The organism is Microbacterium sp. NPDC079356, assembly GCF_049545465.1.
GTDB lineage: Bacteria > Actinomycetota > Actinomycetes > Actinomycetales > Microbacteriaceae > Microbacterium > Microbacterium gawkjiense.
In genome coordinates this window covers 167310-279441 of sequence record NZ_JBMWDN010000001.1, presented here as the reverse complement: position 1 = coordinate 279441, position 112132 = coordinate 167310, and the positions used below count along the sequence as shown (strand labels likewise).

109 protein-coding genes, 1 tRNA gene and 2 riboswitches (2 of these 112 only partly in view) are annotated in these 112132 nt (G+C 71.2%); of the genes, 42 read left to right on the top strand and 68 right to left on the bottom strand.

Annotation, left to right across the window (positions count from 1 at the left end; all coding sequences use genetic code 11):
* On the top strand, positions 1 to 1677 hold the 3' portion of the coding sequence (locus tag ACPEH0_RS01360) for a gamma-glutamyltransferase family protein (protein WP_366213213.1). 99 nt of this gene lie to the left of the window's left edge; the window shows 1677 of its 1776 coding nt (coding positions 100–1776); its start codon lies beyond the left edge, outside the window; it ends in the stop codon at positions 1675 to 1677.
* On the opposite strand, the gene ACPEH0_RS01355 is transcribed toward ACPEH0_RS01360, so the two are convergent.
* Together ACPEH0_RS01355 and ACPEH0_RS01350 are read right to left on the bottom strand one after the other, a co-directional pair.
* The gene (locus ACPEH0_RS01355; protein ID WP_366213215.1) at positions 1659 to 2330 is read right to left on the bottom strand and encodes an alpha/beta family hydrolase; all 672 of its coding nucleotides are present in this window, start codon (positions 2328 to 2330) and stop codon (positions 1659 to 1661) included. The two genes, ACPEH0_RS01360 and ACPEH0_RS01355, sit on opposite strands and share 19 nt — an antisense overlap.
* Positions 2327 to 3058 carry a general stress protein gene (locus tag ACPEH0_RS01350; RefSeq protein ID WP_366213217.1) on the bottom strand — a complete coding sequence of 244 codons (732 nt, stop codon included), beginning with the start codon at positions 3056 to 3058 and terminating at the stop codon, positions 2327 to 2329. Before ACPEH0_RS01350 ends, ACPEH0_RS01355 begins: the two co-directional genes overlap by 4 nt.
* A gap of 72 nt (positions 3059 to 3130) precedes the next feature.
* On the opposite strand from ACPEH0_RS01350, the gene ACPEH0_RS01345 reads away from it, so the two are divergent.
* Genes ACPEH0_RS01345 through ACPEH0_RS01335 form a run of 3 tightly spaced genes read left to right on the top strand, consistent with a single transcriptional unit; the run spans position 3131 to position 6056 of the window.
* Entirely contained in the window at positions 3131 to 4393 is a 1263-nt protein-coding gene (locus tag ACPEH0_RS01345) for a magnesium transporter MgtE N-terminal domain-containing protein (RefSeq protein WP_217530245.1), read from the top strand.
* A complete protein-coding gene (locus ACPEH0_RS01340; RefSeq protein WP_217530247.1) occupies positions 4393 to 4923 on the top strand; it encodes a DUF1003 domain-containing protein in 531 nt (176 codons plus the stop codon). The genes ACPEH0_RS01345 and ACPEH0_RS01340 overlap by 1 nt, the downstream gene beginning before the upstream one ends.
* Entirely contained in the window at positions 4920 to 6056 is a 1137-nt protein-coding gene (locus ACPEH0_RS01335) for an Mrp/NBP35 family ATP-binding protein (RefSeq protein ID WP_366213218.1), read from the top strand. Before ACPEH0_RS01340 ends, ACPEH0_RS01335 begins: the two co-directional genes overlap by 4 nt.
* Before the next feature lie 20 nt (positions 6057 to 6076).
* On the opposite strand, the gene ACPEH0_RS01330 is transcribed toward ACPEH0_RS01335, so the two are convergent.
* Positions 6077 to 6463 (bottom strand): Sec-independent protein translocase TatB, encoded by a 387-nt coding sequence (locus ACPEH0_RS01330; RefSeq protein WP_366213219.1) that lies wholly within the window; start codon positions 6461 to 6463, stop codon positions 6077 to 6079.
* A gap of 75 nt (positions 6464 to 6538) precedes the next feature.
* On the opposite strand from ACPEH0_RS01330, the gene ACPEH0_RS01325 reads away from it, so the two are divergent.
* Positions 6539 to 7177, top strand: coding sequence for an O-methyltransferase (locus tag ACPEH0_RS01325; protein ID WP_366213220.1), 639 nt, complete (start codon positions 6539 to 6541; stop codon positions 7175 to 7177).
* Positions 7178 to 7246: 69 nt separating this feature from the next.
* On the opposite strand, the gene ACPEH0_RS01320 is transcribed toward ACPEH0_RS01325, so the two are convergent.
* The 3 genes from ACPEH0_RS01320 to dapE form a co-directional block, all read right to left on the bottom strand.
* Entirely contained in the window at positions 7247 to 7420 is a 174-nt protein-coding gene (locus ACPEH0_RS01320) for a DUF3117 domain-containing protein (protein WP_064506455.1), read from the bottom strand.
* A 93-nt stretch (positions 7421 to 7513) separates the two neighbouring features.
* On the bottom strand, positions 7514 to 8713 hold the full coding sequence (locus ACPEH0_RS01315; protein ID WP_366213221.1) for a hypothetical protein: 1200 nt from the start codon (positions 8711 to 8713) through the stop codon (positions 7514 to 7516).
* Entirely contained in the window at positions 8695 to 9771 is a 1077-nt protein-coding gene (dapE, locus tag ACPEH0_RS01310; protein WP_366213222.1) for a succinyl-diaminopimelate desuccinylase, read from the bottom strand. The genes ACPEH0_RS01315 and dapE overlap by 19 nt, the downstream gene beginning before the upstream one ends.
* 37 nt (positions 9772 to 9808) lie before the next feature.
* Between dapE and dapD the strand changes: the two genes are divergently transcribed.
* Positions 9809 to 10753, top strand: a complete 945-nt coding sequence (gene dapD / locus ACPEH0_RS01305; protein ID WP_366213223.1) for a 2,3,4,5-tetrahydropyridine-2,6-dicarboxylate N-succinyltransferase — start codon at positions 9809 to 9811, stop codon at positions 10751 to 10753.
* A gap of 4 nt (positions 10754 to 10757) precedes the next feature.
* Here dapD and ACPEH0_RS01300 read toward each other — a convergent pair whose 3' ends face one another.
* From ACPEH0_RS01300 to ACPEH0_RS01220, 17 genes are all read right to left on the bottom strand, one after another.
* The gene (locus ACPEH0_RS01300; RefSeq protein WP_366213224.1) at positions 10758 to 11237 is read right to left on the bottom strand and encodes an SHOCT domain-containing protein; all 480 of its coding nucleotides are present in this window, start codon (positions 11235 to 11237) and stop codon (positions 10758 to 10760) included.
* 31 nt (positions 11238 to 11268) lie between these two features.
* Positions 11269 to 12564 (bottom strand): citrate synthase, encoded by a 1296-nt coding sequence (locus ACPEH0_RS01295; protein ID WP_064001808.1) that lies wholly within the window; start codon positions 12562 to 12564, stop codon positions 11269 to 11271.
* Between the two features lie 110 nt (positions 12565 to 12674).
* Entirely contained in the window at positions 12675 to 13790 is a 1116-nt protein-coding gene (dapC, locus tag ACPEH0_RS01290) for a succinyldiaminopimelate transaminase (RefSeq protein WP_366213225.1), read from the bottom strand.
* A gap of 6 nt (positions 13791 to 13796) precedes the next feature.
* Positions 13797 to 14117, bottom strand: a complete 321-nt coding sequence (gene fdxA / locus ACPEH0_RS01285; protein WP_217530257.1) for a ferredoxin — start codon at positions 14115 to 14117, stop codon at positions 13797 to 13799.
* A gap of 9 nt (positions 14118 to 14126) precedes the next feature.
* Positions 14127 to 14513, bottom strand: a complete 387-nt coding sequence (locus ACPEH0_RS01280; protein ID WP_217530258.1) for a DUF6113 family protein — start codon at positions 14511 to 14513, stop codon at positions 14127 to 14129.
* A 31-nt stretch (positions 14514 to 14544) separates the two neighbouring features.
* Positions 14545 to 14859: an AzlD domain-containing protein gene (locus tag ACPEH0_RS01275; protein ID WP_064001805.1), complete on the bottom strand. Its 315-nt coding sequence runs from the start codon at positions 14857 to 14859 to the stop codon at positions 14545 to 14547.
* Positions 14856 to 15560 carry an AzlC family ABC transporter permease gene (locus ACPEH0_RS01270; RefSeq protein WP_217530261.1) on the bottom strand — a complete coding sequence of 235 codons (705 nt, stop codon included), beginning with the start codon at positions 15558 to 15560 and terminating at the stop codon, positions 14856 to 14858. Before ACPEH0_RS01270 ends, ACPEH0_RS01275 begins: the two co-directional genes overlap by 4 nt.
* 4 nt (positions 15561 to 15564) lie before the next feature.
* Positions 15565 to 17478, bottom strand: a complete 1914-nt coding sequence (gene typA / locus ACPEH0_RS01265) for a translational GTPase TypA (protein ID WP_366213226.1) — start codon at positions 17476 to 17478, stop codon at positions 15565 to 15567.
* A gap of 141 nt (positions 17479 to 17619) precedes the next feature.
* The gene (locus tag ACPEH0_RS01260) at positions 17620 to 19308 is read right to left on the bottom strand and encodes an ABC transporter family substrate-binding protein (RefSeq protein ID WP_217530287.1); all 1689 of its coding nucleotides are present in this window, start codon (positions 19306 to 19308) and stop codon (positions 17620 to 17622) included.
* 49 nt (positions 19309 to 19357) lie between these two features.
* Entirely contained in the window at positions 19358 to 21442 is a 2085-nt protein-coding gene (locus ACPEH0_RS01255; RefSeq protein WP_366213412.1) for a dipeptide ABC transporter ATP-binding protein, read from the bottom strand.
* 22 nt (positions 21443 to 21464) lie between these two features.
* The gene (locus tag ACPEH0_RS01250) at positions 21465 to 22391 is read right to left on the bottom strand and encodes an ABC transporter permease (RefSeq protein WP_064001801.1); all 927 of its coding nucleotides are present in this window, start codon (positions 22389 to 22391) and stop codon (positions 21465 to 21467) included.
* Between the two features lie 2 nt (positions 22392 to 22393).
* Positions 22394 to 23377: an ABC transporter permease gene (locus tag ACPEH0_RS01245; RefSeq protein ID WP_064001800.1), complete on the bottom strand. Its 984-nt coding sequence runs from the start codon at positions 23375 to 23377 to the stop codon at positions 22394 to 22396.
* Positions 23378 to 23518: 141 nt separating this feature from the next.
* The gene (locus ACPEH0_RS01240; protein WP_064001799.1) at positions 23519 to 24085 is read right to left on the bottom strand and encodes a hypothetical protein; all 567 of its coding nucleotides are present in this window, start codon (positions 24083 to 24085) and stop codon (positions 23519 to 23521) included.
* On the bottom strand, positions 24082 to 25803 hold the full coding sequence (locus tag ACPEH0_RS01235) for an ABC transporter ATP-binding protein (RefSeq protein ID WP_366213227.1): 1722 nt from the start codon (positions 25801 to 25803) through the stop codon (positions 24082 to 24084). Before ACPEH0_RS01235 ends, ACPEH0_RS01240 begins: the two co-directional genes overlap by 4 nt.
* A complete protein-coding gene (locus tag ACPEH0_RS01230; protein ID WP_217530292.1) occupies positions 25800 to 26735 on the bottom strand; it encodes an ABC transporter permease in 936 nt (311 codons plus the stop codon). Before ACPEH0_RS01230 ends, ACPEH0_RS01235 begins: the two co-directional genes overlap by 4 nt.
* A complete protein-coding gene (locus tag ACPEH0_RS01225; RefSeq protein ID WP_064001796.1) occupies positions 26725 to 27654 on the bottom strand; it encodes an ABC transporter permease in 930 nt (309 codons plus the stop codon). The genes ACPEH0_RS01230 and ACPEH0_RS01225 overlap by 11 nt, the downstream gene beginning before the upstream one ends.
* A gap of 186 nt (positions 27655 to 27840) precedes the next feature.
* The gene (locus tag ACPEH0_RS01220; protein ID WP_254631949.1) at positions 27841 to 29481 is read right to left on the bottom strand and encodes a peptide ABC transporter substrate-binding protein; all 1641 of its coding nucleotides are present in this window, start codon (positions 29479 to 29481) and stop codon (positions 27841 to 27843) included.
* A gap of 195 nt (positions 29482 to 29676) precedes the next feature.
* Between ACPEH0_RS01220 and ACPEH0_RS01215 the strand changes: the two genes are divergently transcribed.
* Together ACPEH0_RS01215 and ACPEH0_RS01210 are read left to right on the top strand one after the other, a co-directional pair.
* The gene (locus tag ACPEH0_RS01215) at positions 29677 to 30474 is read left to right on the top strand and encodes a CPBP family intramembrane glutamic endopeptidase (RefSeq protein WP_366213229.1); all 798 of its coding nucleotides are present in this window, start codon (positions 29677 to 29679) and stop codon (positions 30472 to 30474) included.
* Between the two features lie 215 nt (positions 30475 to 30689).
* Positions 30690 to 31712 (top strand): hypothetical protein, encoded by a 1023-nt coding sequence (locus ACPEH0_RS01210; RefSeq protein WP_366213230.1) that lies wholly within the window; start codon positions 30690 to 30692, stop codon positions 31710 to 31712.
* A gap of 51 nt (positions 31713 to 31763) precedes the next feature.
* On the opposite strand, the gene gcvP is transcribed toward ACPEH0_RS01210, so the two are convergent.
* The 5 genes from gcvP to ACPEH0_RS01185 all read right to left on the bottom strand — a co-directional run bounded on the left by gcvP (position 31764) and on the right by ACPEH0_RS01185 (position 38970).
* Complete coding sequence (gene gcvP / locus ACPEH0_RS01205; RefSeq protein WP_423719414.1) at positions 31764 to 34553, bottom strand: aminomethyl-transferring glycine dehydrogenase; 2790 nt, start codon at positions 34551 to 34553, stop codon at positions 31764 to 31766.
* Positions 34554 to 34606: 53 nt separating this feature from the next.
* Entirely contained in the window at positions 34607 to 34987 is a 381-nt protein-coding gene (gcvH, locus tag ACPEH0_RS01200) for a glycine cleavage system protein GcvH (protein WP_064001792.1), read from the bottom strand.
* Entirely contained in the window at positions 34984 to 36102 is a 1119-nt protein-coding gene (gene gcvT / locus ACPEH0_RS01195; RefSeq protein ID WP_366213232.1) for a glycine cleavage system aminomethyltransferase GcvT, read from the bottom strand. The genes gcvH and gcvT overlap by 4 nt, the downstream gene beginning before the upstream one ends.
* Before the next feature lie 11 nt (positions 36103 to 36113).
* Complete coding sequence (locus tag ACPEH0_RS01190) at positions 36114 to 37478, bottom strand: L-serine ammonia-lyase (protein ID WP_366213233.1); 1365 nt, start codon at positions 37476 to 37478, stop codon at positions 36114 to 36116.
* 74 nt (positions 37479 to 37552) lie between these two features.
* Positions 37553 to 37645: riboswitch (glycine riboswitch) on the bottom strand.
* A gap of 1 nt (position 37646) precedes the next feature.
* Positions 37647 to 37732, bottom strand: a riboswitch (glycine riboswitch).
* Positions 37733 to 37797: 65 nt separating this feature from the next.
* A complete protein-coding gene (locus ACPEH0_RS01185) occupies positions 37798 to 38970 on the bottom strand; it encodes a MarP family serine protease (RefSeq protein WP_366213234.1) in 1173 nt (390 codons plus the stop codon).
* A gap of 141 nt (positions 38971 to 39111) precedes the next feature.
* Between ACPEH0_RS01185 and ACPEH0_RS01180 the strand changes: the two genes are divergently transcribed.
* Genes ACPEH0_RS01180 through ACPEH0_RS01155 form a run of 6 tightly spaced genes read left to right on the top strand, consistent with a single transcriptional unit; the run spans position 39112 to position 45628 of the window.
* On the top strand, positions 39112 to 39789 hold the full coding sequence (locus ACPEH0_RS01180; protein WP_366213235.1) for an NUDIX hydrolase: 678 nt from the start codon (positions 39112 to 39114) through the stop codon (positions 39787 to 39789).
* Between the two features lie 15 nt (positions 39790 to 39804).
* On the top strand, positions 39805 to 41133 hold the full coding sequence (gene nadA, locus ACPEH0_RS01175; RefSeq protein WP_366213236.1) for a quinolinate synthase NadA: 1329 nt from the start codon (positions 39805 to 39807) through the stop codon (positions 41131 to 41133).
* Complete coding sequence (gene nadB / locus ACPEH0_RS01170) at positions 41130 to 42668, top strand: L-aspartate oxidase (RefSeq protein WP_366213237.1); 1539 nt, start codon at positions 41130 to 41132, stop codon at positions 42666 to 42668. Before nadA ends, nadB begins: the two co-directional genes overlap by 4 nt.
* Positions 42668 to 43525 carry a carboxylating nicotinate-nucleotide diphosphorylase gene (gene nadC, locus ACPEH0_RS01165; RefSeq protein ID WP_366213238.1) on the top strand — a complete coding sequence of 286 codons (858 nt, stop codon included), beginning with the start codon at positions 42668 to 42670 and terminating at the stop codon, positions 43523 to 43525. Before nadB ends, nadC begins: the two co-directional genes overlap by 1 nt.
* 1 nt (position 43526) lies before the next feature.
* Entirely contained in the window at positions 43527 to 44666 is a 1140-nt protein-coding gene (locus ACPEH0_RS01160) for a cysteine desulfurase family protein (RefSeq protein WP_366213240.1), read from the top strand.
* The gene (locus ACPEH0_RS01155) at positions 44666 to 45628 is read left to right on the top strand and encodes a glycosyltransferase family 2 protein (RefSeq protein WP_366213241.1); all 963 of its coding nucleotides are present in this window, start codon (positions 44666 to 44668) and stop codon (positions 45626 to 45628) included. The genes ACPEH0_RS01160 and ACPEH0_RS01155 overlap by 1 nt, the downstream gene beginning before the upstream one ends.
* 19 nt (positions 45629 to 45647) lie before the next feature.
* Here ACPEH0_RS01155 and ACPEH0_RS01150 read toward each other — a convergent pair whose 3' ends face one another.
* Positions 45648 to 47525, bottom strand: coding sequence for an ABC transporter ATP-binding protein (locus tag ACPEH0_RS01150; RefSeq protein WP_423719413.1), 1878 nt, complete (start codon positions 47523 to 47525; stop codon positions 45648 to 45650).
* A 136-nt stretch (positions 47526 to 47661) separates the two neighbouring features.
* On the opposite strand from ACPEH0_RS01150, the gene ACPEH0_RS01145 reads away from it, so the two are divergent.
* Complete coding sequence (locus ACPEH0_RS01145; RefSeq protein ID WP_423719402.1) at positions 47662 to 49137, top strand: MDR family MFS transporter; 1476 nt, start codon at positions 47662 to 47664, stop codon at positions 49135 to 49137.
* A gap of 37 nt (positions 49138 to 49174) precedes the next feature.
* Here ACPEH0_RS01145 and ACPEH0_RS01140 read toward each other — a convergent pair whose 3' ends face one another.
* A complete protein-coding gene (locus tag ACPEH0_RS01140; RefSeq protein ID WP_366213244.1) occupies positions 49175 to 49312 on the bottom strand; it encodes a hypothetical protein in 138 nt (45 codons plus the stop codon).
* Positions 49313 to 49398: 86 nt separating this feature from the next.
* Here ACPEH0_RS01140 and ACPEH0_RS01135 point away from each other — a divergent pair, with 86 nt between their 5' ends.
* On the top strand, positions 49399 to 49959 hold the full coding sequence (locus tag ACPEH0_RS01135; protein ID WP_366213245.1) for a type 1 glutamine amidotransferase domain-containing protein: 561 nt from the start codon (positions 49399 to 49401) through the stop codon (positions 49957 to 49959).
* A 51-nt stretch (positions 49960 to 50010) separates the two neighbouring features.
* Here the strand turns inward: ACPEH0_RS01135 and ACPEH0_RS01130 are convergent, their stop codons facing one another.
* Positions 50011 to 50562 carry a copper resistance CopC family protein gene (locus tag ACPEH0_RS01130; RefSeq protein WP_366213246.1) on the bottom strand — a complete coding sequence of 184 codons (552 nt, stop codon included), beginning with the start codon at positions 50560 to 50562 and terminating at the stop codon, positions 50011 to 50013.
* A gap of 138 nt (positions 50563 to 50700) precedes the next feature.
* Between ACPEH0_RS01130 and ACPEH0_RS01125 the strand changes: the two genes are divergently transcribed.
* Entirely contained in the window at positions 50701 to 50871 is a 171-nt protein-coding gene (locus ACPEH0_RS01125; protein WP_253033989.1) for a hypothetical protein, read from the top strand.
* Positions 50872 to 50881: 10 nt separating this feature from the next.
* On the opposite strand, the gene ACPEH0_RS01120 is transcribed toward ACPEH0_RS01125, so the two are convergent.
* Positions 50882 to 51802 (bottom strand): helix-turn-helix domain-containing protein, encoded by a 921-nt coding sequence (locus tag ACPEH0_RS01120; protein ID WP_217530322.1) that lies wholly within the window; start codon positions 51800 to 51802, stop codon positions 50882 to 50884.
* 127 nt (positions 51803 to 51929) lie between these two features.
* On the opposite strand from ACPEH0_RS01120, the gene ACPEH0_RS01115 reads away from it, so the two are divergent.
* Complete coding sequence (locus ACPEH0_RS01115; RefSeq protein ID WP_217530324.1) at positions 51930 to 52268, top strand: ATP-dependent DNA ligase; 339 nt, start codon at positions 51930 to 51932, stop codon at positions 52266 to 52268.
* Positions 52269 to 52298: 30 nt separating this feature from the next.
* Entirely contained in the window at positions 52299 to 53240 is a 942-nt protein-coding gene (locus ACPEH0_RS01110) for a helix-turn-helix domain-containing protein (protein WP_366213247.1), read from the top strand.
* On the opposite strand, the gene ACPEH0_RS01105 is transcribed toward ACPEH0_RS01110, so the two are convergent.
* Both ACPEH0_RS01105 and ychF read right to left on the bottom strand, forming a co-directional pair.
* The gene (locus ACPEH0_RS01105) at positions 53241 to 54014 is read right to left on the bottom strand and encodes an alpha/beta fold hydrolase (RefSeq protein ID WP_217530328.1); all 774 of its coding nucleotides are present in this window, start codon (positions 54012 to 54014) and stop codon (positions 53241 to 53243) included. It lies immediately after the preceding gene.
* 12 nt (positions 54015 to 54026) lie between these two features.
* Positions 54027 to 55100, bottom strand: coding sequence for a redox-regulated ATPase YchF (ychF, locus tag ACPEH0_RS01100; protein ID WP_064001774.1), 1074 nt, complete (start codon positions 55098 to 55100; stop codon positions 54027 to 54029).
* A 105-nt stretch (positions 55101 to 55205) separates the two neighbouring features.
* Here ychF and ACPEH0_RS01095 point away from each other — a divergent pair, with 105 nt between their 5' ends.
* Both ACPEH0_RS01095 and ACPEH0_RS01090 read left to right on the top strand, forming a co-directional pair.
* A complete protein-coding gene (locus ACPEH0_RS01095; protein WP_217530330.1) occupies positions 55206 to 55796 on the top strand; it encodes a 3'-5' exonuclease in 591 nt (196 codons plus the stop codon).
* A gap of 27 nt (positions 55797 to 55823) precedes the next feature.
* Complete coding sequence (locus tag ACPEH0_RS01090; RefSeq protein ID WP_366213248.1) at positions 55824 to 57116, top strand: DNA recombination protein RmuC; 1293 nt, start codon at positions 55824 to 55826, stop codon at positions 57114 to 57116.
* Between the two features lie 4 nt (positions 57117 to 57120).
* On the opposite strand, the gene ACPEH0_RS01085 is transcribed toward ACPEH0_RS01090, so the two are convergent.
* Both ACPEH0_RS01085 and glpX read right to left on the bottom strand, forming a co-directional pair.
* Positions 57121 to 57402 (bottom strand): hypothetical protein, encoded by a 282-nt coding sequence (locus ACPEH0_RS01085; RefSeq protein WP_253033996.1) that lies wholly within the window; start codon positions 57400 to 57402, stop codon positions 57121 to 57123.
* A 133-nt stretch (positions 57403 to 57535) separates the two neighbouring features.
* Complete coding sequence (gene glpX / locus ACPEH0_RS01080) at positions 57536 to 58525, bottom strand: class II fructose-bisphosphatase (RefSeq protein WP_217530336.1); 990 nt, start codon at positions 58523 to 58525, stop codon at positions 57536 to 57538.
* Between the two features lie 189 nt (positions 58526 to 58714).
* Here glpX and fbaA point away from each other — a divergent pair, with 189 nt between their 5' ends.
* Positions 58715 to 59746 carry a class II fructose-bisphosphate aldolase gene (gene fbaA, locus ACPEH0_RS01075; protein WP_217530338.1) on the top strand — a complete coding sequence of 344 codons (1032 nt, stop codon included), beginning with the start codon at positions 58715 to 58717 and terminating at the stop codon, positions 59744 to 59746.
* 61 nt (positions 59747 to 59807) lie between these two features.
* Here the strand turns inward: fbaA and ACPEH0_RS01070 are convergent, their stop codons facing one another.
* The 3 genes from ACPEH0_RS01070 to ACPEH0_RS01060 form a co-directional block, all read right to left on the bottom strand.
* On the bottom strand, positions 59808 to 61547 hold the full coding sequence (locus ACPEH0_RS01070) for a peptidoglycan DD-metalloendopeptidase family protein (protein WP_366213249.1): 1740 nt from the start codon (positions 61545 to 61547) through the stop codon (positions 59808 to 59810).
* A 63-nt stretch (positions 61548 to 61610) separates the two neighbouring features.
* Entirely contained in the window at positions 61611 to 62135 is a 525-nt protein-coding gene (locus ACPEH0_RS01065) for a DUF6264 family protein (RefSeq protein WP_366213250.1), read from the bottom strand.
* Entirely contained in the window at positions 62132 to 63166 is a 1035-nt protein-coding gene (locus ACPEH0_RS01060; protein WP_217530565.1) for a 4-hydroxy-3-methylbut-2-enyl diphosphate reductase, read from the bottom strand. Before ACPEH0_RS01060 ends, ACPEH0_RS01065 begins: the two co-directional genes overlap by 4 nt.
* Before the next feature lie 85 nt (positions 63167 to 63251).
* On the opposite strand from ACPEH0_RS01060, the gene xseA reads away from it, so the two are divergent.
* The 7 genes from xseA to ACPEH0_RS01025 are packed head-to-tail and all read left to right on the top strand — an operon-like array spanning position 63252 to position 69123.
* Positions 63252 to 64547 (top strand): exodeoxyribonuclease VII large subunit, encoded by a 1296-nt coding sequence (gene xseA / locus ACPEH0_RS01055; protein WP_217530342.1) that lies wholly within the window; start codon positions 63252 to 63254, stop codon positions 64545 to 64547.
* A 10-nt stretch (positions 64548 to 64557) separates the two neighbouring features.
* Positions 64558 to 64779, top strand: coding sequence for an exodeoxyribonuclease VII small subunit (locus tag ACPEH0_RS01050; RefSeq protein WP_064001765.1), 222 nt, complete (start codon positions 64558 to 64560; stop codon positions 64777 to 64779).
* Positions 64779 to 65402: a DUF4245 domain-containing protein gene (locus ACPEH0_RS01045; protein WP_217530344.1), complete on the top strand. Its 624-nt coding sequence runs from the start codon at positions 64779 to 64781 to the stop codon at positions 65400 to 65402. Before ACPEH0_RS01050 ends, ACPEH0_RS01045 begins: the two co-directional genes overlap by 1 nt.
* Before the next feature lie 32 nt (positions 65403 to 65434).
* Positions 65435 to 66034, top strand: coding sequence for a carbonic anhydrase (locus ACPEH0_RS01040; RefSeq protein WP_217530567.1), 600 nt, complete (start codon positions 65435 to 65437; stop codon positions 66032 to 66034).
* Between the two features lie 47 nt (positions 66035 to 66081).
* Entirely contained in the window at positions 66082 to 67479 is a 1398-nt protein-coding gene (locus ACPEH0_RS01035) for a class II fumarate hydratase (RefSeq protein ID WP_359917352.1), read from the top strand.
* Positions 67480 to 67489: 10 nt separating this feature from the next.
* Positions 67490 to 68470, top strand: a complete 981-nt coding sequence (locus tag ACPEH0_RS01030; protein ID WP_366213252.1) for a sensor histidine kinase — start codon at positions 67490 to 67492, stop codon at positions 68468 to 68470.
* The gene (locus ACPEH0_RS01025) at positions 68467 to 69123 is read left to right on the top strand and encodes a response regulator transcription factor (protein ID WP_366213253.1); all 657 of its coding nucleotides are present in this window, start codon (positions 68467 to 68469) and stop codon (positions 69121 to 69123) included. Before ACPEH0_RS01030 ends, ACPEH0_RS01025 begins: the two co-directional genes overlap by 4 nt.
* Before the next feature lie 60 nt (positions 69124 to 69183).
* Here ACPEH0_RS01025 and ACPEH0_RS01020 read toward each other — a convergent pair whose 3' ends face one another.
* The 3 genes from ACPEH0_RS01020 to ACPEH0_RS01010 all read right to left on the bottom strand — a co-directional run bounded on the left by ACPEH0_RS01020 (position 69184) and on the right by ACPEH0_RS01010 (position 72685).
* Positions 69184 to 70539 carry a PhoH family protein gene (locus ACPEH0_RS01020; RefSeq protein WP_366213254.1) on the bottom strand — a complete coding sequence of 452 codons (1356 nt, stop codon included), beginning with the start codon at positions 70537 to 70539 and terminating at the stop codon, positions 69184 to 69186.
* A 177-nt stretch (positions 70540 to 70716) separates the two neighbouring features.
* On the bottom strand, positions 70717 to 71865 hold the full coding sequence (locus tag ACPEH0_RS01015) for an aminotransferase class V-fold PLP-dependent enzyme (protein WP_366213255.1): 1149 nt from the start codon (positions 71863 to 71865) through the stop codon (positions 70717 to 70719).
* A 34-nt stretch (positions 71866 to 71899) separates the two neighbouring features.
* Complete coding sequence (locus ACPEH0_RS01010) at positions 71900 to 72685, bottom strand: isoprenyl transferase (protein WP_366213256.1); 786 nt, start codon at positions 72683 to 72685, stop codon at positions 71900 to 71902.
* Between the two features lie 119 nt (positions 72686 to 72804).
* Between ACPEH0_RS01010 and trhA the strand changes: the two genes are divergently transcribed.
* Positions 72805 to 73509, top strand: coding sequence for a PAQR family membrane homeostasis protein TrhA (trhA, locus tag ACPEH0_RS01005; RefSeq protein ID WP_253034047.1), 705 nt, complete (start codon positions 72805 to 72807; stop codon positions 73507 to 73509).
* On the opposite strand, the gene ACPEH0_RS01000 is transcribed toward trhA, so the two are convergent.
* Entirely contained in the window at positions 73481 to 73768 is a 288-nt protein-coding gene (locus tag ACPEH0_RS01000) for a hypothetical protein (protein ID WP_064001756.1), read from the bottom strand. The genes trhA and ACPEH0_RS01000 overlap by 29 nt on opposite strands.
* Before the next feature lie 60 nt (positions 73769 to 73828).
* Here ACPEH0_RS01000 and ACPEH0_RS00995 point away from each other — a divergent pair, with 60 nt between their 5' ends.
* Entirely contained in the window at positions 73829 to 74233 is a 405-nt protein-coding gene (locus tag ACPEH0_RS00995) for a DUF4307 domain-containing protein (protein ID WP_366213257.1), read from the top strand.
* A 71-nt stretch (positions 74234 to 74304) separates the two neighbouring features.
* Positions 74305 to 74784 carry a transcription elongation factor GreA gene (gene greA / locus ACPEH0_RS00990; protein WP_064001754.1) on the top strand — a complete coding sequence of 160 codons (480 nt, stop codon included), beginning with the start codon at positions 74305 to 74307 and terminating at the stop codon, positions 74782 to 74784.
* Between the two features lie 36 nt (positions 74785 to 74820).
* On the opposite strand, the gene ilvA is transcribed toward greA, so the two are convergent.
* The 3 genes from ilvA to ACPEH0_RS00975 are packed head-to-tail and all read right to left on the bottom strand — an operon-like array spanning position 74821 to position 77859.
* On the bottom strand, positions 74821 to 76068 hold the full coding sequence (gene ilvA / locus ACPEH0_RS00985) for a threonine ammonia-lyase (protein ID WP_217530360.1): 1248 nt from the start codon (positions 76066 to 76068) through the stop codon (positions 74821 to 74823).
* A complete protein-coding gene (locus ACPEH0_RS00980; protein WP_064001752.1) occupies positions 76065 to 77252 on the bottom strand; it encodes an AI-2E family transporter in 1188 nt (395 codons plus the stop codon). Before ACPEH0_RS00980 ends, ilvA begins: the two co-directional genes overlap by 4 nt.
* A gap of 40 nt (positions 77253 to 77292) precedes the next feature.
* Positions 77293 to 77859 (bottom strand): LemA family protein, encoded by a 567-nt coding sequence (locus ACPEH0_RS00975; RefSeq protein WP_064001751.1) that lies wholly within the window; start codon positions 77857 to 77859, stop codon positions 77293 to 77295.
* Between the two features lie 112 nt (positions 77860 to 77971).
* Between ACPEH0_RS00975 and ACPEH0_RS00970 the strand changes: the two genes are divergently transcribed.
* A complete protein-coding gene (locus ACPEH0_RS00970) occupies positions 77972 to 78781 on the top strand; it encodes a hypothetical protein (protein WP_366213258.1) in 810 nt (269 codons plus the stop codon).
* 11 nt (positions 78782 to 78792) lie between these two features.
* Here the strand turns inward: ACPEH0_RS00970 and ACPEH0_RS00965 are convergent.
* From ACPEH0_RS00965 to ACPEH0_RS00925, 9 genes are all read right to left on the bottom strand, one after another.
* A tRNA-Leu gene (locus tag ACPEH0_RS00965) sits at positions 78793 to 78865 on the bottom strand.
* A gap of 77 nt (positions 78866 to 78942) precedes the next feature.
* Entirely contained in the window at positions 78943 to 80337 is a 1395-nt protein-coding gene (locus ACPEH0_RS00960; RefSeq protein ID WP_366213260.1) for an NAD(P)/FAD-dependent oxidoreductase, read from the bottom strand.
* Positions 80338 to 80369: 32 nt separating this feature from the next.
* Positions 80370 to 81653, bottom strand: a complete 1284-nt coding sequence (locus ACPEH0_RS00955) for a S8 family serine peptidase (protein ID WP_366213261.1) — start codon at positions 81651 to 81653, stop codon at positions 80370 to 80372.
* Positions 81650 to 82120, bottom strand: a complete 471-nt coding sequence (locus tag ACPEH0_RS00950; RefSeq protein ID WP_366213262.1) for a DUF501 domain-containing protein — start codon at positions 82118 to 82120, stop codon at positions 81650 to 81652. Before ACPEH0_RS00950 ends, ACPEH0_RS00955 begins: the two co-directional genes overlap by 4 nt.
* An 87-nt stretch (positions 82121 to 82207) precedes the next feature.
* Positions 82208 to 82714, bottom strand: coding sequence for a septum formation initiator family protein (locus ACPEH0_RS00945; protein WP_366213263.1), 507 nt, complete (start codon positions 82712 to 82714; stop codon positions 82208 to 82210).
* A 36-nt stretch (positions 82715 to 82750) separates the two neighbouring features.
* The gene (eno, locus tag ACPEH0_RS00940) at positions 82751 to 84031 is read right to left on the bottom strand and encodes a phosphopyruvate hydratase (protein WP_217530374.1); all 1281 of its coding nucleotides are present in this window, start codon (positions 84029 to 84031) and stop codon (positions 82751 to 82753) included.
* Positions 84032 to 84125: 94 nt separating this feature from the next.
* A complete protein-coding gene (locus ACPEH0_RS00935; RefSeq protein ID WP_366213264.1) occupies positions 84126 to 84806 on the bottom strand; it encodes an O-methyltransferase in 681 nt (226 codons plus the stop codon).
* 8 nt (positions 84807 to 84814) lie between these two features.
* Complete coding sequence (locus ACPEH0_RS00930) at positions 84815 to 85825, bottom strand: DUF1648 domain-containing protein (RefSeq protein ID WP_366213266.1); 1011 nt, start codon at positions 85823 to 85825, stop codon at positions 84815 to 84817.
* The gene (locus tag ACPEH0_RS00925; RefSeq protein WP_253034014.1) at positions 85815 to 86171 is read right to left on the bottom strand and encodes a GntR family transcriptional regulator; all 357 of its coding nucleotides are present in this window, start codon (positions 86169 to 86171) and stop codon (positions 85815 to 85817) included. Before ACPEH0_RS00925 ends, ACPEH0_RS00930 begins: the two co-directional genes overlap by 11 nt.
* A gap of 62 nt (positions 86172 to 86233) precedes the next feature.
* Here ACPEH0_RS00925 and ACPEH0_RS00920 point away from each other — a divergent pair, with 62 nt between their 5' ends.
* Positions 86234 to 87481 (top strand): APC family permease, encoded by a 1248-nt coding sequence (locus tag ACPEH0_RS00920; RefSeq protein ID WP_366213267.1) that lies wholly within the window; start codon positions 86234 to 86236, stop codon positions 87479 to 87481.
* Here ACPEH0_RS00920 and ACPEH0_RS00915 read toward each other — a convergent pair.
* The 4 genes from ACPEH0_RS00915 to ACPEH0_RS00900 form a co-directional block, all read right to left on the bottom strand.
* The gene (locus tag ACPEH0_RS00915) at positions 87390 to 88262 is read right to left on the bottom strand and encodes an SGNH/GDSL hydrolase family protein (protein WP_366213268.1); all 873 of its coding nucleotides are present in this window, start codon (positions 88260 to 88262) and stop codon (positions 87390 to 87392) included. The two genes, ACPEH0_RS00920 and ACPEH0_RS00915, sit on opposite strands and share 92 nt — an antisense overlap.
* Before the next feature lie 57 nt (positions 88263 to 88319).
* A complete protein-coding gene (locus ACPEH0_RS00910; protein ID WP_359917298.1) occupies positions 88320 to 88772 on the bottom strand; it encodes a YdeI/OmpD-associated family protein in 453 nt (150 codons plus the stop codon).
* A gap of 32 nt (positions 88773 to 88804) precedes the next feature.
* The gene (locus tag ACPEH0_RS00905) at positions 88805 to 90061 is read right to left on the bottom strand and encodes a histidine--tRNA ligase (protein ID WP_366213413.1); all 1257 of its coding nucleotides are present in this window, start codon (positions 90059 to 90061) and stop codon (positions 88805 to 88807) included.
* Between the two features lie 82 nt (positions 90062 to 90143).
* Complete coding sequence (locus ACPEH0_RS00900) at positions 90144 to 90797, bottom strand: MazG family protein (protein ID WP_366213269.1); 654 nt, start codon at positions 90795 to 90797, stop codon at positions 90144 to 90146.
* Positions 90798 to 90882: 85 nt separating this feature from the next.
* On the opposite strand from ACPEH0_RS00900, the gene ACPEH0_RS00895 reads away from it, so the two are divergent.
* Entirely contained in the window at positions 90883 to 92319 is a 1437-nt protein-coding gene (locus ACPEH0_RS00895) for a basic amino acid/polyamine antiporter (protein WP_359917294.1), read from the top strand.
* A 68-nt stretch (positions 92320 to 92387) separates the two neighbouring features.
* On the top strand, positions 92388 to 95060 hold the full coding sequence (locus ACPEH0_RS00890) for a phosphoenolpyruvate carboxylase (protein WP_366213270.1): 2673 nt from the start codon (positions 92388 to 92390) through the stop codon (positions 95058 to 95060).
* Between the two features lie 69 nt (positions 95061 to 95129).
* Here the strand turns inward: ACPEH0_RS00890 and mfd are convergent, their stop codons facing one another.
* Positions 95130 to 98720, bottom strand: coding sequence for a transcription-repair coupling factor (mfd, locus tag ACPEH0_RS00885; protein WP_366213271.1), 3591 nt, complete (start codon positions 98718 to 98720; stop codon positions 95130 to 95132).
* A 160-nt stretch (positions 98721 to 98880) separates the two neighbouring features.
* On the opposite strand from mfd, the gene ACPEH0_RS00880 reads away from it, so the two are divergent.
* Positions 98881 to 100287: an HNH endonuclease signature motif containing protein gene (locus ACPEH0_RS00880; RefSeq protein ID WP_366213272.1), complete on the top strand. Its 1407-nt coding sequence runs from the start codon at positions 98881 to 98883 to the stop codon at positions 100285 to 100287.
* A 54-nt stretch (positions 100288 to 100341) separates the two neighbouring features.
* On the opposite strand, the gene ACPEH0_RS00875 is transcribed toward ACPEH0_RS00880, so the two are convergent.
* Complete coding sequence (locus ACPEH0_RS00875; protein ID WP_366213414.1) at positions 100342 to 100581, bottom strand: SRPBCC family protein; 240 nt, start codon at positions 100579 to 100581, stop codon at positions 100342 to 100344.
* Between ACPEH0_RS00875 and ACPEH0_RS00870 the strand changes: the two genes are divergently transcribed.
* Positions 100498 to 100701 carry a hypothetical protein gene (locus ACPEH0_RS00870; RefSeq protein WP_366213419.1) on the top strand — a complete coding sequence of 68 codons (204 nt, stop codon included), beginning with the start codon at positions 100498 to 100500 and terminating at the stop codon, positions 100699 to 100701. The two genes, ACPEH0_RS00875 and ACPEH0_RS00870, sit on opposite strands and share 84 nt — an antisense overlap.
* Here ACPEH0_RS00870 and pth read toward each other — a convergent pair.
* Together pth and ACPEH0_RS00860 are read right to left on the bottom strand one after the other, a co-directional pair.
* Positions 100683 to 101267: an aminoacyl-tRNA hydrolase gene (gene pth / locus ACPEH0_RS00865; protein WP_366213273.1), complete on the bottom strand. Its 585-nt coding sequence runs from the start codon at positions 101265 to 101267 to the stop codon at positions 100683 to 100685. The two genes, ACPEH0_RS00870 and pth, sit on opposite strands and share 19 nt — an antisense overlap.
* Before the next feature lie 66 nt (positions 101268 to 101333).
* Positions 101334 to 101966, bottom strand: coding sequence for a 50S ribosomal protein L25/general stress protein Ctc (locus ACPEH0_RS00860; protein WP_366213275.1), 633 nt, complete (start codon positions 101964 to 101966; stop codon positions 101334 to 101336).
* A 484-nt stretch (positions 101967 to 102450) separates the two neighbouring features.
* Here ACPEH0_RS00860 and gndA point away from each other — a divergent pair, with 484 nt between their 5' ends.
* From gndA to ACPEH0_RS00840, 4 genes are read left to right on the top strand one after another with little or no spacing between them, the layout of a single operon-like run.
* Entirely contained in the window at positions 102451 to 104040 is a 1590-nt protein-coding gene (gene gndA / locus ACPEH0_RS00855; protein ID WP_366213276.1) for an NADP-dependent phosphogluconate dehydrogenase, read from the top strand.
* Complete coding sequence (locus tag ACPEH0_RS00850) at positions 103995 to 104519, top strand: VanZ family protein (RefSeq protein WP_359917851.1); 525 nt, start codon at positions 103995 to 103997, stop codon at positions 104517 to 104519. The genes gndA and ACPEH0_RS00850 overlap by 46 nt, the downstream gene beginning before the upstream one ends.
* A gap of 49 nt (positions 104520 to 104568) precedes the next feature.
* A complete protein-coding gene (locus ACPEH0_RS00845; RefSeq protein WP_217530405.1) occupies positions 104569 to 105294 on the top strand; it encodes a response regulator transcription factor in 726 nt (241 codons plus the stop codon).
* Positions 105291 to 106760, top strand: a complete 1470-nt coding sequence (locus tag ACPEH0_RS00840; protein WP_217530407.1) for a sensor histidine kinase — start codon at positions 105291 to 105293, stop codon at positions 106758 to 106760. The genes ACPEH0_RS00845 and ACPEH0_RS00840 overlap by 4 nt, the downstream gene beginning before the upstream one ends.
* Here ACPEH0_RS00840 and ACPEH0_RS00835 read toward each other — a convergent pair.
* The 5 genes from ACPEH0_RS00835 to glmU all read right to left on the bottom strand — a co-directional run.
* On the bottom strand, positions 106754 to 108307 hold the full coding sequence (locus tag ACPEH0_RS00835; protein WP_366213277.1) for an FAD-dependent oxidoreductase: 1554 nt from the start codon (positions 108305 to 108307) through the stop codon (positions 106754 to 106756). The genes ACPEH0_RS00840 and ACPEH0_RS00835 overlap by 7 nt on opposite strands.
* Entirely contained in the window at positions 108304 to 109170 is an 867-nt protein-coding gene (locus ACPEH0_RS00830; RefSeq protein ID WP_366213278.1) for an FAD:protein FMN transferase, read from the bottom strand. Before ACPEH0_RS00830 ends, ACPEH0_RS00835 begins: the two co-directional genes overlap by 4 nt.
* Positions 109167 to 109622 carry an FMN-binding protein gene (locus tag ACPEH0_RS00825; RefSeq protein ID WP_217530412.1) on the bottom strand — a complete coding sequence of 152 codons (456 nt, stop codon included), beginning with the start codon at positions 109620 to 109622 and terminating at the stop codon, positions 109167 to 109169. Before ACPEH0_RS00825 ends, ACPEH0_RS00830 begins: the two co-directional genes overlap by 4 nt.
* 130 nt (positions 109623 to 109752) lie before the next feature.
* Positions 109753 to 110790 (bottom strand): ribose-phosphate diphosphokinase, encoded by a 1038-nt coding sequence (locus ACPEH0_RS00820; protein ID WP_253034029.1) that lies wholly within the window; start codon positions 110788 to 110790, stop codon positions 109753 to 109755.
* Positions 110762 to 112132: the 3' portion of a bifunctional UDP-N-acetylglucosamine diphosphorylase/glucosamine-1-phosphate N-acetyltransferase GlmU gene (gene glmU, locus ACPEH0_RS00815; protein ID WP_366213279.1), read on the bottom strand. Its footprint extends 105 nt past the window's final position; only the last 1371 of its 1476 coding nucleotides appear in the window; its start codon lies off the right edge, out of view; its stop codon occupies positions 110762 to 110764. The genes ACPEH0_RS00820 and glmU overlap by 29 nt, the downstream gene beginning before the upstream one ends.

Genomic DNA, 112132 nt, shown 5'->3' with positions numbered 1-112132 from the left:
GCGACGACCATGGCGGTGCTCGAGCGCGGCGGGAACGCGTTCGACGCCGCGTGCGCAGGCGGGTTCGTGCTGCACATCGTGGAGCCGCACCTGAACGGTCCCGGCGGCGACCTCGTCGGTCTCTTCCAACCGGCGGATGCCGCGACCCCCACGGTCCTCATGGGCCAGGGCGCGGCGCCCGCCGGCGCGACGATCGCGCACTTCCGCGCCGAGGGCCTCGACCTCGTGCCGGGCGCGGGCGGACTCGCCGCGGCCGTGCCCGCCGCCGTCGACGCGTGGCTGCTGCTGCTCCGGGACCACGGCACGTGGCCGCTGGCCGACGTCCTGTCGTTCGCGATTGGGTACGCCGAGGACGGCCATCCGCTTCTCCCCGCGGTGTCGGCGACCATCGGTCGGGTCGCCGACCTGTTCCGGGAGCACTGGCCGGCCTCCGCCGACCTGTGGATGCCCGGCGGCGCCCCCGCCGCCGCCGGCGCCCTGCATCGCAACCCGGCGTACGCCGCGGTTCTCCGACGCCTCGTCGAGGCGGGCTCGGGCGACGACCGGATTGCGGCGATCGACGCGGCACGCACCGAGTGGCGCCGGATCCTCGGCGACGCGTGCGACGAGCTCGCCCGCCCACACCGGCACTCCAGCGGCACCGACCGCGCCGCGGTGCTCACCCGCGCGGACCTCGTCGACCCGCCGGCGGGGTACGAGGAGCCCCTCTCCATCCCGTTCCGCGGTCGCACGGTGTTCAAGGCGGGGGCGTGGACGCAGGGCCCCGCACTCCTCGAGGCGCTCCGGATCCTCGACCCGCTCCCCGACGACCGCCTCGATCCCGCGACCACGGCGGGCGCGCACACCGTCGTCGAGACGCTCAAGCTCGTCCTCGCCGACCGCGACGCCCACCTCGGCGACGGAGCGGATGCCGCGGCCCTCCTCGCGGACGACGTCGTCACCGCTCGTCGGGCCGACCTCGGTGATCGGGCCTCGTCGCAGTGGCGCCCCGCGCGCCTGGCGGCTCGGGACCCGTGGCGCCCGCCGCTCCGACGCGACGGCGCCGCCGCCGCGGGCACGGGCGAACCGACCGTCGCCCGTTCGGGAGCGACCCGCGGGGACACCTGCCACATCGACGTCGCGGACCGCTGGGGCAACGTCGTCGCCGTCACGCCGTCGGGCGGGTGGCTGCAGTCGTCCCCCGTCATCCCCTCGCTCGGCTTCTGCCTCGGGACACGCCTGCAGATGACGTGGCTCGACGAGGACTCGCCCGCGGCGCTCCGGCCCGGCACGCGGCCGCGCACGACGCTGTCGCCGACCCTCGTGCACGACGGCGACACCCGCATCGCGATGGGGACGCCCGGCGGTGACCAGCAGGACCAGTGGCAGCTGCCGATGCTCCTGCGCATGTTCGTCGGCGGGTACACCGCGCAGCAGGCGATCGACGCCCCCACCCTCCACTCGACGGGCATGGTCGACTCGTTCTGGCCGCGCACGTGGGATCCGACGGGAGTCGTCGCGGAGGACCGTCTCGGCGACGAGGTCCTCGGCGGCCTCGCCGACCGGGGCCATCGGGTCACGCGCGCGGGCGACTGGTCGCTCGGACGGCTCTCGGCCGTCGGGGTCGACCGGGCCACCGGCATCCTGTGGGCGGCGGCGAACCCCCGCGGTGTGCAGGGTTACGCCGCGGGGCGCTGAACCCGCTCGCGCAGCCACGGGAGCGCGGCAGACGCGGTCGCCGCACCCACCTCGTCCGCCGGCAGAGCGCGGCCGGCGACCTCGAACGAGTGCCGGGCACCCTCGAACCAGAGGATGTCCGCGTCCCGGCACGCGGCGACCGCCGCCTCCAGGTCGGCGAGCGGCTGCAGGAACGGGTCCTTCGTCCCCGACAGGAACAGCTGGGGCGCGGCGACGGCCGGCAGGTGCGCCGTGCGGGCGTTCTCGGGCTTCCCCGGCGGGTGCAGCGGATAGCCGAGGTACACGAGCGCGTCGGAGGCGATCCGACCCTCCGCCGCGGCCATCGACGCCATCCGCCCGCCGTAGGACTTGCCCGCCGCCACGAACGGGATGCCGGGGGTCAGGCGACGACAGAACTCCTCGACGGCGGCCCACGTCTCGATCGCGTGCGCGGCGGGCCCCGGCATCCGTCGTCCCGCCTGACGGTAGGGGAAGTCGAACCGCACGGTCGTGAACCCGGCGGCGGACCAGGCGTGCGCCGCGCCGGCGAGGAACGGGTGCTCGTGCCCCGCGCCCGCGCCGTGGGCGAGCGCGACGATCGCCGTAGGCTCGGGGGCGGCGTCGATCACCACGGCCACTTCGACCCCGCCCGCGGGCAGGGTGACCGGGATCATCGCGGCGCGTCGGGAGCGGCAGGCTGCGCCGGTGCGCCGCCCTGCTGCGGCGCGGTCGGCGGCGGCGTCACGGGCGGGAGGGGCGCCGGGTCGACGCGCTCGCCGTACCGGGGCGGCTCGGCCGGGTCCACGTGTTCGCCCGGCGCGGGTGCCGGGGCGGGGTCGACGCGCTCCCCCGCCCCGGGGACGGGAGCGGCCGGGTCGACACGCTCGCCGTAGCGCGGGGGCGCCGTCATGTCGGTCGGCGGTACCGGCGGGGCGGTCGGGGCCGCCGCGGCGCCGAGCAGTTCTTTGGCGCGGCCGAAGCTGCGAGGCAGCACCGTCACGTCGTAGTGGTCGGCGATGACCTGGGTCACCGAGGTGAAGTCGCGACGACGGCGCAGGATCGAGTAGCTGATGATGCTCATGAGCATGCCGAGCGCGATGCCCACGAGCATCACACCGACGAACAGCTGCAGCGCGACGCCGGGGCTGCCGAGCACGAAGATCGCGGCGAACAGCAGGCCGAGCAGGACGCCGTTGATCGCGCCGGACCGCGCCGCGGTCGCGTATCCCAACCGACCGGTGACGCGCTCGACCGAGCGCAGCCCGCGTCCGACGATGGCGATGTCCTGCGCCGGGACGTCCGCGCCGATGAGGGTCGACACCGACTTCTGCGCCGCCTCGTACGACGAGTACTCCGCGACCGTCGCACCGTGTTCCTTCGGGGCCCCACCCATCATGCTCATGGCCTCAGTCTCCCACGCGAGCCTTTGCGTGGGCGCAGGGAGCGCGAGGGATCCGCCGACTACGCTGGTCGGGTGAGTACGCAACGGGTCTTCGTCGCGCGCCTGACCGGGTGCGCCGTCTTCGACCCCGCGGGCGACCGGCTGGGGAAGGTCCGCGATGTGGTCGTGATCTACCGCAAGGACGACCCCCCGAGAGTGGTCGGGCTCGTGGTCGAGATCCCCGGCAGGCGCAACGTGTTCCTGTCCATCGGACGGGTCACCTCGATCGCCAGCGGCCAGGTCATCACGACCGGCCTCATCAACGTCCGCCGCTTCGAGCAGCGCGGCGGCGAGGTGCGTGTCATGACGGAGCTCATCGGCCGCAACGTGCACCTCACCGACGGGTCGGGCTCCGCCGTGATCGAGGATGTCGCCATCGAGCGCGACCGCCTGGGCGACTGGCAGGTGGGGCAGTTGTTCCTGCGCCGCCCCAAGACCAGCGCGTCGCCGTTCGCCAAGGGGCCGACGACCTTCGCGCAGTGGAACGACGTGCGCGACGAGCAGGTCGCGGGACAGACGCAGTCCGCCGAGCTCCTGGTCGCCTCGTACTCCGAGCTCAAACCCGCCGACCTCGCCAACACGCTCCTCGACCTCCCCGAGGAGCGCCTGCTCGAGGTGGCGGAGGAGCTCCCCGACGACCGTCTCGCCGACGCCCTCGAGGAGATGCCCGAGGACGAGCAGGTGCACATCCTCGAAGCCCTCGGCGACGAGCGCGCCGCCGACATCCTCGACGCGATGGAACCGGACGACGCGGCCGACGTGCTGGGTCAGCTGTCGGATGCCCGCGCCGGACAGCTGCTCGACCTCATGGAGCCCGAGGAGGCCGAGGACGTCCGCGCCCTCCTCGAGCACGGCCCCGACACCGCGGGCGGTCTCATGACCAGCGAGCCGATCGTGCTGTCCGCCGACGCAACCGTCGCCGAGGCGCTCGCCCTCATCCGCCGGCACGAGCTGCACCCCGCCCTCGCGGCCGCCGTCTTCGTGACCCTGCCGCCTTACGAGACCCCGACGGGGCGTCTGCTGGGTGTCGTGCACTTCCAGCGGATGCTGCGCTACCCGCCGCACGAGCGGCTGGGCGCCATCATCGACGACACCGTCGAGCCCGTCACCGTCTCGGCCAGCGCCGCCGAGGTCGCCCGTCTCCTCGCGAGCTACAACCTCGTCTCGCTGCCCGTCGTCGATCAGGCCCGCCACCTCGTCGGCACGGTCACGGTCGACGACGTGATCGACTACCTGCTGCCCGACGACTGGCGATCGCAGGACGCGCCGCGACAGGGTCCGGAGGTGCGGCGATGATGGCACGCGCGCCGAAGTCCGGGTTCGAGGCGCCCCGCGGGCGGCGCACGAGCGTGCTCAGCCGCACCCCGCAGCCCTCCCGCGACCGCTTCGGCCGGTTCACGGAGTGGATCGCCCGCGCGATGGGGACCCCCGCGTTCCTGCTCATTCTGACGCTCTTCTGCGTCGCCTGGATCGTCTGGAACACCGCCGCGCCCGAGGGACTGCGCTTCGACGACGCGGCGCTCGGGTTCACCGCCCTGACGCTCATGCTGTCGCTTCAGGCCTCGTACGCCGCTCCCCTCATCCTCCTCGCGCAGAACCGCCAGGACGACCGGGACCGCGTGCAGATCGAGCAGGACCGACAGCGGGCCGAGCGGAACCTCGCCGACACCGAATACCTCGCCCGCGAGGTCGTGGCCCTGCGGATGGCGCTCACCGACATGCAGGACGAGATGATCAGCCGCGACGTGCTCCGCCAGGAGCTCAAGGCCCTCATCGAGCGTCTCGACGAGCGCGACCGGCCGGGCGACGACGCCCGCTCCTCGTGAGCACCCCCGCGACGGCCGACGACGTCCGCCGTGCCGTGTCCGCCGTCGTCGACCCGGAACTGCGGCGCCCGATCGGCGAGCTCGACATGGTCCGGGAGATCGCCCTCGACGAGGGGACCGCGCACGTCGGCATCGCCCTGACGATCGTCGGATGCCCCGCCGCGGACCGCATCGAGCGGGACGTGCGGGATGCCGCGGCATCCGTCCCGGGCGTCGTCGACGTCCGCGTCGACGTGGGCGTCATGACGGCGGCGGAGCGCTCGGCCCTCGTCGAGCGGATCCGCGGCGCGCGTCGCATGCCGTTCACCGCCGACGCGCTGACCCGTGTCATCGCTGTCACGAGCGGCAAGGGCGGTGTGGGCAAGTCCACCCTCACGGCGAACCTCGCCGTCGCCCTGGCGACGCGAGGGTTGGCCGTCGGGCTGATCGACGCGGATGTGCACGGCTTCTCGATCCCGGGGCTCCTCGGCCTCGTCGGCGAGGACGGCCGCCCGCCGCAGCCGACCCGCCTCGACGACCTCATGCTGCCGCCGGTCGCCCACGGCGTGAAGACGATCTCGATCGGGATGTTCCTCCCGGAGGGCTCCTCCCCCGCCGTCGCCTGGCGCGGGCCGATGCTGCACCGCACCGTGCAGCAGTTCCTCACCGACGTGCACTTCGGCGACCTCGACGTGCTCCTCATCGACATGCCCCCGGGGACCGGGGACGTCGCGATCTCGGTGGGTCAGCTCCTTCCGCACGCCGAGGTCCTCGTGGTGACGACGCCGCAGGCGGCCGCGGCCGACGTCGCCGTCCGCAGCGGCGTCGTGGCCCGTCAGACGGGCCAGCGGATCGTCGGCGTCATCGAGAACATGGCGGCCTTCGCCCTTCCCGACGGCACCCTCGTCGACGTGTTCGGCACCGGCGGCGGGGCGGCGGTCGCCGCCGCACTCACGACCGACGACGCCGCGGTGCCGCTCCTCGGCTCGGTCCCGCTGAGCCCTGCCCTCCGCCGCGGCGGCGACGAGGGCGAACCGGTCGTCCTCGCCGATCCCGGTGATCCCGCGGCGCGTGCGATCTCGGCGGTCGCCGACGCCCTCGTCTCGACGCGCTCCTCGCTCGCCGGTCGCGCCCTCCCCGTCTCCCCCGCCTGAGGAGAGACGGATGCCGCCGGTCAGGTGGCTTCGGAGTCGAACGGGACGACGCCCGCATCGACCGCATCGACCGCCGTCGTGACCTCGGGTGCCGGAGGCGCCGCGACCGCGGTCATCGCCGCCGCCCCGGCGGCGACGGGCTTCACGGGCGCATCGTCGATGAGCGCCTCGCGGATGATGCGCCGGGGGTCGTACTGCCGCGGATCGAGCTTGCGCCACTCGATCTCGTCGAAGTCGTCCCCCATCTCCTCCTTGACACGGGTCCGCGCGCCGTCCAGCCAGTCGCGGATGCGGCGCGTCAGACGTGCGAGGGAGGCCGCGTAACCGGGCAGGCGCTCGGGCCCCAGCAGGAGTGCGGCGATGAGCGCGATGAGGAGGATCTTCTCCAGATCGAGCCCGTTCGACATGCTTCCCAGGTTACCCGTGCGCCTGAGGGTTTCGGCATGCGGGCCCGCCTAGGCTGGGCGGAGGAGGTTCACCACATGGGAGATCACGAGGCGGTCCGCAGGTTCGCTGCCGAGGCGACGGTCGAACCCGATGCCATCGCCCGGGCGCGAGCGCACGCCCTCGAGATCGGCGCGAATCCGATCAGTCCCGAGGTGGGCGCGCAGTGCGCGGTGATCGCCGCGGCGAGCCGCGCGCTGAACATCGTCGAGGTCGGCACCGGCGGCGGCGTCTCGGGGTTGTGGCTGCTGCACGGGTCCCCCCGGGCGACACTCACGACGATCGACAAGGAGCCCGAGCACCTCGCCGTGGCGCGGAAGGCGTTCACCGACGCCCGCGTCCCCGCCGCCCGCGCGCGCTTCATCACGGGCCGCGCCGCCGACGTCCTACCGCGGATGAACGAGGCCTCCTACGACATCGTCCTCATCGATGCGGACCCGGACGGCGTCATCGAGTACGTCGAGCACGGCCTCCGGCTCGCCCGGGCGGGCGGAACGGTGCTCGTCCCGCGGGTCCTGGCCGGCGGCGCCGTCGCCGACCCGGTCCGTCGCGGCCCTCTCGAGACGGCGTATCGCTCGCTGATCCAGGAGACCCAGGCCTCCCCGGCGGTCCTCGGGGCCCTCTCGATCGCCGGCGAGGGACTCCTGCAGCTGACGACCGTCGCCGACGCGAACTGATCCCGGCGCACGCCGCATACGCCGAAAGGCCGGTCCCCACGGGGACCGGCCTTTCGCATCGAGTCGGGGTCAGGCGGCGCCGACGACCCCGCTGAGAACACTGTGGAGTTCCTTCGCCTCGTCGTCGTTCACCGAGACGACCAGTCGACCGCCCCCCTCGAGTGGAACACGCACGATGATGAGGCGGCCTTCCTTGACGGCCTCCATAGGTCCGTCTCCGGTGCGCGGCTTCATGGCTGCCATTGTGGGGCTCCCTTTCGTCTTCGGCCTTCCCCATTAGTCTACCCAATGGGCTGATCGCCTTCGGCGCGCGGGCCTGTCAGCGGACGCTTATCGTCACGGAATCCGGTAGAACGTGTCGCCGAGCGCGAGCATCTCGTGGATCCACAGCCACTGCCCGCCGAGGCACAGCACCAGCATCCCGATCCGCCACCATCGTGAGGGCGGGACCGCCACGGCGGCGGCCACGGGCGTGAGGGGCAGCAGCAGCCGGAACACGCTCGACTGCGGGAAGAACACCGCGAGCAGGTAGACGAGGTAACTCGCGCCCCACAGCCGGATCTCGGGCCCGAGACGGCGCACCTGGGGTGCCCGCACGAGGAGCGCGGCGGCCCCCACGACCAGGACGGCGAGGGCGATCGGTCCGAGCATCGGCGGCAGCCCCCAGATGCCGAACCAGAGCGAGGATGCCTGCACGAAACCGGCGAAGGGGACGAACTGCTCCTCGGAGCCGACCCAGCTGCGCCGCCAGGCGAGCTCGGTCTCGAGGTACGCGGAGGGATCCCCCGTCGCGACACCGGCGATGACCTGCCAGGCGAATCCCACGATCGTCGCGAGGGCGCCCAGGGCGATGATGTGGACGATGTGCGGGGTCGGCAGCGGATCGACGCGCCGCCGCATCCACCGATGGATCCCATAGAGGCCCAGCAGCAGCGCGAACGCGAGCACCCCCGGCCGGGTGAAGCCCATCAGGACGACGAGCGGATAGATCCAGCCGAACCGCCGGCGCTGGAGCGCCCACAGCGCGAGGAACAGCCAGACCAGCAGGAGCGACTCGGCGTACCCCATCTGGAACAGGGCGGCGAGCGGACCATTGGCGAAGAGCACCACCGCCCAGAGCGACGCCGTCTCGCCGAGGCGTCCGCGCAGCAGCACGAAGAGCACCACGGATGCCGCGTACCCCGCCACGAGCGCCAGCACCACCGCTCCCGCCGGGTAGCCTCCGGGGACGGCGCCCAGCGTCCGGGCGAGCACGGGGAACAGCGGCATGAACGCCCACGCGTTCTCGGTCACCTGCCCGGTGTCGTTCACCGGGAGCTCGGACGGGTAGCCGCGATCGGCGATCACCCAGTACCACTGGGCGTCCCATCCCATCGCGAGCGACGGGATGGTGGCGTCCGCGCCGAAGCGCGAGGTGGGTCCGGAGAGGCTCGCCGCGGCCCAGAAGAACAGGGTCGTGACGAGGCGTGCCGAGAGGTAGACGGCGGCGACGGTGCCGGCGACGGAGGCTGCGGACCTCAGTCGCCGCTCAGCCATGCCCGCAGGCCCCGCTCGACGTCCTCGATCTGCGCGATCGGTACGCGCTCCTCGTCGTGATGGGCCAGGTGCGGATCGCCCGGGCCGTAGTTGACCGCGGGAACGCCCATCGCCGAGAACCGCGCGACGTCGGTCCAGCCGTACTTCGGCTTCGGCACCGCGCCGACCGCCGCGACGAACTCCCGCGCGAGCGGCGCGTCGAGCCCTGGCCGGGCCCCTTCGGACAGGTCCACGATCTCGACCTCGAATCCCGCCAGGACGTCGCGCACGTGCGCCTCGGCGGCGGCGGCATCCCGGCTCGGAGCGAAGCGGAAGTTGACGTCGACCTCGCAGGCGTCGGGGATGACGTTGCCGGCGATGCCGCCGCGGATCGCGACGGCGTTGAGGCCCTCACGGTAGAGCAGTCCGTCGACCTCGATCTCCCGCGGCCGGTACTCGGCGAGCCGAGCGAGGATCGGAGCGGCCTTGTGGATCGCGTTCTCGCCGACCCACGCACGAGCGCTGTGCGCGCGCACGCCGGAGGTGCGCACGACCGCGCGGAGGGTGCCGTTGCAGCCGCCCTCCACCTGCCCGTCGGAGGGTTCGCCGAGGATCGCGAAGTCGGCCGCGAAGAGGTCGGGACGGGATGCCGCGAGCCGGTTCAACCCGTTGAGGTCGGCGGCGACCTCCTCGTGGTCGTACCACATCCAGGTGATGTCGACACGGGGATCGGTGAGCTCGGCGGCCAGTTTCAGCTGGACGGCGACACCGGCCTTCATGTCGACGGTGCCGCGGCCCCAGAGGTACGGCTCGCCGTCGACCTCGGTGTCGCGGGTCGGGACGTTGCCGTTGATGGGGACCGTGTCGATGTGCCCGGCGATCGCGACACGCTGCGCGCGCCCGAGGCGGGTCCGCGCGACGATCGTGTCGCCGTCGCGGTGGACCTCGAGGTGCGGCAGCTCCGAGACGGCCTCGAAGATCGCATCCGCGAGGACGGTCTCGTCGTCCGACACGCTCGGGATGTCGCAGATGGTCCGTGTCAGGTCGACAGCGGTGGAGCGGAGGTCGAGCCGGGGCATGACGTCGAGTCTAACGACGGCCCGATAGCCTGGAATCATGAGTGACGCACGGTGGGTCTGGGGCATCGGTCTGGCGACGACGAGCGAGGACGGTACCGTCCTCGACACCTGGTACCCCGCACCGGCTGTCGGCCGGGCACCCGCCGAGGTGGACACGACCGACCTCGCCGCCCACGCCGGCGACGACGAGCGGCGCGCCGTCACCGTCGGTGTCGTCGTCGTCGAGATCGACCTCGACGCGCCTCCCGCGGGCACCTCCGACGCCTACCTCCGCCTGCACGCGCTCTCGCACCGCCTCGTCGCCCCGAACGAGCTCGACCTCACCGGCATCTTCGGGCACCTGCCGAACGTCGCGTGGACGAACGCCGGACCGATGCACCCGCAGGATCTCACCCGTCTGCGCCCGACGCTGCAGCGCGCCGGCATCCAGGTCGCCGGGATCGACAAGTTCCCGCGGCTCACCGACTACGTCGTCCCCTCGGGCGTGCGCATCGCCGACGCCTCGCGCGTCCGGCTCGGGGCGCACCTCGCGCCGGGGACCACGGTGATGCACGAGGGGTTCGTCAACTTCAACGCCGGGACGCTCGGTGCCTCGATGGTCGAGGGACGCATCTCCCAGGGTGTCGTGGTCGGCGACGGCAGCGACATCGGCGGCGGCGCGTCGATCATGGGCACGCTCTCGGGCGGCGGCAGCCACCGGGTCTCGATCGGTCGCCGCACCCTGCTGGGCGCGAACGCCGGCATCGGAATCTCCCTCGGCGACGACTGCATCGTCGAAGCGGGTCTCTACCTGACCGGCGGGACCAAGGTCGTCCTCGTGGGCGAGACGCCGCGGGCCGACGGCACCGTCCCGACGGCGAAGGCCGCCGAACTGTCGGGGCGGAGCGGCATCCTGTTCCGGCGCAACTCGCTCACGGGCGCCGTCGAGGCCGTGCGTCGCGAAGGCGTCGGGGTCACCCTCAACGCCGACCTGCACGCCTGAGGGGTCAGCCCTTCAGGACGGCGGCCCGCGCCTCGCGGTGCTCCTCGTCGCTGATGATGCCGCGCGCCCGGAGACCGTCGAGTTCGATCAGGCGCTGCTCGATCGTCGGCACGGCAGGGGTCGGCGCGGCAGGCGGTGTCGCGACCGCCGACTCGGATGCCGCGGGCGCGAGCGCGTCGCTGCGCAGCACCTTGGCGGCGATCTGCGCATCCACGGTCAGCGGGTCGATCCCCGCGTCGCTCAGGATGCGGTACTTCCGCGCGCGGATGACGAGCCCGAAGACCGCCCCGACGATGCCGAGCACCAGGACCAGGCCGAAGACGGCCGAGAACCCCGACGCCATCCCGTCCATGCCGGTGGGATCCATGAACCCGCCGTCGTCCATGCCCGGCGGCACGCCGATCACCCCGTCATCGATGTACCCGCTGTCGTCGACGAAACCCGAATCGTCGAAGGTCAGTCCTACCCCCGGCATCCACCCCATGGGCACACCCTAGCGGGGTGCGGGGTGTGCGTCAGCGGGAAACGGGGTAGTCCCGCTCCGTCGCTCCCGTGTAGAGCTGCTGCGGGCGACCGATCTTGGTCTGCGGGTCGTTCTGCATCTCACGCCAGTGCGCGAGCCAGCCGGGAAGCCGACCGATCGCGAACAGGGGCGTGAACATCCGTGTCGGGAAGCCCATCGCCTTGTAGATGACGCCGGTGTAGAAGTCGACGTTCGGGTAGAGGCGACGCTCCTTGAAGTAGTCGTCGTTGAGCGCGATCTCCTCGAGCTCGTTGGCGAGGGCGAGGAGCGGGTCCTCGACGCCGAGTTCGCGGAGGACCTCGTCGGCGGATTCCTTGACGAGCTTCGCGCGCGGGTCGTAGTTCTTGTAGACGCGGTGCCCGAAGCCCATGAGCTTGACGCCGTCTTCCTTGTTCTTCACCCGCTCGACGAAGCGCTGCACGCTCTCGCCCGAGTCACGGATGCGCGCGAGCATGTCGAGGACGGCCTCGTTCGCGCCGCCGTGGAGCGGCCCGTAGAGCGCGTTGATGCCGGCCGAGATCGACGAGAACTGGTTGGCCCCGGTCGACCCGACGAGCCGCACGGTCGAGGTCGACGCGTTCTGCTCGTGGTCCTCGTGCAGGATGAGCAGCCGCTCGAGCGCCCGCGACATGACCGGGTTGATCTCGTAGGGCTCGGCGTTGTTGCCGAAGTTCAGCTTGAGGAAGTTGTCGACGAAGCTCAGCGAGTTGTCGGGGTAGAGGAACGCGTGCCCGATGCTCTTCTTGTGCGCGTACGCCGCGATCACGGGGAGCTTCGCGAGCATGCGGATCGTGTTGAGCTCGACGTGCTCCGGGTTGTGCGGGTCGCTCTGGCCCTCGTAGTAGGTCGAGAGCGCGGCCGTTGCGGCCGAGAGGACCGACATCGGGTGCGCGGTATGCGGCAGAGCTGAGAAGAAGTGCTTGAGGTCCTCGTGCAGGAGCGTGTGGCGCCGGATCTTCTCGTCCCAGCCGGCCAGCTCGTCCGCCGTGGGAAGCTCGCCGTAGATGAGGAGCCAGGCGACCTCGAGGTAGGTGCTGTGCTGTGCGAGCTGCTCGATCGGGTATCCGCGGTACCGCAGGATGCCCTGGTCACCGTCGATGTACGTGATCGCGGACTTCGTCGAGGCGGTGTTCACGAAGCCGTAGTCGAGCGAGGTGTGCCCGGTCTGCTTCGTGAACGTCGAGAAGTCGACGCTCGGCACCCCTTCGCTTCCGGCGACGAGCGGGAGCTCCGCGGTCGTGTCACCGATGGTCACGGTGGCCTTCTGAGGGGTGTCCGCGTTGGTCACGAAGCCTCCTTGCGGTCGTCGGGAGCGGTCTCTACAGCCTAACGGGGAGATGGCGCCTCTCCTGACCCGCCCAACGGATCGCGGCATCCGTGAGAGGAAACCTACGAACGCTACGATCCCGCGGATGCTGTCAGTCGCCGCGCCGCGGCGGCGATGCGCTCGTCGGTCGCGGTGAGCGAGAAGCGCACGTGCTGCGGGTGGTGCGCGCCGTAGAAATGCCCGGGACCGGCCAGGATGCCGAGCTCGGCGAGCCGGCCGAGCGACGACCAGGCGTCCTCCCCCGCCGTCGCCCAGAGGTACAGGCCGCCCTCGCTGTGGTCGATCCGGAACCCGGCCGCCTCGACGGCGGGCTTCAGCACGTCGCGCCGCGCACGGTACAGCGCGCGCTGGTGCTCGACGTGCGGGTCGTCCTCGAGGGCGGCGACCATCGCGTCCTGCACGGGACCCGGGACCATGAGCCCGAGGTGCTTGCGCGCCGTCACAAGCCCCGTCACCAGATCCGTGTCGCCCGCCAGGAAGGCGGCGCGGTACCCGGCGAGGTTGGACTGCTTGCTGAGCGAGTAGACCGACAGGAGCGCGGTGAGGTCGCCCTCGGTGACGCGCGGATCGAGGACGCTCGGCACCGCGGCATCCGCCCACGGTCCGTCCCAGCCCAGCTCGGCGTAGCACTCGTCCGAGGCCAGGACGGCACCCAGCTCGCGCGCGCGACGCACGGCGCGGCGGAGCTCGTCGACGCCCAGCACCCGCCCGTCGGGGTTGCCGGGAGAGTTGAGCCACACCAGGCGGGTCGTCTCGGGCCATTCGCCCGGATCGTCCGAGGCGAGCGCGGTCGCGCCGACGAGGCGGGCACCGACCTCGTACGACGGGTAGGCGGCGCGGGGGTGCACGACGGTGTCGCCGGGGCCGAGCCCGAGGAGCAGCGGCAGGAGCGCGACGAGCTCCTTCGAGCCGACCGTGGGGATCACGTGCGCGGGAGTCAGGCCGGGGACGCCGCGGCGCCGCGCGTACCAGGCGGCGATCGCTTCGCGCAGCGCCGGGGTGCCGACGGTCTGCGGGTAGGCGTGCGCATCGGTCGCACGCCGCAGGGCGTCCGCCACGACGCCGGGCGTCGGGTCGACCGGAGAGCCGATGGAGAGGTCGACGATGCCGTCAGGATGCTGCCGTGCGCGCGCGGCGTACGGTGCTACGGCGTCCCACGGGTAGTCGGCGAGATCGCGGACGCTCATGGACGGTCAGTGCGCCTGCGGCGGAAGACCCGCGATGACGGGGTGGTCCTTCGCGATCACACCGACCTTCGCGGCACCGCCGGGCGAGCCGATGTCCTGGAAGAACTCGACGTTGGCGGTGTAGTAGTCCTGCCACTCGGCGGGGAGGTCGTCCTCGTAGTAGATCGCCTCGACCGGGCAGACCGGCTCGCACGCACCGCAGTCGACGCACTCGTCGGGGTGGATGTAGAGCGACCGTTCGCCCTCGTAGATGCAGTCGACGGGGCACTCGTCGATGCAGGCACGGTCTTTGACATCCACGCACGGGAGAGCGATCACATACGTCACACGACGAGTCTAGTTCGTGGAACGGAGCCGGGATGCCGACGGCCACGCCACGACGAGCGCGGCCACGAGCGGCACCAGGAAAGTCCAGATCAGGCCGGGTGTGATCGCCGCGTCCTCGGGCGGGGCGGGCACGACGACCGAGCCGCCGGGTCCCTCGTTGGCGAACAGCAGGGTCGCGACCATCGCACCGAGGCCGCAGGCCAGAGCCGACGCGCGCTCCCCCGTGAGGATGCGGACGGCGACCAGCAGGGCGATGAAACCGAGCGAGGCGACCAGCAGGCCGACGGGGACCACACCCCACACCGCCGCCTGACCGATGGTGCCGGCCACGCCGTAGACGACGCCGATGACGGCGGCGAGGATCCACGTGGCGACGCGGGCGAGCAGGGCGTTCACCACCACAGTCTAGGCGCGCACCCTGCGGCGCTCACGCCGCCCAGCCCCACAGGCGCAGGAGCGCCGCGGTGGCGGCGGCCGCGACCACGACCACGAGGAACGGCGCACGGATCACGAGCAGGCCCGCGGCCACGAGGACGGCGGGCAGCCGCGCATCGACGACGACCGCCTGGCCCGCACCGAGGGTCTGCACGACGACGAGAGCGGCGAGCAGGGCGACGGTGAGCAGGTCGATCGTCCGCGACGGGCGCGGCGCGTCGAACCACGCCGGCGGCACGAGATACCCCACGGTCTTCAGCGCGACGCAGACGATCGAGGCGAGCAGGATGGCGTGCCACAGGGTCATGCCGCGGCCTCCGTGGTGGTCTCGCGGGCGCCGAGCCAGTTCGTCCAGCCGACGACGAGTGCGACGACCGCGGCGACGAGGACGGGAAGCCCCGGCATGAGCAGCGGGGTCGAGATCGCCGCGACGACGGCCGCCGCCGCCCCCACCGCGATCGCCTGACGCCGGCGCAGACGCGGCCAGAGCAGTGCGAGGAACGCGGCCGCGGCCGCGGCATCCAATCCGTAGGTCCGGACGTCGCCGAGGACGTCGCCCAGCAGCGCTCCCGCGAGGGTCGTGAGGTTCCAGCCGAGGTAGATGCCGATGCCGGTCACCCAGAAGCCGATGCGGCGGGCACCGGCATCCGTCTGCGCCAGCGCGACCGCCGTCGATTCGTCGATCGTGAAATGGGATGCCGCGGCGCGCCGCCAGAAGCCCGTACCCACGACCGGCGACATGCGCAGTCCGTAGGCGACGTTGCGCATGCCGAGCAGTCCCGCCGACGCGATCGCCGCGCCCGGGAGGCCTCCCCCGCCGATCACACCGACGAAGGCGAACTGCGATCCACCGGTGAACATGAACAGGCTGAGGACGCAGGTCTGCCAGACGTCCAGACCCGAGGCGACCGCGAGCGCGCCGAAAGACACCCCATAGGCGCTGGTCGCGAGGACCACCCCGAGGGAGTCGCGCCACGCCCGTCGGGTGGGCTGCTCCTCCCCCGTCACCGCGTCAGGAACCGGCGTCCTGGCGCTTCAGGCGCGAGGCGGCGCGGCCGCGCTCGGTCGCGTCGAGCACGACCTTGCGGATGCGCACCTTCTCGGGCGTGACCTCGACGCATTCGTCATCGCGGGCGAACTCGAGGCTCTCCTCGAGGGTGAGCACGCGCGGCGGCGTCATCGACTCGAAGGAGTCCGAGGTCGACGAACGCATGTTCGTGAGCTTCTTTTCCTTCGTGATGTTGACGTCCATGTCGTCGGCGCGCGAGTTCTCGCCGATGACCATGCCCTCGTAGACCTCTTCGGTGGGCTGCACGAAGAACGACATGCGCTCCTGGAGAGCGATCATCGCGAACGGCGTGACGACGCCGGCGCGGTCGGCGACGATCGAGCCGTTCTGACGGGTCGAGATCGCGCCCGCCCACTCGTCGTAGCCGTGCGAGATCGCGTTCGCGATGCCGGTGCCGCGCGTGATGGTGAGGAACTCGCTGCGGAAGCCGATGAGACCGCGCGAGGGGACGATGAACTCCATGCGCACCCAGCCGGTGCCGTGGTTGGTCATCGTCTCCATACGGCCCTTGCGGCCGGCCATCAGCTGGGTGATGGCACCGAGGTGCTCCTCGGGCGCGTCGATCGTGAGGTGCTCGAACGGTTCGGTGAGCTTGCCGTTCTCGTCGCGCCGGGTGACCACCTGCGGCTTGCCGACGGTGAGCTCGAAGCCCTCGCGGCGCATGTTCTCGACGAGGATCGCCAGCGCGAGCTCACCACGGCCCTGGACCTCCCACGCGTCGGGCTGGCCGATGTCGACGACCTTCAGCGACACGTTGCCGATGAGCTCGCGGTCGAGGCGGTCCTTCACCATGCGGGCGGTGAGCTTGTGCCCCTTGACCTTGCCCATGAGCGGCGAGGTGTTCGTGCCGATCGTCATCGAGATGGCGGGGTCGTCGACCGTGATGGCCGGGAGGGGACGGATGTCCTCGGGGTCGGCGATGGTCTCGCCGATCGTGATGTTTTCGAAGCCCGCGATCGCGACGATGTCGCCGGGGCCGGCGGACTCAGCGGGGTAACGCTCGAGGGCGCGAGTCATGAGCAACTCGGTGACGCGGGCGTTGCTCGTCGTGCCGTCCGCGCGCACCCAGGCGACGGTCTGCCCCTTCTTGAGCGTGCCGTTGAAGACCCGCAGGAGGGCGAGGCGGCCGAGGAACGGCGAGGAGTCGAGGTTCGTGACCCACGCCTGCAGCGGGGCCTCGTCGTCGTACGACGGCGCCGGGACGTGCTCGAGGATCGCCTCGAACAGCGGCTCGAGGTCGTCGTTGTCGGGCAGCGAGCCGTTGTCGGGGCGCATGCGCGAGGCGGCGCCGGCGCGTCCCGAGGCGTAGACGACGGGGACGTCGAGCAGCGCGTCGACGTCGAGGTCGGGCACGTCGTCCTGCAGGTCGGAGGCGAGACCCAGCAGCAGGTCGTGCGCCTCCTCCTCGACCTCCGCGATGCGGGCGTCGGGACGGTCGGTCTTGTTGACCAGGAGGATGACGGGGAGCTTGGCCTCGAGCGCCTTGCGCAGGACGAACCGGGTCTGCGGGAGCGGGCCCTCGGAGGCATCCACCAGCAGGACGACGCCGTCCACCATCGACAGGCCGCGCTCGACCTCGCCGCCGAAGTCGGCGTGACCGGGGGTGTCGATGACGTTGATCGTGATCGGCTGCTCGGTGTGGATGCCGTTGTACGTGATCGCCGTGTTCTTGGCGAGGATCGTGATCCCCTTCTCACGCTCGAGGTCGTTCGAGTCCATCGCGCGCTCTTCGACGTGCGCGTGCTCGCCGAACGAGCCGGTCTGGCGGAGCATGGCGTCGACGAGCGTCGTCTTGCCGTGGTCGACGTGCGCGACGATCGCGACGTTACGGAGGTCAGGACGGAGGGCGTGCGCCATGAAGGGAGTTCCTTGCAGAGAGGGATGATGCCGGGATGCCGGCAGTCCACTTTACCGCAGCCCGCGACACGCCGACGGGGCGAGGACCTTTCGGTCCCCGCCCCGCCGGTGATCAGGTGATGCAGGTGAGTGATGCTCAGATCACTCGGTGTAGCCGACCATCGTCCAGTCGGTGCTCTTGAACGTGGCGGTGCCGTAGTTCGCGAGACCCTGGTCGGTGGCTTCCACCTCGGGGTACGGGTAGATCGGAACGCTCGGCAGGAAGTCGGCGATCACTTCGTTGATCTGCTTGGCGATCTCGAGACGCTTGGTCTCGTCGAGCTCCGCGTTGGCCTGCTCCCACAGGTCGGCGAGACGGTCGTCCGTCACACGGGCATAGTTCTGCGGCGAGTCGGCCGGCGTGTAGATGGTCTCCGCCGACGAGATCGGGAACAGCGTGCCCTGCCAACCGAACGTCACGGCCTGGAAGTCCCCGGCCTCGATGTTCGTGAAGTAGTTCTCGCTGGGGACCTCGTTGAGGGTGACCTTGACGCCGATCTTGGCCAGGGCGTCCTGGACGCCCAGCGCGCGGTTGATGTTCGACTGCGTGCCCGCGGGGACCGTGATGGCGAACTCGAGCGGCTTGCCGTCCTTCGTCCAGGAGTCGCCCTCCTTGGTCCAACCGGCGTCCTCGAGGGTCTGCTCGGCCTTAGCGGGGTCGCTGCCGATCTTCTCGCCGAAGACGTCGCTGTAGCCGGCCTGGCCGGGCATGAAGATCCAGTCGCCGAGCGTGGTCGCCGGGGCGCCCAGGGGCTCGTTGGCGACGCGGGCGATCAGCTCGCGGTCCATCGCCATACCGATGGCCTTGCGGACGTTGACGTCGTCGAACGGCGCCGCGGTCGCGTTGAAGGTCAGGTGCGACCAGGTGACACCGCCGGAGCGGCCGACGACGGATCCTGCCTTGGCACTGGCGGTCTCCAGGGCGTCGGGCGTCTGGATCTCGATCGCGTCGATCTCGTCGTTGGAGTAGGCCTGCGGCAGGGTCTCCTGCGCGATGACCTTGAAGGTGATGCTGTCGAGCTTCGGCTTGTTGGCACCCCACCAGTTCGGGTTGGGAACCAGCTTGAAGATCTTGGCGCTGTTGTCGATCGAGTCGACGACGTACGGGCCCGCGGAGGGGACGGCCTCGGACGCGAAGCCGCTGTTGAAGGCCTCCTTGTCCTTGGCGATGTCCGCCGGGAGCACCGGGGTCAGGAACAGGCTCGGCCAGTCGGCGTAGGCACCCTTGAAGGTGACCGTGTACTCGAAGTCGCTGACGACCTCGGCCTTATCGATCGCGTCGAACACCGACGACGGGACCGTCTCGTAGCCGTCGGCGGCGCCGCCGGCGGCGGCGTACGTGGCGACGTAGTCCTCGGCGGTGATCGGCTTCCCGTCGGGCCACACGGCGTTCTCGTTGAGCTTGACGGTGACGACCTGCGGGTCCTCGCTCGTCAGCTCGATGGAGGTGGCGTAGTCAGGGTTCGCCGTCCAGCTGCCGTCGTCCGCGATGGTCCACATCGCCGACAGGGTGGGCTCGAGCAGCTTCTGGACGTCGACGTTGGCCGCGAGTGCGTGGTTCGGGTTCCAGCTGCCCTCGTCCGTCGGGCTGCTCGTGACGGAGAGGTTGAGCGTGCCACCGTCGGTGAGGTCGCCGTAGTCCACCGTCTCGTAGCCGACCAGGGGGAGCGATTCGGGCGACGCCGAGGAGGACGGCGACGGCGACGACGTGGTCCCGCCAGCACAGGCGGTGAGCATGAGAGCTCCCGCGCTGAGCACAGCAAGACCCGCAAGTGCTGTCTTACGGATCATGTGCATCTACTTTCTTCTTGGGTCCGCCGGAAAAGACGGAGTTCAGGGGTCAGGTGACGACGAGGACGTTCTTCTCGACGTGGTGGCAGGCCACCTCGACGCGGCCGCGCCGCGCCAGATCGGGGTACTCGCCGAGGCAGAGCCGCTGGTCCTCCTCGGGCAGAAGACGGAACAGCGGGCAGCGGGTGCGGAAGCGGCATCCCTGGATCTCCACGGCCGGGCTCGGCAGGTCGCCGTCGAGCAGCACGCGTTCCCGGGTGCGCTCGATGTGCGGGTCCGGGATCGGCGCCGCCGACATGAGGGCCTGGGTGTACGGATGCCGCGGGTTGTTGAAGACCTCGGCGATCGGTCCGGACTCGACGATCCGGCCGAGGTACATGACCGAGACGTCGTCGGCCAGCTGGCGGACGACCGCGAGGTCGTGGGCGACGAACACCATCGACAGGCCCAACCGGTCGCGAAGGTCCTGCAGGAGGTTGATCACACCGGCCTGGATCGACACGTCGAGGGCCGAGACCGGTTCGTCGAGGACGAGCACCTTCGGGTTCGTCGCCAGGGCGCGGGCGATGCCGATGCGCTGGCGCTGACCGCCGGAGAACTCGTGCGGGTAGCGGTCCGCCATCGCGGGGTCGAGGCCTACGAGCTCGAGGAGTTCGACGACGCGCTCGTCGCGCTGGGCTTTGGGGACGTCGTGCACGAGCAGCGGCTCGGCGATGACCTCTCCGATCGGCAGGCGCGGGTCGACGGCGGCCGCCGGGTCCTGGAACACGATCTGGATGTCGCGGCGCAGCTCCCGACGTCCCTTGCGGGTCAGCGAGGCGACGTCCTTGCCGTCGAAGGTGATCCGCCCGCCCTGCGGGGCGGTGAGCTCCATCATCTCGAGGATGGTGGTGGTCTTGCCGCACCCCGACTCGCCCACGAGGGCGAGCACGCGCCCCTCGCGGAGGTCGAAGGAAACACCGTCCACGGCCTTGACGTCACCCACGCGACGGCGGAACACGCCGCCGCGGTAGAGCGGGAAGTGCCGCTTGAGGTCGCGCACCTCGACGATGGGAGCCTCCGTCGTCTCGGCGACGACCTCGGCCGGCAGCGGCTCGGGCCGCGGGAAGATGTCGGAGCGCCGGAGGACACCCTCGGCGAGTTCGTCCGAGCGATGGCACGCGGCGAGCTGCCCGACGGCCTTCCCGGCGGGGACGAGCTCGGGCTCGACCTCGTGGCACACCGCGATCGCGGCGGGGCAGCGTGCGGCGAAGGGGCAGCCCTTCGGGAGCGAGGCGAGGGACGGCGGGCGACCCTCGAGCGGGACGAGGCGTTCGGTGCCTGCGGTGCGGATGTTGGGCACCGATCGGAGCAGGCCCACCGTGTACGGCATGACGGGCTCGCGGAAGATCGTCTCGACGCTGCCGTACTCGACCATCTTCCCGGCGTACATGACGCCGACGTTGTCGGCGTGACCGGCCACGACACCGAGGTCGTGAGTGATGAGCGACACGGCGGCACCCGTGATCCGCTTCGCCTCCTCGAGCACTTCGAGGATCTGCGCCTGGATCGTCACGTCGAGTGCGGTCGTCGGCTCGTCGGCGATGATGAGGCGCGGGTTGTTTGCGATCGCGATGGCGATCATCGCGCGCTGCCGCATCCCACCCGAGTACTCGTGCGGGAACGCCTTGGCGCGGCGCGGGGCGTCGGGGATGCCGACGATCTTGAGGAGCTCGACGGCGCGCGCGGCGGCGGCCTGCTTGCTGAGCGCCGAGTCGTGCAGTCGCAGCGCTTCGGCGATCTGATCGCCGACGGTGTAGACGGGGGTCAGCGCCGACAGCGGGTCCTGGAAGATGATCGCCAGTTCGCGGCCGCGGATGCGGGAGAGCCGCCGGTCGTCGAGCGACAGCAGGTTCTGCCCCTGGAAGAGGATCTCGCCCTCGATCTGAGCCGTGTCGGGGAGGAGACCCATCACCGCGAGCGAGGAGACCGACTTGCCCGAGCCGGACTCGCCCACGATCCCGAGGAACTCGCCCTCGTGGATCGTGTAGCTGACGTCACGGACGGCGCGCACGGGTGACCCGTCGCGCTGCGGGAACGTGACGGAGAGGTTCTTGACCTCGAGGATCGGGCGGCCGCGTTCGCGGGCGCTCATCTCGATCGAGTGCAGCAGTTCGTCAACCACGGTTGGCTCCGGAAGTGGGATCGATGGCGTCGCGCAGAGCATCGCCGACGAGGCTCAGGCTCAGGAGCAGGACGACGAGGGTCGCCGCGGGGAAGACGAACAGCCAGGGTCGGGTGGCCGCGGCGGTGTTTCCGGCGGCGATGAGGGTTCCGAGCGAGACTTCGGGCGCCTGCACGCCGAAGCCGAAGAAGCTGAGGCTCGTCTCGGCCAGGATCATGGCGCCGACACCCAGCGTGGCGTCGATGATGAGGAGGGAGGCGACGTTCGGGACGACGTGGCGGGTGACGACCGACCACGTGCCGAAGCCCATGTACCGCGCGGCCTTCACGAACTCGCGCTCACGCAGCGAGCGCGTCTGCGAACGGATCACCTGCGCCATGATCATCCAGCCGAACAGAGCCAGGAAGAAGGTCATGACGATCCAGCCCGACTCACGGAAGAACGGGAAGAGCAGCACGAGGATGAAGAAGGCGGGCAGCACGAGCAGCAGGTCGATGAACCACGCGATGACCTTGTCGCTCCATCCGCCGACGTACCCGGCGATCGCTCCCACGAAGCCCGCGATGAGCGTGGCCAGCGGACCCGCGACGAAACCGACGATCAGGGAGATGCGCAGGCCGGCCATCGTCTGGGCGAACAGATCGTAGCCGAGCGTATCCGTACCGAACGGGTGCGCGGCGCTCGGTGCCTGGTTGAGGGAGAAGTAATCGCGCGTGGTGTGCGAGATCGGCCAGACGAGCGGACCGACGACCGCCCACAGGACGATCGCGACGAGGACGATCGTGCCGATCCAAAACTGCTTCGACGAGCGCAGGCGCTGCCAGATCAAGCGCGAACGCGTGAGCGGCTTGCGGGTCTTCTGATCCGCGGAGACCGAGAGCTCGGCGACCTCGGCGGACTGTTCGAGAGGGATGACCATGTTTACCTCCGCACGCGCGGGTCGAGGGCGGCGTACAAGACTTCTGAGAGGGTCGACGAGCAGAGGATCAGGACCGCGACGAACATCGTCGATCCCGCCACCGCGTTGATGTCGTCCTGCTGCACGGCTTGGATCGTGAGTTCGCCCATCCCGTGCCAGCCGAACATGATCTCGAGCATCGTCGCCCCGGCGACCAGGGTGCCGAAGCTGTAGGCGAAGAACGTGGACATGGGGATCAGCGCGACGCGCACACCGTGACGCACGAGGGCGGACCCGCGGGTGCGACCCTTCGAACGCGCGGTGCGGATGTAGTCCGCGCCGAGGACGTCGAGCATCGCGCTGCGCTGGTACCGGCTGTACGAGGCTGCGGCGCCCAGGATCAGCACGAGGGTCGGCAGCAGCAGGTGCGAGAGGCGGTCCCCCAGCTGAGGCCAGAACTCGTTCGGGATGCCCGGCGAGTACTGACCGGTGAACCGGATGATCTGGGACCCCGCCGCCTGGTTGAAGTAGGTGGCGAGGATCATGAGGAGGATCGCCATGACGACGGTGGGGGTCGCGAACAGCAGGTAGGACGCCGCCGTGACGATGCGGTCGCTCGTGCGGTACTGGCGCACGGCGCCCCAGACGCCGAGGATCACGCCCAGGATGGCGCCGATGATCGAGCCCACCAGCAGCAGCTGCAGGCTCACCCCGGCGCGGACGAAGATCTCCTCGACGACCGGCTGATTGCCCGTCGTGAGGCCGAGCGAACCCTGGGTGAAGAGATTGCCGAGCCACCGGAAGAGGCGGAGCAGGAGCGGGTCCTCGGGGTTCACACCCCAGCGGTCCAGGATGCCGTCGATCGTCGACTGCGGAACCGGAGGGTTCCGCTGCAGGAAGCGTCGCTCAGGGACGAGTCCGATACTCGCGAGCACGTACGCCAGCGACGTGGCAACGAGGGTGAGGATCGCGTAGTTCAGGATTCTCCTGATCAAGTACAGCGTCACGCGTCTCGGGTGTCCTCTCCGGCCGTTCCGGCGTCGAGGACGCCTTGCCTAACGGGGCTTCGCTGCCCCGCCCGCACAACGCTAACAAACATGCCCACAGATCCGTCGAAACGGTGAACAGTTCGTTTCACGATCTTTACTTCACGGATGCACAAGTGTCACAGAGGCGATCGTGAGGGCCGCGAGGGCGACTCCCACGAGGAGCGCGGGGACGTCCCAGCGCGAGGTCGCGACACGCTCGGAGGGCGTCGCCGCCTCACGCAGCGCTTCCATGACCAGCGCCGCATCCGCCGACGGCTCGGGCGTCCGCGTCATCCGTCGGCGCGGGGGGAACGGTCCGCCCCAGCAGTCGATGCGCCGGCCGCCGACCAGGACGACACGCAGCTGCGCGGACTGCACGACCTCCTCGACCGAGGACCACGGCAGATCGTGGATACGGAGCGCGTTGATCACCACGGCACCCTCGCGATCGGCCCTCACCTGCGACCGCCAGAAGAGCAGCCACGCCCCCCAGCCGATCAGCAGGAGCGGGGCGGTCCACTTCGCCAGGAAGAGCCAGCTCCCCCGCACCGCTGCATCCCCCAGGAAGAAGGCGAGCATCGCGACGACCACCCAGAAGGACAAGAGGGTCGAGGAGGCACGGAACACCCGAGGGCGGAGGAAGCGAGCATCGCGCCCGCCTCCCCCGCCCTCGGTGTGGTTCGTCACGCACGCCCCCCGAGCGGGATATCCGCACCGGGGATCGCGTCGAGGAGACGCTGGGTGTACTCCTGCGTCGGCGAGGCGAAGATCTCGTCCACCGTGCCCTGCTCGACGACACGGCCCTGCTCCATGACGCACACGAGGTCCGCCGCGACCCGGACGACGGCGAGGTCGTGGGTGATGAACAGGTAGGTCAGGTCGAGCTCGGACTGCAGCTCCGCCAGCAGGCGCAGGATCTGATCCTGCACGAGCACGTCGAGCGCCGACACCGCCTCGTCGAGGACGACGATCGACGGCTTCAGGGCGAGGGCTCGCGCGATCGCGATGCGCTGACGCTGACCGCCCGAGAGCTCGTTCGGGTAGCGCCACGCGACCTCGCGCGGAAGCGACACCTGCTCGAGCAGCTCGAACACGCGGTCGCGTCGGGACTTCTCGTCACCCACGCCGTGTACGCGAAGCGGCTCGGCGATCAGCGCACCGATGCTGCGGAGCGGGTCGAGCGACCCGTACGGGTCCTGGAAGACCGGCTGCATGCGACTGCGGAGGGCGAAGACCTCCTTGCGGTTCATGCCCGAGGTGTCCGCACCGTCGACGATCACGGCGCCGCTCGTCGGCTGCTCGAGCTGGAGCACCATCTTCGCCACGGTCGACTTGCCCGACCCCGACTCCCCCACGAGGGCGAGCGTCTTACCCCGCGGGATCTGGAAGGAGACACCGTCCACCGCACGGAACGGCTCGCTGCGGAAGCCCCCCGAGCGGATCTTGTACTCCTTGACGAGATCGCGCACCTCCACGACGGGCTTCGCGTCGACGACCTCGCCGAGGTGCTCCACGCCGCGCCGCTCGGCCACGGCCTGGATGCGCTGCGACGCGAGGCTCGGGGCAGCGGCCACCAACCGCTGGGTGTAGGGGTGCTGGGGGTTCTCGAGGATGACCCGGCTCGGGCCCGCCTCGACGATCTCACCCTGGTTCATCACGACGATCCGGTCGGCGCGCTCCGCCGCGAGTCCGAGGTCGTGCGTGATGAAGAGGACGGAGGTGCCCTTCTCACGGGTGAGCGAGGCGAGGTGATCGAGGATGACCCGCTGCACCGTCACGTCGAGCGCGCTGGTGGGCTCGTCGGCGATCAGGAGCTTCGGGTCGGCGGCGAGACCGATGCCGATCAGGGCGCGCTGCCGCATCCCACCCGAGAACTGGTGCGGGAACTGGTGCATGCGCCGTTCCGCATCGGCGAGCCCGGCCTGCTTGAGCACCTCGATCGCGCGCTGCCGCGCCTGCCTGCGGCTGGAGGCGAGACCGTTGGCGCGCACGGCCTCCTCGACCTGGAAGCCGATCGACCAGACCGGGTTGAGGTTCGACATCGGGTCCTGCGGGACGTAGCCGATGTCGCGACCACGGATCGCCTCCATGTCGCGACGGCTCGCCTTCGTCAGGTCGACCCCGTCGAGCAGGATCGATCCGCTCGTCACCTTGCCGGTGCCCGGAAGCAGGTCGATGACGGCAGCGGCCGTCGTCGACTTACCCGAACCGGACTCGCCCACGATGGCGACGGTCTCTCCCGGGAAGACGTCGAGGTCGACCCCGTGGAGGACCTCGCGCTCCTTCTTGCCGTTCGAGAAGGCGACCTTCAGGTCGCGGATCTGGAGAAGGGGTTGCGACACGGCGCTCTCCTTGTGGCTGCCGCGCAGCGAAGCGCGGCTGGACGGGTTCTCGGTGGCGCTCATCGCTGGGCCCTGGACTTCGGGTCGACCGCATCGCGCAGGAGCTCGCCGAGCGTGATGAACGCCAGGACCGAGACCGTCAGCGCGAGCGACGGCCAGAACAGCGCCAGCGGCGCGGTGCGGATCGAGGACTGCGCCTGGCTGATGTCGGCGCCCCACGACACACCGCCGAGACCGACACCCAGGAACGACAGCGTCGCCTCGGCGACGATCGCGGTGCCGAGGCCCAGGGTCGTCACGACGATGACGGGCGCCATCGAGTTCGGGATGACGTGCGTGAGCAGGGTGCGGAAACGCGAAAGCCCGATCGAAAGGGAGGCCATCACGTAATCGGACTGCTTCACCCGCAGCACCTCGGCACGCGCGATACGCGCCGTGCTCGCCCACGAGAACCCGCCGATCGCGAGTGCGAGGACGAAGACGTTCTTGTGCTCGGCGAGCACCGACATCACCACGACCGCCGCGACGATGTAGGGGATCGTGAAGAAGATGTCGCCGACGCGCGAGAGGAGTGAGTCGAGGAATCCGCCGTAGAAGCCCGCGAGGGCGCCCATGATGAGGCCGATGACAGTGGAGATGACCGTCGCCAGGATACCGACCGACATCGAGATACTCGTGCCGTGCACGACGCGCGACCAGATGTCGCAGCCCAGGAGGTTGAAGCCGAGCGGATGCCCCGGCTCGGGGCCGGCGTTGCTCTTGCCCAGCACGCATGCACCGCCGGACGGGCCGACGGACGTGAACAGGGTCGGGGCGACCGCCATGACGACGATGATGAGGCAGAACACCACCGAGATCCAGAACGTCGGACGGCGACGGAGGTCACGCCAGGCATCCAGCCAGAGGTTGCTCTTCTTCTCGCTCAGGCGGAGCTGGTCGACCACGACCGTCTCGGTGCGGGCGGGCGCCACGTAGTGGGTGGTGTTACTTGACATAGCGGATCCTCGGGTCGAGCAGGCCGTACAGGAGATCGACGACCAGGTTCACCAGCACGTAGATGACGACGAAGATCGTGACGAAGGACACGACCGTTGGGGTCTCGTGGCGGATGATCGCGTTGAACAGGGTGTTCCCGACGCCGGGCACGTTGAAGATGCCCTCGGTCACGGTGGCTCCCACCATGAGGACGCCGAACTGCGTGGCCGTGTCGGTCACCATCGGGATCATCGAGTTGCGCAGGACGTGCACCGGGATGACACGGCGACGCGACAGGCCCTTCGAGTAGGCGGTCCGCACCCAGTCCTGGCCGAGCGACTCGATCATCGAGGCGCGCGTGAGGCGCATGCTCGAGGCGTAGATGCTGAGGCCGAGGACGATCGCCGGCAACCAGAGGTCGCCCCAGTCGTTCTGTCCGCCGACGGTCGGCTTGAACCAGCCGAGCTGCACGCCGAGGAAGTACTGGGCGAGGAAGCAGAGCACGAAGATCGGGATGGCGATGAAGATCAGCGCCGTCACGAGGGCGCCGTTGTCGAAGATCGAGCCCTTCCACACCGCCGACAGGGCGCCGATGATGAGCGCGAGCACGAACGCGATCGCGACGGACATGATCGCCAGGCGCATCGTGATCGGGACGGTGCGGGCGAGGACGTCGTTCACGCTCTGCCCGGAGAACGTCGTCCCGAAGTCGAAGCGCAGGATACCGCCGAGATAGTTCGCGTACTGGACGATGAACGGCTCATTGAGCTTGTACTGGTCGCGGATCGCCTCGATGACGGCCTGCGGCGGCTGCTTGTCGCCGAAGAGTGCGGCGACGGGGTCGCCGGGGAGTCCGAAGACCATGTAATAGATCAACAGGGTCGCGCCGATGAAGACCGGAATGACCTGAAGGATCCGTCGGAGGATGTAATAGGCCACCCTCGGCCCCCTTCCAGGGAAAAGACGTATCAGTGCTGACGCACGAAGAAGGGCCCCGCTGCGCGGTGCCCCTGTTCACCCAATCCTCAGCCCGTCGGCTGTGAGAACGGTGAGATGGTCGGGTCACGCCGCGAGGCGGTGACGGGTGACCGTCACCGCCTCGCGTGAGGTGATGCTGTGTGCGGGTTACTTGGTGATCTCGTAGTAGAGCGGCACCGAGTTCCAGCCGAACTCGACGTTCTCGACGCCGTCGGCCCAGCCGCCGTTCACGTTCGAGTACCAGAGCGGGATGGCCGGAAGGTCCTCGAACAGGACCGACTGCGCCTCGAGGAGCGTGGCGTTGCGCGCCGCCTCATCCGTCTCGCTGATGCCCTTGGCGATCAGGTCGTCGAACTTCGCGTCCGAGTACTTGCCGTCGTTCGAGCCGGCACCGGTCGCGTAGAGCGGGCCGAGGAAGTTGTACAGACCGGGGTAGTCGGCCTGCCAGCCGGAGCGGAACGCGTCGACCTTCTCGTTGTCGCGGGCGTCGAGGTAGGTGGCGAAGTCCGGGAAGGGCTGGCCAACGGCGGTGATGCCGAGCGTGCCCGAGATCGAGTTCGCGACCGCGTCGACCCACGTCTGGTGGCCGCCGTCGGCGTTGTACGAGATCGTGAAGTCCTCGCCGTTGTAGGGCTTGATCGCGTTCGCCTGGTCCCACAGCTCCTTGGCGAGCTCGGGGTCGTATTCGAGGACCTCATTACCCGGGACGGAGTCGCTCCAGCCGTCGATGACGGGCGAGGTGAAGTCCTTCGCAGGCGTGCGGGTGTCCTTGAAGATGACCTTCGTGATCTCTTCGCGGTTGATCGCGTGCGAGATCGCGGCGCGGCGGAGCTTGCCCTCTTCGTCCGTCTGGAAGCCGTCGAGCCACTCCGGGATCGTCAGCGACTGGAAGATGGCGGCGGGCTGGTTGACCGCGCGACCGTCGAGGTCGGACTCGTAGGTCTCGAGCGCGCTCTCGGGGATCGCGTCGAGCACATCGAGGTTGCCGGCCTGCAGGTCCTGGTAGGCACCCTCCTGGTTCGCGTAGAAGACGATGTCGAGGCCACCGTTCTTCGCCTTGCGGGGACCGTCGTAGTCCTCGTTCGGGACCAGGTCGATGCGGACGTCGTGCTGCCACGCGCCCTCCTTGGCCAGCTTGTAGGGGCCGTTGCCGATCGGGTTCTCACCGAAGGCCTTCATGTCGTCGAACGCGACGGACGGGAGCGGCGCGAAGGCCGAGTAGCCCAGGCGCTGCGCGAAGTCGGCGGCCGGCTTGTTCAGCGTGATGGTGAAGGTGTGGTCGTCGACCTTCTTGAGACCCGACAGCTCCGAGTCCTCGTCGTAGCTGAAGCCCTCGATGTCCTCGAAGAAGTACGACGAGTTCTGCTTGTTGGAAGCCAGCGCACCGTAGTTCCACGCCTTGATGAAGCTGTCGGCAGTGACCTCTTCACCGTTCGTGAACGTCAGGCCCTTGCGGATCTTGACGGTGAGCTGCGTGGGCGAGTCCGTGGTGATCGACTCGGCGGCGTCGTTGACGACCGAACCATCAGCCGCGTAGGAGATGAGGCCCGCGAAGATCGAGTCGATGACCTTGCCACCACCGGTCTCATTGGTGTTGGTGGGGATGAGCGGGTTCTGGGGCTCGGAGCCGTTGGTCGTGATGACCGCATCCGTCGAACCGCCGGTGCCCTCGTTCCCGTTGCCGCTGCCGCCGGTGTTGCTGGCGCAGCCGGCGAGAACCAGGCTGGTGGCGCCGAGCAGGGCGAGGCCCGCGACGCCGATCTTGTTGCGCTTCAAAGTGTCCTCCATGAGACCTAATGAAAGCCCGGGTCGAGGCTTCGCGACCCAGGCGTGATGAGAAGCACACTAAGCAGCTTGAGCGCAATGCGACAAATCTCTCACAAGACCGTTACACAGCCTTTACTTGAGAAGCCGTCGATGAAGCAGTCTGATCGGTGGGCCCATCGGCATCCCCCTCATACGAAGTCGTGCCATTCTGACCGGATGGCAGCGTTCACGGACCTCCCCACGGATTCCTCCCCGCGGCGGCGGGCACGCCTGTGGTGGGAGATCGCCATCGTCCTCTCACTCTCGCTGGGGCGCTCCGCGGTGTACTCCGTGCTCTCGCTGATCGAGGCGCTGACCCGTGCACCCCTGAGTGACCAGCAGACCTCGCTCAACCCGGGCGCCGCGCCGTCGGAGGTGTGGGATGTCATCTCGCAGTTCCTGTCGGCGCTGTTCGGTTTCGCCCCGGTCGCGCTCGCGATCTATCTGCTCTGGGAGCCCGCCCGGTCGGGCTTCGCGAAGATCGGCCTGACGTTCGAGCGGTTCGGCCGGGGCCTTGGCGGCGGCGTGCTGCTCGTGCTCGTGATCGGCGTCCCGGGCCTCGTGCTCTACGCCGTCGGGCGCGAACTCGGGATCACCGTGCAGGTGGATGCCTCGCCGCTGGACTCGTCCTGGTGGACCGTGCCGCTGCTGCTGCTCGCCGCCCTGCGGGCGGGGCTGCTCGAGGAGGTCATCATGGTCGGCTACCTGTTCGACCGCCTGCGCCTGCTCGGCTGGAACACCTGGACGATCATCCTGTCCACCGCGGTGCTGCGCGGCTCGTACCACGCATATCAGGGGTTTGGTCCCCTGATCGGCAACATGGCCATGGGCGTCGTGTTCGGCTGGGTGTACTCCCGCTGGGGCCGCGTCATGCCGCTCGTCGTCGCGCACGTGCTCATCGACATCATCGCCTTCGTCGGGTACCCGCTCGCCGCCGCGTGGTGGCCCGGCGTGTTCGGCCCGCCCGGCGGCTGAGTCGCGGGGCGGCGCGGGCCTGGGTCTTCTTCCCGCGAGACTGCACGGGCGGGCCGAGACGGCGGAGTGGCGCCGCTGTCTCGCGCGTCGGGTGCAGTCTCGGGGGGGATCGGTGAGGCGGGGCGGTTCCTCCACCGCGGGCGCGGGGGGCGGGGTGTCCACCGGGCGGAGCGCAAGAGGGTCGGTGCCGGGGGCGGGTCTGGAGCATCGGGGGTATGCCCGCGATCGCCCGCCCCCTGCCCGTCGTCCGTCCCGCGCCCGTCGCCTGCCCCGTGCCGCTCCTGCGGGCGCGAGACGTTCCGCACGCCGCGCGCGTCGCGGCTCGCGGTGAGCTCGTGTCCGTCGTGCGCGGGGTGTACGCGCCAGCGGGGTTGTGGCGGCGGCTCGCTCCGTGGGACAGGTACCTCGCGCGCATTCACGCGACACTCCTCACGCACCCGGGGCTGGTGCTGAGCCACGAGTCGGCCGCGGCGATCTGGGGGATGCCGGTGCTCGGCGACCCCGGCGTGGTCCACGCTCTCGGCGACCCGACCCGCACCTCGCGCCTGCACGCCGGCCTCCGGATGCACACGACGACGGGAGCGCGGGACGTCGTCGACCTGGGCGGGTTCGCCGCGGTCGCACCCGCGGACTGCGCCGTCGACCTCGCGCGCGCTCGGCACGTGGTGGTGGGGCTCATCGCGGCGGACGCCGCGCTGCGGCTGGACCCGGCGGCATCCGTCGAGTCGCTCGTCGAACAGAACGAGCATCGACCGAGTTCGCGGGGGCGCCGCATCGCCCGGTGGCCCCTGCATCGTGCCCGGGCGGAGGCGGAGTCGACGCTCGAGTCCGCGAGCCGGGCGATCATCGAGCTGCTCGGCTACGAGGAACCCGAGCTGCAGACCGAGTGGAGCGGGCAGGGCGCGACCGACCGCACCGACTTCTGGTGGCCGGGAGCGGGAGTCGCCGGCGAGGCGGACGGCGACCTCAAGTACGACGGCCGATTCGGCGACCCCGGATCGTTGTTGCGCGCGCGCCGCGAGCGGGACCACCGCCTTCGGTCAAGAGGCATCCGATCGGTCGTGCACTGGGGATGGTCCGATGTCGCCGACCCCGATGCGCTGGACGGCATCCTGCGCGGCGCGGGCGTCCCGCGCGTCGCGCTTCCCGACCCGTACCGCCTCGCGACCGCCCGGACCGCCCTCGGCTCTCGCCACCCCGCCGCGAGACTGCACTCGCGCGCCGAGACCGGGGTCTGAACCCGCTGTCTCGACGGCCGTGTGCAGTCTCGCGGAAATGGGGCGCGGGAGTCAGGCGAAGGCCTCGATCGGCGGGCAGGCGCAGACGAGGTTGCGGTCGCCGTAGGCGTTGTCGATGCGACGGACGGGCGGCCAGTACTTCGTGCGCACGATGCCGGGCACGGGGTACACGGCGGTCTCGCGCGGGTACGGGTGCGCCCACTCGCTGGTGATGACGGATGCCGCGGAGTGCGGCGCGTTCACCAGCGGGTTGTCGTTCGCCGGCCACTCCCCCGCGGCCACCGCATCCGCTTCGGCCCGGATCGCGATCATGGCCTCGACGAACCGGTCGAGCTCGGCGAGGTCCTCGGACTCGGTCGGCTCGACCATGAGCGTCCCCGCCACCGGGAACGACATCGTCGGCGCGTGGAAGCCGTAGTCGATGAGCCGCTTCGCGACGTCGTCGACCGTGATGCCGGTGGCCTCCTTGAGCGGGCGCAGGTCGAGGATGCACTCGTGCGCGACGAGTCCGCCCTCCCCCGCGTACAGCACCGGGTAGTGCCCCTCCAGCCGCCGCGCGACGTAGTTCGCCGCCAGCACCGCCGCGGCGGTCGCCTGCCGGAGCCCCTCGGCGCCCATCATGCGGACGTACGCCCACGAGATCGGCAGGATGGATGCCGAGCCGTAGGGCGCCGCCGACACCGGACCGCCGTCGAAGACGTGCCCGCCGGCGTGCTCGGCGCGCTGCGCCATCGGGTGCGAGGGCAGGAAGGGCGCGAGGTGCGCTTTCGCCGCCACCGGACCGACGCCGGGCCCGCCGCCGCCGTGCGGGATGGCGAACGTCTTGTGCAGGTTCAGGTGCGAGACGTCGCCGCCGAGGTCGCCGAACCGGGCGAACCCGAGCAGCGCGTTGAGGTTCGCGCCGTCGACGTACACCTGACCGCCGGCGTCGTGCACCGCGCCGGTGATGTCCATGACGTCGTGCTCGTACACGCCGTGCGTCGACGGGTAGGTGATCATGAGTGCCGCGAGGTTGTCGGCGTGCGCCGCCACCTTGGCGCGCAGATCGGCCAGGTCGACGTTGCCGGCCTCGTCGCACGCGACGACGACGACCCGCATCCCGGCCAGGACGGCGGATGCCGCATTGGTGCCATGCGCGGACGACGGGATGAGGCAGACGTCGCGGTGCACGTCGCCGCGGGAGTGGTGGTAGCCGCGGATCGCGAGCAGGCCCGCGAGTTCGCCCTGCGAGCCGGCGTTCGGCTGCAGCGAGACCGCGTCGTACCCGGTGACCTCCGCCAGCCACGCCTCGAGCTGCTCGATCATGACGAGGTAGCCGGCGACGTCGTCCGCCGGGGCGAACGGGTGCACCCGGGCGAACTCGGGCCATGACACGGCCGCCATCTCGGTCGCCGCGTTGAGCTTCATCGTGCACGAGCCGAGCGGGATCATGCCCCGGTCGAGCGCGTAGTCGCGGTCGGCGAGCTGCTTGAGGTAGCGCATCATGGCGGTCTCGGAGCGGTGCGTCGTGAACACCGGATGCGTCAGGTAGTCGTCCGTGCGGCGGAGCGCCTCCGGCAGGTGGGCGTTCCGGTCGCGCAGCGGCACGAACACCTTCGACGAGTCGACGCCGAAGACGGATGCCACGGCCTGCAGGTCGGCGACGGTCGTCGTCTCGTCGACGGAGACCCCGACCGAATCGCTGTCGCGGAACCAGAGCTGGTAGCCCCGGCGCCGCGCGTCCGCGATGACGTCCTCGGCGCGCCCGGGCGTGCGGACCACGAGGGTGTCGAAGAAAGCGTCGTGGAGCACGTCGGCGCCGGCCTGGACGAGCCAGTCGCGCAGCAACGACGCCTTGGCGGTCGTCTCCTCGGCGATCCGCTTCAGGCCGTCGGGGCCGTGGTACACGGCGTACATCGACGCCATGACGGCCAGCAGCACCTGCGCGGTGCAGATGTTGGAGGTCGCCTTCTCGCGGCGGATGTGCTGCTCGCGGGTCTGCAGCGAGAGTCGGTACGCCGGCGCTCCCGACGCATCCATCGACACGCCGACGAGACGGCCGGGCAACTGACGCTCGAGCCCCGCGCGCACCGCCATGTAGCCGGCGTGCGGGCCGCCGAAGCCCATCGGCACGCCGAAGCGCTGCGTCGTGCCGACGGCGACGTCGGCGCCCATCGAGCCGGGCGAACGCAGCAGCGTCAGGGCGAGCAGGTCGGCCGCGACGACGACGAGACCCTTGTGCGCCTGCACGGCCGCGACGACCTCGGACGGGTCCCAGACCCGCCCGGTCGAGCCCGGGTACTGGACGAACGCACCGAACGCCTCGGGGACCTCCGCGAAATCGGTCTCGACGATCTCGACGCCGACGGCGGCCGCGCGGTGGTGCAGCAGCGCCTTGGTCTGCGGCAGGGCGTCCGCGTCGACGAGGAACACGTTCGATGCGGACTTCGAGGCCCGGCGGGCCACCAGCATCCCCTCGACGACCGCGGTCGACTCGTCGAGCATCGACGCGTTCGCCGTCGCGAGCCCGGTGAGGTCGGTCACCATCGTCTGGAAGTTGATGAGCGCCTCGAGCCGGCCCTGCGAGATCTCGGGCTGGTAGGGGGTGTACGCCGTGTACCAGGACGGGTTCTCCAGGACGTTCCGCTGGATGACGGACGGCGTCAGCGTGTCGTAGTAGCCGAGGCCGATCATCGCTCGCGCCGAGCGGTTCTGCGACGCGAGGTCGCGGAGCTCGGCGAGGGCCTCGGCCTCGGTCGCGGCGGGCGGGATGATGCTCTCGCGCTCGGCGACCTGGATCGCGTCGGGGACGGCGGTGCCCATGAGATCGTCGACGGACGGACGCCCGAGGACGCGGAGCATCTCGGCCTGCGCGGCCGAGTCGGTGCCGATGTGGCGATCGCGGAAGACCGAGCTCACGCCTCGCCGCCCGTCAGCGCGACGTAGGCGTCGCGGTCGAGGAGGTCCCCCGTGGGCGCGCCATCCACGCGGATCTTGACGAGCCACGCGTCGAACGCGCCGGCGTTGACGGAGGACGGGTCGTCCACGACGGCGTCGTTGATCTCGACGACCTCGCCGGTCAGCGGGGCGTAGAGCTCGCCGACCGACTTCGTCGACTCGATCTCGCCGCAGGTCTCGCCCGCGGTGACGGTCGTGCCGACGGCGGGCAGCTCGACGAAGACGACGTCACCGAGCTTCTCGGCGGCATAGTCGGTGATGCCGACGGTCGCGACGTCGCCGTCGAAGGCGATCCACTCGTGCTCGGCGGTGTAGGACAGGGCGGTCAGGTCGGTCATTTCTGTCTCCGGTAGAAGGGCAGGGCGGTGACGGTCGCGGGGATGCGGGTCCCCCGGACGTCGATGGTCAGGGCGGTGCCCTCAGCGGATGCCGAGGGGTGCACGAGGGCCATCGCGACGGGATGGCCGAGGGTCGGGCTGAGGGCTCCCGAGGTGATCTCGCCGACGGTGTCGTCGCCCGCGAGCACGGCGTAGCCGGCGCGGCCGGCGCGGCGGCCGTCGGCGACGAGCCCGACGAGGACGGGCGCCTCGCCGAGGTCGCGGGCGGCGAGGCCGTCCCTGCCGACGAAGTCCTCCTTGTCGGCGGCGACGACGCGGCCGAGCCCCGCCTGTGCCGGCACGATGTCGCGCGAGAGCTCGTGGCCGTAGAGCGGCATCCCCGCTTCGAGGCGCAGCGTGTCGCGCGCGGCGAGCCCGGCGGGGACGAGCCCCGCGTCGCGGCCTGCCTCGGTCACGGCCTGCCACAGGCCCTCGGCGACCTCGTTCGGCACCATGAGCTCGAAGCCGTCCTCACCGGTGTACCCGGTGCGCGCGACGAAGAGGCTGCGGCCCTGGAACGAGCCCCGCGCCCACGAGTAGTAGGTCATGTCCGCGAGCGCCGGTTCGACGCCCTCGACGCCCGCGGTCGACTCGAGGATGCCGCGGGCAGCCGGGCCCTGCACGGCGATGAGCGACATCCGGTCGGTGATGTCGTCGATGCGCGTGTCGCCCGCCGCGACGGCGGCGAACGCGGCCGCGACCTCGGCGCGGTTGCCGGCGTTGGAGATGACGAGGAACTCGTCGTCGGCGATGCGGTACACGATGACGTCGTCGACGATGCCGCCGTCGACCGCGAGGACGAGGGAGTACTTCGCCTTGCCGACCTTCATCGTCGACAAGCGGCCGGCCAGCGCGCGGTCGAGGAACGCCGCGGCATCCGGTCCATCGATGCGGAACTCGGCCATGTGCGAGATGTCGAAGATCCCCGCCGCACGGCGCACCGCGTGGTGCTCGGCGAGGTCCGACGTGTAGCGGACGGGCATGAGCCAGCCGCCGAAGTCGGTGAAGGACGCGCCGAGCCGCTCGTGCAGCTCGTGCAGCGGCGAACGCCGCGGCTCGGTCGTGGTGTCGGTCATGCCGTCTCCGCTCAACATTCCACGACGCTGACCGCGAGGCCGCCGAGCGCCGTCTCCTTGTACTTGCTGCTCATGTCGCGCCCCGTCTCGCGCATGGTCACGATGACCTCGTCGAGGGACACGCGATGGGTGCCGTCGCCCCACAGCGCCATCTTGGCCGCGTTGATCGCCTTGGCCGCCGCGATCGCGTTGCGTTCGATGCACGGGATCTGGACGAGACCGCCGATCGGGTCGCACGTGAGGCCGAGGTTGTGCTCCATCGCGATCTCGGCGGCGTTCTCGACCTGGCGCGGCGAGCCGCCGAGGACCTCGGCGAGACCCGCCGCCGCCATCGACGACGCCGAGCCGACCTCGCCCTGGCAGCCGACCTCGGCGCCCGAGATGGACGCGCGCGCCTTGTAGAGGACGCCGATCGCGGCGGCCGTCAGCAGGAACGGCACGACCACCCCTTCGCGGGGGCGCGCCGGCGCGGCGTAGTGGGTCGCGTAGTGGAGCACGGCGGGGATGATGCCGGCCGCGCCGTTCGTGGGGGCCGTGACGATCCGTCCGCCCGACGCGTTCTCCTCGTTGACGGCGAGGGCCACGAAGTTCACCCACTCCTGCCAGAGCGCGGGATCGTCGCCGGTCGGGTCGTCGCGCCGCAGGCGCGCGTGCCAGGCCGGAGCCCGTCGCGGGACGCGCAGGCCGCCCGGCAGCATCCCCTCGCGCGCGGCCCCGGAGGCGACGCTGTCGACCATCACGTCGGCGAGGTGGAGGATGCCGGAGACGATGTCGTCGTCGGTGCGGGAGACCCGCTCGTTGCGCCGCTGGACCTCGGCCATCGAGAGGCCCTCGCGCTCGCAGTGGGCGAGGAGTTCCGCCGCCGTCTCGAACGGGAACGGCACGGGCGCCGCATCCGCCGTGCCGGCAGCCTCGCCGTCGCGGACGATGAACCCGCCGCCGGTCGAGTAGTAGACGGCCTCGTCGAGGAGGGCGTCGTCCGCGTCCCACGCCTGCAGCCGCAGTCCGTTCGTGTGCGCGGGCAGGATCGTCAGCGGGTGCAGGACGATGTCGTCCTCGCACAGCGGCACGTCGCCCGTGCCGCCCAGCCGGACGCGACGCGCCTCGGCGATCGCGGCGGTGCGCTCCTCGACCTCGGCCGGGAGGACCTCCTCCGGCTGCAGCCCCTCGAGTCCCAGCAGCACGGCGGTCAGCGTGCCGTGGCCACGTCCCGTCGCCGCGAGGGAGCCGTACAGGTCGACCCGCACCCGCGCGGCACGGTCCGCGTCGATGCGCGAGACGAAATCGGCGGCCGCGCGCATCGGACCCACCGTGTGCGAGCTCGACGGCCCGATGCCCACGGTGAACAGGTCGAAGACGCCGATGCTCAGGGACATCGTGTCGACCCGGCGGAGGGGTGAGGTGAGGGGAACAACGGAACTCCTGACGGCGCAGCGGGATGCGGGTGAGTTCCTCCCCCTCTGTCATCGGCCTGAGAGATTTCGCGGGCGATGCCCGCTTGCCCCGTCGGCGGGCACCACGAGGGTGCCGCTTTTCAGAGTGACCATGTCGGCTCGGTACGGGGGCCTGAGAGATTCCGGGGAGGGATTGCTCCTTCGGCAGCCACGGGGGCTTCTCCCGAGCAGACGCGATGGTCCGGTGTGCGGTTGTGAGCGCGAGCCTATCACCGGGGCCCGCCGCGCCGATACGGCCCGGTCAGTCCGTCGTGCAGGCGCCGGAGGAGACCGTCGCGTCGCCCGGCGAGACCTGGAGCGCGGGGCGCAGTTCGGCGGTCGTCATGGCGTACCCGCGGGTCGCGTCGTCCTGGCCACGGGCGAAGACCACACCCGCCACCTCGCCGTTCTCGGTGAGGAGGGGACCGCCCGAGTTGCCCGGACGCACGTTCGCCTCGAGGGCGTAGATCTCGCGCGCCTGGGAGCTGTCCTCGTAGATGTCGGAGACGACGGCGCTGCCGACCGAGAGGACGTAGGCGGCACTGCTCGTGAAGGGACCGCCCAGCGGGTAGCCCTGGACGGCAACGGGGGTCCCCGCCGCGACCGGGTCGACGATCTCGAGCGGTGCCGCGTCGAGGCCGTCGACGCTGATGACGGCGAGGTCGTCGATGGGGTCGAAGTAGACGATGCGGCCCTCCTCGGCATCCCGTCCCGGCAGTTCGACCAGCGGCTCGTCGACACCGGCGACGACGTGGGCGTTCGTGACGACGAGATCGGGCGCGGCGACGAACCCCGACCCGGTGAGCGACGCACCGCACGCGTAGGCGTTGCCGCTGATGCGGGCGACGGATGCCGCGGCCCGCTCGAGCGCGGGATCGTCGAGCGAGACGGGGGGCGCCGTCGGCTCCACCTCGGGCGCCAGGAGCTCCCCGACGCGCGGGATGCCCTCGTCGACGATGAAGCCGCGGAACTCGGCGAGCGCGGAATCGACCGCCGGCGGGGTGAGGGCGTCGAGGGCGCCTAGGACGCGGGACGAAGCGACGGCGGGGGCGACCACCGGCATCCCGGAGCCGACGATCGCGCCGCTCGTGAGCAACAACACGACGGCGGCCGCGGCGGTGTTCACGACGCCGCCGAGGATGCGGTCGAGCGGGGCGAGCCGCGCGCGGTCGACGCCGCGGCGGAGTCGTCTACCGACGGCCGTCCCGAGCGCGGCGAGGAGGGCCACGATGCCGAGGGCGATGATCGCCAGCACGAGGCTGCGGTACTCCCAGCCCGTGAAGGCGGGCGCGATGACGGGGGTGAGCCACACGGCGACGACGGCGCCGAGAACGATGCCGACGAGCGTGCCGGCGGTGGCCACGAGACCCCGCAGGAGTCCGCCGAACAGCGCGGCGATGAGCACGAGCACGACGATGATGTCGACGACGAGCACGGCGGGCCTCCCTTGACGAGTCCGCCCGGGAGAGCCGGCGGTTCCTCCCGATCAGCGTAGGCCGCCGCTGCTGGGAAATCGGTTCGTGTTGCGGTTCTGGTCATGTCGACTCTAAGATCGACGTCGGCAGTTAAGGTCACTATGACAAGAACAACCTCCCCTCCCCCCATCGGCGTCGCCGTCTCGACCGTCATCTTCCGGTTGCGGCGCGAGGCCGACGACGCGCGCATCGAGCTCCCCCTCGTCCGCCGCACCCGCGACCCCCACGAGGGTCAGTGGGCGCTCCCGGGCGGCTGGGTCGATCCCGCGGAGAACCTCGAGTCCACCGCGTCGCGCACCCTCGCCGAGACGACGGGTCTCGCGCCCAGCTACCTCGAGCAGCTCTACGCGTTCGGCGACGTCGGCCGCTCCCCCGGGCGCGTCGTGTCGATCGTCTACTGGGCGCTCGTCCGCGAGGACATCGCCCGGGCGACCGAGCAGCACAACGTGGCGTGGTTCGACGCGACCGCCCTTCCGGCGCTCGCGTTCGACCACAACCACATCGTCGACTACGCCCTCTGGCGCCTGCGCAACAAGGTGGGCTACAGCCGCATCGCGCACGGCTTCCTGCCCGACCGGTTCACCCTCGCCGAACTCCGCGAGGTGTACGAAGCGATCCTCGGTCGCCGGCTCGACCCCGCCAACTTCCGACGGCAGGTCGAGGGGTCGGGCACCCTCATCCCCACCGACGACTTCCGTACGGGCAGCCACCGGCCCGCGCGGCTGTACCGCTACAACCAGGACGTCGAGCTGGCCGATCGCGGCCCGCTCCCGCAGTGAAGGACTCGAACCGACATGAGCGCCACCCCCGTCACCCTCCAGCCCCGCCCCGTGGACCCCAGCCCCGTGGACCCCAGCGTCGACCACGAGATCCAGGCGATCGTCGCCGGTGAGCTGACGACCGAGACCTGCACCACCGACCTCGCCGCGGGGCCGTGGACCTTCGACACCCGTCCCGGGTACGGGCCGGGCTCGTCCATGGGCGACGTCATCCCGACCGGGGCTCCTCGCCAAGGCGAGCTCCCCGCCGAGTACCGCGAGGCCGGCGAGGAGGAGCTCGCCGCACGGATCGTCGCCGCCAAGGCGACGCTCGGCGACCGCGTCGTGGTGCTCGGGCACTTCTACCAGCGCGAAGAGGTCGTCACCCACGCGGACTACGTCGGCGACTCCTTCCAGCTGGCCAACGCGGCGCTCGAACACCCCGAGGCGGAGGCGATCGTCTTCTGCGGCGTCCACTTCATGTCCGAGACCGCCGACCTCCTCTCCCGTCCCGAGCAGTCCGTCATCCTCCCGAACCTGGCCGCGGGCTGCTCGATGGCCGACATGGCCGACATCGACCAGGTCGAGGAGTGCTGGGAGCAGCTCGCCGACGTCTACGGCGACATGGACACCCCGGATGCCGAGGGGCTGCTCCCCGTCATCCCGGTGACCTACATGAACTCCTCCGCGGCGATCAAGGGCTTCGTCGGTCGTCACGGCGGCATCGTCTGCACGTCCTCGAACGCCCGCACGGTGCTGGAGTGGGCGTTCGCCCGCGGCCGGCGGGTCCTCTTCTTCCCCGACCAGCACCTGGGGCGCAACACCGCGAAGGCGATGGGGGTCCCGCTCGAGCGGATGCCGATGTGGAACCCGCGCAAGCCCCTCGGCGGCTCGACCGAGGCCGACCTCGAGGACGCCCGGGTCATCCTCTGGCACGGGTTCTGCTCGGTGCACCGCCGTTTCACCGTCGACCAGATCGCCCAGGCGCGCGCGGAGCACCCCGGCGTCCGCGTGATCGTCCACCCCGAGTGCCCGATGGACGTCGTCGACGCCGCCGACGAGGCGGGGTCCACGGACTACATCCGCAAGGCCATCGCCGCCGCGACCGAACCGACGACGTTCGCGATCGGCACGGAGATCAACCTCGTCCAGCGCCTCGCGGCCCAGTTCCCGCAGCACGAGATCTTCTGCCTCGACCCCGTCGTCTGCCCGTGCTCGACGATGTACCGCATCCACCCGGGATACCTCGCGTGGGTGCTCGAGGGCCTCGTGGCCGGCGAGGTGCGCAACCGCATCCAGGTCCCGTCGGACGTCGCGGTTCCTGCGCGGATCGCCCTCGAGCGGATGCTGGCGGCCAAGCCGTGACCACGGTCGTCGTCGTCGTCGGATCGGGGATCGCGGGCCTCACCGCGGCCCTGCACGCCATGGCCGCCGGCTGCCAGGTCACCCTCGTGACGAAGGCGGCGCTGACCGAGGCGAACACCCGGTACGCGCAGGGCGGCATCGCCGGCGCGCTCTCACCCGCCGACCGCACCGCCGACCACGCGCGGGACACCCTCGTCGCGGGAGCCGGCCTCGCCGATCCGGGCGCCGTCGCCGTCCTGGTCGAGGAGGGTCCCGACCGCATCCGCGAACTGATCGCCGCCGGTGTCGACTTCGATCGCGACGAGTCGGGAACCCTGCGGGGCGGGCTCGAAGGCGCGCACTCCTTCCCCCGCATCCTGCACGCGGGCGGCGACGCGACCGGCGCGGAGATCCAGCGTGCCCTGGTCGCCCGGGTGCGTGCGAGTCGAGTGAGCGTCCGCGAGCACGCGTTCGTTGCGGAGCTCGTGCGCAAGGACAGCAGGGTCGCGGGGGTGGAGCTCCACGGCGGCGCGCGGATCGAGGCGGATGCCGTGATCCTCGCCACGGGCGGAGCGGGCGAGCTCTTCGCGCACTCCACGAATCCGACCGTCGCGACCGGGGACGGCATCGCGCTGGCGGCGCGCGCCGGCGCCGCGGTGCGCGACCTGGAGTTCGTGCAGTTCCACCCGACCGTGCTCGCCGTGGGCGAGGCGTTCCTCGTCTCGGAGGCCGTCCGCGGCGAGGGTGCGGTCCTGCGCGACGAGACCGGGCGGCGCTTCGCCCTCGAGGCGCACCCCGACGGCGAACTCGGTCCGCGCGACGTCGTCACGCGGGCGATCGCCGCCGCGATGGCGCGCCAGGGCGGCCGGCCCGTCCTCCTCGACGCGACCGGCCTCCACAGCAGCGACCCCGACCGCCGCGCGGCGTTCCTCGCGGCGCGCTTCCCGACGATCGACGCCGCGGTCCGCGCGCGCGGCCTCGATTGGGCCCGCGAGCCGATCCCCGTCACCCCGGCGGCGCACTACCTCATGGGCGGGGTCGTGACCGATCTCGACGGCCGCACCGACGTCCCGGGTCTCTACGCGGTCGGCGAGGTCGCCCGCACCGGCGTGCACGGCGCCAACCGGCTCGCCTCGAACTCGCTGCTCGAAGGCGCCGTGTTCGGCGCTCGCGCCGGGGCTGCGGCGGCGACCGACGCGGGGCGCCCCTGGCCCGTGCCCACGGGAGCGCCGGCATCGCCCGTCGTCGAGCCGGCAACCGCCGGCATCCCGCATCCGCCGTTCTCCCGGCGTGCGCTGCAGGAACTGATGTGGGCGGATGCCGGCGTGTCCCGCGACGGCACAGGGCTGACGCGCGCGGCCCGCACGCTCGCCGCGTGGCGGGCGGAGGCGCCGGCGCCGGTCACGGTCCGCGCTCACGAGGACGCGAACCTCCTGCAGGTCGCGCAGCTCGTCGTCGCCGCGGCTGCCGCACGCACCGGATCCGTCGGGTCCCATCTGCGCACCGACGATCCCGCCGCCCCGACCGCCCGCACCGACCTGGAAGGCGCTGCCTGATGCTCTCCCCCGCCGTCATCGAGACCACCGTCCGCGCCGCCCTCGCCGAGGATGCGCCGTGGGGCGACCTCACGAGCGAGGCGCTCATCCCGGAATCCGCCACCGCGACGGCGGAGCTCGTCGCGCGCGAGTCCGGCGTGTTCAGCGGCGGCGAGGTCTTCGCGGCGGCCTTCACCCTGACCGATGCGCACGTGGCGGTCGACGTGCGCGCCGCGGACGGGACCCGGTTCGCCCCCGGCGACGTCCTCGCGGTCGTCACCGGGCCCGCCCGCGCGGTGCTCACCGCGGAGCGCATCGGACTGAACTTCGCCCAGCGGATGTCGGGGGTCGCCACCCTCACGGCGCGCTACGTCGACGCGGTCACCGGCACCGGTGTGCGCATCGCCGACACGCGCAAGACGACCCCGGGCCTGCGGACGTTCGAACGCCACGCGGTCCGCAGCGGCGGCGGCGCGAACCACCGGTACTCGCTGTCGGATGCCGTCATGGCCAAGGACAACCACCTCGCCGTCCTGGTCCGCTCCGGGATGTCGGTGACCGACGCCCTCCGCGACGCGAAGACGCGACTCCCCCACACGACGCACCTCGAGGTGGAGGTCGACCGCCTCGACCAGATCGAGGCCGTGCTCGCCGCCGGTATCGGCACGATCATGCTCGACAACTTCTCGCTCAACGACCTGCGGACCGGTGTCGCCCAGGTCGCCGGACGCGCGACGGTCGAGGCGTCGGGCGGCGTGTCGCTCGACACGGTCCGCGCGATCGCGGAGACCGGCGTGGACGTCATCTCCGTCGGCGCCCTCACCCATTCGGCGCGCGCGCTCGACCTGGGGCTCGACGTCCGCATCGACGAGGCCTGACGTGCTCTACCTCGACCACGCCGCCTCCGGCCCGGTGCGCGCCGAGGTGCGCGAGGCGATGCTGCCCTTCCTGGGCGACCGGTTCGGCAATCCGTCGAGCCACCACACCGTCGGGGAGGATGCCGCGGGTGCGCTGGAGGACGCGCGGCGGCGGGTGGCCGCGGTGCTCGGCATGCGTCCGGGGGACGTGGTCTTCACCTCCGGGGCGACGGAGGCGAACAACCTCGCGATCAAGGGGGTCGCCGTCGCCGCCCTCCTGCGTCACGGGCGCGCCGGCCACGTCGTCACCACCGCGATCGAGCACGAGTCCGTCCTCGCCTCGGTCGACCACCTCGAACGCGTCCACGGCGTGCGGGCGACCCGCCTGCCGGTGGACCCCCACGGTGTAGTGGACCCCGCGGTCCTCGCCGGCGCGCTGCAGGACGACACGGTCCTCGTGTCGGTCGGGTACGCCAACAACGAGATCGGCACGGTGCAGGATGCCGCGGCCCTCGCCGCCGTCGCGGTGGGCAGCCGCATCCCCCTCCACCTCGACGCGGTGCAGGCGGCGGGATGGCTCCCGCTGTCGGGGACCGGCGCCGACGCCCTGTCGCTCGCGGGCCACAAGATCGGTGCGCCACAGGGGATCGGCGTCCTCGCCGTCCGGGGCCGCGTCCCCCTGGAGCCCGTCCTCCACGGCGGCGGCCAGGAACGCGATCGGCGCAGCGGCACGCAGAACGTCGCCGGCGCGGTCGGATTCGCCCTCGCACTCGAACTCGCCGAACGGGAGCGCGACGCCGCGTCCGCACGGGTCGGCGCCCTCCGGGACGCCTTCGTCGCCCGCGTGCAGACGCTCGTCCCCGAAGCGGTCGCCACGGGGCATCCGACCCGTCGCCTCCCCGGCACCGCGAGCTTCACGTTCGCGGGGGTGAGCGGCGAGGCCGTGCTCCTCGAACTCGAACGCCGCGGGGTGGTCTCCTCGAGCGGCTCGGCCTGCGCGGCGGGCAGCGACGAACCGTCGCACGTCCTCGTCGCCCTCGGGATCGCCCGCGAGGTCGCGCAGACGTCCGTGCGGTTCAGTTTCGGCCACCACGCCGCGGGCGACCCGACCCGGATCGCCGACGCGGTCGCGGCCTCCGTCGCGGCGGTACGATCGCGGTGATGAGCTCCCCGACCGTCACCGTCATCGTGCCCGGTCGCGATGTCGGCGCCTTCGTGGACGAGGCCCTCGCCTCCCTCCGCGCCCAGACCCGCAGCGACTTCCGCGCGATCCTCGTCGACGACGCCTCGCGGGACCGGACGGCCGAGGCCTTCGCCGCCACCGCGGCGGCGGATCCCCGCTTCCGCCTCGTGCGCCACGAGGTCGCCCGCGGCCTCGGCGCATCGCGCAACGAGGCGCTCGAGCTCGTCGACACCCCGCTCGTCGGCTTCTTCGACGCCGACGACGTCATGACCCCTCGCGCGCTCGAGATCCTCGTGGGGAGCCTCGAGGTCTCCGGCAGCGAGGTCGCCGTCGGCGCGTACGTCCGACTGCGAGCGGATGCCGCGGGTCACTACGCCCCCGGGGTCGTGCAGCCGTGGGTCGCCGCCTCGACCTCCCCCGCCAGGCGCGGCACGAGCCTGGCGGAACACCCCGACGTCTCGGGCAACATCGTCGCGTGGTCGAAGGTGAGCCGCCTGGACCTGTGGCGCCGCGAGGGCCTGCGGTTCACGGAGGACAAGGCCTACGAGGACCAGGTCGTCGCCCAGCAGCTCTACAGCGCCGCCCACGGCATCGACGTGGTCCCCGACGTCGTCGTCCACTGGCGCGAGCGCGCCGACGGCACCTCGATCACGCAGCGCCGTCACGCGGTCCCCGTCCTGCAGGACTACCTCGACGGCATGAGCGGCGGCCTCGCGGTCCTCGATGCCGCCGGACGCACCGCCGCCGCGCGGTCACGGGTGCGCCTCATCCTCGGAATGGACGTCCCCGCCCTCGTGCGGGTCGCCGAACACCACCCCGACGACGCCTACCGGAAGCTCCTCGGCGCGTTCACCCGTGGACTCACCGAGCGCGCCGAGCGCGACGGCATCCCTCTCGACGCGGACTCCGCGGCGCTCCGCGCCGCCGCCCTCGCCTGGTGACGCGCGGGCGCGGTGCGGATCAGACCGCGCCCTCGATGCGCCCCGCCGCGATCTGCTGGGCGGCGAGCTCCGCGTAGAGACCGCCGAGAGCGAGGAGCTCGGCGTGCGTGCCGGACTCGACGATGCGCCCGCCGCTCACGACGTGGATGACGTCCGCGGCGACGACCGTCGAGAGCCGGTGCGCGATCGACAGGGTGGTGCGCCCCCGCGCCGCCTCGTCGATCGCCTCCTGCACGACGCGTTCCGAGACCGTGTCGAGCGCCGAGGTCGCCTCGTCGAGGAGCAGCACGGGCGGGTCCTTGAGCAGCACGCGCGCGATGGCGATCCGCTGCTTCTCCCCGCCCGAGAGCCGGTACCCGCGCTCGCCCACGATCGTGTCGTACCCGTCTTCGAAACCCGCGATGACGTGATGGATGTTGGCGGCGACGCACGCGGCCTCGATCTCGGCATCCGTCGCCTCCGGCCGGGCGTAGCGCAGGTTGTCGCGGATCGAGGCGTGGAAGAGGTATGTCTCCTGCGACACGATCCCGATCCGGTCGATGATCGAGGCGTGGGCGAGGGTGCGGACGTCGGCACCGGCGAACAGCACCGTGCCCGCCGCCGGCTCGTACAGGCGCGGGGCGAGGTAGAGGATCGTCGTCTTGCCGGCCCCCGACGGTCCCACGAACGCGACGTGCTGGCCCGGCTCGGCGAGGAAGGACACGCCGTCGAGCGTCGCGGGGCTCTGCGGACCGGCATCCGGGTACCGGAAGGACACGTCGCGGAACTCGATCCGTCCGAGCGGACCCGGCGCCGCCGTCACGTCGATCGCGTCGGGGCGGTCGGTGATCGCGGGTCGCAGATCGAGGTACTCGAAGATGCGGGCGAACAGGGCGCGCGAGGTCTGGACGTCCAGCGCCACGCGCATGAGCCCCATGAGCGGCATCAGCAGGCGCGCCTGCACCGTCGTGAAGGCCACGACGGCACCGGCCGTGATCGCGGGGCCGTCGCCCGAGATGAAGAGGCCCGCGACGAGGTAGATGACGGCGGGCACGGAGGACATGATGATCTGCACGACGGCGAAGAAGCCCTGACCGCTCATCGCCTGCCGCACCTGCAGGCCGATCTGCGTGCGGTTCTCGGCGGCGTACCGCTCGGACTCTGCGCGCTGGCGGTTGAACGACTTCGACAGCAGGATGCCGGAGACGCTCAGGGTCTCCTGCGTGATCGCGCTGAGCTCGGAGAGGGACTCCTGCGTCTGCCCCGCGATGCGCGCCCGCACCTGACCCACCCGGCGCTGGACGAGCACGAGGATCGGCATCATCACGACGGCGATGAGGGTCAACCGCACGTCGATCAGCACCATCGCGACGAGCGCCGAGATCACCGTGACGGTGTTGCCGAGGATGCTCGTCACCGTGTTGGTGAGCACGCCCGAGACGCCGCCGACGTCGTTCTGCAGACGGGACTGGATGACGCCCGTCTTCGTGCGGGTGAAGAAGCCGAGGTCCATGGCCTGCAGGTGCTCGAACATCCGCACCCGCAGGTCCCCCGTGACGCGGTTGCCGACGGTCGAGGTGAGCCAGGTCTGCGCGATGCCGAGCCCCGCGCCGAGCACGAACAGCGCGATCATCGAGAGGACGAGGACACCGAGCAGGCCGAGCCGGGGCGACGAACCGTCGACGGGGAAGAGCGCGTCGTCGAAGATCCGCTGCACGAGTAGGGGCGGGATGACGCCCACCGCCGCACCCGCGACGACGAGGACGGCCGTCACCGCGAGCCGGCGGCGGTACGGCCGGAACAGCGCGGCGACGCGGCGGCCGAGGTCGGGGACCTCGGGGGCCGACGCGTTGCGGCGGCGCTGGGCCTCCTCGTCGACCGCGCGGAACCCGCCCCGCCCGCCTCCGGGTCCGCCCATGCTCATCCCGTCACCATAGCCTCGCGCCGGGGTCGCGGCGCCGGCGCGGGAATGCCCGGCTCACAGCATCCGTTAAGCTGAACGGCTCGCCCGGGCCCGGCACCTCCGCCGCATCCCGCCCACTCGAAGGATCCTCGTGCCCCTTTCGGACACCGCTTCCACTCCCGTCGTCCCGACCGATTCGCGACCCGCCAGAACCGGTCCGGTCATCGCGCTGCTCGTCGTCGCCGCATTCGTCGTCATCCTGAACGAGACGACCATGTCGGTCGCACTGACCGACATCGTCGCGGACCTGGACATCACCGTCGCCTCGGGTCAGTGGCTGACCACCGGCTTCCTGCTGACGATGGCTGTCGTCATCCCGTTGACCGGCTTCCTGCTCGAGCGCTTCCCGCTGCGCTCCGTCTTCTTCGCCGCGATGAGCCTGTTCGCCGCCGGCACGCTCATCGCCGCCCTCGCTCCCGGCTTCGGCTTCCTCCTCGTGGGCCGCATCGTGCAGGCCAGCGGCACCGCGATCATGCTGCCCCTCCTGTTCACGACGGTCCTCAACATCGTTCCCCCGTCGCACCGCGGACGGATGATGGGCCTCATCTCCGTCGTCATCGCGGTCGCGCCGGCGATCGGGCCGACCGTCTCGGGCGTGATCCTGTCGACGCTGACCTGGCACGCGATCTTCTGGGTCATGCTGCCGATCGTCCTCCTCGCCCTGGCGCTCGGAGCGGTGTGGGTCAAGAACGTCACCACGACGCGACCCGATGCGCGCTTCGATCTGCTCTCGGTCCCCCTGTCGGCCTTCGGCTTCGGCGGGCTGATCTACGGCTTCAGCGCGATCGGCGAATCGGCATCCGGTCACACCCCTGTGCCCGTCTGGATCCCGCTCGCCGTCGGCGCCGCATCCCTCGTCCTGTTCGTCCTGCGCCAGCTCCACCTGCAGAAGACCGACAGCGCCCTCCTCGATCTCCGGACGTTCCAGACGCCGGCCTTCTCGCTCGCGATCGTGCTCGTCGTCATCGTGTTCATGGCGCTGTTCGGGTCGATCATCCTGCTCCCCATCTACCTCCAGCAGGTCCTCGGCCTGGACGTGCTCGGGGTGGGCCTCGTGCTGCTCCCCGGCGGCATCCTCATGGGCGCGATGGCGCCGTTCGTCGGCAACGCGTTCGACCGCTTCGGACCGACCCCCCTCGTGATCCCGGGGATGCTGCTGGCCGCCGCGGCCCTGTGGGGCATGACGTTCTTCGGTCCGGACACCGGTGTCGCCTTCGTCATCGCGGTGCACCTCACGCTGAGCCTGGGGCTCGGACTCACGTTCACCCCACTCATGACGTCCGCGCTCGGCTCGCTCCCCCGCCGGTTCTACCCCTACGGTTCGGCGACGGTCGGCACGCTGCAGCAGGTCGCCGGCGCCGCCGGCACCGCCGTGTTCGTCGCGATCATGACCGTGGTCACGGCCGGCGCCCTCGCCGACGGCAGCGACGAGGTCATCGCCAAGGCCGACGGCATCCACGCCGCGTTCCTCGTCGGTGCGATCGTCGCCACGGCGGCGGTCGCCCTCGCCCTGTTCGTCCGCAAGCCCGCCGAGGGCGAGGTCGATCTCCCGGCCGCGGCGCACTGATCCCCGCGGCGCCTTGACGCCGCCGGTGCGGGAGCCGTCAGTCGATGCTGCAGCTGCCGCCGCCGCAGCACGCGGCGCCCTGATCGAGGATCTGCAGAGTCGGCTTCTCTTCGGCGGCATCCGTCGTCGTGGGGACGGGCTGCAGGTTCGGGGTCGGCAGGTTCGACATCGCCATGTCGATCAGCCTACGCCGCATAAACGCGGGCGGGGCCGCGGTCAAGGGCCCGCCACCGGCGCGGGCCGCGGCGTAACGTGCGGGCCATGAGCAGCACCGACGGAACCCTCAGCGGAATGCGTGTCGCGTTCGTCGCGACCGACGGATTCGAAGACAGCGAACTGACCTCGCCCTGGCAGGCGGTGACGGATGCCGGCGCCACCGCCGTGCTCGTCTCCCCCGACGCCGGGAGCATCACCGGTAAGAACGGGCACGAGCAGCGGGTCGATGTGACGACCGAGGAGGCGGAGGCCGCGGACTTCGACGCCCTCGTCCTCCCGGGCGGTGTCGTGAACGCGGACGACCTGCGCCTGGACGCGGCCGCCGTCCGCCTCGCGCGCGACTTCTTCGCGCAGCACAAGCCGGTCGGCGCGATCTGCCACGCGGCCTGGCTGCTCGTGGAGGCCGACGTCCTGGGCGGGCGCACCCTGACGAGCTACCCGAGCCTGCGCACCGACCTCGTCAATGCCGGGGCGACGTGGCAGGACGAGGAGGTGGTCGTCGACGCCGGCCTCGTGTCGAGCCGCACCCCCGACGACCTGCCGGCCTTCGACGCCAAGCTCGTCGAGGAGATCGCCGAAGGACGTCACGCGGCGCAGACCGTCTGACCCACCGGATGCCGCACCCCCGCAGGCGCGCGGGGTGCGGCATCCGTCGTGTCAGCTCTCGTCCGACCGGGTCCGGCGACGGGAGAGGACGATGCCGACGACGACGGCGATCACGGCGACCGCGATCACCGAGCCCACGACGACGGGGAGCAGCGCACCGTCGTCGCCCGGGAGGGCCTCACCGGCGACGTCGTCGGAGGTGATGGGGGCGCCGCCGCCGACCGTGAACGGGATGGTCCCGCTGATGGGGTGCCCGTCGCTGGAGACGACGCGCCACTCGACGACGTAGCCGGCGGCCGGCAGCTCCCCCTCGAGCGCCATCGTGAGGGTGTTGGTGTCGATGGTCGGATCGCCCTGCGCCCAGTCGCGCCCCGCCGCGTCGAAGACCGCGACCGTCGCCCCCTCGGTCATGATGGCGGCCGAGTATGTGAGGGTGATCTCCGCGGGCGCCTCGGCCAGGTCGGCGCCGGAAGCCGGGGAGCTCCCGACGAGCTCGTCGTGCGCTGCGGCGGGGTTCGCGACGGTCAGGACCGCCGCCAGAGCGACGACGATGCCGGCGAGGGCGGCGCGCACGGAGGCGGGGAGGGACGAGAGGACGCGCATGCCTCGATTCTCCCGCGTCCGGCTGTGCGGGAGGTCCGTACGACCGGCGCTAGCGACCGGCCCCGTCCGGCGCAAGGCAGGCACGACGCGACGGGCTGCGGGATAGCGTTCACGCACGACACGACGAGAGGACCGGCGATGACCGACGACACCGCAGGAGTCGACAAGCCCGAGGACCGTGGCGCGCCGAGTGCCGAGTACGACGTCCGGGTGAGCGAGCACGACGGGGTGACGCGCATCGACATCGCCGACGACGCGGTCGCCCGCCCCGGGCCCGGACCGGGTCAACCCGAGGCCGACGAGGACTGACCCGCGCGCGTCAGAGCCCGAGGAGCTCGTGGGGCGTCGTCCCGTAGCTCCGCAGGTGGTGACGGGTGAGCCCCGTCTCGGTGAACCCCCAGCGTGAGGCGATCTCGGCGACGGTCACCGTCCCGTCGAGGGGGGCGCGCAGAATGTCGGCGTGCGCGGCATCCAGCCGGACCGCCGTCAGGTGCTCGGCGGGGGTTCGCTCCGGAACGGAGTGGGTGCGGAACGCGCGGTCCAGCGCAGCCGAGCCGACGCCCGCCGCAGCGGCGGCGTCGTCGATCGTGATCGGCAGCGAGGCGTGGTCCTCGAAGAAGGCCACGGCGGTGCGGTAAGCCGCCTGCTGCTGCGCGACCGTCTCGCGCCGCACGTGGGCATCCTCGACGGCGGCGAAGGTCTCGAGGGTGGTGACCGCGAGCGAGCGGAAGACGGAGGCGCGCACGAGGTCGTTGCCGAGGAGGGACTCGGTGTCGAACGCCAGTGCCGCCGCGGAGTGCCACGCCCGGGAGAGAGCCGGAGTGGACGGGGCGGTACCACCGAATCGCAGGGTCAGGGTGTCGTCGTTGTACACGGTCCGCGCGACGTCCCTCAGGACCTCGACGGGGAGCGCGACGACCCGCACCCGGGCGTCCTGGAGTCGACAGTCCAGCGTCCCGGGCTGGAACAGCACGGGGGCCTCGGCGGTGCCCCGGACGCCGTCGACCTCCCATTCGTAGCGGTCGTCGCTCTGCACGACGATGACGGACTCGAGCTCGCACGACGCGCTGTAGCCGCCCTCCACGTGCAGCCGTCGGAGACCGAACCGCTCGTCGCCGGTGCTCGATTCCTCGAAGACGAGGTCGTCGGCGTCGAGCTGGACCTTGCCGTAGCTACGCCGGATGTAGGCCTTGGCTTCGCCTACGTCCGCGGAACGGAAGTGCTCCTCGAACACGGTCATGGCGTCTCCTCACACCGGTGCCCGCGTCTCATCCTACGATCCCCTCGCGTTCTCCGGGCCGCGGGGTCGATGTGCGCAAAACGGATATCCGTGCGCATAATGGCTACACCGCCGCAGAAGGAGCACCGTGGGAAAGTTCATCTATAACGAACGCATCCGTGTCGATTTCGAGGACCGGGTGCTCGCCCACCTGCAGGTGGTCATCACGACCAAACTGCGCCGCGGCGAGTCGTTCACGTTCATGTGGCGCAACGACCAGAGCCTCGGCGACGGCCGACAGGTCGTCTGGCTCCACCCGGGAGGCGACCTGAACTTCCAGTACTTCGGAAGCCGGCAGCCGAGCCTCAACCCCGCCTGGCTCGACGCGCTCAGCTACGTCGCGAACTCCCCCTCCGGCCTCTACCTCGTGCCCGAGCCGCAGGGAAGCGCCGCGGCCGGGGTAGGGTCATCGGAGCGGATCGGGTGATCCGGCGCCGGGTCGTCAGGAGTATGCGGCATGCGCGTTGACGTCGATCCGAAGGTCCGCGACCAGACCATCGTCGCGAGCGACGCCGCAGGAGTGCAGAGCGCCGTCGCGCAGCTGAGTACCCGGATCGCCGTCCGCGACATCGGCACCCCCCTCGCCCTCCGGCACCGGATCGTCGGTGACGACCGCCTCCTGCTGACCTCGTTCGGCATCGACACCCACCTGCACGTCGAGTCCGCCATCACCGGCGCGGTCGCGATCGCCCGGCGCCGGGACGGCGACCTCCGCACCGTCACCAACGGCGAGGAGGTCGACGCGGGCCGGCCGTTCCTGCTGCGGCCCGGGAGCGCCGAGTCGTGGTCGCGCGAGGTGACGGCCGACATCCTCAGCGTGGATCTGCCCGCCCTCGGCGCCTTCACCGGTCACGACGAGTCCGCACTGCACTTCGGTGCGATCCACGCCCTCTCCCCCGAACTGCAACGGCACTGGGACCTCACGATCGACCACGTCACCCGTGTCTTCGACGATCCCGAGCTGCTGCACAACCCCCTCATCCGTCAGGCCGCCGTCGATGCGGTCTTCGCCGCGACGCAGCACGCGTTCGACATCCGATCGGTCGCGGACCGGCCCGACACCCGCGCCGGAACGGATGCCGTGGGTCGGGCGACCGCGTTCATCGACGCGCACCTGGCCGACCCCCTCAGCGTCGGCGACATCGCGCGGGCCGCGCGCCTCAGCGTGCGAGGGCTGCAGAACGCCTTCGCGCGCGTGCTCGACACCACACCGGCCGCGTACGTGCGCGGCGCACGCCTCGCCGCCGTCCGGGCGGAACTGGTCGCCGCCGAACCGCCGCAGACGACGGTCGCCGACGTCGCCCGGCGCTGGGGCTTCGCCCACCTGCCGCGCTTCGCGCAGCACTACCGCGCGGAGTTCGGCGAGCAGCCCAGCGAGACGCTGCGGCGCTCCCGCTGATCAGTCCCAGCCGAGGTAATCCTCGATCTGGAAGGCCGTCTCCCCCGGGTGGGTCATGGGGAAGAGATGGCCGGCACCGGGCAGCCGCACGACGCTCGTGCGGTCGGCCGCGGTCGCCTGCAGATCGTCGCCGTTCGCCGGCGGTGTGATCGCGTCGTCGGCGCCCTGGATGATGAGGATCGGAAGAGATGCCGCGAGGGTCGCCCAGTCCGCGACCGGGGTGGAGGCGAGGGCTCCGCTCTGCAGGTCCTCGACCTCGAGGTCGCGCGAGCGGGCGAACACGTCCCAGGCCAGCGCGGTGTCGATCCCGGGGCCGACGAGGGTGCGGACGGCATCCGCGTCGGGGGCCTCGACCGACGTGGCGAAGGCGGTCTGGAGGGCGCGGGCGGCGTCGTCCTCGAGCGGACGCGTCGACTCGACACCGAGGAGCAGGACTCCGCTGACCCGGCCGGGGTGGTCGAGGGCGACCGTCCGCGCGACCGCGCCGCCGAACGCGTGACCGCCGATCCACGCCGCGGCGATCCCGAGGTGGTCGAGGACGTCGATGACGTCCTGCGCCAGGTCGTGCATCGACACCGCAGCGGGGCCGGGGCGCCGCGAACCGATACGGACGATCCGGAACCCCTCCTCCTCGAGGATGCTCGCGAGCCCGCCGAGGTAGGCCACGTCGAGGCCCTGAGCGGGGATCAGGACGAGGGCGGGACCCTCCCCCTCGTCGATGAACGGGATGGCACGAGCCTCGGCGTCGAACACCTGGCGCTGGATCTGTGACATGGGAGAGGTCCTTCAGTTGTTGAAGCGGAACTCGACGACGTCGCCGTCCTGCATGACGTAGTCCTTGCCCTCGAGGCGCGCCTTGCCCTTGGCCCGCGCCTCCTGGACCGAGCCGGTCGCGACGAGATCCTCGAACGAGATGACTTCGGCCTTGATGAAGCCCTTCTCGAAGTCGGTGTGGATGACGCCGGCGGCCTGCGGCGCCTTCCATCCCTTGCCGATCGTCCAGGCGCGGGCCTCCTTGGGGCCGGCCGTCAGGTAGGTCTGCAGCCCGAGGGTGTCGAACCCGACCCGGGCGAGCTGGTCCAGGCCCGACTCGTCCTGCCCGGTCGAGGCGAGCAGTTCCGCAGCATCCTCCGGGTCGAGCTCGGCGAGCTCGGACTCGATCTTCGCGTCGAGGAAGACGGCCTGGGCGGGCGCGACCAGCGCGGCGAGTTCCGCCTTGCGGGCGGCATCCGTGAGGACGGCCTCGTCGACGTTGAAGACGAAGATGAACGGCTTGGCGCTGAGCAGGCCGAGTTCGCGGATGGGCGAGAGATCGATCCCGGATGCCGAGAGGAGCTCGCCGCGCTGCAGCGCCTCCTGCGCGGCCTTCGCCGTCTCGAGGACCGAGGGGTCGAGCTTCTTGCCGCGCACCTCCTTCTCGTAGCGCACGATCGCCTTCTCGAGGGTCTCGAGGTCGGCGAGCTGGAGCTCGGCGTTGATCGTCTCCATGTCGTTCTTCGGGTTCACGGCCCCGTCGACGTGGACGACGTCGTCGTCGGCGAACCCGCGGACGACCTGGGCGATCGCGTCGGCCTCGCGGATGTTGGCGAGGAACTTGTTGCCGAGGCCCTCGCCCTCGCTCGCACCGCGCACGATGCCGGCGATATCGACGAACGACACCGTCGCGGGCAGGATGCGCTCGGACGAGAAGATCTCCGCGAGGGTGTCGAGCCGGGGGTCCGGCAGGTTCACCACGCCGACGTTCGGCTCGATCGTCGCGAACGGGTAGTTCGCCGCGAGCACGTCGTTCTTGGTGAGGGCGTTGAAGAGGGTGGACTTGCCGACGTTGGGCAGTCCGACGATTCCGATGGTGAGAGCCACGGGCATCCACTCTACGCGGCGGGCGCGCGGCGCCGCGCCCGCCGGTCCCGGTTCCCGGCGGCGCGCCTCCGCCGGGGCGGGCCTCCCGGCGGCGAAGGTGAGGGCATGCCCTTGGACTTCACCGCGATCGACTTCGAGACGGCGAATCCCTCCAACGCCTCGGCGTGCGCCGTGGGAGTGGCCCGGGTCCGGGGCGGTCGCGTTGTCGCCTCGGAGGGCTGGCTGATCCGCCCCCCGGCCGGCCACGACCGCTTCTTCGAGGTCAACGTCGGCATCCACGGGATCCGCGAGTCCGACGTCGTGACGGCCCCCACCTGGACGGAGCAGCTGCCGCGCCTGCTCGATTTCGTCGGCGACGACATCCTCGTCGCCCACAACGCCGGCTTCGACATGCGGGTCCTCCGCACCGCATGCGAGGTCACCGGTCAGGTCGCACCGGAGGCCCGCTACCTCTGCAGCCTGCACGTCGCGCGCAAGACGTACGACCTCCCGTCGTACCGGCTCCCGTTTGTCGCGGCGGCCGCCGGCCACCTCGACTTCGCCCACCACGACGCCACCGCCGACGCGCTCGCGTGCGCGCAGATCGTCATCGACGCGGCGGCCCGCGCCGGGGCGGGCGACCTCGTCGAGCTCGCGATGCTCCTGGGCGTCCGCATCCCGCAGATCCCCTCCGCCGTGCCCGCCACCGCCGCCTGAGACCCCTCGCCCGCGCGGCGCCGACGGATGTCGGAGGCCTGGGGCACCATGACGGACATGGATGCCGCCTACTCCGTCGCACTCGCCGCCCTCTGCCTCATCGCCGGCGCCGTCGCCGCGGGCGCCGTCGTCTCGGCCCGTGAGGCCGGACGGCGCGGCGCCCTCCACGCGCAGGCATCGGCGGCAGCGGCGGCCCGCGACGCCCTGCAGGTCCAGCTCGACCAGCAGCGTTCGCTCCACCGCGACGTGACGGCCCGCATCCACGCCGAGCAGGCCGCGCGCGACGAGCGGGAACGCCGCGAGCAGACGGTGCTGCGCGCACTCGCCCCCGTGCAGGAGACCCTCGCCGCGATGCAGCAGAAGGTCGATCACCTCGAGCGCGACCGGCAGGAGCAGTTCGGGTCGCTGGCCGAGCAGCTGCGCCGCGCCCAGGAGTCCGACGAGGCGCTGCGGGCCACGACCGAGTCGCTCGCCGGAGCCCTGCGCTCCAACGGCGCGCGCGGTGTGTGGGGCGAGACGCACCTGCGCCGCATCGTCGAGTCCGCGGGTCTCACGCGTTACGTCGACTTCGACACGCAGACTTCGATCTCCACGGATGCCGGGGCCGGCCGCCCCGACATGATCGTCCGACTCCCCGGCGACAAGGCGTTGGCGGTCGACGCCAAGGCGCCGTTCGACGCCTACCTCGAGGCCAGCGCCATCCCCGTGACCGCCGTCGGCGAGGAGGCCGCGCGGCGCAGCCGGCTCCTCGCCCGACACGTCGCCGCCGTGCGCGGCCACATCGACGCCCTGGCCAAGAAGAAGTACTGGGCCGGGATGCCGTCGAGCCCCGAGTTCGTCGTCTGCTTCATCCCGAGCGAGTCCCTGCTCGCCGCCGCCCTGGAGGAGGATCCGGCCCTCCTCGAGTACGCGTTCGGTCGGCGGGTCGCCCTCGCCTCCCCCGTGAACCTGTGGGCGGTCCTCAAGACCGTCGCCTACACGTGGACGCAGCAGGACGTGTCCACCGAGGCGCGCCGGCTGTTCGATCTCGGCAACGAGCTGTACCACCGGCTCGGCTCGCTCGCCGGTCACGCCGACGACCTCCGGCGCGCGATCGAGCGCACCGTCGACAGCTACAACCGGTTCGCCGGGTCCCTCGAGACCCGCGTCCTGGTGAGCGCCCGACGGTTCCCGGGGATCGACGACACGCAGCTCGAGGAGCTGCCGTCGCCGACCACGATCGAGTCGACGACCCGCCGACTCACGGCTCCCGAACTGCTCGAGGATCGAGAGCAGGCGGCCGATCTCGGCGAGCTGCGCGGACGCCTCGCGAGCGACTGAGCGCTCAGGAGGGGAAGAAGGTCATGAGACCTACGACGCCGATGGACACGGCGAGGAACGCGCCGATGAGCCACCACGCGTTCACTTCGTGCCCGGGAGGCATGCGACGGCGCAGGAGGACGTCGGGACGGCGCGCCGGGTCGTCGGCCACGGCGATCGGTGCTGTCACGGGACGCACACCACCGGTCGCCTGACCCACGATCGGGATCTGGCCCGTCGGCGTGACGGGAAGGTGACCCGTGAGCGAGAGCTGGCCCGTGCGCGGGTCACTGGATGCGGTCGACATGTGAACTCCTGGGGGCGGTGGCGAGTGCCGGGGACAGCTGACACCATCGACCATTGTGCCAGAGGGGTCGTGCCGGGTCCTGGGTTGACGCTCAGCGCGCGTGTCCGCTACGAGGTCTCGGCGACCGACCGGATCACAGCCACTTCGAGGTGAGGTGCTCCGAGGAGATCCGCCGAAGCGTGCCCGAGGCCCCCCGCAGGACCACGCTCTCGGTGTAGACGAAGTCGCCCACCCGACGCACCCCCGCGACCAGTTCGCCGTTGGTGACACCGGTCGCGACGAAGAGGGTGTTGTTCCCGCGGACGAGGTCGTCCGCTTCGTACACGTGGTCGTCGAGCCGGAGTCCCGCATCGATGCCCCGCTGCTTCTCGTCGTCGTCGCGCGCCCACAGCCGTCCCTGGATGTGACCCCCGAGCGCCTTGATCGCGCACGCCGTCACGATGCCTTCCGGGCTGCCGCCGATGCCGACGCACATGTCGGTGCGGGCGTTGTGCCGCGCGGCGTTGATGCCGCCGGCGACGTCGCCGTCGCTCATCAGTCGCGTGCCGGCGCCGGCCTCGCGGATCTCCTCGATGAGCTTCGCGTGGCGCGGCCGGTTCAAGACCGAGACGACGAGTTCGTCGACGGGCTTGTCGAGCGCCTTCGCGAGGCGGCGGATGTTCTCGGCGATCGGCAGACGGATGTCGACCACCCCGACGCCGGCGGGGCCGGTCACGATCTTGTCCATGTAGAAGACCGTCGAGGCGTCGAGCATCGCTCCGCGATCGGCCACGGCGATGACCGACAGGGCGTTGTTGCGCCCCTCTGCGGTGAGCGTTGTGCCGTCGATGGGGTCGACGGCGATGTCGCACTGCGGTCCGCGCCCGGTGCCGACACGCTCGCCGTTGAAGAGCATGGGGGCGTTGTCCTTCTCGCCCTCGCCGATGACGATGACGCCGTCGAAGTTCACCGTCGTGAGGAAGGCGCGCATGGCGTCGACGGCCGCGCCGTCCGCGAGCTCCTTCTTGCCGCGCCCGATGAACGGGACGGAGCGGATCGCGGCAGCCTCGGTCGCGCGGACCAGCTCCAGCGCGAGGTTGCGGTCGGGATGCAGCGGACTCATGTCGGCAGTCAGGCTCACCATGGGCTCAGCCTAGGCCCGGCCTCCCCCGTGCCCCGCGGATTCCGTGGTGACGGACACGAAGGAATGCCGAATCTTTCCATCGGTGAAGAGACCGGCCCCGCGCGATACGCAGGCTGACCCCGAACCGGAGCGGATGCCGACCCTTCGATAGAGTTGGCCTGAATCCACACCCCTTCCCGAGGAGCTCACATGCCCGTCGCCACCCCTGACCAGTACGCCGACATGCTGGATCGCGCGAAGGCAGGCGGATTCGCCTACCCCGCGATCAACGTCTCGAGCTCGCAGACCATCAACGCGGTCCTCCAGGGCCTGACCGAGGCCGGCTCCGACGGCATCCTCCAGGTCACCACCGGCGGTGCCGACTACTTCGCCGGCCACACGGTCAAGGGCCGCGCCACCGGCGCCCTGGCCTTCGCCAAGTACGTCACCGAGGTCGCGAAGAACTACCCGATCACCGTCGCCCTCCACACCGACCACTGCCCGAAGGACGCCCTCCCCGGCTTCGTCCTCCCCCTCATCGAGGCCTCCGAGGCCGAGGTCAAGGCCGGACGCAACCCGATCTTCCAGTCGCACATGTGGGACGGATCGGCCGTGCCGCTGGACGAGAACATCCAGATCGCGCAGGACCTGCTCCCGCGCATGAAGAACATCAACGCCATCCTCGAGATCGAGGTCGGCGTCGTCGGCGGCGAGGAGGACGGTGTCGCGCACGAGGGCTCGAACGACGCCCTGTACACGACCGTCGCCGACGTGACGAAGGCCGTCGAGGCGCTCGGCCTCGGCGAGAACGGCCGCTACATCTCGGCGCTGACCTTCGGCAACGTCCACGGCGTGTACAAGCCGGGCGGCGTGAAGCTCCGCCCCGAGCTCCTGGGCGAGATCCAGGAGGGCATCGCCGCGCACTTCGGCACCGGCCCGAAGCCGCTCGACCTCGTCTTCCACGGCGGCAGCGGCTCGTCCGACGAGGAGATCGCCCTCGCGGTGAGCAACGGCGTCGTGAAGATGAACATCGACACCGACACCCAGTACGCCTTCACGCGCTCGGTCGCCGGTTACATGCTGTCGAACTACGAGGGCGTCCTGAAGCTCGACGGCGAGGTCGGCAACAAGAAGCTGTACGACCCGCGCGCCTGGGGCAAGGTCGCCGAGTCCGCGATGGCCGAGCGTGTCGTCGCCGCGACGCAGCAGCTCGGCTCGGCCGGCAAGTCGCTCGGCGTCTGAGCAGAGCGGCCCCCACGACGAAACCCCGGTCCGCACGGACCGGGGTTTCGTGTCGCCGGGCTCAGTACCGGGCGGTGCCCAGGACGTCACGCGGGTACAGGGCGTAGCGCACCCCGTCGACGGTGAAGGCGGTGTGCAGGTGGGGGCCGGTCGAACACCCCGTGGAACCGACGGACCCGATCCGCTGTCCGGCGGCGACGGTCTGACCCGTCTTCACCGAGAAGGCGCTGAGGTGGGCGTACACCTGCTCGAGCCGCATCCCGTCGACCGTCGAGGTCACGACGACCTCTTTCTGCTTCGTGGTGTTGGACGCCCAGGAGGGGCAGCCGGTCCGGATCCACACCTCGCGGACCGAGACGGTCCCGCCCCGCATCGCGTAGACGGGCGTCCCGGTGGGCGCGGCGATGTCGTCGCCGCTGTGGCCCGAGTAGGTCGTGAAGGTACCCGAGGGGCGCAGCGGGTACGCCCACCCGTAGCGGCCGGGCACCGACGGCCCGGCGGCCGTCGCGTCGGGCTGGGCGGACATCGCCGCGCTCGTCCAGACGTCGTCGCCGTCGCCGTCGACGAGCCGGAGCACCCCGTCGTTGCCGAGGATCGCGGCCCTCGCCTCGAGCCCGGCGGTCTGGGAGGACCACACCGAGACGCCGCGCTCGTCGAGCAGGAGCAGCTCCCCGTCGCCCGAGAAGAGGAGGCTGGCGTCGAAGGTGCCGGTCGTCCGCGCACTCCTCACGAGGGCGTAGTCACGCGTGAGCGCCACGTTGCCGTCGCCGCGCAGCCCGAACGTGTAGCGACCGTCGGGTGAGGTGAGCAGCACGCCCGGACGGAGGGTCGTCCCGGGGGTCATCACGGACCCGAGCGAGAGGGCCACGGCTTTGCCCGCCGAGGTCGTCGTGACGCTCCGATGATTCTTCTTGACGGCGGTCACCGAGACGCTGACCGAGCGGCCGGCGGCCCACGTCGGGACCTCCCAGCTCGTCCCGGTGGCGCCCTCGATCGCTCCGCCGTCGACCCGCCACTGCACCCGAAGCTGGTCGGGCGCCGGTCGCCACGAACCCGGACTCACGGTCAGCGTCCTGCCCGCTGCGGCCGTCCCGGTGATGGTCGGCTTCGGTGTCGACGTGAAGGGGGCGAGCACGCCGATCCCGGCGGACGTGCGAACGGCCGGGGTGTAGCCCGTCTTCGTGCCGGTGACGCGCACCGCGACGGTGGTACCGGCATCCGCTCCGACCAGGCGATACGTGCGCGCCGTCGCTCCCGCGATCGGGGCGCCGCCGCGGAGCCACTGATACGCGAGTGCGGTCCCCGCGGGAGCCCAGGTGCCGGGGGCCGCCGTCAGCGTGGCGCCGACGGTGCCCGCGCCCGAGATCGTGACGGCGGACGGCGGCGTCAGAAGGCGCGCCACGACCACCCCCGCGCTCGTGCGCACGAGGGACGTGTACCCGGTCTTGGCAACGGTCACGCGGACCGACAGCGTCGCGCCGGCATCGGCGGCCGCGGGGGTGTACGTCGCCCCCGTGGCGCCGGGAAGCACGGCTCCCCCGCGCATCCACTGGTACGCGACGGTGACGGGAGCGGGGCCGAACCCGACGACGGTCGCCGTGAGCTTCGCCCCGACGGCGGGGGTTCCGGTGACGGCCACCGTGCCCGCGGTCAGCGCCGCGGCGGTCGGCGAGGGGGTCGCGGCGGCGGGGGTCGCTGCGGGAGTGGATGCCGCCGTGGCGGGCCCGCCGGCCAGAAGCAGACCGATCGTCGCGGCCAGAGCGACGGCGGTGGAGGCGATCCTCCGGGGTGTGCCGGTCACGATTCCCCTCCCGAGATGACGCACGCGAGGGAACACCCGCAGCAGCCGTAAAAGTACCAGGTACTAGGAACCGAGCGCGAGGCCCCGCACGAGGCCCGGGTCGCCGAAGATCGGGATCACGAGGCAGACGCTCACGATCACGAACGTGACGATGGCGCCGACGAGCGGGATCCACCAGCTCACGCGGCCCTTCGCGAGCGACCACCACGACAACCCCGCGGTGAGCACCCAGCCCACCGCGAAGACGGTCGCGCCGACCCCGCCCCACAGGGCACCCTGCGCCGTGTTGGTGAACTCGCCGTCGACGCCGGCGACCTCCATCCAGGTCTTCGCGAACGACGTGAAGTCGACGAGTTGGGGGATCGCACCGATGACGGTCACGAGGCCGTAGGCCAGGAGGGCCACGGTGATGATGCGGTCCGCCATCCGCGTCGGACGGGCCGCCACGGTCGTCGCCGGCGCGGTGGGCGGATGCGGCGGGTCGACGGGTGCCGCCGGTTCCAGCTCCGGCTGCCGGATCGCGGCGCGCTGCTGCTCGGGCGTCGCGTACTCCCCGTACTGCGGTCGCGGTCGGGGGTCGTCGCTCACGGGCGGGTCCGTCCCCCGAGGGCACGGTCATCGGTGCGGCCGGAGCGGTCCTGACGGAGTTCCTTCGGCAGCGAGAACATGAGGTCCTCCTCCGCCGTCTTCACCTCGGCGACATCCCGGTACCCCGCGCCGGCGAGGTCCTCGAGGACCTCGGTCACGAGCACCTCCGGGACCGACGCGCCCGAGGTGACACCGACGGTCTCGACGCCGTCGAGCCACTCCTGCTTGATCTCGTGGGCGTAGTCGACGCGGTACGCCGCCTTCGCCCCGTACTCGAGGGCGACCTCGACGAGCCGGACGCTGTTGGACGAGTTGGCCGAGCCCACGACGATGACGAGGTCGGCATCCTTCGCGACCTTCTTGATCGCGACCTGACGGTTCTGCGTCGCGTAGCAGATGTCGTCGGAGGGCGGGTCCTGGAGGTTGGGGAACCGCTCGCGGAGGCGGCGGACGGTGTCCATCGTCTCGTCGACCGACAGCGTCGTCTGCGAGAGCCATACGACCTTGTCGGGGTCCTTGACCTCGACGGTGTCGGCCTCTTCGGGCGAGTTGACGACGGTGACGTGGTCGGGCGCCTCACCGGCGGTCCCCTCGACCTCTTCGTGACCGTCGTGCCCGATGAGGAGGATCTCGAAGTCGTCGCGTGCGAACCGCACGGCCTCGCGGTGCACCTTGGTGACGAGCGGGCAGGTCGCGTCGATGGCCTGCAGTCCGCGGTCGGCGGCGGCGTTCACGACCGCGGGCGAGACGCCGTGCGCGCTGAAGACGACGTGCGCGCCCTCCGGGACCTCGTCGACCTCGTCGACGAAGATCGCGCCCATCGACTCGAGCTCGGTCACGACGTGGATGTTGTGGACGATCTGCTTGCGCACGTAGACGGGCGCGCCGTAGCGCTCGAGCGCCTTCTCCACCGCGATGACGGCGCGGTCCACGCCCGCGCAGTAGCCGCGCGGAGCGGCGAGGAGGACGCGCTTGGAGCCCTGGACGGGGAGGTCGACGAGCCGCCCGCGGGCCCCCGGGATTCGGGGCATCGGCAGCGAAACGGCAGGTGAGGTCACCCCTCGATTGTACGAAGCCCCGGCTGGGTGGGGGACGTGTGCAGCAAGATGGGTGTCCGTGACGACTTTCCAGACCGAGCCGGGCGCCGTCCCGCCGCCGGACGCCGTGCACCCGCGGGACTCCTCCCCCGACACGCCGACCTCGGTCTCCCGACTGAACGAGACCATCCGCGACTTCGTCCAGAAGTGGGGGTCGGTCTGGGTCGAGGGCGAGATCACGGCCTGGAACCTGCGGGGCGGTCACGTCTTCGGACGCCTGAAGGATGCCGCCGGCGACGGCATGCTCTCGTTCCGGATGTGGTCCTCGACGCTGCAGCGCACCCCCGACGACCTGAAGATCGGCGACCGCGTGATCGCCTGCGTCAAGGCGGACTACTTCACGAAGACCGGGGATTTCACCTTCACGGTCTCGTCGATGCGCCACACTGGCCTCGGCGACCAGCTCGAGCGGCTCGAACGCCTCCGCGCCACGCTCCGGGCCGAGGGACTGTTCGATCCCGCACGCAAGAAGCCCCTCCCCTTCCTCCCCCACGTGATCGGACTGATCACGGGCGAGCGCAGCGACGCCGAGAAGGACGTGCACCGCAACGCCGAGCTGCGCTGGCCGCACGTCGTCTTCCGCACCGTGTACGCCGCCGTCCAGGGCGACCGCTGCGTCCCCGAGACCCTCGCCGCCCTCCGCACCCTCGACGCCGATCCCGAGGTCGACGTCATCATCATCGCCCGCGGCGGCGGCGACCCGCAGTCGCTGCTGGGGTTCAGCGATGAGCGCCTGGTCCGCGCGGTGGCCGCGGCATCCACCCCCGTCGTCTCGGCGATCGGGCACGAGAACGACCATCCGCTCCTCGACGAGGTCGCCGACCTGCGTGCGTCGACCCCGACCGACGCGGCCAAGCGCGTCGTGCCAGACGTGTCCGAGCAGCGCGCGCTCGTGCAGCAGCTGCGCAGCCGCGCCCGCACACGCCTGACCCAGCGCGTGTCGCACGACATCGCGGCGCTCGCTCAGCTGCGCTCGCGTCCCGTGCTGCGCGACCCGGAGTCGATGCTCACCGGTCGAGCCCAGGAGGTCGTGGCGCTGTCGTCGCGCGGGCGTGACGTCATGCGACGGCGATGGGATGCCGCGGCCCGCACGACGGCGGAGCTGCGGGCGTCGCTGCGCGCCCTCTCCCCCGGTGCGACCCTCGACCGCGGGTACGCGATCGCGCACCTGCCGGGCGGCGCCATCGTCCGCGACGCCGCGCAGGCCCCCGTCGGCACGGACGTCGTCGTCACCGTCGGTCGCGGCTCCTTCGCGGCGCGCTCGTCCGGCGAGGTGCCGGAGGCCGGGGCGGAAGGCCCGTCACCCGCGAACTAGGATGGAGGCCATGACGACCGACGCCGGGGATGTGTCGACCCTCTCCTTCGAGCAGGCCCGCGACGAACTCGTGCAGGTGGTCGCACAGCTGGAGCAAGGCTCCCCCACCCTCGAGGAGTCGCTCGCCCTCTGGACCCGCGGCGAGGCCCTCGCCGCGCGCTGCGAGGAATGGCTGCTCGGCGCGAAGCGACGCCTCGACGAGGCGCGTCCCGACGGCGGAACGGCGCCCTGATGGCCCGGCCCCGCATCGTCGCCGAGCTCGGCCGACCCGAGACGCCGGAGGAGACCGCCGCGCGCAAAGCCGCGGCCTCCGAGCGCTACCGCTCGAGCAAGACCTTCCGCAACCTCATCGCCGCGCTCATCGTGTGCGTCGGCATCATGGCCGTCGTCTACCTCGGGGTCCCCCGCGGCACCCCCGCCGACATCCCCGAGGCCGACGTCCCCGTCGCCGCCGCAGAGGCGGAGCGGACCGCCGGGCACGGTGTGATCGTCCCCAGCGCGCCCGACGAGTGGCGCGTGAACTCCGCGAAGGTCGAGGGCGGCGAATGGCGCGTCGTCTACGCGCCGTCGACCGGCTACGTCGAGGTGACGCAGGCCTTCGCCCCGCCGGAGGGCTGGGTCTCGCGGGAGCTGGGCGGCTACGCCCCGACCGGGACGACCACGATCGACGGCATCGAGTGGGACGTCTACGACCTCCCCAGCGCCGTCGACACCATCGACTACGCCCTCGCCACCACGGCGGGCACCGACACCGTCGTCATCGGCCTGGCCGCCTCCACGGACCGCGGCGCCGCCGAGACCGTCGCCGCGAGCCTGGGCGACCAGATCCGCACCCTGAGAGAGGAGCTCCGTTGAGCACGACGACCCCCGCAGACGTCTGGACGGCCATGCTGGAGGGCAACCGGAGATTCGTCGCCGGTGAGCCGCGGCATCCCCGGCAGGACGCCGAACGCCGTCACGAACTCGCACACGCGCAGCGTCCGACCGCTGCCCTGTTCGGCTGCTCCGACTCGCGACTGGCCGCCGAGATCATCTTCGACGAGGGCCTCGGCGACCTGTTCGTCATCCGCAACGCCGGCCAGGTCGTCTCCGACTCGGTCGTCGGCAGCCTCGAGTACGCCGTCGCCGTGCTGAACGTCCCGCTCATCGTCGTCCTCGGCCACGACGAGTGCGGCGCCGTGCGCGCGGCCATCGACTCGACCGCGGTGGATGCGCCCGCCCTGCCCGCGAACATCTGGCGACAGGTGGCCCCCATCGTCCCGGCCGTCCGACGCGTGCTCACCGCCCACGAGGGCGCCACGGCGCAGACGGTGGATGCCGAAGAGGTCGGCCGCGAGCACCTCCGCGACACCGTCGCCGGCATCCTGCGCTCGTCCGAGCTCATCAGCGAGGCCGTCGCGGAGGGTCGCGTCGCGATCGTCGGCGCCAACTACCGCCTCGCCGACGGCACGGCGATCCCCGACGTCGTCGTGGGCGACGTCGCCTGAGCTCCCCACCCTGCACGACAGTCACTGAAACGAGGACGTGAACGACCATGACTGAGCCGACCGAGTACCGCATCGAGCACGACACGATGGGCGAGGTGCGTGTTCCGAAGGACGCGCTCTACGCGGCGCAGACCCAGCGCGCGGTGGAGAACTTCCCGATCTCGGGCTCCGGCCTCGAGTCGACGCAGATCGCGGCCCTGGCGCGCATCAAGAAGGCGGCCGCGCTTGCCAACAAGGAGCTCGGCACCCTCGATGGCGCCATCGCCGACGCGATCGCCTGGGCGGCGGACGAGGTCGTCACCGGCGCGTACGACGAGCACTTCCCGGTGGACACCTACCAGACCGGCTCGGGCACCTCCTCGAACATGAACATGAACGAGGTGCTCGCGACCCTCGCGACCCGCAAGCTCGGCGCGCCCGTTCACCCCAACGACCACGTCAACGCCTCGCAGTCGTCGAACGACGTGTTCCCCACGTCGGTCCACATCGCCGTCACGCAGGCGCTGATCGACGACCTCATCCCCGCCCTCGACCACCTGGCCGTGGCGCTCGAGGAGAAGGCCGAGACGTGGAAGAGCGTCGTCAAGAGCGGCCGCACCCACCTGATGGACGCCACCCCGGTCACGCTCGGCCAGGAGTTCGGCGGGTACGCGCGTCAGATGCGTCTCGGCATCGAGCGCGTGCAGTCGGTCCTCCCCCGCGTCGGCGAGGTCCCGCTCGGCGGCACCGCCGTCGGCACCGGCATCAACACGCCCCTCGGGTTCCCGCAGAAGGTCATCGCGCTACTCGCGGCCGAGACCGAACTGCCGATCACCGAGGCGAAGGACCACTTCGAGGCGCAGGCCAACCGCGACGGGCTCGTCGAGGCCTCGGGTGCCCTGCGCACCATCGCCGTCTCGCTGACGAAGATCAACAACGACATCCGCTGGATGGGATCGGGGCCGAACACCGGTCTCGGCGAGCTCCACATCCCCGACCTGCAGCCGGGCTCGTCGATCATGCCGGGCAAGGTCAACCCGGTCGTCCCGGAGGCGACCCTCATGGTCGCCGCCCGCGTCATCGGCAACGATGCGACGGTCGCCTGGGCCGGGGCATCCGGGTCCTTCGAACTGAACGTCGCGATCCCCGTCATGGGCACGGCCCTGCTCGAGTCGATCCGACTGCTCTCCAACGCGATGCGGGTCCTCGCCGACAAGACCGTGTCGGGTCTCGTGGCGAACGAGGAGCGCGCAGCGGCCTACGCCGGCATGTCGCCGTCGATCGTGACCCCGCTCAACAAGCTCATCGGCTACGAGGCTGCCGCGAAGATCGCGAAGCACTCGGTCGCCAAGGGGATCACGGTGCGCGACGCGGTGATCGAGCTCGGGTACGTCGAACGGGGCGAGCTCACCGAGCAGCAGCTCGACGAGAAGCTCGACCTCCTCTCGATGACCCACCCTGGTTGATAATCGGAGCGTGAACAGCGCCGCCGCACCACCGCGACGGGGCACGCCGGGACTCGGGATCCTTCTCGCGGTCGCCGCGGCGGGCCTCGTCGGCGTGGGTGCGGCGGCGTTCGTCGTCGTCCTGCTCACCGCCCCGCAGGCAGCCGGCTGGACCGCGCTCGTGTGGGGCGCGACCGCCGTCCCCGCCCTCGCGGGCGTGGGCGTCGTGGGGTGGGCCGTGCTCGAACGGCGGGGCGCGGCATCCCTCCCCTCGGGTGACACGGTCGAGGGTGCGTTCGAGAATCAGCGACGCCTGCTGGACGACGTGCGTCACGAGCTGAAGACGCCCATCACGATCGTGCGCGGTCACCTCGAGATGATGGATGCCGCCGACCCCGACGACGTCGAGGCGATCCGCTCCCTCGGGATGGCGGAGCTGGACCGCATGACACGCCTCATCGGCGACATCGACGTGCTGGCCGCGGTCGAGGGCGGGCAGGTGTCGACGGGGGACGTCGACCTGGCCGCCCTCACGCAGCGGGTCTTCGAGATGGTCGGGGTCATCGGCGATCACGCGTGGCGCGTCGAGCAGAGCGCGGACGGGGTCATCCGCGCCGACGGCGACCGCCTGCTGCAGGCATGGCTGCAGCTGGCCGACAACGCGACCAAGTACTCCCCCGCCGGCACCGCGATCGAGATCGGCAGCGCCGTTCACGCCGGCGGCGCGCAGCTCTGGGTGCGCGATCACGGCCCCGGCATCCCCCCGGCCGTCCGTCACCGCATCTTCCGCCGCTTCGACCGCGGCACCGGCAAGCGCCACGTCGGCGGTTCCGGACTGGGACTCGCGATCGTCGATGCGATCGCGAAGGCGCACAGCGGGCACTGCGCCGTGGCGGACACCCCCGGCGGCGGTGCTACGTTCACCCTGGAGATCCCGACCGGCACCCGGGGCGCCCTGCCGTCCCCGATCCGCGCCGGCGACGTCCTCCTGCAGCGAGAGGCCACTGAATGACCCGCATCCTGATCGTCGACGACGAACCGCACATCGTCTCGCTCGTCTCGCGCGCCGTGCACGCCGAGGGCTACGAGGCCGTGGGAGCCGACGACGGCCCCGAAGCCCTCGAGATCGCGCTGGCGGGCGAGGTCGACCTCATCGTCCTCGACGTCGGGCTGCCGACGATGGACGGTTTCGACGTCCTCCGCGAGCTGCGCGGCTCGGGCGACACGACACCGGTGATCATGCTGACGGCCCGCAGCGGCACGAGCGACACGATCGAGGGGTTGGATGCCGGGGCCAGCGACTACGTCCCCAAGCCGTTCGCGGTCGCCGAGCTCATGGCGCGCGTCCGCTCGCGCCTGCGCGACAGCGCCGCGAGCGCGCCGACCACCCTGACGCGCGGCGGCGTGACGCTCGACATCCTCGGCCGTCGCGCCACCGTCGACGGACGGGACATCGAGCTGTCGTCCCGCGAGTTCGCCCTCGCCGAGCAGTTCCTGCGCAACCCCGGCGACGTCCTCACGCGCGAGGTGCTGCTGAGCCGTGTCTGGGGTCTCGACTTCGACCCGGGTTCGAACGTCGTCGACGTCTACGTGCGCTACCTCCGTGCGAAGCTCGGCGCCGACCACATCGTGACGGTCCGCGGCGAGGGATACCGCTGGGAGTGAGCGACGGACACGGCGACGCCCCCGGCCGATCGGTCGGGGGCGTCGCCGGTACGGGCGGGGTCAGCTCAGCTCGTCGGCCTCCAACAGGTCGGTGACGAGTGCGGCGATCGCCGAGCGCTCCGACCGCACGAGGGTCACGTGGCCGAACAGGTCGTGGCCCTTGAGGGTCTCGATGACCGACGCGATGCCGTCGTGGCGGCCGACCCGCAGGTTGTCGCGCTGCCCCACGTCGTGGGTGAGGACGACGCGCGAGTTCTGGCCGATGCGGCTGAGGACCGTCAGCAGGACGTTGCGCTCGAGCGACTGGGCCTCGTCGACGATGACGAACGCCTCGTGGAGCGACCGACCGCGGATGTGCGTGAGCGGCATGACCTCGAGCATCCCCCGCGCCACGACCTCCTCGAGGACGTTGCCGGTGACGACGGACCCGAGGGTGTCGAAGACCGCCTGCCCCCACGGGTTCATCTTCTCCTGCTGGTCGCCGGGCAGGTAACCGAGCTCCTGACCGCCCACCGCGAACAGCGGTCGGAAGACGATGATCTTCTTCTGCTGCTGCTTCTCGAGCACCGACTCCAGTCCCGCGCACAGGGCGAGCGCCGACTTGCCGGTGCCGGCTCGGCCGCCCAGCGAGACGATGCCGACCTCCGGGTCGAGCAGGAGGTCGATGGCGATGCGCTGCTCGGCGGAACGCCCGTGCAGGCCGAAGACGTCGCGATCCCCCCGAACGAGGCGGTAGGAACCGTCGCCGGTGACCCGGCCGAGGGCGGAGCCGCGCTCGGAGTGGATGACGAGACCGGTGTTGACGGGGAGCCCGCGCACGTCCTCGCTGACACCCACCTCGCTGTCGTAGAGGTCGCTGACCTCGTCGCCCGACAGGTCGATCGAGGCGATACCGGTCCATCCCGAGTCGACGGCCTGTTCGGCCAGGTACTCCTCGGCGTGCAGACCGAGCGAGGCGGCCTTCACCCGCATCGGGAGGTCCTTCGAGACGACCGTGACCGCCTGACCCTCCTGGCTCAGGTGCATCGCGACGGAGAGGATGCGGGTGTCGTTGTCGCCCAGCCGCATCCCCGCGGGGAGGACGGTGGGGTCGGTGTTCGTGAGCTCCACGCGGAGCGTCCCGCCGGCGCCGACCGGCACGGGGAAGTCGAGTCGGCCGTGTTCGACCCGCAGCTCGTCGAGGTGGCGGAGGGCCTGGCGGGCGAAGTAGCCGATCTCGGGATCGTGACGCTTGCGCTCGAGCTCCGTGACGACGACGACCGGCAGCACGACGGAATGCTCAGCGAAGCGGAACAGCGCGCGCGGATCGCTCAGCAGGACGGAGGTGTCCAGCACGTACGTGCGGAGATCCTGGTCCGGGGCCGCGTCCGCGGTCCCGTCCTGGTGCTGCTGCTTCTCAGGTGCTCGTGTGGCCACAACCCACTCCCGCCCCGGGTGGAACCCACCCGGCAGTCACGAGTCGACCTGGGTCACGAGTCGTGAGAGGCCGACTCGAACAGGCGCTTTGCCCGTTGGGATGAACGTAGGCGCCCCGAGCGGCACGGCGGCGCCGCGACACGCCGCCGGATGTGTCGGATGCGTGAACTCTCCGTGTCAGTCGAGGAGCGGCAGCACGGCGGCGGGCGGGGAGACGATCGGACCCGACTGGGAGGCGGCGAGAGCGCCCTCGAGGAGGTCGAAGGCGGCGTCGGAGGTGCCGGCGTGCGGGGAGACCCGGATGAGCCCGTCCCGCACGGTCGCGATGACACCCGCGTTGGCGAGCTCGGCGGCGATGACCCCCGCGCGCCCCGGCTCGGGGGCCCACGCCACGATCCCGGCGTGCCGGTCGCGATCGGTGAGGACCGGGATGCCGTGGGCGTCCGCGATCGCCGTGACCCGTCGCGCGTTCTCGGCGACGAGCCCCGCGACGGCCGGGATGCCGGCCTCCGTCATCTCGCGCAGGGCGGCGCTCAGGCGACCCGCGGCCTGCGGGTCCGGACGCGAGACCGCGTACGCGGCGGCGTCCGCCCTGGGCGGACCCACCTCGAGGTCGCCGAGTTCCGCGTCGGTGCCGGCGACACCCGCGAGCACCGGCACGATGCGCTCCCGGGCGCGGGCCGAGAACCGCGCGAAGCCCGTCCCGCGGCCGGCGCGGACCCACTTGTACCCGTGCCCTGCGACGACGTCGGCCGCCGCCCAGTCGACGTCGACGACGCCGAACCCCTGGATCGCGTCGACGATGAGCAGTCGGTCGCCCACGACCTCCCTCAGAGCGGGCAGGTCGGCGAGGTAGCCGGTCCGGTAGTCGACGAGGCTGACGGCCACCGCCGTGACCTCGTCGGTGAGCGCCTCGCGCACGGCGTCGGGGGTCACGCTCGCGATCGCGGGATCGAGCTCGCGGACCGTGAGGGCGCCCCGGATGTCGGCGGCGCGGCGGGCCGCGACGGGGATCGACGGGTACTCGTTCGGCGAGAGGACGACCGTCCCCGACAGGCCGAACAGCGCATGGAACAGGGCGTCCGTCGTGGACGGCGCGAGGGTGACCTCATCGACGTCCGCCGCGAGCACCTCGGCCACGAGCGCGCGGGCCTCATCGACGTGGCCGGCGACGAGGTCGATGCCGGAGGGACGGCCGGTGGCCGAAGCCTCCTCGTCGGCACGCGCTTCCTGCCGGACCGCGGTCGACAGGGGCCCGAAGGAGGCCCAGTTGAGGTAGCCGGGTTCGACGTCGAAACCGGACAGGTAGGACTCGAGATCGCTCACCGACCGATTTTCCCACGGATGCCGGGGGTGCGCCTCAGCTGCCGAAGCGCCGATCGCGGTCGCCGAAGTCGCGGATCGCGCGCAGGAAGTCGACCTCGCGGAGGTCGGGCCCCAGGGCTTCGACGAAGTAGAACTCGCTGTGCGCCGACTGCCAGAGCAGGAAGTCGCTGAGCCGCTGCTCGCCGGAGGTCCGGATGACGAGATCGGGATCGGGCTGCCCGCCGGTGTAGAGGTGCTCGCCGATCTGTTCGGGTGTCAGGCTCTCGGCGAGCTCCTCGAGGGAGCCGCCCTTCTCCTGATGCTTCGAGATGATGCTGCGGACGGCATCCACGATCTCGCCGCGCCCGCCGTACCCGACGGCGAGGTTGACGTGCAGGCCGGTGTTCTCGCGGGTGCGATCCTCCGCCATCCGGAGACCGTCCGCCAGTACGGGCGGCAGCACCTCGGCGCGTCCGACGTGCTTGACCCGCCAGCCCGGCTCGTGCGAGAGCGTCTCGGCGAGGTCCGCGATGATCTCGATCAGATCGGTGAGCTCCTGCGAATCCCGTTTGACGAGGTTGTCGGTGGAGAGCAGGTACAGCGACACGACCTGGATGCCGAGCTCGTCGCACCAGCGGAGGAACTCGTGCATCTTGGCGGCGCCCGCGCGATGGCCGTGCGAGACGGTGGTGTACCCGAGCTGACGCGCCCACCGACGGTTGCCGTCGATCATCATCGCGACGTGATGCGGCACGGTGCCCGCGTCGATCTCCCGACGCAGCCTCGAGCTGTACAGGCGGTACAGCAGACCCCGTCCTTGAGTCGAGGAGGCGCGGGTCACACGGCTACGCTACTCCGGCCCGCCGATCGCGGTGAGCAGGGGCGCGTCCTCAGCCTCGCGCATGGCGGCGAGCGTAGGCTCGTCGCGTGACCCGACACGATGCCGACGGCGGCGCCGAGATGCCTCAGCTCCCCCTCCTCGAAGCCGGTGCGGTCGATGCCCGGGTGGAGGTCCGACCGACCTGGCGCGGCTGGATCCACGCCGGAACCTTCCCCGTCGCGATCGCCGCGGGCGTGGTCCTGATCGCGCTCGCACAGGGGGCTCCGGCGAAGTGGGCGGCGGCCGTGTTCATGGTCACGTCGCTTCTGCTGTTCGGCAATTCGGCGCTGTACCACCGGTTCGACTGGGGGCCGCGGACCAAAGTCGTCCTCAAGCGCATCGACCACGCGAACATCCTGCTGCTGATCGCGGGCACGTACACGCCGATCGCGACGCTCGCCCTCGCCCCCGGGCAGGGCACGCTGCTGCTCGTCCTGGTGTGGTCGGGTGCCCTTCTCGGCATCCTCTTCCGGGTGTTCTGGATCCACGCGCCCCGCTGGCTCTACGTCGCCCTCTACCTGCTGCTCGGCTGGGCCGCCGTCATGTACCTCGGCGACCTGCTGCGGGCGAGCGTGGCGATGATGGTGCTCGTGATCGTCGGTGGCCTGCTCTACACCGGCGGCGCGGTCGTGTACGCGATGAAGCGCCCGAACCCGTGGCCGGGGCACTTCGGGTTCCACGAGATCTTCCACGTCTGCACGGTGCTCGCGTTCCTGTGCCACTGGAGCGCGTGCCTGTTGATCTCGCTGGAGCCCCTCAGCCCTTCGCTGGGTCTTCCGGGCTGACGTCGCCCGGCGCGGCGCCGGGGTCGTCCCCGGGGCCCTCGCCGCGTGCGGCCGCTTCCTCCGCGTCGAGCATCTCGTTGACGTCGGAGCGGTACTGCGCACGACGGATGCGGCGGAGCATGTCGATCGCGAGGAGCACGATGACCACGGCCACGATCGCGATCGCGATGAACCCGGCGACACCGGGGGTCACCGCCTCCGGCGGGGGCGTCGTCGGGGTGGGACTCGGCGAGACGGCGAGCCATCGCAGATCCGGCATGTGACCTCATTTCTCAGCCAGAGCGAATAGCCTGGAATCCCAGCCTAGAACGGATGCCGCATGACCCTGACCGACGTCGACCGCAAGCTGGCGGATCGGTACGGCCGCACGCGTTCCGCGGCGTCGCGTCGGTGGACCTGGGTGGTCATCGGGGTCATCGCCGTCGCCGCGACGGGGCTGCTGGGGTGGACGACCGTCTCGAACGCCGTCAACTCCGTCGACGCCGACACGACGGGCTTCACCCTCGTCGACGACCGCACCGTCGAGGTCCGTGTGCAGGTGACCGTGAATCCCGGCACGGCGGTCGCCTGCTCGCTGGAGGCCCAGGACGCCGAGCACGGGATCGTCGGCTTCTCGGTCGTGGAGATCCCGGCATCCGAGGATCACTCCCGCATCATCACGGAGCGGATCCCGACCACCGCGCGCCCCACCACGGGTTTTGTCCGCTCCTGCTGGATCATCTAAGCTGAAGGCTCTCGCGCCCCGGTGACTTGCCGGGGCGTTTGGCTTACCCATCGACCGCACCGGGAGATCACGTGTCCGAGACGTTCCTGACCCAGGAGGCCTACGACCGCCTCGCCGCCGAGCTCGAGGAGCTCTCGACGACGGGCCGCGAGGAGATCGCCAAGCGCATCGAGGCCGCCCGCGAAGAGGGCGACCTCAAGGAGAACGGCGGCTACCACGCGGCCAAGGACGAGCAGGGCAAGCAGGAGGCCCGCATCCGGACCCTCCAGCAGCTGCTGAAGGACGCCAAGGTCGGCGTCGCCCCCGAGTCCGACGGCACCGTGCAGTCGGGCACCGTCGTCACCGCGATCGTCGCTGGCGGCGAAGAGGTGTTCCTGCTCGGCAACCGCGAGATCGGCGCGAACAGCGAGCTCGACGTCTACAGCGAGGCCTCCCCCCTGGGCGAGGCCATCATGGGCCTGCGCGAAGGCGAGAAGACGAGCTACACCGCTCCCAACGGGCGCGAGATCACGGTCGAGGTCGTCAAGGTCGAGACCTACTCGGGTCAGTGACGCGGGCAGGTCGATGACCCGGGTGCGCCGGCACGCTCAGTTGGGGACGACCGTCGGGGCGTAGCCGGCGTCCTGCAGGATCGCGAGGACCTGCGCGCGGTGCTCCTCGCCGCGCGTCTCGACGCTCAGCTGCAGGATGACCTCGCTGATCTGCAGCCCCTGTCCGTGGCGGGTGTGCAGGACCTCGATGACGTTCGCCCCGACCACCGACAGCAGCTCCGACACCCGCGCCAGCTGACCGGGACGGTCGGGCAGCGGGATCTGCAGCGTCATGTAGCGTCCGGATGCCGCGAGCCCGTGCGCGACGACGCGCTGCAGCAGCAGCGGGTCGATGTTGCCGCCCGAGAGGATCGCCGCGGTGGGACCCGACGCGGTCACCTTGCCGGTGAGGATCGCGGCGACGCCCACGGCGCCGGCGGGCTCGACGACCTGCTTCGCGCGTTCGATGAGCACGAGGATCGCCCGCGCGATGTCGTCGTCGCTGACGGTGACGACCTCGTCGATGAGGTCGCGGATGATGTCGAACGGGATCGCGCCGGGCCGCTTGACCGCGATGCCGTCGGCGATGGTCGGCGAGGTGCGCTCCGCGTCGATCGGGTGACCGGCGATGAGCGAGCCGGGGTAGCCCGCGGAGTTCTCGGCCTGCACGCCGATGATGCGGATCGTGCGGCCCTCCGCCGCGGCGCGGGCCTTCGCGGCGGCGGCGACTCCCGCCGCCAGTCCCCCGCCGCCGATGCCGACGACGATGGTCTCCAGGCCCGGGATCTCGTCCATGAGCTCGAGCCCGAGGGTGCCCTGGCCGATGATGATGTCGTGGTTGTCGTAGGGCGGGATGAAGACCGCACCGGTACGCTCGGCGAACTCCTGCGCGAGGCGGAGCGGGGTCTCGACCGTCGCGCCCTCGAGGATGACGTCGGCGCCGTACCCCCGCGTGGCGAGGAGCTTCGGGACGGGCACGCCGAGCGGCATGAAGATCGTCGCGGGGATGCCGAGGGTCTGCGCACCGAGTGCGACACCCTGCGCGTGGTTGCCCGCTGAGGCCGCGACGACGCCGCGCGAGCGCTCCTCCGCCGTCAGGCGCGACAGCCGGTAGGTCGCCCCGCGGATCTTGAACGACCCGGTGCGCTGCAGGTTCTCGAGCTTGAGGTGCACGGGCGCGCCCAGCACGCCCGAGAGGAACTCCGAGTCCTCGACGGGCGTCCGCGAGACGACGCCGGCGAGCTCGGTCGCGGCGGTCTCGAACTCGGCCAGGGTCGGGGCGGCGATCTTCGCCTGATCGGTCACGCGGTCATCCTCCTGCGTCGCGGCACGGTGCTCCAGATGAGGTCGTCGGGGCCGGGGTCCACCGGTTGCTCCCACCCGCGCCGCGAGAGGTAGAGCCAGACGACGTTGACGAAGGCGGCCAGCGGCACGGCGAACACCGCGCCGGCGATCCCCGCGACCATCGCCCCGCCGGCGACGGCGAGCACGACCGCGAGCGGGTGCACCTTGACCGCCGAGCCCATGAGCAGCGGCTGCAGGACGTGGCCTTCCAGCTGCTGCACGCCGAGGACGATGACGAGCATCCACAGGGCGATCCAGGGTCCGTTGTAGACCAGGGCGAGGAACACGGCCAGGGCGCCCGTCAGGACGGCGCCGACGAACGGCACGAAGGCGCCCAGGAAGACGAGTACGCCGATGGGGGCCGCCAGCGGCACCCCGAGGAGCGCGGCACCGACGCCGATGCCGATGGCGTCGATGGTGGCCACCAGCAGCTGCGTCCGCGCGTAGGTGATGACGGTGCGCCAGCCGGCCCGGCCGGCTCCGTCCACAGCGGAGCGTGCGCGCACCGGGAAGAGGCGCACCGTCCACCGCCAGATCCCGCCGCCGTCGGCGAGCGTGCAGATCAGGATGAACAGGGTCAGCAGGATGCCGGTGGCCACATGACCGAGCGTGGAGCCGATCGCCAGGGCGCCCGAGAGCAGGAGTTGGGCCTGCTCCTGCAGGATGCCGAACGCCTGCCGGACGGCGTCGTCGATCTGGCCGCCGGTCAGGTGCAGCGGCCCCTCGATGAGGTAGTCGCGGAACTGCGCGATGCCCTGGACGGTGCGGTCTCGGACGGAGGCGGCATCCTGCGTGATCTGCCAGATGGCGATCCACAGCAACCCGACGACGACGGCGATGGTCAGCAGCAGGGTCAGGATGAGGGCCAGCCAGCGCGGCAACCGCCGCTGCAGCAGCCACGAGAACAACGGCCACACGAGGGCTGTGATGAGGATCGCCGCCAGCAGCGGGATGATGAGCAGGCGCAGCTGGATGACGATCCACACGAGCACCGCGATCGCCGCGGCGAGGACGAGGAAACGCCAGGCGTAGGCGGTCGCGATCTTGAGACCCCGCGGAACCGTCTGGGACACCTCGGTGGAGACGGTGCGCGCGCGGAGCGCGTCGAAGAACCCGTTCCGGTGCTTGTCGTCGGTGCCGCTCACTGGGCCATCCTAGGACGTGCGCCCCGGGCGACGCGGCGCGTCAGAACTGGATCCGCGGCGGCTCGGCGATCGCCGCACCGTCGACCACTTCGAAGAACTCCCGCTCGCCGAATCCGAGCCGTCGGGCGAAGAGGTTGTTCGGGAAGACCTTGATCTTCGTGTTCAGCTCGCGGACGCCGCCGTTGTAGAACCGGCGGGACGCCTGGATCTTGTCCTCGGTGTCGACCACGGCCTGCTGCAGCTGCAGGAAGTTCTGGCTCGCTTGGAGCTGCGGGTAGGCCTCGGCGACGGCGAACAGCGACTTCAGCGCCTGCTGCATGTGGCCTTCGGCGACGCCCGCATCGGCGGGGGTGGTCGCGGTCAGGGTCTCTGCACGTGCCTGAGTGACGTTCTCGAAGACCGCCTTCTCGTGCGCCGCGTAGCCCTTGACGGTCTCGATCAGGTTGGGCAGGAGGTCCGCGCGCCGCTTGAGCTGCACCGTGATGTCGCTCCACGCCTCATCGACCCGCACGTTCAGGGCGACGAGCGAGTTGTAGGTGGCCCAGAGGTAGACGCCGACGATGACGAGGAGGGCGACGACGACGAGGACCGGGATGAGGATTTCCATGAGTCTCCGATCGATAGCCTGATCATCCTAACGAGGCCGACCCGGTGGATGCGGGCGCCCGGCCGTACTTCCCAGGCGTTGCACACGGGGTGCGACTTGTAGTGTCGGTGGGGTGACGGGTCTGCGCACGCATCGGTACCTCCGACTCGCCCTCGTCGGCATCGTCGTGGCCCTGGCGGCATCCGTCCTCATCGAACTGGCGCAGAGCGGCTGGCGGCCCCTCCCGTCCATCAGCGACTACTACTACTCCCCCGCGGGCGGCGTCTTCGTCGGCGCGCTGACCGCCGCCGGCGTCGCCCTGCTGGTCCTCTCTGGCCGCGACACGGAGTCTATGCTCCTCGACATCGCCGCCGTGTTCGCTCCGCTGATCGCCATCGTCCCCACCGGCTACCGCGGTGAGCCGTCCGTCCCGTCGGAGGTCCTGCCCACCGTCCGGAACGGGGTCGGCGTGTACCTGACGATGGTGACGATCCTCGTCGCCCTGGGCATCGTCCTGGCGGCACGCGGGGACCTGGCCTGGCGACGGGTGGCGATCATCGGGGGCACCGCGTCCGCGGTCGTCATCGCTCTCGCGACCCTCGCATTCGCCCCGGGCCCTGCGGCTGTGTTCCCGTTTCCCGGTGGGATCAACCTTCACCTGGTCGCGACGGTCTGCTTCTTCGCGATGTTCGCGGCGATCCCCTGGGTGACGTCCTTCGGCGAGGATCCCCCTGCGGCGGGGTATCGCCGCGTCTACCTCGCGGTGTCCGTCGTCATCGCGGCGGCCCTCGTCACGACGGTCGGCGCGGCGATCGCGAACCCGGACACGATGGGCGTGCTGATCGGCGAAGCGGTCGCCCTGGGCGCGTTCGCCGTGTACTGGACGGCGCAGACCATCGAACGATGGCGGGATGCGGACCCGCCCAGCATCCTGCCGCGCTGACCGGATGGCCGTGCCCCCGCTGGGACTCGAACCCAGACTGAAGCGATTTTAAGTCGCCTGCCTCTGCCATTGGGCTACGGGGGCCTCCCGTCAGCGTATCCCCGACACGACGCGACCCCCGCCGGCCGAGGCCGGAACGGGGGTCGCGGGAACGCTGTCGGTCAGCTCGCGGCGACCTTGCCGGTCTTCTCCGCGGCGACCGTCTTCGGGTCGATCGCGGAGGTCTCGGGGGCGGCCGGACGCGGCCGCGCGGCGAACTCCTCGAAGACGTACCGGGGGTTCTGCAGCGTCTCCATCGAGACGTTGTCGCGGCCGAGCCAGAAGTTCTGCCACCAGTCGCCGACGACGCGGAACTTGCGCTCGAAGGTCGGCATGGCGAGACCGTGGTACCCGCGGTGCGCGATCCAGGCGAAGAAGCCCTTGATGGCGATCTTGCCGGACTGGAAGACACCGTTGTAGAGACCCAGGCCCGCGACGGCGCCGAGGTTCTTGTGGAAGTACTCCTTCGGCTCCTCGCCGCGCAGGACGGCCACGATGTTCTTGGCGAGCAGCTTGCCCTGACGGACCGCGTGCTGGGCGTTGGGGACGCAGAACCCGCCGACACCGCCGCCGGAGAGGTCCGGGACGGCGGAGACGTCCCCGGCGGCCCAGGCGCCCTCGACGACCTCCTCGGGCGTGCCCACCCGCAGGTCGGCGCGCGTGCGCAGACGGCCCCGCTCCTCGACGGGCAGGTCGCTGCCGCGGACGACGGTGGGGTTCGCCATGACACCGGCGGTCCAGATGATCACATCGGTCGGGATGACCTGGCCCGTCGAGAGCTCGACGTTTCCGTCGACGGCGCCCTTGACCTGGGTGTCGAGGTGGACGTGGGCGCCGCGCTTGGCGAGGTCCTTGAGAACCCACTCGCTCGTCTTGAGCGACACCTCGGGCATGATGCGCCCCATCGCCTCGATGAGGTGGAAGTGCGTCTCCTCGAACGAGATCGTCGGGTAGTCCTTCAGCAGCGCGCTCGCGAAGGCGCGCGTCTCGGCGAGCACCTCGATGCCCGCGAAGCCGCCACCGACGACGACCACGGTGAGCAGACGGTCGCGCTCGCGCCCGGGAGGCAGGTTGGCCGCCCGGTCGAAGTTCGTGAGGATGCGGTCGCGGATCGCGACGGCCTCTTCGATCGTCTTCAGGCCGATCGCGTTCTCGGCGATGCCGGGGATCGGGAAGGTGCGCGAGACGGCGCCCGCGGTCACGACGATCTGGTCGTACTGCTCCTGCCACGGCTCGCCGACCTCGGGCGTGATCGTCGCCGTCTTGCTGGCGTGGTCGATGCCGGTGACCTTGGCGATGACGATGCGCGTGCGCTTCAGGTGGCGACGCAGACCGACCACGACGTGACGGGCCTCGATGCCGCCCGCCGCGACCTCGGGGAGGAACGGCTGGTACGTCATGTACGGAAGCGGGTCGACGATCGTGACCTCGGCCTCGCCCTTGCGGAGGTGCTTCTCGAGCTTCCACGCGGTGTAGAAACCGGCGTAGCCGCCTCCGACGACCAGGATCTTGGGCACAGTGGTAGTCACAGTCGGAAGAACTCCTTGATTCAACGGCTCGGCGGTCGCGGGGTGCGCGCCGATCGGATGCGCCGGGCAGCAGCGGTGACCCCGAGCACGATCAGTATAGTCCCCAGGCTGACCACGATCAGCGGCACCGTCCCGTAGCGCAGCGAATCGCTGCTGGGCAGGAGCGGCGATGCGGCCGAACTCGGCGGCTCGGCCTCGGGCAGCGGTGCCACCGTGTAGGGGGTCGGGGTCGGGCTCGTCTGCGGGGTCGATTCGGCCCGGCGGTAGAGCCGGATCCACTCGCGGAGGTCGCCCATCGGGTTCGCCGAGACCTTCGCCACCGGAGCGGAGACCGCCTTGGCCGCGTTGATGAGGCCGTACCCGTACAGCGGGTCGGGCACCTTCCTCGCGCGCTCGCTCGGCGTCGCGGTGGCGATGATCCGCTTGATCACGTTCGCGGCATCCAGGTCGGGGTGCGCGGACCGCACCAGGGCGGCGACTCCGGCGACGATGGGGGCCGCGCCGCTCGTGCCGTCCCAGATGACGAGGTCGCCGTTCGCGGAGACACCCAGCAGCTCCTCGCTCGGCGCGGAGATGCCGATGACGATGCCCTGCGTGGAGGCCGTTCGACTCGCGCGGCCCTCCCGGTCCACCCCGCCCACCGTCAGGACGCCCGGGATCGTCGCGGGGGCGCCGACCTCCTCGGTGCCGCTCTCGCGGTTGCCGGCGGCGACGACGACCACGACGTCGTGGTCGAATGCGTAGAGGAAGGCGTCGTCCCACGACCGGTCCCAATCGAGGGTGTTCGTCGTGAACGAGAGGTTGATGACGTCGGCGCCGTGATCGACCGCCCACCGGATCGCCTCGGCGACCTGATCGACGAACGGGACGCTCGCTGAGCTGCCGAAACCGATCGAGAGCGACAGCAGGTCGGCCTCCGGGGCCACCCCGATCATGCCCTTGTCGGCAGCCGTCCCCCGGCCTGCGGCGAGGGAGGCGACCCAACTGCCGTGGTTCCGGTCGCTGTCTCCCACGGGCGTGCGGCCGTCGGCCTTCCCCACCCCTGAGAAGTCGGCTCCTCCGACGACGGCGCCGTCGAGTTCCTTCGGCCCTTTGCCGATGCCCGTGTCGATGACGGCGATCGTCGTCCCGGCGCCCTTGGTCGTCTTCCAGGCGTCGGAGATCCCGTACTCCTTCAGCCAGTACTCCATGTTCCGCACCGGATCGACCGGCGGAGGCGTCGGCGACGGGGCGGGCGCGGCCGCCGTGAGCACCGCCGTGACGGCGACGACGGCGGCGGCGAGAAGGGCGCGGACTCCCCTCATCCGGTCACCCTCGGCGTCGCGCAGGTGCACCGCTGCGGCGACCACGACCCGCGCGCGAGGGCGATGTCGCCGATGGGGTTCACTCCGGGACCGGCGGCGAGGGAGTGCGCGGCGAGGGCGTGCAGGCACTTCACGCGGGTCGGCATCCCGCCCGCGGACACGCCGGCGATCTCGGGGACGGCACCGTGCACCTCGCGGTCGGTGAGGTAGGCGTCGTGGGCGCGGGCGTAGGACGCCGCGAGGTCCTCGTCGGCGGCGAGGTCGTCGTTCAGCTCCCGCATCACCTGGGTCGCCTCGAGGGCCGACATGGCGGCCGTCGCCCCCGGATGGGTCAGGTAGTAGAACGTGGGGAACGGGGTGCCGTCGGGCAGCCGCGGTTCGGTGGCCACCACCGTCGGATTACCGCAGACGCATCGCGCCGCGATGCCGATCACGCCGCGCATGGGGCGCCCAAGCTGCTCACGCATGGTGTCGTGATCGGCGGCTGACGCGGGCGAGAGTGTCGGATGAGGCACCGGTCAAGGGTACCGGGCGACGCGCGTGAGAGCTGGGCGTCAGCCCGGGGCGACGGTCCTTGCGAGTCCCGCCTCGGTCACGGAGCGCAGGAACTGCGTCATCCAATCGCGCTGCGTCTCCTGGACGTCGTCGCTGACGGGGCGCTGCGCGGGCTCGATCAGGTCGGTGGGGAGGTCGTCCGCGACGAGGTACACAACCTCGCCGGGCCGCCGGTAGTACAGCCGCTCGCGGGCCTGGGCGACGATGTAGGCCTCGTCGCGCCAGCGTTCGCGCTCGCTCGTCAGCTGGGTGATCTCGTCCTTCGTCGCCTGGACGTCGTGGGTGAGCGCCGCGATCTGCTGCCGCTGGTCGACGTAGGTGCCGATCGTCGGGACGAGGACGAACGCCGCGAGCACGACGAGCCCGAGCATGATCCCCATGAACCCCGACATCCGGATGCCGCCGACCCAGTCGCGGACGTCGACGCGTCGACCCGATCGGGGCGTGCGATCCTCGCCGCGCGGGGTCCGGGACGCACGGGAAAGGGGAGCCGATGGTCGGTCCACGGCTCCCCCTTCTCGTCGGTGTCTGTGCGGTGCGCGTCAGGCGGTGAAACGCGGGAACGCGGCGGCGCCGATGAACTCCGCAGCCTCGCCCAGGTCTTCCTCGATGCGCAGAAGCTGATTGTACTTCGCGACGCGCTCGCTCCGAGCGGGCGCGCCCGACTTGATCTGACCCGAGTTGACGGCGACGGCGAGGTCGGCGATCGTCGTGTCCTCGGTCTCACCCGAGCGGTGCGAGAGCATCGTGGTGTAGCCGGCGCGGTGCGCGACGTCGATCGCGTCGAGCGTCTCGCTGAGCGTGCCGATCTGGTTCACCTTGACCAGGAGCGAGTTCGCCGCTCCGCGCTTGATGCCGTCGGCCAGGCGCTGCGGGTTGGTGACGAAGAGGTCGTCGCCGACGAGCTGCACCTTCTTGCCCAGGCGCTCGGTGAGGGCGGTCCAGTTCTCCCAGTCGTCCTCGGCGAGGGCGTCCTCGATCGTCACGATGGGGAACGAGTCGACCAGGTCGGCGTAGTAGTCGGTGAGCTGCTCGGCGGTCCAGTCCTTGTTCTCGAGGCGGTAGACGCCGTCGTTGAAGAACTCGGTCGCGGCCACGTCGAGGCCCAGGGCGATCTGCGAACCGGGGGTGAAGCCGGCCTTCTCGATCGCCTTGACGAGGAAGTCGAGGCCCTCGCGGTTGCTGGGGAGGTCGGGGGCGAACCCGCCCTCGTCACCCAGGCCCGTCGCGTAGCCGGCGGCCTGCAGCTCCTTCTTCAGGACCTGGTAGACCTCGGCGCCCCAGCGCAGCGACTCGGAGAAGCTCTCGGCGCCGATCGGGGCGAGGAAGAACTCCTGCATGTCGATGCCGTTGTCGGCGTGCTCGCCGCCGTTGATGACGTTGAACAGCGGAACGGGCAGGACGCGCGCGTTCGGTCCGCCGAGGTAGCGGTACAGCGGGAGGTCGGCGCTGTCGGCGGCGGCCTTCGCGACGGCCAGCGAGACGCCGAGGATGGCGTTCGCACCGGTGCGCGACTTGTTCTCGGTGCCGTCGGTCTGGATCAGGACCTCGTCGATGAGGCGCTGCTCGCTGGCCTCGAGGCCCTCGATGGCGGGGCCGAGCTCGTCGATGACGGCGTTCACGGCCTTGAGGACGCCCTTGCCGCCGTACCGGCTCTTGTCGCCGTCACGGAGCTCGTACGCCTCGAAGGCGCCGGTGGATGCGCCGGAGGGGACGGCTGCGCGCTGGACGATGCCGTCGTCGAGCAGGACCTCCACCTCGACGGTCGGGTTGCCGCGCGAGTCCAGGATCTCGCGTGCGCCTACTGCCTCGATCAATGCCACGGGGGTTTCTCCTTGCTTGTGGAGGATGGAACGGGAGCGTCGTCGGTCCGCCCCCGAGTCTAGTGAGGCGCGGGATGCCGCACAGGACCCGCCGTCACACGACGAGCGCGATCGCGATGCCGTCCCACCCCTTGCGGTCGAGGGTCTGCAGCGCGGTGGCCTCGAACCGGGGGTCGTCGCGGAGCATCGCGAGACCGGCGCGGACGCCGTCGACCTGGGCCCCGGCATCCGTTTCCACCACATGCCCGGAGCGGACGACGTTGTCGACGACGACCACCGTGCCGGGGCGGCCGAGGCGCGCTGCCCAGTCGAGGTAGACGGTGTTCGACTCCTTGTCGGCGTCGATGAAGACGAGGTCGAACGGCTCGCCGCCCTCCAGGGCCGGCAGGACGTCCACCCCGCGCCCCTCGCGCACCTCCACCCGCTCGGCGACCCCGGCGCGCTCGAGGTTGCGTCTGGCCACCGCGGCGTTGTGAGGCTCGGCCTCGATCGAGACGACGCGCCCCTCGGCGGGGAGCGCGCGGGCGAGCCAGATGGTCGAGTAGGCGCCGAGGGTCCCGATCTCGAGCACGCGCCGCGCCCCCGTCATGCGCGCGAGGAGGTGCAGCAGCTTTCCCGACAGCGGTGCGACCTCGATCTCGGGGAGCCCCTCCTCGGCGAGCGAGGCGATCGAGGCGGCGAGCGCGTCGTCGTGGGCGACGAGGGTCGACGTCAGGTAGTCGTCGACATCGTTCCAGCGAGCGGGGACCGGATCGTACGGGTGTGGATGCGCCATGCCGCCACTCAATCGCCCCGGCGCGCCGACGTCAACGCGGCGTAGGCGCTCAGCAGGCCCGCCGCGGTCGCGGCGTCGTCGACGGTGACCGTGAGGGTGCGGCCGTCGCGGCGGCGCACCAGGAGCCCCTCGCCCGCGCGCAGCACGACGCCTTGACGCCCGCCGCCGGGCCAGCGGATGCCCCACCCGCCGAACTCCCCGAACGGCGAGACCTGGACGACCTCCGCCGAGACGATGTCCTGCGTCGGGACGTGCACACGCGGCCATCCCGCCGCGGAGACGGCGGTCAGGCCGTCCGGGTCGACGCGCACGTGGAAGCGCAGGGTCGTGGCGACGACGACGAACAGCACGACGACGACCAGACCGGAGATGATCGCCGTGACGAGGTCGCCGAAGAAGACGACGGGCAGGACGGCGAGGCATCCGATCGCGAACGCGATCCACAGGGCCACGGCTCCCCCGCGCGCGAGGGTGATCCCCTGCATCCAGACGACCCGCTCCCCCGCGCGGACCGGCACCTCGACGGCCGGCATCGTCGGGGTCGGATGCCACGGGACGCGGGGTTGCACGGCCCACCCGATCCATCCCGCGGCAGCGGCGGCGAGGAGCACGCCCGGCAGGAGCAGCACGGGGAGAGCGGCGTCCGCATCCGTCCGTCCGACCTGGATCCCGAGGGTCGCGACGCCGAGGCCACCGATGAGCACGGCGAGTCCGAACGCGACGGCTCCCAGGAGGCGGTAGGCGAAGCCGTGGTCGCCGCGGCGCAGCCTGCCCACGCTGGCTCCGAAGAGGGTCGCGGGAAGCCCGAGGCCGAGGATCGCGGTGACGAGCGGGACGGTCCAGGCGGGCGCGAAGCCGTCGGGCTCCCCCGTCCACCCCCAGTGGGTCGCGACGACCGCCGGCACCGCCGGGAGGAGCAGCACCTGCGCGACGACCGCGACGAGGATCACCACGGCGGGGAGCAGCAGGGCGACGAGGGTGAACCGGCGGCGGACGACGGTCAGGGTGTCAGTGGTCACGAGCAGCCTCCTTGACGAGAGCGGACAGGGTGTCGGGCGAGACGCCCAGGGCACGGGATTTATCGACCAGGGCCGCGATCTCGGCTCGCAGGCCCGCGAGGGCGGCCCCGGCCGGGGTGACCACGGCGCCGCGGCCGCGGCGGAGGTCGATGAGGCCTTCGTCGCGGAGGTCCTGATAGGCGTGCAGCACCGTGTGGAGGTTCACCTGCAGCGCTTCGGCGACTTCGCGTGCGGCGGGGAGTCGCTCCCCTGCCCCGAGACGGCCGCCGGTGATCTCGGCGCGGAGCCCGGCCGCGATCTGCGCGAACAGCGGAACGGTGCTCTGTGGGTCGACTCGGATCAACATACGGTAATTATAGCGCAACTATAACTAGTTGAGTGTTCGACCCACTCCGGTACGCTCGCGCCGTGTCCTCCCCTGCTCTGGCGCGCCGCCTCGGTCTGGGCGACGCCGTCGTCATCGGTCTCGGCTCGATGATCGGCGCCGGCGTCTTCGCCGCCTTCCCGCCCGCGGCGGCCGTCGCCGGCCCCGGGCTGCTCGTCGGACTGGCGCTGGCCGCCGTCATCGCGTTCGGCAACGCGACCTCGACCGCGCAGCTCGCGGCCGTCCATCCGACCTCCGGCGGCGTGTACGCCTACGGGCGCGCGGAACTGGGGCCGTGGTGGGGCTTCCTCGCCGGCTGGGGCTTCGTCATCGGGAAGACCGCCAGCTGCGCCGCGATGGCGCTGACCTTCGCGGCCTACGTCGCGCCCGCGGGGTGGGAACGACCCGTCGCCGCCGGCGCCGCCCTCGCGCTCGGCACCGTGAACCTCTTCGGGATCACGCGGACGGCGCAGCTGACACGCGTGCTCGTCACGGTCGTCCTGATCGTGCTGACCGTCGTCGCCGTGGCGGGCTTCACGGCACCGAGCGCGCCCGGTCCCCTCTGGGGTAACGGGATCGCCGGGTCCGGCCCCCTCGGCATCCTGCAGGCGGCGGGCCTGCTGTTCTTCGCGTTCGCCGGCTACGCCCGCATCGCGACCCTCGGCGAGGAGGTGCGCGACCCCGCCCGGACGATCCCCCGGGCGGTCGTGCTCGCCTTCTGCGGCGCCCTCGTCGTGTACGCGGTCATCGGTGTCGTCGCCCTCCGCACCCTCGGACCCGACGGGCTCGCCGCGTCCACCGCGCCGCTCGTGGCCACCGTCGAGGCCGCAGGGTGGGATGCCGCGGCTCCGGTCGTCCGGATCGGTGCCGCCGCGGCATCCCTCGGCGCCCTGCTCGCCCTCATCGCCGGCGTCGGACGGACCACCTTCGCGATGGCGCGGGAGGGAGACCTTCCTCGGATCCTCGCCGCCGTGGACGCGCGTCACCGGGTGCCGCGGAACGCCGAGGTCGCGGTCGTCCTGATCGTCGTCGCCGTCATCGCGCTCGGCGACATCCGGGGCGCGATCGGCTTCTCGTCGTTCGGCGTGCTGCTCTACTACGCGGTCGCCAACCTCGCTGCGTTCCGCCAGCGGGGCACGGCCCGCCGGTACCCGCGATTCCTGCAGCTGGTCGGCGGCGTCGGGTGCGTCGTCCTCGTCGTCACCCTGCCGTGGCCGTCGGTGCCGATCGGGGTCGGAGTGTTGCTGGCGGGATGCGTCTACCGGTTGCTGCGTCTGCGCCGCCGCGCGTGATCGCGTCGCGCACGACGGGCAGGAGCGCCTCGGCCGTTCGCCGGTAGCCCAGCGCGCTCGGGTGGAATCGATCGAGGCTGAACATGCCGTCGGGGTCGATCCGGAAGAACGGACCGACCGCGCGACGCAGCGACACCACGCCGGCGCCCTCGGCGCGCGCCCGGTCGGCCTGGGCCGTGGCGAGCTGCTGCGACGCACGGGAGCCGATGCTGCGCAGCGGCTGCGGCACGGCGCGGAGGGCGCCCAGGTCGGGGCACGTGCCGACCACGACGGCGGTACCGACGGCGCGCAGTCGGCGGATCGCCTCCGCGAGGTGGGCCGCCGCCACGGCGACCGGCACCCGGTGCGTCACGTCGTTGCCGCCGACGATGATGACGGCGGCATCCGCACGGTAGTCCGCCGGGAGCGCGTCGATCTGGCCGGCGAGGTCGGCCGATTCCGCACCGACGACCGCCCCCGTCCGCAGCCGCACGGGCCGGTCGAGCTCCCCCGCGAGACCCTTCGCGAGGCGTCCCCCGAGCGTCTCCTTGCGGTGCTGAGCCCCGAGACCCGCCGCGATCGAGTCGCCGAGCAGCAGCAGCTCGAGCGGCGTGCCCCCGAGTCCGGCCCGCCAGACCCGGTCGGCGGTCGGGGCGGCGTCACCGAGCGGCTTGCCGATCCGCCGCCGCGCGATCGCCGCCTGCCGCGCGAGCGCGACCCGGGTGCCGAGGACGACGGCGCCGACGACCCCGAGAGCGGCGGCAACGGGGACGGGGAACGGAGTCCGAGCTGAACGTGGCACCACCGCATCCCACACCGCCCCGGTGAACGACGGGCGACGTCGCGGTGACGCGCGCGATCAGGTGCTGGCGGGCGAACGGAGGGAGTCCACCGCGGCGGCGATCCGCTTCTCGCGGGTCTCCGACTTCTTCGCGTCGACGACGGAACGAGCGACCTCCTTGCGGCGCGACGGCGCGAGCGCATCGAACGCGGCGCGCACCTGCGGTTCCGCGTCGAGGGCGGCCGCGAGGTCGTCCGGAACGTCGACTTCCCGCTCGTCGGTGTCGAGATCGATGGTCGCCTCGACCGCGTCCCCGATCTCGACCCCCAGCTCGGCGCGCGCCGCCTTGGACATACCGATCAGGTTGCGCCCGCCCATCACACCGAGACGCAGGCGCGCGGTGCGCCCCGCGATCGTCACCCGGACCGCGACCCGCTTGCCGCCGCCGAGGGCCTCGACCTGTTCGTCTGTCAGCTCGATCGCGGTGGCGGGGCCGTTCTTCGGCAGCACGGTGCGGACTGTGAGCGTCATGTGCGGAACGCTAGCAGCGCCGCGCAGCGCTGTCAGCCGAGCGGACGCAGCTCGATCGACGCGGACGGGGCGCCTGCGGACACCGTGCCGAAGGACGTGTACCCGTCGGCGGCGGACCGCTCCAACAGCCCCTTGAGGTTCTTCGTCCGCTGCTCGAGGCGCACACGCGCGCCCTGCGCGACGAAGAACGCCTTGTGGCCGGCGAGCTCGGCGAGGGGGACGTCGCGGTCGGCGATGAGGACGACGGCAGCGGATGCGGCATCCTCCCCCGCTCCGACGAGGTCCACGATCCGCTCGAACCCGATGGAGAAGCCCACCGCCGGCACGTCCTGGCCGAGGAAGCGGCCGATCATGCCGTCGTACCGGCCACCGCCGCCGAGCGAGTAGGAGACCGAGGGATGCGCGAGCTCGTAGATCGTGCCGGTGTAGTAGCCCATGCCGCGCACGAGGAACGGGTCGAAGTGCAGGGGCACGTCGGTGGTCCCCCGCGCGGCGGCGACCGCGTCGCCGATGCCGACCAGGTGGCCGACGATCTCGTCCGCGACGCCCTCGGGGAGCGCCTTGCGGATCTGCGCCTCGCCGAAGGGCAGGTACTCGCGTGTCTGCGGACGGTTCAGGAACGCCTCGAACTCGGTGACGGCGCCTTCGTCGGCGCCGCGGTCCCGCAGCTCGGCGACCACCCCGGCCGGCCCCACCTTGTCGAGCTTGTCGATCGTGATGAGGACGCCGGCGCGGTCCGCCTCGGCGAAACCGAAGGCGGCGAGCATCGCGTCGAGGGCGCGGCGGTCGTTGATGCGGATCGTGCCGCCCTCGAGACCGAGCGCCTCGAGGACGTCGAGGCTCGCCGTCAGCAGCTCGACCTCGGCCCGGGCCGTCGCGTCGCCGATGATGTCGATGTCGCACTGCACGAACTGGCGGTACCGCCCCTTCTGGGGCCGCTCCGCGCGCCACACCGGCGCGATCTGGATCGCGCGGAACACGGACGGCAGCTGTGCACGGTTGGTCGCGTAGAACCGCGCCAGCGGCACGGTGAGGTCGTAGCGCAGACCCAGGTCGGACAGGGCCGCCGGGTCGTCGGCGGCCGCGCGGATGGCCTCGGCGTCGAGCCCGCGACGCAGGACGTTGAAGGCGAGCTTCTCGTTGTCGCCGCCGATCCCCGCATGGAGCCGCTCGTAGTCCTCGACGACGGGGGTCTCGATCTCGTCGAACCCGTGCGCCCGGTAGCGGTCGCGGATGACGGCGAGCACCCGCTCGCGGCGGGCTTTGTCGGCGGGGAGGAAGTCGCGCATGCCGCGCGGCGGATTCACGGAGGGCACGGTCCTAGTCTCTCAGACCGCGCTCCCGCGGCCGCGCCTGCAGGCCCGCGGCGACTCAGCGGGACTCGGCCGCGCGGACGTCCTCGGCGAGCGCGCGCAGACGCTGTCGCAGGGCGCGCTCGGCATCCCAGCCGGCTTCCCTCGCCTGCGCGACCAGCGCCAGCAGCGCCTCGCCCAGCTCCGCCTCGTCGGCGCTTGACGGTGGCGGCGGCGGCGGTGTCACCCCGACCTGGGCGGCCTTCCCGAGCATCTTCTGCGCGAGGGCGAGCGAGGGCATGTGCATCGACACCCCGTCGAGGACGCTCGTGCGCGTGCGCTTCTCGGCCGCCTTCGCGGCGTTCCAGTGGATCAGCACCTCGTCGGGTGTCGTCGCGACGGCGGCGCCGAACACGTGCGGGTGGCGACGGATCATCTTCTCGGCGAGCGCCGCGGCGACGTCGTCGATGTCGAACGGATCCGTCTCGTCGCGCGAGGCGATCTCGGCGTGGAAGAGCACCTGCCACAGCAGGTCGCCGAGCTCCTCCTTGAGATCGGCGCGGGTGCCCGCTTCGACCGCGTCGACGAGCTCGGCGGCCTCCTCCTGCAGGTAGGGCACGAGGTCGGCGTGATCGATCCGCTGGGTCCAGACGCACCGGTCCCGCACGGCGCGCATCGTCTCCGCTGCCTCCCGCAGGTGGTCGCGGCGGGGTTCGCGGGGATCGTCCGTCATGACGGACACGATACGAGGGATGCCGCGGGCCGGGGTGATGGCCCGCGGCGATGGCCCGGCGAACCGCCGCGCGTAGGGTGGGACGGTGACCCCCGCTCCCACCGCCTCGGGTCCCACCGCACCCGCGCAGGAGACCCACGTCTCCCTCCTGACACTCAGCACCTTCGTCGTCGGCTCCATGATCGGCGCGGGGGTGTTCTCCCTCCCGGCGACCTTCGCCGAGTCGACCGGAGTCGCGGGCACGCTGATCGCCTGGGCGATCGCCGGCGGCGGCATGTTCATGCTCGCGCTCGTCTTCCAGCGGCTCGCGGTCCGCAGGCCCGACCTCGACGCGGGCATCTTCAGCTACGCGAAGGAGGGGTTCGGCAACTACGTCGGCTACTTCGCTGCATTCGGCTACTGGGCGAGCGCCTGCGTGGGCAACGTCTTCTACTGGGTCTTCATCACCGGCACCATGGGTGCCGTCTTCCCCGCGCTCGGCGAGGGCAACACGCCGCTCGCGGTGGCGATCTCCTCCGCCGGCATCTGGCTCTTCTACGTCCTCATCCGTCGGGGCGTCCGCGAGGCTGCGGCGCTCAACCGGATCGTCACGATCGCGAAGACGGTGCCCATCGTCGTGTTCGTCGTGCTCTGCCTCACGGTCTTCGATCCCGCCGTGTTCGCCGCGAACTGGTCGGGCGACCCGGGCACCGGTCTCGGCGAGCAGATCCGGACGACGATGCTCGTGACGGTGTTCGTCTTCATCGGGATCGAGGGGGCGACCGTCAACTCGCGCCACGCGCGACGCCGATCGGATGTCGGACGCGCCACCGTGCTCGGCTTCCTGAGCGTGCTCGCCGTCTTCGCCTCGGTCACGGTGGTCTCGTACGGTGTCATCCCGCGTGCGGAGATCGCGGGGCTCCGCCAGCCGTCGATGGGCGGCGTGCTCGAGGCCGCCGTGGGCGGCTGGGGCGCCGCGTTCATCGGGGTCGCGCTCGTCGTCGCGGTGCTCGGCGCCTACCTCGCCTGGACCCTCATGGCCGCCGAGGTGCTGCTGTCGGCGGCGCGCGCCGGCGACCTGCCCCGGTTCCTGCAGCGCACCAACGCCAAGGACACCCCCACCGGCGCCCTCACCCTCTCGTCCCTCCTCGCGCAGGCGATGCTCGTGGTCGTCCTGTTCGCGCAGAACGCCTTCGACGCGGCGCTCGAGCTCACGAGCGCGCTGGCTCTCATCCCGTTCTTCCTCTCCGCCGCGTTCGCGCTCAAGCTCGCCGTGCAGGACGGTCGGCGCGGCCGCCTCGGCGACGCCGTCGTCGCGCTGCTCGCGACGCTCTACACGCTGTACCTGCTGTGGGCGGCGGGGGCGACCTATCTGCTGCTGTGCCTGGTCATCATCGTCCCCGGCACGATCCTGTTCGTCATCGGTCGTCGCCAGCAGCGGGCGCGGGTGTTCACACCCCTTGAGGCGGTCTTGTTCGCCCTGGCGACGATCGGCGCCGTGGTCGCCGTCGTGCTCATCGCGCAGGGCGTCATCGCCGTGTGAGGGTAGCGGGCACCGGCATCCACCGTCACGCGGAAATTGTCGCTCGCAATCCTCGCTAACGTGAAACGGTGCACGAACCGACCCCCACCGAAGCCATCGACCTCGTTGGACGTTACGAAGCCGAGCAGGAGATCCCCGAGCGGATGCGCGCCGATGTGCGCACGCTCGGCGCGCTGCTCGGGCGCGTGCTGCGCGAGAGCGGTTCGCCCGGCCTGTTCGAGGACGTCGAGCGACTGCGCGTCGCGACGATCCAGGCGTACACCGACCCGACCCCCGAGGCGTTCGCGCGCGCGGCATCCATCGCGGACGCGTTCACTCTGGAGCGCGCCGAGGAGGTCGCCCGCGCCTTCACCTGCTACTTCCACCTCGTGAACCTCGCCGAGGAGCACCAGCGCGTGCGAGTCCTCCGCGAGCGGAGCGGTCGTGGCGACACCCGGGACGCAGGCGACTCGATCGTCTCGGCGTACCGGCGGCTGTCCGAGGAGATCGGGCGGGAGGGCGCCCTCGAACGACTGCAGGGCCTGCGTTTCCACCCCGTCTTCACGGCGCACCCGACCGAGGCGCGGCGCCGTGCGGTATCGAACAGCATCCGTCGCCTCGCCGATCTGCTGCGCGAACGGGATGCCGCCGAGGCCGACAGCCCCGACCGCCGCCGTGCCGAGCGCCGCATGCTCGAAGAGGTCGACACCCTCTGGCGCACCGCGCCGCTGCGCGCCGAGAAGCCCTCGCCGACCGACGAGGTGCGCGCCGTCATGGCGATCTTCGACGAGACGCTGTACACGTCGATCCCGCACGTCTACCGCCGCATCGACGACGTCCTGCAGGGGGAGGATGCCGGGGCCCGCCCGCCCCTCGTGCGCCCCTTCATGCGCATCGGCTCCTGGGTCGGCGGCGACCGCGACGGCAACCCGTTCGTGACCGCCAAGACGACCCGCAAGGCCGCCGCGATCGCGAGCGAGCACGTCCTGCTCGGACTCGAGCACACCGCGAACCGGGTGGGCCGCACGCTGACCCTCGACGCCGAGTCCACCCCGCCCACGCCGGAGCTGCTCGCACTGTGGCAGCGGCTGAAGGATGCCGACGAGGAGGCGGCGGCCGAGATCGCGAAGCGCTCCCCCAACGAGCCCTACCGCCGCATCATGCTGCTGCTCGCCCGCAAGATCGCCGCGACGCGCACCCGCAACGCGGACCTCGCCTACCGCGATCCCGAACACCTGCTCGCCGACCTGCGGGTCCTGCAGGATTCCCTCGTCGCGGCGCGCGCTCCCCGTCAGGCCTACGGACACCTGCAGCACCTCATCTGGCAGGTCGAGACCTTCGGGTTCCACCTCACCGAGCTCGAGGTGCGCCAGCACTCGGCCGTGCACGCCAAGGTGCTCGCCGAGCTCGAAGCGGGCGGTGCGCGCTCGGAGCTGACCGAGGAGGTGCTCGAGGTCTTCCGCACCATCGCGTTCCTGCAGGACCGGTACGGGCCGCGGGCCGCGGGCCGCTACATCGTCTCGTTCACGCAGTCCGCCGACGACCTCGCCGCCGTCCACACCCTCGCCCGGCACGCCGTGGGTCCCGACGGCACTCCCCCGGTGCTCGACGTCATCCCGCTGTTCGAGACGTTCGCGGACCTGCAGGCCGCCCCCGGGATCCTCGCCGAGATCGTCGACCACCCGGCGTTCGCGTCCCGGCTCGAGGCGACCGGTCGCCGGCTCGAGGTCATGCTCGGCTACTCCGATTCGTCGAAGGACGTCGGCCCCGTCGCCGCCAACCTCGCACTGTACGAGGCGCAGGCGGAGATCTCGGCGTGGGCGGTCGAGCAGCGCATCGAATTGACCCTGTTCCACGGCCGCGGCGGCGCCCTCGGGCGCGGCGGCGGACCGGCGAACTCCGCGATCCTCGCGCAGCCGCCCCACTCCGTCGACGGCCGCTTCAAGCTCACCGAGCAGGGCGAGGTCATCTTCGCCCGCTACGGCGACCCCGCGATCGCGATGCGCCACATCGACCAGGTCGCCGCCGCGACCCTCCTCGCCTCGGCCCCCTCGATCGAGGACCGCAACCGGTCCGCGGCCGAGCGCTACGCCTCGGTCGCGGCGACGATGGACGCGGCCTCGCGCGAGCGGTTCTTCTCCCTCGTGAAGGCGCCCGGCTTCGCGCCGTGGTTCGCCCAGGTGACCCCCATGGAGGAGATCGGGCTGCTCGCGCTCGGCTCGCGTCCGGCGCGCCGCGGCCTGTCGGTGGAGTCCCTCGCCGACCTGCGGGCGATCCCGTGGGTGTTCGCGTGGACGCAGGCCCGCATCAACCTCGCCGGCTGGTTCGGTCTCGGGACGGCGCTGGACGCCGTCGGCGACGAGGCCACGCTGCGGGGCGCGTACGAGGAGTGGCCGCTGTTCCGGACCCTCATCGACAACGTCGCCATGAGCCTCGCCAAGACCGACGACCGCATCGCCCGTCACTATCTCGAGCTCGGCGACCGCGACGACCTCGCCGCCCTCGTCCGCGACGAGATGACCCTCACCCGCGACTGGGTCGTGCGCCTCACCGGCGGCACCGAGCTGCTGTCCAACCGCCCCGTGCTGGGGCGCGCGGTGAAGATGCGGAGCCCGTACGTCGACGCGCTCTCGCTCCTGCAGCTGCGCGCGCTGCGCGGACTCCGCGAGACGCAGGCGGGCGGCCAGGTCGACCCCGACCTGCAGCGGCTGCTGCTGCTGTCGGTCTCGGGGGTCGCCGCCGGACTGCAGAACACCGGGTGAGCCCCGGCATCCCTCGACACGGCGCGTCCCGCCCCTGACGGTCCACCGTCGCGGGCGGGACGCGCCGTCTCAGGCGTCCGCGCTCTCGGCGACCGGGAGCGGGAAGATCTGATCGAGCAGCTGCGCCGTCCACGCGATGAGGTCGGCGTCGGCGAGCGGCTCACCCCCGGCGGTCGGCAACGGGACGACCATCGCCTCGCCGCCCGAGACGACCTTGGCCTTGGGGTGCAGGCGCTGCAGGCGCACGCGGATGGAGTCCGGGATGTGCGCCGGCGCGATGCGGAGGTTCGGTCCCATCGCGACGACGTCCGACAGGCCCGACTGCGCGGCGCGGCGACGCAGCCGCGCGATCGAGATGAGGCCCTCGACCTCGGCGGGCGGGGCGCCGTAGCGGTCGGTGAGCTCCTCGAGCACGAGGTCGATGGCGTCCTTCGCCGCGGTGACGGATGCCGCGGCCGACAGCTTCTGGTACGCCTCGAGGCGCAGCCGCTCGCTGTCGATGTACGACTCGGGAATGCGCGCCTGCACGGGGAGCTCGAGCCGGAGCTCGGTCGGCCCCTCGGTGTCCTCGCCGCGGAAGGTCGCGACCGCCTCGCCGATCATCCGCAGGTACAGGTCGAATCCGACGCCGGCGATGTGCCCCGCCTGCTCGGCGCCGAGCAGGTTTCCCGCGCCGCGGATCTCGAGGTCCTTCAGGGCGACCTGCATGCCCGAGCCGAGGTCGTTGTTGACGGCGATCGTCTCGAGACGGTCCGCCGCGGTCTCGCTCAGCGGCTTGTTCTCGTCGTAGAGGAAGTACGCGTACGCGCGCTCGCGGGCACGACCGACGCGGCCGCGCAGCTGGTGCAGCTGCGAGAGCCCGTACTTGTCGGCGCGGTCGATGATCATCGTGTTCGCGTTCGCGATGTCGAGGCCGGTCTCGATGATCGTCGTCGAGACGAGGACGTCGGCGCGACGCTCCCAGAAGTCGTCGACGACCTGCTCGAGGGCGTGCTCGCCCATTTGACCGTGCGCGACGGCGATGCGCGCCTCGGGAACCAGCTCGGCGAGTTGCGCGGCGACCCGCTGGATCGAGGACACGCGGTTGTGGACGAAGAACACCTGTCCCTCGCGCAGCAGCTCGCGTCGGATGGCGGCGGCGATCTGCTTGTCGCTGCGGGGTCCCACGTAGGTGAGGATCGGATGCCGCTCCTCGGGCGGCGTCGCCAGCGTCGACATCTCGCGGATGCCGGTGACCGCCATCTCGAGCGTGCGCGGGATGGGCGTCGCGCTCATGGCGAGGATGTCGACGTTGGTCTTGAGCTTCTTCAGGGCGTCCTTGTGCTCGACGCCGAACCGCTGCTCCTCGTCGATGATCATGAGGCCGAGGTCCTTGAAGACGACCTTCTCGGTGAGGATGCGGTGGGTGCCGATGACCATGTCGATCGTGCCATCGGCGAGCCCGGCGAGGGTGTCCTTCGCCTCCTTCGCCGTCTGGAAGCGCGAGAGCGGACGGACCTTGACGGGGAAGCCGGCGAAGCGCTCGGTGAACGTCTCGAGGTGCTGCTTGGCGAGGAGGGTCGTCGGCACGAGCATCGCGACCTGCTTGCCCTCCTGGATGGCCTTGAAGGCGGCACGGACGGCGACCTCGGTCTTGCCGAAGCCGACGTCGCCCGAGAGCAGGCGGTCCATCGGGATCGGCTTCTCCATGTCGGCTTTGATCTCGTCGATCGTCTGCAGCTGGTCCGGCGTCTCGGCGAACGGGAAGGCCTCTTCGAGCTCGCGCTGCCACGGGGTGTCGGGACCGAACGCGTACCCCTTCGACGCCATCCGGGCCGAGTACAGCTTCACGAGCTCGACGGCGATGTCGCGGACGGCACGGCGCGCCTTGCCCTTGGCGGCGGCCCAATCCGACCCGCCCATCTTCGAGAGCTGCGGCGCCTCGCCGCCGACGTACCGCGACAGCAGGTCGAGCTGGTCGGTCGGGACGAAGAGCTTGTCGCCCGGGTGTCCGCGCTTGGACGGCGCGTACTCGAGCACGAGGTACTCGCGCTTGCTCTTGACCGCGTTGCGACCGCCCGAGGACACCTCCCGCTGCACGAGCTCGACGAACCGGCCGATGCCGTGGGTCGAGTGGACGACGTGATCGCCGGGCTTCAGCTGCAGCGGGTCGACGACGTTGCGTCGACGAGACGCGAGCTTCTTGACGACGCGCGAGTCGGCGCCGATCGTGCGTCCGTAGAAGTCGCTCTCGGTGAAGACGGCGAGCTTGGCGTCGGCGAAGAGGAATCCTGCTTCGAGGGTCGCGACGGTCGCGACCGCGATCCCCGCATCGGGGACGTCGGTCACCGCGTCGACGGCGCGCGCGGCGAGTCCGCGTTCGGCGAGGACGTCGCGCGAGCGGTCGACGAGGCCGGTTCCGGATGCCGCGACCACGACGCGCCAGCCCGCGCTCAGCAGGTTGCCGATGTGCTCCGTCGCGCCGTCGATGTTGCCCTGGAACGAGGGGACGGCAGAGGCGGGGATCCGAACCGCCGCATCCGCACGCTCGACGAGGCCCTCGGCGGCGGCATCCGACGCCCCCGAATCGAAGGTGCTGAGCGTCCACCACACGCCCTGACGGGAGGCGGAGGCCTCGCGCAACTCGGGGAGGGTGAGGAAGTCGCCCGCGCCGAGGTCGACGGGGCTCTCGGCGCCGGCGGTCGCCGCGCTCCACGCGGCTTCGAGGAACTCGCGGTTCGTCTCGGCGAGCGTCATGGCGCGGGTGACGGCGCGCTCGGGGTCGACGACGGCCACCGCCGCGCCTTCGGGCAGGTAGTCCACGAGCGGAAGGACGGCGTCGGCGACGGCGGGCAGCAGCGACTCCATGCCCTCGACCGGGATGCCCTGGCTCATCTTCTCGAGCATGGTGCCGAGTCCCGGCATCCGATCCCGCAGTGCGGCGGCCCGCTCGCGGACGGCGTTGGTGAGGAGGAGCTCCCGGCTCGGGAGCAGGGTCACCTCGCGCACCTCGCCGGGCAGGGAGCGCTGATCGGCGACGGAGAAGGCGCGGATCTGATCGATCTCGTCGCCGAAGAAGTCCACCCGGTAGGGGTGGTCGGCGACGGGCGGGAACACATCGAGGATGCCGCCGCGGACGGCGAACTCGCCTCGTCGCGAGACCATGTCGACCCGGTGGTAGGCGAGGTCGACGAGTCGGTGGACGATGTCGTCGAGCTCCTGCCCGCGGGATCCGAGCTCGAGCCGGACGACACCGGCATCCGTCAATCCCGCCGCGATCGGCTGCAGCGCGCCACGGACGGACGCAGTGACCACGAGGGGAGTGCGACCGTCCCAGTCGGCCGCATCGCGGAGGACGCTCAGCCGCCGGCCGACGGTCTCGGCGCTGGGGCTGAGACGCTCGTGCGGCAGGGTCTCCCATGCCGGGAGGTGCCGGACGACGGCGTCGGGCAGGAGGCACTGCAGGGCCGCGCCGATGCTCTCGGCGCGCCGCCCCGTGGGCGCGACGAGCAGCAGGACGGGAGGCCGTCCCGACGCGGCGCGTCGCTCGAGGAGTCCGGCGAGCAGCGGAGCGTCGAGGCCCGTCACGGCCGAGAAGTCGACGTCCGATCCGGCGCCGTCGAGGGCCTCCCGGAAGCTGTCAGCCTGTTCGAGGGCGCGCACGATCCCGGGAATTGTCACCGGGGAAGTCTACGCGGCCCGTCGGACACCGGGTCCCTCGGCGCGGCGGGCGCGGTGCGGCGTGGGATCGAACATGGGTTCCCCTTCGGTCAAGCGGGCACGTGCGTTAGTTCGAAGATACTACTTGATTACCGTATGGGCCAGTCCCAGAATAGAACACATGTTCCCCTCTAAAGACGACTTCACCGCCGCGCTGACGGCGATCGTCGATGACGTCACGAGGGTGGCACGCGAGGTGGCGTCCGCGCAGATCGCGGAGCTGCGACTACTGGCCGCGGCGGGCCGGTTGGCGGAGGCGCAGATCGCGCAGCGCAACGCCCGCGTGCAGGTGCACGACATGGCGTTGCGGTCCATCGCGGCCGAGGTCGGCGGAGTCATGCGGGTCACCGACCGGACCGTGCAACGCCGGATCGGCGAAGCACGGACCCTGATCGAAGGGTTCCCCGCGACGGTCGAGGCGTGGGAGCAAGGCCGCATCGTTCGAGGCCACGCGATCGCGATCCTCGAGACCGGGACGAGTCTGCCCGCGGAGATGTGGGCGGAGTTCGAACAGGTCGCGATCACCCGGTGCGAACGGGACACTCCCAACCGGGTGCGAGGCGAGTTGGAGATCCTCGCACACCGGATGCACCCTCGCTCGTTCGCCGAACGACACGAGGAGGCTGCCGCTGGGCGGTGCGTGCGGGTCGTGCCCGGACGAGACGGGATGTCCGACGTGATCGCGACGTTGCCGACGGTGGTTGCGGAGGGCATCCACGACCGGCTGACGCAGCAAGCGCGGGCGATCATCGACACCCGCGACGAACGCGCCGCCGCGCATGGCGGAGCGGGTGCCGCGTTCGGGGAAGCTGCCGCGACACGCGCGGACGTCGGCAATGGCCACAGCAGCGCCGACAGCGAGGACGCTGCCGCCATCGTCGCCACGGACAACCGCTCCACCGATCAGGTCCGCGCCGACGTGTTCGCCGACCTGCTCCTCGCGGGAACACCCGCCCTCGACGACACCCGCGACACCACCGCCGGACCCCTCGGAGCGATCCGCGCCCGCGTGCAGATCCTCGTCCCCGCCGCCACCCTCACGGGCGAGGACGATGGGCCGTGCGACCTGACCGGCCGGTCCCCCATCGACCCCGCGACCGCCCGGACGCTCGCCGGCGCCACCCATATCTGGGAGCGCCTGTTCCACGACCCGACCACCGGGGTCACCGTGTTGACGGACTCGTACCGGGTCCCCTCCGGGATGCGCAGGTTCCTGCAAGCCCGCGATCAGCACTGCCGGTTCCCCGGATGCCGCGTCGCGGCGATCCGTTGCGAAGTCGATCACACCCACGATCACGCGCTCGGCGGGCGAACCGAACTATCGAACCTCGCGCATCTGTGCCAACGGCATCACTCGATGAAGCAGTTCACCGCCTGGAGAGTGCGACAACTCAAGGGTGGCGTCCTGGAATGGACCTCACCCCTCGGCAGGACCTACAGAGAAGACGCACCCACCCCGGCCGTCGCCTTCACCCCTGCCGCACCACCACCACCGCCACCCGGGGCGACAGAACCCGCACCCTTCTGAGACAACCACGATTCCGGGATCGCGACACCCCTCCCACCGAGTCGCCGGTCGCGCTCACAACACGTCAGCGTCGACCGCGCGGGCCTCACTCGCACTCTTCAACCGCGCCAGGTGATACCGCCACCCTGCCTCGTGTTTTGACGGCAGCGAGTCCGGAGTCCCCACACCCGAGAATCCCGACTCGGTCAGTCTCACCGACGTCGAATCGCCGTGGCCGACGAGCTCGATCTCGACATCGAGCGGGCCATCCCACCCGTCTTCCGACCAGCGGAAGCCGAGAACGTGCGGTTCCACACAGTGGGCGACGCTTCCCGACGCGACGCCCTGACGCCCGTCTTCGACCCACGTCTCCACGAGCGGCGAACCGACAACCACGTGATCACACCATCGACCACTCAGGCGCGCGGCGCGTGATGGCGCTGCTGCGCGGCGAGCAGCCCCTCCTCGACGAGCTGCTCCACGGCATCCGCCGCATCCGCGATCGCGATCGGGAGGTTCGGGCGTTCCGCGGCCCCGAACGGATCGAGCACCCAATCGGCGGGGTCCTGACGCCCCGGCGGACGCCCGATGCCGACCCGCACCCGCGGGAACTCCGGCGTGCCGAGCGCCTTGGCGACGTCACGCACGCCGTTGTGTCCGCCGTGACCGCCGCCGACCTTCAGCTTGAGGGAGTCGAAGGGGATGTCGAGTTCGTCGTGCACGATCACGACCCGCTCCGCCGGCACGCCGTAGAAAGCCGCGAGCGCCGACACCGGACCACCCGACACGTTCATGAAAGAGTTGGGCTTCGCGAGCACCAGCTTCGGCCCCCCAGGACGCAGCCACGTCTCGGTGACCCGCGCGTTCGCCTTGTGGGAGCGCAGCGTCTCGGAACGCCGCCGCGCGAGCTCGTCGATCACCATCTGCCCGACGTTGTGACGCGTCGCCTCGTAGCGCGGTCCCGGATTCCCGAGCCCCACGATCAACCAGGTGTCGGCCATGACCGTCCCTTCCGACGACGAAGCCCGTCGCAGCAACAGCGGCGACGGGCTTCGAACGTGTTCGTCTTACTCGGCGGATTCCTCGGCGGCAGGCGCCTCGTCGCCCGCGGCCTCGGCGCCCTCCTCGGACTCCGCCGCCCCGTCCTCGACGGGAGCCGGCGGCAGCGCGACACCGACGACGAGCGTGTCGGCCTCGGTCACCAGCGTGGCACCGCGGGGCAGCGTCAGCTCACCGGCGGTGATGTGGGTGCCGTCCTCGAGGCCCTCGACCGAGACCTCGATGTTCTGCGGGATGTGGGTGGCCTCGACCTCGAGCGCAACGGTCGTGTTCTCGAGCGTCGCGATCGTGCCGGGGAACGGCTCGCCGACGACGGAGACGGGGACGTCGACCTGGATCTTCTCGCCCTTCTTCACGACGAGGAGGTCGATGTGCTCGATGATCTGGTGCACGGGGTCCTTCTGGACGTCCTTGACCAGCGTGAGCTGCTGCTTGCCGGCGATCTCGAGCTCGAGCAGCGCGTTGGCGCGACGGATGAGCAGCGAGACCTGGTGGCCCGGAAGCGCGACGTGCACGGGGTCCGTGCCGTGGCCGTAGATGACAGCGGGGATCTTGCCGGCCGCGCGCAGACGGCGGGCGAAGCCCTTACCGAACTGCTCGCGCAGCTCGGCGACGACCTTGGTGTCGGTCTCAGTCGACATGAGTGTTCTCCTTGCGGGCCATCACGGCCCAGTCAATCGGGGCCGGTACGGCCTCGTCTGTACCCGGGCCGATGCGGCCCAGACGTGGTCTGTGGTTCGACTCGAACGCATGCGCGTGAGGAAAGCCGCGAAGCCTGCTTCACCGCGTCGATCACGGATGCGCCGCATCCCTCGCCGAAGTTCGAGACGAGTCTATCAGCGCGCCGGATACGATGGAATCTCAGCCCCTCACCCCCGAGACACGCAGGACCCATGGACTACGGATGGATGTCGCACGCACTGCTCTGGTTCGTCGGAGCTCTGAGCGCGGCCACCGCCGTCTGCGTCGTCGGCGCCTTCTTCTCGATGGGTCGCAGCTACAAGGACTGACCGCGTCACACGCGATCGCCCCTCTCGGTCCAGCGGATACAGTGACCGGAGGGGACCGCCGGTCACCGGCACCCATCCCATTCCGCTCACACCTCACGTAGACCTGGAGCCCCGTATGTCGTCGACCCCCTCCCCCACCGGCCCCTCGACGGATCAGGATCAGGCTCCGCACGAGGCGACGCAGCAGCACGAGGGGGCTCCGCAGCCCGAAGAGGTCGACCGTCCCACCCACCCCGAGTCGGCGTCGACCGGCTCTGCGCAGGGTCCGGCGAACATCGGTGTCGTCGGTCTCGCGGTGATGGGCTCGAACCTGGCCCGCAACCTCGCGTCGCGTGAGGGCAACACGGTCGCGGTGTTCAACCGGTCGCGGTCGAAGACCGACGAGCTGCTCGAGGCGCACCCCGAGGCCGAGTTCGTGCCCGCGTTCACCTACGAGGAGTTCGCCGCGTCGCTGCAGAAGCCGCGCACCGCGATCATCATGGTCAAGGCCGGCAAGCCGACGGATGCCGTCATCGACGAGCTCATGCGCGTGTTCGAGCCCGGTGACATCATCATCGACGGCGGCAACAGCCTGTTCACCGACACGATCCGCCGCGAGAAGGCCGTCTCCGAGGCGGGCTACAACTTCGTCGGCATGGGTGTCTCCGGCGGCGAGGAGGGCGCCCTCAACGGTCCGTCCCTCATGCCCGGCGGCCCCGACGAGGCGTGGGTCACCCTCGGCCCCATCCTGAAGTCCATCGCCGCGGTCGCCGAGGGCGAGCCGTGCGTCACCCACATCGGCCACGACGGCGCCGGACACTTCGTCAAGATGGTGCACAACGGCATCGAGTACGCCGACATGCAGCTCATCGCCGAGGCGTACGACCTCATCCGCCGCGGCACCGGCAAGACACCCGCCGAGATCGCCGACATCTTCGCCGAGTGGAACACCGGCGAGCTCGAGTCCTACCTGATCGAGATCACCGCCGAGGTGCTCCGCCAGACGGATGCCGCCACCGGCAAGCCCCTCGTCGACGTCATCGTCGACCAGGCCGGCGCCAAGGGCACCGGAGCCTGGACCGTGCAGACCGCCCTCGACCTCGGCGTCCCCGTCTCCGGCATCGCCGAAGCCACCTTCGCCCGCTCGCTCTCCAGCCACCGCGAGCAGCGCGACGCGGCCGGCGGCCTCCCCGGCCCCTCCCCCGAGGACTTCACCGTCACCGACGCCGACGCGTTCATCGAGCAGGTCCGCCTGGCGCTCTACGCGTCGAAGATCGTCGCGTACAGCCAGGGCTTCGACGAGATCCGCGCCGGCGCCGCACAGTACGGCTGGAACATCGACCTCGGCGCCGTCAGCAAGATCTGGCGCGGCGGCTGCATCATCCGCGCCCAGTTCCTCAACCGCATCGCCGACGCCTACGACGCCGAAGCGGACCTCCCCGTCCTCCTCACCGCCCCGTACTTCGTCGAAGCCCTCGGCCGCACGCAGGACGCCTGGCGCGAGGTCGTCCGCATCTCGGCATCCGCCGGCATCCCCGCCCCCGCCTTCAGCTCCTCCCTCGCCTACTACGACGGCCTGCGCGCCGACCGCCTGCCCGCCGCACTCATCCAGGGACAGCGCGACTTCTTCGGCGCCCACACCTACAAGCGCATCGACAAGGACGGCACCTTCCACACCCTCTGGTCCGGCGACCGCAGCGAAGTCGAAGCCGAGGACACCCACTGAGCCGCAGCGACACCGCGCTGCGTGTCCACCGGGCCGCCGCGCGCATCGTCCTCGCCGTCCTGACCGCCCTCTACGCATGGCTGGTCGGCTGGATGACGCTGCGTGCGGCGCCGTACGGTTCCGACATCGCGTCGGGACTGAACCGGCTGCTGGAGTGGTTCGCCGAGCGTCCCTCGACGGCCTGGATCACGTTCGACCGCGTCGAGTTCGGCGCGAACGTCGCGATGTTCGTCCCCCTCGGGGTGATCGCGGTGCTGTGGTTCGGCGTGCGCGGCTGGTGGCTGGCGCCCATCCTGGGGGCGCTCGCCAGTGCGGCGATCGAGACCCTGCAGGCGCTCCTGCTCGACTCCCGCGTCGCCGACGTCCGTGACGTGATCGCCAACACGCTGGGCGCCGTCATCGGGATGTGCCTCATGCTGCTGCTCGCCTTCCTGCTGTCGCCGCCGCATCCGCGGCGGCAGCAGGAATACCGAGCATGACCGAAGCCGGGGCATAGCGCGGTCATAGGAAGGTCATGAGAATGGAGTCATGACCATGCCTGCCCCTGTACTCCAGCGCCCCGACGGCTCCCCCCTGCGCGTCCTCGTCGTCGACGACGAGCAGATGCTGACCGACCTGCTCTCGATGGCCCTGCGGATGGAGGGCTGGGAGGTGCGCACCGCCGGTTCCGGCTTCGACGCCCTGACCGCCGCGCGGGAGTTCGCCCCCGACGCGATGGTGCTCGACATCATGATGCCCGACCTCGACGGGATGTCGGTTCTGCAGCGTCTGCGCCAGGGCGGCGACGACGTGCCGGTGCTCTTCCTCACCGCGAAGGACTCCGTCAGCGACCGTGTCGCCGGGCTCACCGCCGGTGGTGACGACTATGTCACGAAGCCGTTCAGCCTCGAGGAGGTCGTCGCGCGGCTGCGGGGGCTGATGCGCCGTGCTGGGGCATCCGCCGGCGCCGCCGACCCGATCCTGCGCGTCGGCGACCTCACCCTCAACGAGGACTCGCACGAGGTCTTCCGCGGCGACGACGAGATCGAGCTCACCGCGACCGAGTTCGAGCTGCTGCGCTACCTCATGCGCAACCAGCGCCGCGTGCTCTCGAAGGCGCAGATCCTCGACCGCGTCTGGAACTACGACTTCGGCGGCCGCTCGAGCGTCGTCGAGCTCTACATCTCCTACCTGCGCAAGAAGATCGACGCCGGCAAGGATCCGCTCATCCACACGGTCCGCGGCGTCGGCTACATGATCAAAGCGAGCCAGTGAGCACGACGTCCCGTCGTCGCCGTCGGCACCGCTGGAGCCTGCAGGCGCGGCTGATCACGGCGGTCGTGTCGTTCGTCTCGGTCATCCTCATCACCGTCGGACTCGGCACCGGTACGGTGCTCGAGTCGATCCTGCGTGAGAACCTCGACGCGAAGGTCACCGGGGTGCAGGACTCGATCGCACTCGACTACACCCACCGCGCCGACCAGATCCTCGAAGCGAGCCCCCGCCCGGAGCGGGGCACCCTGCTCGTCGTGAACAACCTCGCAGGCCCCACCGCCGCGTACGTCGATGCGGAGGGCGGCGTCCGGACCCTCGACACCCGCGACATCCAGATCAGCGCCCCGGACGGCAACGACTGGGCCGACGCCACGGTCGCGGGTCTCGGGGACTACCGGCTGCGGATCGGCCCGTACTCCAGCATCTTCGGGCTGCCGACCTCGGAGGTCACGAGCGTCAGCGCCCGCATCGTCACCACCGTCGCCCTCCTCACCACCGGCGGCCTGCTCGTGCTCGCCGCGGTCATCGCGCTCCTGATCCGCAGCGCCCTCGCACCCCTGCGCTCCGTCGCATCGACCGCCTCTCGGGTCGCGGCGCAGCCCCTGGCGGAGGGTGCCGTCACGATCACCGAGCGCGTTCCCGACGAGGACACCGATACCCACACCGAAGTCGGTCAGGTGGGGCACGCCCTGAACACCCTGCTCGACCACGTGGAGACCTCCCTCGCCGCGCGCCAGCGCAACGAGGAGCGCATGCGCGCGTTCGTCGCGGATGCGAGCCACGAACTGCGCACTCCCCTCGCCTCGATCCGGGGGTATTCCGAGCTCTCGCTGCGCGGCATCCGTCACGCCGAAGCGAGCGGGAACACGGCCGCCGGTGTCGTCGCCGACACCACCCGCGAGTCGCTGGAACGCATCCAGGCGCAGTCGCTGCGCATGACGGCGCTCGTCGAGGATCTGCTGCTGCTCGCTCGCCTCGACGAGGGCACCGAGCTCGTCTACAGCGCCGTCGACCTCACCCGCCTCGCTGTGGAAGCCGTCTCGGACGCGCGGGTGGCCGGTACCGACCACGAGTGGGTGCTGGAGGTGCCCGACGAGCCCGTCATCGTCGCTGGCGACGCCGGACGGCTGCACCAGGTGGCGGCGAACCTGCTCGCGAACGCGCGGGTCCACACCCCCGCCGGCACCCGCGTGACGACGACCGTGGCGTCGGAGGACGGCGACGCGGTCCTGCGCATCCACGACGACGGGCCCGGCATCGACCCCACCGTCGTCGGCGACCTGTTCGAGCGGTTCTCGCGCGCCGACTCGTCCCGCGCGCGCCAGACCGGCGGAACGGGGCTCGGGCTCTCGATCGTCAAGGCGATCGTCGAGGGCCACGGCGGCCGTATCGCCGTGGCCTCCGATCCCGGCTCGACGACCTTCGAGGTGCGGATGCCCGCCCGCCCCGACTCCCCCGCTCAGTAACCGCTGAACGCGTCCGTCGTGATCGACTTGGCCCGCTCGAGGGCCGGGGTGAGGGTCGCGATCAGCGCCGGCGGGCCCGACACGTAGGCGTGACGGCGGTCGATGTCGGGAACCAGGCGCAACAGCCCGTCGGCGTCGAGACGCGAACCGCCCGCCCACGTCCAGCCCGCCGGGAGGTCCGCGGGTTCGTCGCGCGTGACGACGATGACCGGGATGCCGGCGGCCTCGAGGTCGTCCCGGAACGCGAGTTCGTCGCTGGCCGAGGCGACGTAGACGAACACGACGTCGCGTCGCTCCTGCGTGAGGCGCAGGTGACGCAGCTGGGACACGAACGGCGTCACGCCGATGCCCGCCGCCACCATCAGCACGGGCGCGTCGGCGCGGCGCGGCAGGACGAAGTCGCCCCAGATCCCCGTGATCGCGAGCTCGTCGCCGGGTTCGACCGTGGCGAGCGCCTTCTTGTAGCTGGACTGCGATCCTTCGCGCATCGCGATCTTCACGAGCGGCAGCTCGGCCGGGGACGAGAGGATGCTGAACTCGCGCCGGGTCCCTCGGGAGTCGGGGTGCGCGTGGGGAACCTCGAGCTCGAGGTACTGCCCCGGGGCGAAGCGGACCGGGCGCTCGGCGCGGAAGCTGTACTCGCGCACGCTCGGTGTGAGCGGGGTGCGTTCGACGATCGTCAGCCGCACGGCCGTACGCATCGCGAAGACGAAGGCGACGAGGTTCCCGACGAGGAGAGCGCGCTCCTGGCCTAGGGTGATCTCGCCGAGGGAGATCGGCCACCCGGCGAGCACACCGACGACGGCCGCCACGACGAACTGCTGCCAGCGGCGCGGCGGCAGGGTGAGCGGCTCCGAGAGCATGAACGCGCCGAGGAACAGGAACGGCGATGACAGGACGATCGCCGAGAACGTCATCCCCGGGTCGAGGGCGAACCCCGCCGACTGGGCCTGCACGATCGTGCGCACCAGCGCGACCGCGATCGCGACGACGAGGAACAGGCCGACGACCCGCACCTTCTCGGTGCGCACGAGCACGACCAGCCCGAGGAGCAGTACCGGCAGGGCGAGCAGCGGGTTGCCGACCCACCACGCCGCCGACCCGAGGTCGGGGGCCCAGATGCTGATGATCGTGAGAGCCGTCGCGCCGACGGCGGCCGGGTTGAAGATGTGCCGGCCCTGCCAGGCGAGCACGTACTTGGATGCCGAGGCGAGAGCGCCCGCGACCGCGACGCCGACGAGCGGCAGCGGCTCGAGGGTGGGGCGCAGGACGAACACGAGGATCAGCGCCGTGATGAGGGCGGATTCGATCCGCCACGGGCGGCGGACGATGCGCTGGGCGACGGCGTCGACGAGGGCGATCGAGACGGCCAGCACGGCGAGCGTGACGACGAACTCCAGCGGGGCCACCGACACCCCGCCCGCGAGCGACACCGCCAGGGTGATCACGGCCAGCGCCGAGAGCGCGAAGAGCACGAGGCGATACATGGACAGCCTGCCGAGGACGCCGAACACGCGACTCCAGGCGGCACTGAGGGATGAGATCACGAGAACAACTCCGCTTCGCATCGGGGGGACCATTCGACGGAGCCGTCGGTGCGCATGCGCACCCAGGCGACTCCCCATTCTGCGGCCAGCCGGGGGCCGCCGTCGAAGAACAACGCCGTCGCGACCGCATCCGCCGTCATGGCATCGGACGCCACCGCCCAGGTCGCGGCGTAGGCGCGCACCGGCTCACCGGTGCGCGCGTCGAGGACGTGATGCAGCCCGTCGCCCCACGCGCGGCGGTTGACCGCCGAGGCGCAGAGGGCGGCATCCGTCACCTGCCACACCCCGATCGCGCGGGACGTGTCGTAGGGGTGCTCCAGCGCGATCCGCTGGGCCGTGCCGCGGACCGCGATGTCGCCGCCCGCATCGACGACGGCGGCGCCTTCGGGGATGCTGGCGATGACGAGGTCGACGAGGCGTCCCTTCCCGAGGGCGCCCACGTCGAGGACGGCGGGCTCCGTCAGGCGCAAGGCGGCGTCCGACCAGTCCACGATCGCCCGCCAGTCCTGCGGCGCGGCGACGGCGCCCCGGTCGACCAGGGAGTACGCGGCGTCGTACCCGCGGCGCGCGAGGCTCTCCCCGACGAGCGGGTTCACGGCGCCGGAGGTGGCGGAATCGAGCGCGTCGTAGGCGTCGAGCATCGGCCCGGCGTCGGCGGGCGCCGGGACCTCGCCGCCGCTCTCCCCCAGCCGCCGCACGAGCGAGTCCTCGCGGAAGCGGGACCACTCGCCGTCGAACACGGCGATGGCGTCCGTGATCTCCTCACGGACGCCATCATCCAGGGGGTCGGCGGTGTCGATCCGCCAGACGGTGCCGATCGCCTCGAACGTCCAGGAGTGGACGAGCGGGCCGGCGGAGGTCATGATGCGGCTTCGGTCCGGATCTCGGCCACCGCCGCGTTGAAGCCGCCGCTGGTGAGGGACGAGCCGCCCACCCGGTCGACGGACAGGTCGTCGAGGTTCTTCCCGACGACCTCGTCCTTGATGCCGCCGATGAACTCGCTCTGGTACTGCTCGGTCTCGCGGGCCTGCGGGTCGCCGGTCACCTCGACGGCCGTGACCGTGTTCGACTCGAGCGTCAGCGTCACGCTGATCTTCTCGACGGTCTCGGGCGTCTGGTAGGTGCCCTCGGCCGTGTAGGTGCCGTCGGTGTACGTCCCGGAGGACGAGCCCGCGTCGGCCGAGGCCGGCGGCTGCGAGGACGTCCCCTCAGCGGTCGTCTGGCCGGCGCACCCGGCCAGCAGGGCGAGCCCTGCGACGGATGCGGCGGCGGCGCCGACGCGGATCGGTCGGGGTACGGCGGTGGTGCGGATCATGAGAGGTCCTCCTTCTGTCGTGCCCGCCCGGTCGAGGGCGCGGGGGCGATGAACTCAGGAAAGCGGGCCCCGACAGGGGCGATCCTTGCAGGAGTCTATGGATCTCCTGCGAACCGGGGGGAGTCGTCCCTCAGGCCGCGCCGTCGAACATGCTCGTGACCGAACCGTCCTCGAAGACTTCACGGATGGCGCGGGCCAGCAGCGGCGCGATCGGGAGGATCGTGAGGGCCGGGAAGCGCTTCTCGGGGGGCAGCGGTACGGTGTCGGTGACGACGACCTCGTCGATCGAGGGGTCCTGCAGCCGCTCGGCGGCGGGGTCGCTGAAGATCGCGTGCGTCGCCGCCACGATGACACGCTCCGCCCCGTTGGCCTTGAGCGCCTGGGCCGCCTTGACGATCGTGCCTCCGGTGTCGATCATGTCGTCGACGAGCAGGCAGACCCGGCCCTCGACCTGACCGACGATCTCGTTGACCGTGACCTGGTTGGCGACGTTCGGGTCGCGGCGCTTGTGGATGATGGCGAGCGGTGCGCCCAGGCTGTCGGACCAGGTGTCGGCGACGCGCACGCGGCCGGTGTCGGGCGAGACGACCGTGAGCTTGGCGCGGTCCTCGGCCGACAGCGTGTTCTGGAAGTACTCCAGCAGCACGGGCTTGGCGAACAGGTGGTCGACGGGACCGTCGAAGAAGCCCTGGATCTGCGCGGCGTGCAGGTCGACGCTCATGACGCGGTCGGCGCCGGCCGTCTTGAACAGGTCGGCGACAAGGCGGGCGCTGATCGGCTCACGCCCGCGACCCTTCTTGTCCTGCCGGGAGTAGGGGAAGTACGGCGCGACGACGGTGATCCGCTTCGCGGAGGCGCGCTTGGCGGCATCCAGCATGATGAGCGTCTCCATCAGCCACTCGTTGACCGGCGGCCCGAAGCTCTGGATCAGGAAGAAGTCGCAGCCGCGGATCGACACCTCGAAGCGGGTGAGGATCTCCCCCGAGGCGAACGTGCGGTGCTCGGTCGGCACGAGCTGGGTGCCGAGCGCTGTGGCGACCTCAGCGGAGAGCTCCTCGTGGGAGCGACCCGAGGCGACGACGAGCCGCTTCTTGGTCTTGGCCACCAGGCCCGGGGCGATCCCGCGCTCGGTGTCGAGGTCAACCGTCTGCTGCTTCTTGCGACCCATCGCCAGCTTCCTGTGCGGACCGGGCGCGAGCGGCGGCTTCTGCCGCTCCCGTTCCCGGTCGATTGTTCTCGACCCACCCGGCGACGTTCCGCTGGGGGGCGATGCTGAGCGCGAGGGCGCCGGCCGGAACATCCTTGCGGATCACGGCTCCCGCACCCGTCTTCGCGCCTTCACCGATCCTAACGGGCGCGACGAACACGTTGTGCGAGCCGGCGTGCACCTCGTCGGCGATCTCGGTGCGGTGCTTCGTGAGGTCGTCGTAGTTGGCGGTGATGGCGCCCGCGCCGAGGTTGACGTTGCGGCCGATCGTCGTGTCGCCGACGTACGAGAGGTGCGGGACCTTGCTGCCCTCGCCGATCGTGGAGTTCTTCGTCTCGACGAACGTGCCGATCTTGCCGCGCTCCCCCAGCTCGGTGCCGGGCCGGACGTAGGCGAAGGGTCCCACGGTCGCGTCTGCGCCGATGACGGCGAGGGTCGCGTCGGTGCGGGTGACGGTCGCGCCGCGCCCGACCTCGCAGTCGACGAGGCTCGTGTCGGGGCCGACGGTCGCACCCTCGGCGATGCTCGTCGCGCGCAGGATGTGGGTGTTGGGGAGGACCGTGACGTCGGGCGCGAGGGTCGCCGTGACGTCGATCCACGTCGTGGCGGGATCGAGGACCGTGACCCCGGCGAGCTGCCAGCGACGGACGGTCCGCGCGTTCAGCAGTCGGCCCACCTCGGACAGCTGCACGCGGTCGTTGACGCCGTACGTGACGGTCGGGTCCTTCGCGACGGATGCCGCGACCCGCCGCCCCGCGCGGCGCAGCAGCGCGACGGTGTCGGTGAGGTACTTCTCGTTCTGCGCGTTCACCGTCCCCACCTGCGGCAGGTGCTCGCGGAGCGCGGCGGCGGCGAAGACGTACATCCCCGCGTTGACCTCGCTGACGGCCGCTTCGTCGGGCGAGGCATCCTTCTGCTCGACGATGCGCGCCACGCTGCCGTCGCTCTCGCGGATGATGCGGCCGTACCCGGTGGGGTCGTCGACGACGGCGGTCATGAGGGTCGCGTCGGCCTGCGCGGTGCGGTGCTCGGACACGAACGCGCCGAGGGTGTCGGCGTCGGCGAGGGGGCAGTCGCCGCTCAGCACGAGGACGTCGCCCTCGAAGCCGGCGAGCGCGTCCAGGGCGATCTCGACGGCGCGGCCGGTGCCGGGGATCTCGTCCTGGTCGACCACGACGACCTCGGGAGCGACACCGAGGACGGCCGCCGCGACCTGGTCGCGCTCGTGACGGACGATCACGACGACGTGCGCCGGGGCGAGGTCACGCGCGGTGTCGAGCACGTGTCCGACGAGCGGACGGCC

Bases quoted from the DNA above. Each gene is read 5' to 3' on its own strand.
- ACPEH0_RS01355 (WP_366213215.1), bottom strand. From the start codon at position 2,330: ATGATCCCGGTCACCCTGCCCGCGGGCGGGGTCGAAGTGGCCGTGGTG.
- ACPEH0_RS01350 (WP_366213217.1), bottom strand. From the start codon at position 3,058: ATGAGCATGATGGGTGGGGCCCCGAAGGAACACGGTGCGACGGTCGCG.
- ACPEH0_RS01340 (WP_217530247.1), top strand. From the start codon at position 4,393: ATGGCACGCGCGCCGAAGTCCGGGTTCGAGGCGCCCCGCGGGCGGCGC.
- ACPEH0_RS01330 (WP_366213219.1), bottom strand. From the start codon at position 6,463: ATGTCGAACGGGCTCGATCTGGAGAAGATCCTCCTCATCGCGCTCATC.
- ACPEH0_RS01325 (WP_366213220.1), top strand. From the start codon at position 6,539: ATGGGAGATCACGAGGCGGTCCGCAGGTTCGCTGCCGAGGCGACGGTC.
- ACPEH0_RS01320 (WP_064506455.1), bottom strand. From the start codon at position 7,420: ATGGCAGCCATGAAGCCGCGCACCGGAGACGGACCTATGGAGGCCGTC.
- ACPEH0_RS01315 (WP_366213221.1), bottom strand. From the start codon at position 8,713: ATGGCTGAGCGGCGACTGAGGTCCGCAGCCTCCGTCGCCGGCACCGTC.
- dapE (WP_366213222.1), bottom strand. From the start codon at position 9,771: ATGCCCCGGCTCGACCTCCGCTCCACCGCTGTCGACCTGACACGGACC.
- dapD (WP_366213223.1), top strand. From the start codon at position 9,809: ATGAGTGACGCACGGTGGGTCTGGGGCATCGGTCTGGCGACGACGAGC.
- ACPEH0_RS01300 (WP_366213224.1), bottom strand. From the start codon at position 11,237: ATGGGGTGGATGCCGGGGGTAGGACTGACCTTCGACGATTCGGGTTTC.
- dapC (WP_366213225.1), bottom strand. From the start codon at position 13,790: ATGAGCGTCCGCGATCTCGCCGACTACCCGTGGGACGCCGTAGCACCG.
- ACPEH0_RS01275 (WP_064001805.1), bottom strand. From the start codon at position 14,859: ATGACCCTGTGGCACGCCATCCTGCTCGCCTCGATCGTCTGCGTCGCG.
- typA (WP_366213226.1), bottom strand. From the start codon at position 17,478: ATGGCGCACGCCCTCCGTCCTGACCTCCGTAACGTCGCGATCGTCGCG.
- ACPEH0_RS01260 (WP_217530287.1), bottom strand. From the start codon at position 19,308: ATGATCCGTAAGACAGCACTTGCGGGTCTTGCTGTGCTCAGCGCGGGA.
- ACPEH0_RS01255 (WP_366213412.1), bottom strand. From the start codon at position 21,442: ATGAGCGCCCGCGAACGCGGCCGCCCGATCCTCGAGGTCAAGAACCTC.
- ACPEH0_RS01250 (WP_064001801.1), bottom strand. From the start codon at position 22,391: ATGGTCATCCCTCTCGAACAGTCCGCCGAGGTCGCCGAGCTCTCGGTC.
- ACPEH0_RS01235 (WP_366213227.1), bottom strand. From the start codon at position 25,803: ATGAGCGCCACCGAGAACCCGTCCAGCCGCGCTTCGCTGCGCGGCAGC.
- ACPEH0_RS01230 (WP_217530292.1), bottom strand. From the start codon at position 26,735: ATGTCAAGTAACACCACCCACTACGTGGCGCCCGCCCGCACCGAGACG.
- ACPEH0_RS01220 (WP_254631949.1), bottom strand. From the start codon at position 29,481: ATGGAGGACACTTTGAAGCGCAACAAGATCGGCGTCGCGGGCCTCGCC.
- ACPEH0_RS01215 (WP_366213229.1), top strand. From the start codon at position 29,677: ATGGCAGCGTTCACGGACCTCCCCACGGATTCCTCCCCGCGGCGGCGG.
- ACPEH0_RS01210 (WP_366213230.1), top strand. From the start codon at position 30,690: ATGCCCGCGATCGCCCGCCCCCTGCCCGTCGTCCGTCCCGCGCCCGTC.
- gcvP (WP_423719414.1), bottom strand. From the start codon at position 34,553: ATGCTCCGCGTCCTCGGGCGTCCGTCCGTCGACGATCTCATGGGCACC.
- gcvH (WP_064001792.1), bottom strand. From the start codon at position 34,987: ATGACCGACCTGACCGCCCTGTCCTACACCGCCGAGCACGAGTGGATC.
- gcvT (WP_366213232.1), bottom strand. From the start codon at position 36,102: ATGACCGACACCACGACCGAGCCGCGGCGTTCGCCGCTGCACGAGCTG.
- ACPEH0_RS01190 (WP_366213233.1), bottom strand. From the start codon at position 37,478: ATGTCCCTGAGCATCGGCGTCTTCGACCTGTTCACCGTGGGCATCGGG.
- ACPEH0_RS01180 (WP_366213235.1), top strand. From the start codon at position 39,112: ATGACAAGAACAACCTCCCCTCCCCCCATCGGCGTCGCCGTCTCGACC.
- nadA (WP_366213236.1), top strand. From the start codon at position 39,805: ATGAGCGCCACCCCCGTCACCCTCCAGCCCCGCCCCGTGGACCCCAGC.
- nadC (WP_366213238.1), top strand. From the start codon at position 42,668: ATGCTCTCCCCCGCCGTCATCGAGACCACCGTCCGCGCCGCCCTCGCC.
- ACPEH0_RS01155 (WP_366213241.1), top strand. From the start codon at position 44,666: ATGAGCTCCCCGACCGTCACCGTCATCGTGCCCGGTCGCGATGTCGGC.
- ACPEH0_RS01150 (WP_423719413.1), bottom strand. From the start codon at position 47,525: ATGGGCGGACCCGGAGGCGGGCGGGGCGGGTTCCGCGCGGTCGACGAG.
- ACPEH0_RS01140 (WP_366213244.1), bottom strand. From the start codon at position 49,312: ATGGCGATGTCGAACCTGCCGACCCCGAACCTGCAGCCCGTCCCCACG.
- ACPEH0_RS01135 (WP_366213245.1), top strand. From the start codon at position 49,399: ATGAGCAGCACCGACGGAACCCTCAGCGGAATGCGTGTCGCGTTCGTC.
- ACPEH0_RS01130 (WP_366213246.1), bottom strand. From the start codon at position 50,562: ATGCGCGTCCTCTCGTCCCTCCCCGCCTCCGTGCGCGCCGCCCTCGCC.
- ACPEH0_RS01125 (WP_253033989.1), top strand. From the start codon at position 50,701: ATGACCGACGACACCGCAGGAGTCGACAAGCCCGAGGACCGTGGCGCG.
- ACPEH0_RS01120 (WP_217530322.1), bottom strand. From the start codon at position 51,802: ATGACCGTGTTCGAGGAGCACTTCCGTTCCGCGGACGTAGGCGAAGCC.
- ACPEH0_RS01110 (WP_366213247.1), top strand. From the start codon at position 52,299: ATGCGCGTTGACGTCGATCCGAAGGTCCGCGACCAGACCATCGTCGCG.
- ACPEH0_RS01105 (WP_217530328.1), bottom strand. From the start codon at position 54,014: ATGTCACAGATCCAGCGCCAGGTGTTCGACGCCGAGGCTCGTGCCATC.
- ACPEH0_RS01095 (WP_217530330.1), top strand. From the start codon at position 55,206: ATGCCCTTGGACTTCACCGCGATCGACTTCGAGACGGCGAATCCCTCC.
- ACPEH0_RS01090 (WP_366213248.1), top strand. From the start codon at position 55,824: ATGTCGGAGGCCTGGGGCACCATGACGGACATGGATGCCGCCTACTCC.
- ACPEH0_RS01085 (WP_253033996.1), bottom strand. From the start codon at position 57,402: ATGTCGACCGCATCCAGTGACCCGCGCACGGGCCAGCTCTCGCTCACG.
- glpX (WP_217530336.1), bottom strand. From the start codon at position 58,525: ATGGTGAGCCTGACTGCCGACATGAGTCCGCTGCATCCCGACCGCAAC.
- fbaA (WP_217530338.1), top strand. From the start codon at position 58,715: ATGCCCGTCGCCACCCCTGACCAGTACGCCGACATGCTGGATCGCGCG.
- ACPEH0_RS01060 (WP_217530565.1), bottom strand. From the start codon at position 63,166: ATGCCCCGAATCCCGGGGGCCCGCGGGCGGCTCGTCGACCTCCCCGTC.
- ACPEH0_RS01050 (WP_064001765.1), top strand. From the start codon at position 64,558: ATGACGACCGACGCCGGGGATGTGTCGACCCTCTCCTTCGAGCAGGCC.
- ACPEH0_RS01045 (WP_217530344.1), top strand. From the start codon at position 64,779: ATGGCCCGGCCCCGCATCGTCGCCGAGCTCGGCCGACCCGAGACGCCG.
- ACPEH0_RS01040 (WP_217530567.1), top strand. From the start codon at position 65,435: ATGCTGGAGGGCAACCGGAGATTCGTCGCCGGTGAGCCGCGGCATCCC.
- ACPEH0_RS01035 (WP_359917352.1), top strand. From the start codon at position 66,082: ATGACTGAGCCGACCGAGTACCGCATCGAGCACGACACGATGGGCGAG.
- ACPEH0_RS01025 (WP_366213253.1), top strand. From the start codon at position 68,467: ATGACCCGCATCCTGATCGTCGACGACGAACCGCACATCGTCTCGCTC.
- trhA (WP_253034047.1), top strand. From the start codon at position 72,805: ATGCCTCAGCTCCCCCTCCTCGAAGCCGGTGCGGTCGATGCCCGGGTG.
- ACPEH0_RS01000 (WP_064001756.1), bottom strand. From the start codon at position 73,768: ATGCCGGATCTGCGATGGCTCGCCGTCTCGCCGAGTCCCACCCCGACG.
- ACPEH0_RS00995 (WP_366213257.1), top strand. From the start codon at position 73,829: ATGACCCTGACCGACGTCGACCGCAAGCTGGCGGATCGGTACGGCCGC.
- ACPEH0_RS00975 (WP_064001751.1), bottom strand. From the start codon at position 77,859: ATGGAAATCCTCATCCCGGTCCTCGTCGTCGTCGCCCTCCTCGTCATC.
- ACPEH0_RS00955 (WP_366213261.1), bottom strand. From the start codon at position 81,653: ATGAGGGGAGTCCGCGCCCTTCTCGCCGCCGCCGTCGTCGCCGTCACG.
- ACPEH0_RS00950 (WP_366213262.1), bottom strand. From the start codon at position 82,120: ATGCGTGAGCAGCTTGGGCGCCCCATGCGCGGCGTGATCGGCATCGCG.
- ACPEH0_RS00935 (WP_366213264.1), bottom strand. From the start codon at position 84,806: ATGGCGCATCCACACCCGTACGATCCGGTCCCCGCTCGCTGGAACGAT.
- ACPEH0_RS00925 (WP_253034014.1), bottom strand. From the start codon at position 86,171: ATGTTGATCCGAGTCGACCCACAGAGCACCGTTCCGCTGTTCGCGCAG.
- ACPEH0_RS00910 (WP_359917298.1), bottom strand. From the start codon at position 88,772: ATGACGCTCACAGTCCGCACCGTGCTGCCGAAGAACGGCCCCGCCACC.
- ACPEH0_RS00905 (WP_366213413.1), bottom strand. From the start codon at position 90,061: ATGCGCGACTTCCTCCCCGCCGACAAAGCCCGCCGCGAGCGGGTGCTC.
- ACPEH0_RS00900 (WP_366213269.1), bottom strand. From the start codon at position 90,797: ATGACGGACGATCCCCGCGAACCCCGCCGCGACCACCTGCGGGAGGCA.
- ACPEH0_RS00880 (WP_366213272.1), top strand. From the start codon at position 98,881: ATGTTCCCCTCTAAAGACGACTTCACCGCCGCGCTGACGGCGATCGTC.
- pth (WP_366213273.1), bottom strand. From the start codon at position 101,267: ATGGCCGACACCTGGTTGATCGTGGGGCTCGGGAATCCGGGACCGCGC.
- ACPEH0_RS00860 (WP_366213275.1), bottom strand. From the start codon at position 101,966: ATGTCGACTGAGACCGACACCAAGGTCGTCGCCGAGCTGCGCGAGCAG.
- gndA (WP_366213276.1), top strand. From the start codon at position 102,451: ATGTCGTCGACCCCCTCCCCCACCGGCCCCTCGACGGATCAGGATCAG.
- ACPEH0_RS00845 (WP_217530405.1), top strand. From the start codon at position 104,569: ATGACCATGCCTGCCCCTGTACTCCAGCGCCCCGACGGCTCCCCCCTG.
- ACPEH0_RS00830 (WP_366213278.1), bottom strand. From the start codon at position 109,170: ATGACCTCCGCCGGCCCGCTCGTCCACTCCTGGACGTTCGAGGCGATC.
- ACPEH0_RS00825 (WP_217530412.1), bottom strand. From the start codon at position 109,622: ATGATCCGCACCACCGCCGTACCCCGACCGATCCGCGTCGGCGCCGCC.
- ACPEH0_RS00820 (WP_253034029.1), bottom strand. From the start codon at position 110,790: ATGGGTCGCAAGAAGCAGCAGACGGTTGACCTCGACACCGAGCGCGGG.